Source organism: Streptomyces sp. NBC_00820 (assembly GCF_036347055.1).
Lineage (GTDB): Bacteria > Actinomycetota > Actinomycetes > Streptomycetales > Streptomycetaceae > Streptomyces.
The window spans coordinates 3422501-3537843 of the sequence record NZ_CP108882.1; the positions used below are offsets into that span (position 1 = coordinate 3422501).

Sequence of the window (115343 nt, forward strand, 5' to 3'; positions counted from 1 at the left end):
GGCGTCCAGGCGGTCCCATTCGGCTCGGTGTGCGGAGACGAAGACGTCCAGATCCATCGGGTCTGCCTGCTCCTCGGCGGGTCGACGACTGACGTCGTGACTGCTCTTGCTGCTGTCAGCTTGTCGTATTGCGGCGCGATGCAGCTCTCAGCTTGGCAGACTTGCGCTTCACCGGGCAGATCAGGGGAAGGACGGCTGACGTGAGTGAGCTGGTGACCGGCGAGGCGGTGGCGCTCGAGTTGCGGCCCGCCAAGCTGCCGAGCAGGGCGTTGGCCGTGTTGCTGGATCTGGCGGTGGTCGTCCTCGTGTACATCGGCGTCACCTTCGTGCTGATCGCGGCGACGTCGTCCCTGGACGAGGCCGCGCAGGTCGCGCTGTCGATCGCCACCTTCGTGCTGGTGCTGGTCGGCGTACCCATCGCGGTCGAGACGCTCAGCCATGGGCGCTCGCTCGGAAAGATGGCGTTCGGGCTGCGCGTGGTCCGGGACGACGGCGGGCCGATCCGCTTCCGGCACGCGCTGGTGCGCGGCGCGATGGGGGTGGTCGAGATCCTCATGACGTTCGGGGTGGTCGCCTGCATCGCGTCCCTGGTGTCGGCGCGCGGGCGGCGGCTCGGGGACGTGTTCGCGGGCACGCTGGTCGTGCGTGAACGGATTCCCCTGGGGCGTGCCGCTTTCGCTCCGGCTCCGCCGCCGTGGCTCGTGGGGCGGTACGCCGAGCTTGATCTGTCGGCGGTTCCGGACGGGCTCTGGCTTGCCGTGCGGCAGTGCCTGACGCGGATGCATCAGCTCGATCCCCAGGTTGCCCTCGACATGGCACAGCGGCTCGCCGCCGACCTCGCGGCGCGTACGGGAACCACCGTTCCGGAGGGTGTGCATCCGGCCGGGTTCCTGGCCGCCGTGGTCCATGAGCGGCAGGCGCGCGACGCGCGGCAGGCGTTCGGGGGCGCTGGTCCGGTGGCAGTTCCGCCGACGCCTCAGGCTCCCGCCGTCCGGCCCGCGTCACCGCTGCCGTACGAGACGCCGTCGGACCGTGCGGCCACCGGCTCCGGCACCGATTCCGGCGACGGCTCCCGCTCGAACTCCAGCTCCGACCCCACTGACCACGGCCAGGGCACCGGCACCGGCACCACGGGTTTCGCGCCGCCGGCGTAGGCCGGGGTGCGGGGTGCTGTCGTGCTGTTCAGGCGAGCCTCGACGGCGGTGACTGAAGGTCCTCCAGTTCGATGCCGGGTGCCTCCAGGACCACGTCGCCGGCGATGTGCACGGTGTGCCGTTCGCCCGTGTCCAGGGCGGTGACCTGGTACTCGTCCACGATCAGGGGGCCGTTGTCAGTGGCGTGTGCTTCGCTGTTCAGCAGAGCCCAGGACTGGTCCACGGTGCGCGGCGCGAGCACCGGGTCCGTGAAGGCCACGAGGCGTACGCGGGTCGCGTCGGTGGAGGGGGTGAGGCGCAGGAGGCGGGCGGTGGCGACGAGGAACGCGGGGGATGTCCCGGTGAAGGCGTGGGCGCGCACATTGCCTTCGGTGGCCTGAGCGCCCGTGGGGTCGGTGCGGACCCAGGTGACGCCGTCGAGGGCGGCACCGCGCACCTGCCAGCCGCCGGCGTGGAGTTCGAGCCGGATGGGGCGGCCGAGCTCGTCCAGGGCGAGGTCGACCGAGCCCTGGTCGGTGCCGGCGGGAGTGGTCAGCCGGGAGACGTAGCGCCAGCCGGACGGGCCGGGGGCGCACTGGAAGTGCTCTTCCGCGAGAGGGGTGTGATCGTGCGGATCGTAGAGCGAATAACGGCCGCGGGGCATGGGGGTCCTGGGTTCTGACGGGCTGACGGTGTGGCCCGGGCCTGCTGGTCCGGCCAAAGAGGCAGGCCCCCGGCACGGGGGTGCGGGGGCCTGCCTCGGAGGTTCGGCGGACCTGCCGCCGGGGAGCGCGTGGTGCGTCTGCGCGCTCGCCCGGTGGCGGGGCTACGGCGTCAGCGGCTCAGTAGCGGTAGTGGTCCGACTTGAACGGGCCGTCGACCTCGACGCCGATGTACGAGGCCTGCTCGGGGCGCAGCTTGGTGAGCTTGACGCCGAGCGAGTCCAGGTGGAGGCGGGCGACCTTCTCGTCGAGGTGCTTGGGCAGCACGTAGACGTCGGTCGGGTACTCGTCGGGCTTGGTGAACAGCTCGATCTGGGCCAGGGTCTGGTCCGCGAAGGAGTTGGACATCACGAACGACGGGTGGCCGGTGGCGTTGCCCAGGTTCAGCAGGCGGCCCTCGGACAGCACGATGATGACCTTGCCGTCGGGGAACTTCCAGGTGTGCACCTGGGGCTTGACCTCGTCCTTGACGATGCCGGGGATCTTGGCCAGGCCGGCCATGTCGATCTCGTTGTCGAAGTGGCCGATGTTGCCGACGATGGCCTGGTGCTTCATCTTGGCCATGTCCGAGGCCATGATGATGTCCTTGTTGCCCGTCGTGGTGACGAAGATGTCGGCCTTGTCGACGACCTCGTCGAGGGTCGTGACCTGGTAGCCGTCCATCGCCGCCTGAAGCGCGCAGATCGGGTCGACCTCGGTGACGATCACGCGGGCGCCCTGACCGCGCAGGGACTCCGCGCAGCCCTTGCCCACGTCGCCGTAGCCGCAGACGACGGCGGTCTTGCCGCCGATGAGGACGTCGGTGGCGCGGTTGATGCCGTCGATCAGGGAGTGGCGGCAGCCGTACTTGTTGTCGAACTTCGACTTGGTGACGGCGTCGTTGACGTTGATCGCCGGGAAGAGGAGGACGCCGTCGCGCTGCATCTCGTACAGGCGGTGGACGCCGGTGGTGGTCTCCTCGGTGACGCCGCGGATCTCCGAGGCCAGCTGGGTCCACTTCTGGGAGCCCTCGGAGATGGTGCGGTGGAGCAGCTCGAGGATGACGCGGTGCTCGTCGGACTCGGCGGTCTCCAGACCGGGGACCTTGCCGTCCTTCTCGTACTCGACGCCCTTGTGGACGAGGAGGGTCGCGTCGCCGCCGTCGTCCAGGATCATGTTCGGGCCGCCGGTGGGGCTGTCCGGCCAGGTCAGGGCCTGCTCGGTGCACCACCAGTACTCGTCCAGGGTCTCGCCCTTCCAGGCGAAGACCGGGACGCCCTGGGGGTTGTCCGGCGTGCCGTTCGGGCCGACGGCGATGGCGGCGGCCGCGTGGTCCTGGGTGGAGAAGATGTTGCAGGAGGCCCAGCGGACCTGGGCGCCGAGGGCGACCAGGGTCTCGATGAGGACGGCGGTCTGCACGGTCATGTGCAGCGAGCCGGTGACGCGGGCGCCGGCGAGGGGCTGGGCCTCGGCGTACTCCTTGCGGATCGACATCAGGCCGGGCATCTCGTGCTCGGCGAGGGTGATCTCCTTGCGGCCGAACTCGGCCAGGGAGAGGTCGGCGACCTTGAAGTCCTGTCGGTTGTCGACAGTCGTCATGCGAGCTGCTCCTCGGAATCGGGGCGAGGTGGGTAGGGCTGGTCTGCGCGGCGGCGGACACGGGGTGTCCGAACAGAGGACACAGGTATGCCCACGTACGCGCAGCGCAGTCCGTCGGAGGCCCTCTCTCCCTCGGCCGGTCCGTCCGGACCGCCCGACCGCCATCAGCAGCGACGTCTGGCTCCGTCCCAAGCTACACCGGGGGACCCGGTCACCCCCAGTCCGCCTGCGAACGCGCGGCGTCCGATCGGGGGACACGCGCGGCGTCCGGGGGCGGGCCGTGCCGGGCGGAGCGGGCGCGGCGTCCGGGTATCGTCCGCGCAGCCGCCGGTACGCCAGATCAGGAGGCCGGTGCAACCGAGGGAGAGGTACAGCAGTGGGCGCAGGACGGGGGTTGGGGGGTTTCCGCTCTCATGGTGGGGCTGCTGGGGGCGGCACTGGGGAGCGGTGCCTTCGCCTGTGGCAAGGAGACGTATGGGAGCGGCACCGTGTCGGCCGGGAGCATGGCGCCGACGTACGAACCCGGTGACCGGATCGTGTGGGAACGCGTCGACGGGAGCGAGGTGCGCCGCGGTGACGTGGTCATGTTCTCGGAGCCGGGGCGCTACGGGCCCGGTGTCGTCATGCAGCGGGTCATCGGGGTGGGCGGGGATCACGTGGCGTGCTGCGCGGCGGTGGGGTCGCGGCGGCGGATCACCGTGAACGGCGAGCCGGTCGCGGAGCCGTACGTGTGGCGGGGCGATGCCGACGGGCTGCGCCGGTCCTACGACGTGGAGGTCCCCGAGGGGCGTCTGTTCCTGCTGGGGGACCGTCGGGGGAACGCCCGGGACTCGCGTTTCTTCGCCTCGGACCACGACGGGACCGTCCCGGTGGACGCCGTGCGGGGCCGCGTGACGGACAGCCCGGCCGGCCCCGCACTGATCGTTTCAGGGCTGGCCCTCGGGGCCGTGCTCCTAGTGACCGGCGTCGGCCTGGGGATCGGGGCCTGGGCGGTGCGGCGGCGGGCACGGGCACTGGTGCCGCCGCCCCCGCCGTGGCCGGTGCGGCCGGTCTGAGGCCGGGATTGACAGACCACGGGGCCCGCCGGAATGTCCGGCGGGCCCCGTGGTCGTGACGGAACTGGGTGGTGACGGAGCTCAGTGCCCCGCGGTGTCCGGGGTCGGGCCACCGGGGGTGGCCGCCGGGTCGGGGCCCTTGGCGGCCTCGGCCTCGCTGTAGATGTCCGGTTCCAGGTAGATGACGCGGGCGATCGGGACGGCGGCGCGGATGCGGGCCTCGGCGGCGTCGATGGCCTTGGCGACCTCGGCGGCCGTGTCGTCGTGCTCGACGGCGATCTTGGCGGCGACGAGCAGCTCCTCGGGGCCGAGGTGCAGGGTGCGCATGTGGATGACGCCGGTGACCGTGTCGCCGTCGACGATCGCGGCCTCGATCTTCTTCACGTCCTCGGCGCCCGCGGACTCGCCGAGCAGCAGCGACTTGGTCTCGGCGGCCAGGACGAGGGCGATCAGGACGAGCAGGACACCGATGCAGACGGTGCCGACGCCGTCCCAGGTGCCGTCGCCGGTGAGCAGGGCGATGCCGACGCCGGCGAGGGCGAGGACCAGACCGATGAGCGCGCCGAAGTCCTCCAGCAGGACGACCGGCAACTCGGGCGCCTTGGCACGGCGGATGAACTGCGCCCAGGACAGCGTCCCGCGCAGCTCGTTGGACTCCTTGATGGCCGTGCGGAAGGAGAAGCCCTCGGCGATGATCGCGAAGATCAGGACGCCGATCGGCCAGTACCAGTGCTCCACCGGGTGCGGGTGGCTGATCTTCTCGTAGCCCTCGTAGATGGCGAACATGCCACCGACGGAGAAGAGGATGATCGAGACGAGGAAGGCGTAGATGTAGCGCTCGCGGCCGTAGCCGAAGGGGTGTTGCGGGGTGGCCTCGCGCTGGGCGCGCTTGCCGCCGATCAGCAACAGGAACTGGTTGCCGGAGTCGGCGACCGAGTGGACGCCCTCGGCGAGCATCGACGAGGAGCCGCTGAACGCGAACGCCACGAACTTCGATGCCGCGATCGCGAGATTGGCGCCCAGTGCCGCCACAATCGCCTTGGTACCGCCTGACGCGCTCATCTGTCCGCGTTGTCCCTTCACCCTCGTATGTCCACGCCGTCCAGGCGTCCGACCGGCTTTGCCCGTGCTTTGCCGGTGCGCCATTGTTGCAGCCCGGCCGGGCTGCGGCGCGTCAGCTGTCCACAGCCCCGGTCATACGATCACAGTGGCACGGAAGATCGTGCCCGTGCCGGACACCTCAACCTTCTCGCCCGCCGGGACGAAGACCGACCGGCCGGGGGCGAGCTCGTGGTCACCCGTCCGGACGGTGCCGGCGGTGCAGAGCAGGATCTGCGGGGTGTCCCGGGTGAGGTCGCGGGCGCTGCCGCCCTCGGCCAGGACGTACCGGGAGAGCCGGAACTCGTCGATCGGGGTCTCGTAGACCTCCTCGCCGTCCGGGGCCGCCTCGGGGCGCAGCACGCCCGGGTCCCCGGCCTCGAAGCGGACGACTCGCAGGAGTTCGGGGACGTCGACGTGCTTGGGGGTCAGGCCGCAGCGCAGGACGTTGTCGGAGTTGGCCATGATCTCGACGCCGAGGCCGTCGAGGTAGGCGTGCGGGATGCCGGCGCCGAGGAACAGGGCCTCGCCGGGCTGCAGACGGACGTGGTTGAGCAGCATGGCCGCGATGACGCCGGGGTCGCCGGGGTAGTGGTGGGCGAGGCCGGCGTAGGGGGCGTAGTCGCCGCCGAGGCGGGTGCAGGCGGCGGTGGCCTCGGCGACCGTGCGGGCCATCTCCTCGGGATCGGCGGTGAGGATCGCGGTGAGGACCTCGCGCAGGGCCGCTTCCTCGGGGTGGGCGTGCAGCAGGTCGACGTACGGCTTCAGGGAGTCGACGCCCAGCCCGGCGAGCAGGTCGGCCGCCTGGACCGGGTCGCGGAACCCGCACAGGCCGTCGAACTCGGTGAGCGCGCAGATCAGCTCGGGCTTGTGGTTGGGGTCCTTGTAGTTGCGGTGTGCGGCGTCCAGCGGGATGCCGCGGCGCTCCTCGTCGGCGTAGCCCCGCCCGGCCTGCTCCAGGTCGGGGTGGACCTGGAGGGAGAGGGGGGCGCCGGCGGCAAGGATCTTGAGCAGGAACGGCAGGCGCGGGCCGAACTTCGCCACCACGCCGGCACCCAGCTCACGCTCCGGGTCGGCGCCGATGACCTCGACGAGCGTGCCGCGCGCGGTGCGCGAGGGCGCACCCGGGTGCGCGCCCATCCACATCTCCGCCTGGGGTTCGCCGGTCGGTTCGACACCGAGGAGGTGCGGTATGGCGGTGGGAGAACCCCACGCGTAGGGACGGACGGTGTTGTCGAGGGGGTCCATGTGTCTTCTCAGTCTCCGTGTACGCACCGCGCGGCCCGGTCTCCGTGTACGCACCGCGCGGCCCGTGCGGTTGTCGCGTCGCCCGGCCCGGCGCGGTGCCGGTTCGGGGCCGGCGGTGGGCTCGGCCGGCCGGCCCGGGACGCCCCGGGGCGCGACGGCCAAGGGAAAGATCAGGCCGTCGAGGTGAGCGCCAGGTAAACGGCGGCGAAATCCGTGACGGCGATCAGTTCCGCGAGGGTCTCCAGTTCGCCGCCCTCCTCCGGTTCGAGTTCGCTGATCGGCGTGTCACGGCTGAGGGCGAGGTCACGCGCGGCGGTCGCGGCGGTGAGGCCGCCGATCGGGCGGTCGCGGAGCAGCACTACGCGCGCGTGCAGCGCGGGTGTCTCCTCCACGCGGTCGCGGAAGAAGTCGTCGGGGTCGGCGTTGGCGGCCAGGCGGCCGGCGAGGAGGGCCCGGTGCGCCGCGAGTGCCTCGGGGAGTTCGGCGACCAGGGCGGGGCGGCCGGCCAGTTCGGCGAGGGCGTCGGCGAAGCGGCGGCCCGCGGGGCCGGCCGAGGCGCCTTCCGTCCATACGACGGGGAGCGCGTCGGCGAGTTCGGCGGCGAGGGTCTTGGCCGGGTTGCTGTAGGTCGCGAGGGCGGGGCCGCAGCGCTCGGCGACACCGTCCAGGCGGTCGGCGACCTTCTCCAGGGCGTCGGGCCCGGCGTTGACCAGGCCGATGCGGTCGAGCAGGGCGAGCAGCGGGGTGAGCAGGGCCCAGAAGACGCCCGGGGAGGACGCGGCGACGGGTTCGTCCTGGTCGTACGGTGCCGTCGCCATCGGTACGAAGAGGCCGTGCGCGCCCGCCACGGCCTCGGCGAGCGGGGTGCCGGCCGGGGCCACCGCCGCCACCGTGCAGCCGCGCCGGTAGGCCTGCTCGGCGAGCAGGGAGAGGCTGGGTTCGGTGCCGTCGGGGGTGGCGATCAGCAGCAGGTCCACGGAGCCGGCCCAGCCGGGCAGCTCCCAGCGCAGGGCGCCGGCTGCCGGGGCGACGCCGGTGGGGGCGAGGCGGATGACGGGGCTGCCGGGGCCGGCCAGGCTGCCGAGGAGGTCGGCGGTGTGGGTGGCGGCGGTTCCGGGGCCGGCGATGAGGACGGCGCGGGGGCGGCCGTCGGGCTTGAGGTCGCCGACGCCGGCCTCGATGGCGTGCCGGGCCGCCGTACGGACTCGGGCACCGGCCTCCGCGGCGCCGCGGAGAAGACCTCGGCGGTCGGCCTCGGCGAGGCCCTCCGCGGTGTCGAGGAGTGATTCGTCGAGCATGGGCACCAGCCTCCGGTCGCCGGGAGTCCTGTCGGGTGTGGGGCCGGGGTGCGCGTCGTCGTTGCGGCAGCCCCTGTTCCGCGGGGTGGCCCTACTCCGGGCGGCGGGCCTCGTCGACGAGCAGGACCGGGATGCCGTCGCGGACCGGGTAGACCAGGCCGCAGCCCTGACCGGTGCAGATCAGCTCGCTGTCCTGCTCCTTGAGGGGGGCGTGGCAGGCCGGGCAGGCGAGGATCTCCAGGAGGCCGGCTTCGAGCGGCATGGGCTGTCCCTTCGTGCGGGGATACGACGTTTACGGATGTGCTGGTCAGCGTACCGCTGCGGCGGCTTGGCGCGGGGGCTCGGTGGGCATGCGTACGGAGGGCCGTGGTCTGCCGGCCTCTCCGCCCGGCTTTCCCTGCACGTCCGCCCGGGTTTTCCCCGCACGACAGACCGGGTTTCCGCCCGACCGACCGCCTTCCGACCGGCCGGCTCCCGGCCCCACCACCCCGGCCCGCGCGGCGCACGGGTCGGCGCGGTGGAGGCCTCGGGGCGGAGGCAACCGTGGAGCGATGGCGGCCGCGGGGCGGTGGGGCCGCGGGGCGGGTCAGGCGCGGATGATCGCCAGGGCCTCGTCGCGGATCCTGGCCATGGTGGGCTCGTCCTTCGCTTCCGCGTTGAGGCGCAGAAGGGGTTCGGTGTTGGACGGGCGGACGTTGAACCACCAGTCGGCGGCGGAGACCGTGAGGCCGTCGAGCTCGTCGAGGGTGATGTCGGCGCGGCCCTCGTAGGCGGCGCGGATCGCGGCGAGGCGGGCGTTCTGGTCGGCGACCGTGGAGTTGATCTCGCCGGAGCCGGCGTAGCGGTCGTACTGGGCGACGAGAGCGGACAGCGGGCCGCTCTGGCCGCCGAGGGCCGCGAGGACGTGCAGGGCGGCCAGCATGCCCGTGTCGGCGTTCCAGAAGTCCTTGAAGTAGTAGTGGGCGGAGTGCTCGCCACCGAAGATCGCGCCGGCGCGGGCCATCTCGGCCTTGATGAAGGAGTGGCCGACGCGGGTGCGGACCGGGGTGCCGCCGTTCTCCTTCACCACCTCGGCGACGGTGCGGGACGTGATCAGGTTGTGGATGACGGTGCCGTGGCCGCCGTTGCGGGCCAGTTCGCGCGCGGCGACGAGGGCGGTGATCGCCGACGGGGAGACCGGGTCGCCCTTCTCGTCGACGACGAAGCAGCGGTCGGCGTCGCCGTCGAAGGCGATGCCGAGGTCGGCGCCCTCGGCGGGGACCCGCTTCTGCAGGTCGACGATGTTGGCCGGGTCGAGCGGGTTGGCCTCGTGGTTGGGGAACGTGCCGTCCAGCTCGAAGTACATCGGCACGACGGTCAGGGGCAGACCGGCGAAGACCGTGGGGACCGTGTGGCCGCCCATGCCGTTGCCCGCGTCGACGACGACCTTCAGGGGGCGGACCGAGGTCAGGTCGACGAGGGAGCGGAGGTGCGCCGCGTATCCCTCCAACGTGTCGCTCGTGGTGAGGGTTCCCGGCTCGGCGGCCGGCTCGGGGGCGCCCGACTCGAGCCACTTCTCGACCAGTTCACGGACCTGCGTGAGGCCGGTGTCCTGGCCGACCGGGGCGGCGCCCGCGCGGCACATCTTGATGCCGTTGTACTGCGCCGGGTTGTGGGAGGCCGTGAACATAGCGCCCGGGACGTTCATCGCGCCGGAGGCGTAGTACAGCTGGTCCGTGGAGCACAGGCCGATCTCGGTGACGTCCACGCCGCGGTCCGCCGCGCCGCGCGCGAAGGCGCGGGACAGGCCGGGGGACGAGGGGCGCATGTCGTGGCCGACGACGATCGCCGCGGCGTCCGTCACCTCGGCGAAGGCGGCACCGAAGAGTTCGGCCAGTGACACGTCCCACTGGTCCGGGACCACTCCGCGCACGTCGTACGCCTTCACGATCTGCGACAGATCAGCAGCCACGGCCACCCCTCCTGAAAGTCTTACCGAATGTCCTTTGGGTCCCCACAAACTACCCGCCGGGGGTAAAGGGCGGGTGTGCGGACACCGGGTGGACCGTCAGCGGCCCCTTGGCCGGCGTGAGTGTCCGCCCCGGCGCGACTGCGGCGTCGCGGCCCAGTTGCCCGCGAAATCACGTCGGTTGACCGTCGGGCGCGGGTCGGTTGGCCGTCGGGCGCGGGTCAGTTGTCCGGGGAGCGCAGAACCCGCAGGTGCCCGCGGCGGGCGACCTCCATGGGGTCCGCGCCGCGACCGCCGCCCAAATCGGCCGCCCGCTCCTGGGGGCGGGCCGCCTCGCGCACCGCGTTGGCGAGCGCCTCCAGGTCGTCCCCGCTGGGCCGCGCGGGAGCGGAGGCGTCGAGGAGACGGACAACCTCCCAGCCACGGGGGGCGGTGAGGCGCTCGGAGTGCTCGGCACACAGGTCGTAGCAGTGGGGCTCGGCGTAGGTGGCGAGGGGGCCGAGGACCGCGGTCGAGTCGGCGTAGACGTACGTCAGCGTCGCGACGGCGGGTCGGCCGCAGGCGGTGCGCGAACAGCGACGTACAAGGCTCACGACGTTGGACGGTACCGCACTCTTGAGCGGGCCGCGACGACTCTCCCCCAGGTCACCCCACCGTGTCGTGCTGTGAGACGCCCTGCACCCCCTTCCGGACACGCCTCGCTGACCTGCGCGGACGACTCCGCGCGGGGAGTCCGGCGGGGTTTCGTCCAGTCATGAGTCGGTACAAACAACGTCAATTGCCTTGAGATCACTGGTCTTGGAAGGTTACGGAAATGAGCCCGACCTTGGCCGGAACGGTCATCCGACGACATGGGATGACGCGGACCGGTTCCGGGGCGCGTGCCCCGGTTACCGCGTGGAGCCGGGCGGCCGGAGGGTGCGGGGAATACGCTGCACCGGTGATGGACAACCGTGTACCGCCCCGTGCCACCGGCCCCGGGCCCCGACGCCGCGATCGGCACGGACGGGGCATGCGGGGGCCGATCGCGCCGCCGCAGGTGCCGCTGGCGGCCAGCAGGGCCGAGCTGTTCGCGGACCTGGTGCAGGACTCCGTGGAGCGTCTGGAGCGGCGGTGGCCGCAGCTGGCGGAGATCGAGTTCCTCGTGCTGGAGGTGCCGCGGCTGGAGGGGCGGGAGACAGACACCTGGAGCGACGAGGCCGTACCGCTGGGCGGGGTCGTTCCCGCGCGGGAGGGACGGCGGGCGCGGGTCGTGGTGTACCGGCGGCCGGTGGAGATCCGGACCAAGGGGCGCGACGAACGGGCCGCGCTGGTGCACGAGGTGGTGGTCGAGCAGGTGGCCGAGCTGCTGGGGCTCACTCCGGAGACCGTGGATCCCCGGTACGGGGAAGAGGAGTAGGGCCTAGCTTGATCTTTAACCTGTGCGGCGTGGTCGTGGGGTGGTTAACTTCTTCGTTTGCCGTTTCGCTGGCTGTGTTTTGCGGGGTGTGTGCACGTCGTGGCGGGGTGTGGGCCGGGTGTTCTTTCGGCCCGGTGGTCGTCCGGGACCGGGTCGGGAGGATTTCGGTGCTTGGGCTGGGCAGGCGGCTTGTGGGCGGATGTGCCGGAAGTCGCGGCGGACGCGGGCGGGTGTGAGTCGGTCTGGAGAACTGGGTTTCTCCCAGGGACGACGCAGGTCGGCTGCGAGCGGGCGAGCGAGACGGAGTTGCGCGTAGGCGGCGAGGATCAACCAGGTCCATCGGTCCGCCGCCTCGGGGGTGCGGATCTTCGGACAGGTCCAGCCGAGAGTCTGCTTGAACAGGCGGAACGTGTGCTCGATATCGAATCGCCGCAGGTAGGTCTGCCAGAGACGGTCGGTGTCCGCCGGGGTGGCGTCGGTGCCTGACCACCAGAGCCAGACCGGCTTGGGAGTTGCGCCGCTGGGCAGTTGGTCGATGTCCAGGCGGATCACGCTGCCCTCGACGATGGGGAGCGTGCCGTCGGCTGCGGCCCAGGAGGAACGGTGAGTCAGCTTGGGGTGCAGTCGGTCCCAGGAGCGGGCGGTGGCCTGGCCGTAGAGGCGTGTGTCGGTGACGGTTTTGGTGTCCGGGGTGCCCCAGGTGTCGGGCTGGCCGAAGACGAACTCGCTGCCGTGTCGGGGCGGGCGGCCCAGGATGTGAGGCTGGCGCTGCGGGACGGCCCGGCGCAGAACCCGGTCCGAGCGCATCCGGGCCAGCACCTGGACCGGCAGGTCTCTCAGCAGGAAGGCCAGGCGGGGCGCGTCGTATCCGGCGTCCGCGACGATGAGGATGTCCGGCGAGCCCGCGTGCCACTGCCCGGCTGTGATCAGTCGCTGGACCAGGTCACGCAGTTGTCGGGCGGTGACGGTGGCGGTGTCGTCGCCGGGTGCCAGTCGCAACGCGTCCAGGGGTGCAGTCCATGAGCTGCGGCCGGGCTCGAGCGCGCAGATGATCGAGTACGGCCAGCCGGGGATCGGGATGTGCTGGTCCTTGCCCCGGCCATAGGTGTGACACAGGATCCGCTGCGGTGAGGTGTGGGCATCGGGCCGCAGCCAGCAGGTGACATCGACAGCCAGGACGAGCCGGCCGTCGGCAGCACGCGGCAGCGGCACCGCGGCCAGCGCCTGCCGCAGCCGGTCGGCATCGATGCCTCCCCGGGAAACTGCTGCATAGAGCCCTCCGTGTCCGCGGCGGTGTTCGCCCACCAGTGACAGCTCGGCCAGCGACCTCACCGGTCCGTCACCGCACAGAACAGCGTCGGCCAGCTCGAACAGCGCATCCGAACGAGCGGTCAGGCAGGAGTAGAACTCGCCCCGGAAGCATGACAGTTGCGTCAGCGGTTCTTGTCGGGCACCACGATGCAGCAGACTCATCTTCACGGCCTTCGTGCTGGACGTGTGTGTTCCTTGGTCGGAGCACATGTTCAGACGAAGGCCGCTTTGACGTACGGCGATTACCGGACCGAGTGATCAAGTTCGACGCGCCATTCGACGCGGCACGTTAAAGATCAAGCTAGGTCGTGTCCGCAAAGTAGCGGCGTCTGCCCGGAGGGCAGGGCTCGCGGTGTCTGGTGCGTGCGATCGCAAGGCGGAGGGCCGCCCGCGTACTGGGCGTACGCGGGCGGCCCGACAACGCGGCTGGGGGCGCCCCCTGCTCGCAGAGCTTGGGGGAGTGCGTGCCAGGCGCCGCGAGGCTGGGGGCCCCTCCCGCGCCCTTGAGGCAGTGGGGGAGGGACTTTGCGGACACGGCCTAGCGGGTGCCGGGCGCCACCCGCCGAGGGGTGGCGCCGGGCACCGGCGGGTGGCGCCGTGCGGCGCGAACCGCTACTTCCGCGAACCGCTACTTCTGCAGCACCGACAGGTCCTCGTCCGCCTCCGGGACCGCCACCAGGCCTCGGTCGTTCGGGAGGGTCTGGATGGTGAAACCGGGGACGCCGGACTCGGTGGCGCTGAGGGTGCGGGCGGCGTAGACGGGGCCGCCCGAGACGGTCTCGACCGTGAGGGCGTAGGTGCCCTGGACGCCCGCGGCGGCGGGGATGTCCTGGGTGGTGCCGGCCTTGATCGTGTAGGTCTTCGTCGTGGCGCCGCCCCCCTCACTGCCCGCCGACGCGGTGACCTTGACCTGGGCGGTGGCCGAGGGCGCGGTCAGGGACAGCGTCGTGCCCTTGCCGCTGTTGTCGGCGGCGGTCGCCCGGCGGCCGACGGGCGCTGTGGCGGGGATGTACGCCGTCTCCTGGGCGGACCCCTTGCCGCGTACGACGCGCAGCGCCGCCACCACGGGGACCTGCTGGTCGGTGGGGGTGAGGACGAGGGAACCCGCCTCGCCCCGGGTGACGTCACCGAGGTCGGTCACGGTGGTCATACCGGACTTGACGTGCAACGTCTCGTTTCCGGCCGGGGTGATCGCGCCGCCGGCCGAGGCCAGCCGGACCTTGAGGTCGGCGTCGGCGTCGCCCGGCGTGAAGGCGATCAGGCGGACGTCGGTGGCGTCCTTGGGGATGCCGGGCAGCACCAGGCTGCCGGCCGGGTCGGTGGACGCGGCCAGCCAGTCGCCGCCCGCCTTGGCGTCCAGGGCCTGCACGGCCGCGCCGACCCGCCCGCTGCGCACGCTGACGTGCACGGTCAGGTCGGTCTGGTGCTGGTCGGTGAGCGTGGAGAGCAGGATCGGCTTGCTCGCGTGCGGCGGGACCGTGAAGCCGTCCGGCACCGTGGACTTGATCGCGCCGTCCTTGCCGTACAGCCCGACGTCGACGACCGCGGCGGAGTCGTCGGGGTTGGTGAGGTGCACGTAGTCGGTGCGGTCGACGGACGTGCTCGCGCCCGGGAACCAGAACTCGGTGTCGGCGGGCGCGCAGTTGACGCCGAGCAGGCCGCGCCCCGTGCCCGCGGCGACCTCGGTGGTCTCCTGGACGGTCCAGCCGGGCGCGAACTTCCCGTCGGCGGTGCCGATGAGGGCGGGCGTGTCGGAGCCCGAGGTGTCGCCGGTGGCGGGGGTGCCGGGTGCCTTCGGCGTCAGGACCGGCTTGTCCGCGCCCTTCTTGCCGCTCTTGCCCTTCGCGGCGCCGCCCGTGCCGTCGGTGGCGGACTGCTCGGCGGCGGCCTGGAGTTCGGCCTTGCCGCCGCTGTCCGTGCCCTGGGTGACGGGCGTGTACGACGTGTACGCCGTGTCGGCGATCTCGGAGTCGCTCGGCGCCGGGCACAGCAGGCTGGTGCGCTCCACGGGCAGCTCGGCCGCGGTCTTGGCGGAGCTCGCGCCGGACGCCGCGGGCGGGTCGGACGCGGCGAACGCGGTGACGGCGGCCAGCGCGGCCGTGCCGGCGATCAGGGACAGGGTGGTGCGGTTCACTGCTGGCTCCCGTCGGGGCGCTCACTGCCGGTGCCGTAGGGGTGCTGGGCCGGGTCGTAGCCCTGCGGGTACGCCGCAGGGTCGTACGGCGGCTGTTCGCCCGTGCCTCCGTAGGCGTAGGGGTCGTACTGGCCGGCCTGGTAGGGGTCGGGGTGGTACGCCTGCTGGTCGTAGCCGGCCGCCTGGTACGGGTCCTGGTACTGGCCGGTGCCGTAGCCCGGGTACTCGGCGCCCTCGTAGGAGGCGGGGTCCCACTCGTCGTACTGCTGTTGGTGCGGGACGGCGGCGGCCGGGGTCTCCTCGGCGGACGGCGGCATGCCGTCGGGGGCCGGGTGACCGGCCTCGTCGGGGCCGGCCTGTTCCTCGGCCTGGGCGCGCAGCCGGCGGGCACGGCGGCCCTCGCCGGCGGCGGCCTCGGCGGGCAGCGGCTGCTCCTCGGGGAGGTCGTCGTCGATGTCGCGGCGGCGGCCGGGCAGGGCGAGGACGACGAGGACGAGCGCGAGGGCTCCCTGGGTCCACAGCCAGGCGGTGTGGCCGATCGGGTCGTCGTAGGTGACGTCCAGCCTGCCGCCGCCGGCGGGGAGTTCGAAGCCCTGGGCCCAGCCGTCGAGGGTGGTGCGGGTGAGGGGCTTGCCGTCCAGGGTGGCCGTCCAGCCGTCGGCGGCGGCGTCGGCCAGGCGCAGCACGCGGCTGCCGGAGCCCGCCGGGACGGTGGTGTGGATCTCCACCGGTCCGGCGGCGACGGCCCGGGCGGTGCCGGAGCCGCCGGCGGGCACGATGGTGGCGCGGGAGACCTGCTCGTCGACGCGCCACAGGGCGCTGCCGTTCTGCTCGCTGAGCCGGCTCAGGCCCGGCGTGGCGTCCAGGACGCGGGCGACCTCGCGGGGCGCGCCCTTGTGGACGAGGACGTAGCGGACTGCGAAGCCGCCGAGCTGGCCGGACTGGTCGGCGCCGGATCCGGCCACGAGGTTGGCGACGACCTTGTCGAGGCGGGTGTTCTCGCCGTCGGAGGAGGCGAGTTCGGCGTCGCCCATGCGGGCGCCGGAGCCGCGCACGAGCGTGTAGCGCACGCGGGCGGTGGAGTCGCTGTCGAGGACCAGGGTGCGGGCCTGGTCGCGCGTGCCGGCGTCCTCGGCGACGAACGCGGGCACCTGGGTCGGGTCGCGGCGTTCCAGCGGGCCGTCGGCGCCGCGGATCATCCAGCCGGCGGCGAGGAGCAGCGGGCCCGCGGCCGAGGCGAAGGCGATCAGGGCGGCGACGGGCTGGCGCCAGCCGAAGCTCTGCTCGGCCACGCGCGCGCGTGCGCCGTCGGCGCCGAGCGCCGCGGCCGCCAGCAGGGCGATGCCGTAGACGAGGGTGGCCGGTCCGGCCCAGGTGGAGCGGTTGGACAGGACGGCGAAGACGAGGGCCACCAGGGCGGCCGCCCAGGCGGTCCGGATGCCGAACTGCCGCTCGGAGCGCAGGAGCGCGGCCAGGGCGGCCAGGACGATGCCGATGAGCATCAGGCCGTCCACGGTGCCGGGTCCGCCGGGGCGGGCGCCGAGCAGGTCGAGCGCGGAGGCGGCCGAGGGGCCGTACTCCAGGCCGGCTTCCTTGAAGAAGCCGAACGGGAGCAGGGTCAGCGACCAGGGCGCGAGGACCAGCAGCGGGGTGCCGAGCTGGGCGAGGTAGCGCAGGCCGTGGGCGACGAGGTCGGAGCGGCGCACGGCGAGGACGCCGAGGCCGAGGATCAGCGCGATGGGCCAGACGATCGGCGTGAACGCGGTGGTGAGGGTCAGCAGCAGCGCGTACGCCCAGGTCGCGCGCCAGCTTCCGCGCGAGCCGGAGCGGTTGGCGAGACCGCTCGCTGCGATGCCGGCGCGGGCCATGAGCGGCAGCAGCACGGCGAGTACGGCGGTGCCGATGCGGCCGCCGGCCAGGGAGCCGGTGACGGCGGGCAGGAAGGCGTAGGCGATGGCCGCCCAGGCGCGCAGCAGACGTGAGTCGACCAGGGGGCGGGCGGCGAAGTAGGCGGCGAAGCCGGCCAGGGGCACCGAGCCGACCAGCAGGACGGTGACGGCGAGGCCGGTGGAGCCGAAGAGCAGCGACGCGAAGGTCGCGACGACGGCGAGGTAGGGCGGCGCCGAGGGGGTGCCGCCCGCGCCCACCGCGTGCCAGGCGTCGAAGTAGCGGGACCAGAGGTCGCCGGCGCCGGGCGGTACGGGCAGCAGGGCGCCGCCCGCGAGCGCGCCCCCGCCGAGCAGGGCGCGGCAGGCGGCGAGGGAGATCAGCAGCAGGGTCAGGAAGAGCACCGGGCCGGGGTTGCGGGCGATGCGCTTGAGCCGGGCGTACTGCTCGATCTCCAGGAAGTCGGTGTCGTCGCCCGGCCCGGACTCGACGGCGCCGCCGTGCCGGCCGGCCGAGGAGGTGTCGCTGTCGGACCGGCCGGCGAAGTTGCCCGCGACCTGTTCCACGGTGGCGCGGATGGTCGCCCCGGGCGGCGGGAAGAGCTGGCGCAGTTCGCCCTTGTCGATCTGCGAGGGTCCGCGGCTGCGCCGGCCGGCCAGGATCCGCTCGGGGCGCAGCAGGGTGCCCAGCAGGCCGCGGATCTCGTCGACGGCCTGGCCGGGGACCTTGCCGACGAGGTAGGCGAGGGTGCGCAGGAGGGTGCCGAGGACGAGCCGCAGCAGCACCCAGGGCAGCGCCGCCGCACGGGTGTTGACGAGCAGGGTGTAGATGGCACCCGCCTTGTCGACCTTGTGCGGCGAGGCGGTGGTGCGGCCCGCGCAGTCGACGGTGCGGCGCTCGCGCGAGGCGGCCTCGGCGTGCCGTACGACCGCCTCGGGGGCGACGAGGACGCGGTGGCCGGCGGCGTGGGCGCGCCAGCACAGGTCGACGTCGTCGCGCATGAGGGGCAGCCGGCGGTCGAATCCGCCGAGCTGTTCAAAGACGTCGCGGCGGACGAGCATGCCCGCGGTGGAGACGGACAGCACGGTGCGGACGTGGTCGTGCTGGCCCTGGTCCTGCTCGCGGCGGTCCAGGCCGGTCCAGCGGCGGCCGGAGTTGGCGATGGAGACGCCGACCTCCAGCAGTTGCCGGCGGTCGTACCAGCCGCGGAGCTTGGGGCCGACGATCGCCACGTCGTCGCGGCCGAGTTCGAGTTCGTTGTCGACGACCCGGAGCAGCTCGGCGAGGGCGTCGGGCTCGGGGGCACAGTCGTCGTGCAGCAGCCAGAGCCACTGGACGGGTTCGCCGTGCGGCAGGTCGGGCAGGTCGTAGGCGTCGTCGCGCCAGCTGCGGGTGACGGGGTCCCAGCCACTGGGGCGCTTCAGGTACGGCAGGTCGTCCGGGGTGAGCCAGGGCGCGTTGCGGCTGGCCTCCTCGACGGCCTGGCCGAAGCCGGTGCGCCGGGCGAGGTGCAGGACGTTGGCGTCCCCGAGCATCTCGGCGACCAGCTCGGCCGACTGGTCCCCGCTGCCGGTGTCGGCCGCCACCGCGTGCTGCACCGGGCGCTCCTGGCCGAGCAGCCCGGCGAGTGCGTCGGGCAGCCAGCGGGCGCCGTCATGGGAAACGAGGACGGCCGTCACCACGTGGCGCGGGAACTCCGGTGGGCGGGCCTGGTCGAACGCCGCACTGGCGGCTTCGTGTTGGGCTGCCGAATGACTGTGCACGGACATCGAGGTACGGGCCCCGGTTCGCTGGACTGCGGTGGACGCCGACGCCTCCGACGGGGAGCGCGGCGTCTCGGACGATCGCCCACACTATCTGCTGGTCATGACGACGGCCCGCCGCCTGTGGATAACCCACCCGTGACGGGCCGTTCGCAACATTTGTACGGCGCTTTTCCCGCCGTTCGGTCAGACGGCGGCCGGAGCGCGATCAGAACCCGGTCAGACGGCGGCCTTCTTCAGTCGGCGGCGCTCACGCTCGGACAGGCCGCCCCAGATGCCGAAGCGTTCGTCGTTGGCGAGGGCGTATTCGAGGCACTCCGAGCGGACCTCACAGGCGAGGCAGACCTTCTTCGCCTCTCTGGTCGAGCCGCCCTTCTCGGGGAAGAAGGACTCGGGGTCGGTCTGGGCGCACAGCGCGCGCTCCTGCCAGCCGAGTTCCTCGTCCGCGTCGTCGACCAGCAGTTGCTGCACCAGCTCGGTCATGTGCGCCCCTCGTCTGTCTTTCGCGTCCCCGTGCGTAGCCGTCACCGGCTGAACGACACGAGTGAAATTACAAGTGTGCTGCTCCGGGCGAGTCAAGCCGAGATCTGCTATTGGGCCCGTTATTCACTCTGCGGAACCAAGGCCGTGCGGAAAGTGTTCAAATCGGCATAAACCTTGACACGCAGGCGAGGCGCCGAGGGGCGTCGTTCTTCGCGCGGGCCTCGCACAAGGGTCTGTACGAAGGAAGACGCCCCCGTGTTCGATCGCGTTCCGCGAGGCTCGAGCACTCGGATGTGCGCGATGTGTCCCGGCGGCCGGGTGAACAAACCTTTCACCTGACAGATGAACCGGATGGGGTGAACCATGTCCCACATACCGGGTCCCGAGTTGACATCACGAGTGTGAACCGTTGTCCTAGTGGGCATGCTCGCGAACTTGGCGCCCACCTCGACCCGCACCGCCGGGTCCCTCGGTGCCGCCCGCGCGCGCTGTAGCTGTTGTTGCTGTTCCAGCTGTTGAGCCCATCGCGCTCCGGCTGTTCCCGGGCCCATCTCGGCCCGGCCGCGTCTCCCCGGTCCTGAACCCCTCACCAGGACACCCGCACGCCCCGCGACCCGGGGCGCACGCCAAGCGACACCCAGCCCCCTCTTCCGCCGAGGACCCCGCATCCCGATGAACAGCGACAACGATCTCCAGATCGCCGGCGACATCCTCGAAGTCCCGCACCTGCTCCAGCCCCCGCGCGAGCATCCGGCCACCGTCGCCGAGTTCGCGGGCCTCGCCCGCGCCATCGCCGCCGACCGCTCCCGGTGGGCTGACCTGGTCCGCTACGACACCACCACCCGCTGGTACCACCGGCTGCGCACCGTTCCCCAGGCTCCCGGCTCCGCCCGCGCGGGACAGACCCCGGCCGGCTACGAGGTCTGGCTGCTGTCCTGGGTCCCCGGGCAGGGCAGCGGGCTGCACGGCCACGGCCGCTCCTCCGGCATCCTCACGGTCCTGGAGGGCAGCCTGACCGAGCGCACCGAGCGCGGCACGCGCGCACTGACGGCGGGCGCGCAGCGCGTGTTCGCTCCGGGGTACGTGCACGAGGTGGTCAACGACGCGCTGGAGCCCGCGGTGAGCCTGCACATCTACTACCCGGGCCTGACCGAGATGCCGATGCACACGTCGCCCCACTGCGAGGCGCGCACCGAGCCGCACGCGGTGACGGCTTCTTACGGCCTCACCAACAGGTGAGCTGACGGTTCGCCATGTTGACCGCCTGACGCGTTGTCGTACCCGCCTGCCAGACTTGTCCCATGCGCATTGTGGTTCTGGCAGGCGGCATCGGCGGTGCCCGTTTCCTTCGTGGTCTGAAGCGGGCCGCGCCGGACGCGGACATCACGGTCATCGGCAACACCGGCGACGACATCCATCTCTTCGGGCTGAAGGTCTGTCCGGACCTCGACACGGTGATGTACACGCTCGGCGGCGGCATCAACGAGGAGCAGGGCTGGGGACGGGAGGACGAGACCTTCCGCGTCAAGGAGGAGCTGGCGGCCTACGGCGCCGGCCCGGAGTGGTTCGGGCTGGGCGACCGGGACTTCGCCACGCACATCGTGCGGACGCAGATGCTCGACGCCGGCTACCCGCTCAGCGCGGTCACCGAGGCGCTGTGCGACCGCTGGAAGCCGGGCGTGCGGCTGATCCCGATGACCGACGACCGCGTGGAGACCCATGTGGCCGTCGCACCGGCCGACGGCGACGGCGAGCGTCGGGTCGTGCACTTCCAGGAGTACTGGGTGCGGCTGCGCGCTGCGGTCCCGGCGGAGGCGATCGTGCCGGTGGGCGCCGAGCAGTCCAAGCCCGCGCCAGGTGTCCTGGAGGCCATCGCCGAGGCCGACGTCATCCTCTTCCCGCCGTCCAACCCGGTCGTGTCCATCGGCACGATCCTCGCCGTGCCCGGCATCCGGGAGGCCATCGCCGACGCCGGCGTGCCGGTGGTGGGCCTGTCCCCCATCGTCGGGGACGCGCCCGTGCGCGGGATGGCCGACAAGGTGCTGGCCGCGGTCGGCGTGGAGTCCACGGCCGCGGCGGTGGCCGCGCACTACGGCTCCGGTCTGCTGGACGGCTGGCTGGTCGACACCGTCGACGCGGACGTGGTCGGGCGCGTCGAGGAGGCCGGCATCCGCTGCAGGGCCGTACCGCTGATGATGACCGACGTGGACGCGACCGCGCGGATGGCGCGAGAGGCGCTGGCGCTGGCCGAGGAGGTGCGGGGGGCTTGAGCGAGCAGGCATTCCCTGACGAGGACGCCGAGCGCGCCGCGGACGCCTCGCACGCTGCGGACGCCGCGTACCGGGTGTGGGCGCTGCCCGGGATCCCCGAGGTGCGGCAGGGCGACGACCTGGCCAAGCTGATCGCCACCGCCGAGCCCGCGCTGGCCGACGGGGACGTGCTGCTCGTCACCTCCAAGATCGTGTCCAAGGCCGAGGGCCGGATCGTCGAGGCCACCGACCGGGAGGCGGCGATCGACGCCGAGACGGTCCGGGTCGTGGCCCGGCGCGGCCCCCTGCGCATCGTCGAGAACCGGCAGGGCCTGGTCATGGCCGCCGCCGGCGTGGACGCCTCCAACACCCCCGCCGGCACGGTCCTGTTGCTGCCCGAGGATCCGGACGCGTCCGCGCGCGCGATCCGCGACGGGCTGCGGGACGCCCTCGGCGTCACCGTGGGGGTCGTCGTCACGGACACGTTCGGGCGGCCCTGGCGCGCGGGGCTCACGGACGTGGCGATCGGCGCCGCCGGAGTGCGCGTGCTGGACGATCTGCGCGGTGGCACGGACGCGTACGGCAACCCGCTCAGCGCCACCGTCGTCGCCACCGCGGACGAACTGGCCGCCGCGGGTGACCTGGTCAAGGGCAAGGCGGCGGGACGGCCGGTGGCCGTGGTGCGCGGGCTGTCCCACGCGGTGACCGGCGGGTCCCCCGAGGAGAACGACGGGACCGAGGGGCACGCAGGAGACGAGGGGGCGCGGGCGCTGGTGCGCTCCGCGCGGGACGACATGTTCCGGCTCGGCACCTCCGAGGCCGTCCGGGAGGCGGTGACGCAGCGGCGCACGGTACGGGCCTTCACCGGCGAACCCGTCGACCCCGGCGCGGTGCGCCGCGCGGTGGCCGCCGCCGTGACGGCGCCCGCGCCGCACCACACCACGCCGTGGCGGTTCGTGCTGCTGGAGTCGGCAAAGTCCCGGACCGGGCTGCTCGACGCGATGCGCGACGCCTGGATCGCCGACCTGCGCCGGGACGGCAAGAGCGAGGAGTCGATCGCCAAGCGGGTGCGCCGCGGGGACGTCCTGCGCAACGCGCCGTATCTGGTCGTGCCGTGCCTCGTCATGGACGGCTCGCACACCTACGGCGACGCGCGGCGGGACGGCGCGGAACGGGAGATGTTCGTCGTCGCGATGGGCGCGGGCGTGCAGAACTTCCTGGTCGCGCTGGCCGGTGAGCGGCTGGGGTCGGCCTGGGTGTCGTCGACGATGTTCTGCCGGGACGTGGTGCGCGAGGTGCTGGGGCTGCCCGCCGGCTGGGATCCGATGGGCGCGGTGGCGGTCGGGCATCCGGCTCAGGAGCCGAGCGCGCGGGCGGCGCGGGACGCGGGGGCGTTCGTCGAGGTGCGGTGAATGTCCCTGGGAACCGCGCGGTCTCGCCTAGTCTCGTAGGACAGCCCACCAGCACCCCTGGGACCTCACTCGTGGCAGGACGTTTCGCTCCGCGGCCCACGCGCACGACCGTGCGCGGCGGGGAGGTCGCCGTACCCACCGCCCCCGCCGCGTCCGCCGGACACGCCCCGCACTCCGGGCTGCCCCGGCAGGCGGCGGGACCGGCGCGGGTGCGCAGGTGGGTGCCGGACGGGCCGCTGGACGTCGGGCTGGTGCTCGGGCCGCTGCGCCGCGGGCCCGGCGATCCGACGTTCCGGGCGACTCCGGACGGCTCCGTGTGGCGGACCGCCCAAACGCCCGCCGGGCCCGGGACCCTGCGGGTGCGGCGGTACGACGGTGAGGTGGCCGGCGAGGCGTGGGGGCCCGGGGCCGAGTGGCTGCTGGAGCGGTTGCCGCAGCTGCTGGGCGGGGCCGACGACCCGGACGCGTTCGTGCCCCGGCACCGGGTGGTGGCACTGGCCCGGCACCGGCGGCCGGGGCTGCGCCTGACGCGGACCGGGCTGGTGCTGGAGTCGTTGATCCCTTCGGTGCTGGAGCAGAAGGTCACGACCGACGAGGCGTACCGGGCGTGGCGACGGCTGGTACGGCGGTTCGGGGAGCCGGCGCCGGGCCCCGCGGGGGCGGGCGAGCGGCCGATGTGGGTGATGCCCTCGGCACGGACCTGGGCGCTGATCCCCTCCTGGGAGTGGCACCGGGCCGGGGTCGACGACAAGCGGGCGTCGACGATTCTGCGCGCCGTGCGGGTTGCCGCGCGGCTCGAGCAGGCGGTGGAGATGTCTCCGGACGAGGCTCGGGCGCGGCTGGAGGTCGTGCCGGGGATCGGGCCGTGGACGTCGGCGGAGGTGGTGCAGCGCAGCCACGGGGCTGCGGACGCGGTCACCGTCGGGGATCTGCATCTGCCGGGGATCGTGGGATGGGTGCTGGCGGGCGACCGTCACGCCGACGACGCGGAGATGCTGCGGCTGCTGGAACCGTATGCGGGGCAGCGGCACCGTGCGGCGCGGCTGATCCTGCTGAGCGGGAACGCGCCGGCTCGGCGGGCGCCGAAGATGCCTCGCGTGGACATCGGGCTGCTCTGAGGCCCGCGTCTGCGGCTGACAGGGCGGAACGCGTGCCCCCTGGCCCCGGCCGGGTCCGGTCGGGTACGGACGCTGGTCGTCTGCGGGAGCGTCGTGGCTGGTCGCGCAGTTCCCCGCGCCCCTGAGGGGGTCCGGGCGGTGGTCGTCTGCGAGAGCGGCGTGGTCGGTCGCGCAGTTCCCCGCGCCCCTGAGGGGGTCCGGGCGGTGGTCGTCTGCGAGAGCGGCGTGGCTGGTCGCGCAGTTCCCCGCGCCCCTGAGGGGGTCCGGGCGGTGGTCGTCTGCGAGAGCGGCGTGGTCGGTCGCGCAGTTCCCCGCGCCCCTGAGGGGTACGGGCGCTGGTCGTCTGCGGGAGCGGCGTGGTCGGTCGCGCAGTTCCCCGCGCCCCTGAGGGGGTCCGGGCGGTGGTCGTCTGCGAGAGCGGCGTGGTCGGTCGCGCAGTTCCCCGCGCCCCTGAGGGGGTCCGGGCGGTGGTCGTCTGCGGGAGCGTTGGGGCTGGTCGCGTAGTTGCCCGCGCCCCCTGGGGGCGCGGGTGCCTCCTGGCTGGCCTTACTCACTCAGCGGTCGGACGAGAACCGCACCGCCCCCGCCGGGATACGCGCGTCGCACCATACCCGCGCGCCCTCGCACAGCTCGTTGTCGGCGCCGATGACCGCGCCGTCGCCGATCACCGTGCCGGTGAGGACGGAGCGGCTGCCTACGCGGGCCCGGGTGCCGATGAGGGAGTCGGTGATGACGGCGCCGGGTTCGATGACGGCGCCGGGGAGGATGGTGGAGCCGTAGATCCGGGCGCCCTCGGCGACGGTGGCCCCCTCGCCCACCACGGTCCCGCCCGCCAGCTTCGCGTCCGGCGCCACCGTGGCCGTCGGCAGGATCAGGCGGTCGCCGCAGCGGCCGGGGACCGCCGGGGACGGGGCCCGGCCGAGGACCAGGTCGGCCGAGCCGCGGACGAAGGCCGCGGGGGTGCCGAGGTCCAGCCAGTACGTGGAGTCGACCATGCCCTGAAGGTGGGCACCGGCCGCCAGCAGGTCCGGGAACGTCTCGCGTTCCACGGAGACCGGCCGGCCCGCCGGGATCGTGTCGATGACCGAGCGGCGGAAGACGTACGCCCCCGCGTTGATCTGGTCGGTGACGATCTCCTCCGGCGTCTGCGGCTTCTCCAGGAAGGCCAGGACGCGGCCGGTCCCGTCGGTGGGGACGAGGCCGTACGCCCTCGGGTCCGTCACCTGCGTCAGGTGCAGGGAGACGTCCGCGCCCGTCGACTCGTGGGTGGCGACCAGGGCCCTGATGTCCAGGCCGGTCAGGATGTCGCCGTTGAAGATCAGGACCGGGTCGTCGGGGCCGGAGTGCAGGCGTGAGGCCACGTTGCGGATCGCGCCGCCCGTGCCGAGGGGCTCCTCCTCGGTGACGTACTCGATGTGCAGGCCCAGCGAGGCGCCGTCGCCGAAGTGCGGTTCGAAGACCTCGGCGAGATAGCTCGTGGCGAGGACGATGTGCTCCACGCCCGCGGCGCGCGCTCGCGCCAGCTGGTGGGTGAGGAACGGCACGCCCGCCGCACGGACCATGGGCTTGGGCGTGTGCACCGTGAGCGGCCGCAGCCGGGTTCCCTTGCCACCGACCAGGAGGATCGCTTCTGTCACCTGTCGTCTCTGCTTCCTGCCGGGACCGGCCGAACTACTCATTCCGGCCGGCCAGTCTATGCAGACCGTGCGACGGTGCCCTCGATGGCCACGCGGTGCCGCAGTCCCGGTCGCCCGGCGGCCCCGGTCCCTCGGCCGCTCCGCGGCCCCTGCCCTCGGTACCGCCGCTCCTCAACGCCCCTGGTACTTGGCCGCGCTGGAACGGGCGGTGCCGAGCCTGGTGTAGAGCCGCTTGCCGGGGCAGTCGGTGGCGTACCCGTCCCGATGGCCGGAGATCACGTTCAGTCGTACGCTCTTCCCCTTTGGGTAGAGGTTGCCACCGCCCGACGTCAGATATGTCTTCGCGCGCGGATCGGCCCCGGAGAGTCCGAGTTTCCAGGCGGTGAGCCGGGCGATGGCCGTCACGGCGGCGCCGGAGGGCTTCGTCGAGCCGTAGGCGCCGATCACGGCGATGCCCATGCTGTTGGTGTTGAACCCGAGCGTGTGGGCGCCGAGCACCGCCTTCGCGGCTCCCCCGGCGCGGCCCTCGTAGATGGTTCCGCACTTGTCGACGAGGAAGTTGTAGCCGATGTCCCGCCAGCCCATGCTCTTGACGTGGTAGCGGTAGATACCGCGGATGACGGAAGGTGCCTGCGCGCAGGTGTACTTGTTGCCCGACGCCGTGTGGTGCACGAACGCCGCCTTGACCTTCTTCGTGTAGACGAACCCGCGTTCGCGCAGCGACTCGTCCGCGCCCCAGCCTCGCCGCGTCACGATCCGCGGGCGCGGCCCGATGTACGGCTTGCCGCTCGGCACCTCGCCGGTGAGGCGGATCAGTTCCTGCTCGGTGGCCCCCCGGTCCAGCTCGGGGATCTCGGTGGCGCCGAAGGGCGCGAGGTCGGTGTTGGCCGCGTAGGCGGCGACGGTGGCGTCCGTGGCGCTCGTGACGTCCAGGGCGTTCGTGGCATCCGCGACGCCCGTCGTGTCCGTCGTGTCCGTGGCATCCGTGGCGTCCGTGGTGTCCGTCCCGGGGCCGGTGCGGGGCACGTCGGCGGGCCGGCCCCAAGGCGGTGTCTCGTCACCGGGGTCGACGAGTTCGAGGCGCAGTCCGGCGGGCAGCGGCCAGTACGGCCCCGTGTCGCGACCGCCGGCCTTGCCGGCCGTACCCGTCTTACCGGCGCCGGCGGCTCCCGCCGTGACCCGTACGTCCACGCCGTCGGACTTCCCCACCCACAGCGGAGCCGTGGCTCCGCGCACCCGGCCCGAGGCGCGCTCGGCCGTACCGGGGTCGGCACCGTGCTCCTCCTCGCGGGTCTCGACGGCCTGCCAGGCGGACCAGCGCCCGGTGGCGACGGACCGGGTACGGACCTGGACCCGGCCGCGCAGCTCGATGTCCGGGTCGTCCCATACGACGCCGACCAGCGCGAAGTTCCGTACGTGCGCCCGGTACAGGCCCTGCTCCGGGGCCCCGCCGAGCGCACGGTCGCGGGAGCGGGGGGCGAGGGGCAGCGACTGGGTACTGCCCGCGACCGCACCACCCCGGCCCGCGGCAGCCGGCCGTTCCGTTCGCGCGGCCGCGGCGGACGCCGGTACCGCCGCCGGGAGGGCGAGTACGGCCGCGCACACGACACCGATCGAGGAGGCACCGGTCGGGGAGGAGAGGAATACACGCATGTCCCCGATCTTGGACAGAGTCATATAAATCTGTCCATCCCGGAACTGACGGGCTGTCGGAAGCCCATCCGCCGAACCGGTGGCCCGGCCGCACGGTGCGCGCCGTCGCCCCGGCGTACCCTTGCGCGGGTGAATGCCACCGATCGCACCCCTGCCGACCTGCTGCGTTCCGCGCTCGCCGCGGATCCCGGCCGCCCCCTGGTGACCTTCTACGACGACTCCACGGGGGAACGCGTCGAACTGTCCGTGGCCACCTTCGCCAATTGGGTGGCCAAGACCGCCAACCTCCTCCAGGGCGACCTGTCGGTCGGCCCCGGCGACCGGGTCGCGCTGCTGCTGCCCGCGCACTGGCAGACGGCGGTGTGGCTGCTGGCGTGCGCGTCGGTGGGCGCGGTGGCGGACGTCGGCGGGGACCCGAAGGCGGCGGACGTGGTCGTCAGCGGGCCGGACTCGCTGGACGCCGCACGGGCGTGCACCGGCGAGCGGGTGGCCCTGGCGCTCCGCCCGCTGGGCGGGAGGTTCCCGCAGACCCCGCCGGGCTTCGCCGACTACGCCGTGGAGGTGCCGGGCCAGGGAGACCGCTTCGCGCCGTTCGCGCCGGTCGACCCGGAGGAGCCGGCGCTGATCGTGGCCGGGGCGGAGTTCAGCGCTGCCGAGGTGGTCGAGCGCGCCCTGACCGACGCGCCGTCGCTGGACCTGACGGGACCCGGGTCCCGACTGCTGTCGGGGCTGTCGTACGACACCTGGGAGGGGCTCGGCGCGGGGCTCTACGCGCCGCTGGCGGTCGGCGGGTCCGTGGTGCTGTGCCGGAACTCGGACCGGCTCGACGAGGAGGCGCTCGCCAGGCGGATCGAGGACGAGCGGGTCACCGCGGTACGCCGCTGAGGGCGGACGGGGTGCCGCTGAGGACGGACGGGACGCCAGGACGGCGGTACGGCGGTACGGCGGTACGGCGGTACGGCGGTACGGCGGTACCGCCGAGCGGCGGACGCCGAAGCCCCGGGAGTCGCGGGAGCCGGAGAAGCCGTCGGGGCAGCCGGAGGAGCCGGAGCCGCGAGGACGTTTTCGCAGGTCGGGACCCTGTGGCGGAGCCGCGGAGGGGTGCCGCCCGACCCCCGTGGCAGCATGGCCGCCGTCCCCCACTTGGAGTAGTACAGGGCGCCTCGGCTCTCCCTCCCCGGCATGGTCGTAGGAGCAGAGGCTTGACGCTCGTACGACCGTGAGGGGGGCCGCACGTGACCGACACAGGCGGCCGCAGACCCCTCGGCCCCGGTCTCGGGTCCTCCGCGACCGGGGACGGCCTGGCGCGCCGGCACCGGCGGCGGTGGGCCGAGCGGGCCGCGCTCGGGCTGGCCCTGCTGATCGTGGCGGGCGCCGGCAGCGGCTGGGCCGTGTACGCCAAGCTCAGCGGCAACATCACCCCCGACGAGGCGGCCGCCCGGGAACTCGCCCGTTACGAGCGGGAGCGGCCCACCGCGCTGGTGCGGGACGCGCAGAACATCCTGCTGATCGGCTCCGACACCCGGGCCGGGAGCGGCAACTCGCAGTACGGGCGGGACCTCGGCAGCGAGCGGTCCGACACGACGATCCTGCTGCACCTGGCGGCCGACCGGCGCAGCGCCACCGCCGTCTCGCTGCCCCGGGACCTGATGGTGGACATACCCGGCTGCCTGCGGGCGGACGGCGGCCGCAGCGTGCCGGTCTTCGCGATGTTCAACCAGGCCTTCCAGGTCGGCGGCTCGGCGTGCACGATCCGGACCGTCGAGAAGCTGACGGGCGTCCGGGTCGACCACCACGTGGTGATCGACTTCAGTGGGTTCAAGGACATGGTGGACGCCGTCGACGGGGTGCAGGTGTGTCTGAAGGAGCCCATAGACGACGAGGCCGCCAGGCTGAAGCTGTCCGCGGGCCGGGTGACGCTCGACGGGGAGCAGGCGCTGGGGTACGTGCGGGCACGCAAGTCGCTCGGAAACGGCAGCGACACCGAGCGGATGGAGCGGCAGCAGCGCTTTCTCGGCGCGCTGGTCGACAAGATGCAGAGCAACGACGTCCTGCTGAATCCGGCGAAGCTGTATCCGGTGCTGGACGCGGCGACCTCGTCGCTCACCACGGACCCGGAGCTGGCCAGTCTGCGCGGCTTGTACCAGTTGGTCCGGGGGCTGCGCGACATCCCCACCGAACATGTGCAGTTCCTGACAGTGCCGAGGGAGTCGTACGTCTACAACGCCAATCGCGACCAGCTCGTGGAGCCGGAGGCGGCGAAGCTGTTCGCCCTGCTGCGGGCGGATCGGCCGGTGGCGGTGGCGAAGGATGTCCCTGATGTTCCGGATGCACCGACGGGGAACGCCTCGACAGCCCCGCCGGGGACCCCGGAGAACGGCGCCTCCCCCGGGCCGACGTTCGAGGGGAACACCGCCGCCGAGCGCACGTGCGAGTGACGGGCACACCAGCTCGGCGAACTCGCGTCCAGAAGTATGAGAGGGATTGCCCGGTTGCGGGCAGGTGGAATTCGTCACGAGCGTCACTCCGCGCTGAACTGGACGGATAGTGTGAGCGACCCGGTGCACCCGGCCGCGAGGTCCGTCCTTGCGTCGTGCACCGTTTCAGCGAGACCCGAGCGCCTTGAGGGGGAAGGCGCCGCGTGGCCCCGACGGAGGATTCGGACAACCGTGGACGCGCAAAGCCGTGGGCGGGCGGACAACATCGACCCCGCCGACCAGTGGGTGATCAATCCGAACACCGGTGAATACGAACTGCGACTGGGCAGTTCCGCACCGCAGTCTTCGGTACCCGGCCCCCGCAGACCCGATCGTGGCGGCGGGACCGCACCGCGCGGCCGTGGTGACGCGTCACCCGCGCGGGACGCACATGAGCCGCACGACGTTCGCGATGCGCACGACGTCCGCGATGCGCACGGCGTTCGCGGGTCGCGTGAGACGCGGCAGAACCGCGACGCCGGGTCGCCCGCGCCGCGCCGCCGTCGCGGTGGTGGCGGTGGCGGCGGCGAGCCCGAGCAGTCGCAGGGGCCCCAGGGGCGACGCGGCCGCCGGCCGGCGAAGAAGAAGTCGGGCGCCAAGAAGGCGCTGGCGTGGACCGCCGGAGGCACGGCCTTCGTGCTGGTCGCCGGCGGCACGGCCGGCTACCTCTACCTCAGGCACCTCGAGGGCAACGTCACCACGACGGACATCGGCAGCGCGGGCAAGAACGGCTTCAGCAAGGCCGAGGCCTTCAACATCCTGATCATCGGCACCGACAAGCGCACCGGCAAGGGCAACGAGGGGTACGGCGACCCGAACAGCATCGGTCACGCCGACACCAACATCCTGCTGCACGTCTCCAAGGACCGGACGAACGCGACCGCGCTGAGCATTCCGCGCGACCTGATCGTGAACGTGCCGGACTGCCCGACGAGGCAGGAGGACGGCAGCGAGAAGGTGATCCCCGCCTCCGACAACGTCCGCTTCAACATCAGCCTCGGCCAGCTGGGGCGCGATCCGGGCTGCACCATGCGGACGGTCGACGAACTCACCGGAGCCTCGGTCGACCACTTCATGATGGTGGACTTCAACGCGGTGAAGACGCTGACGACGGCGGTCGACGGCGTCGACGTGTGCCTCAAGCACGCCGTGAACGACGAGGACTCGCACCTGAACCTGCCCGCGGGCCCGTCCAAGGTCCAGGGCGAACAGGCGCTGGCGTTCGTCCGCACCCGGCACAGCTGGGGCAACGAGGGCGACCTTGACCGCATCAAGGTGCAGCAGCAGTTCATGGCCTCGCTGATGCGCAAGATGTCCTCGGGCGACACCCTCACCAGCCCGACCAAGCTGGTCAAACTGGCGGAGGCGGCCACCAAGGCGCTGACCGTCGACAAGGGCATCGGCTCCGTGAACACGCTCAAGGACGTCGCGCTGGAGCTGAAGAAGGTGCCGCCGAAGAACATCTCCTTCGTGACGGTTCCCGTGCTCGACAACCCGGCCGACGGCATCCACCACAAGACCGTGATCGTCAATCCGAACGCCGCCCCGGACGTCTTCGACGCCATCAAGAACGACGTCTCCTTCACCGAGGTGAAGGAGAAGGAGAAGGCGGTCAAGGACGCCCAGGCCGCCCGGCTCAAGGGCAGCAGGTCCGCGGCCTCCGACGTACGGGTGCGGATCTTCAACGGCGGCGCCGTGGGTGGCAGCGCACAGGACACCCTGCAGTGGCTGCAGAACGAGAAGGGCGTGCTCAAGTCGGAGAACGCGGGCAACGCGCCGGCGGAACTGGCCAAGACCACGCTGGAGTTCGCACCCGACCAGGCGCCCCAGGCGCGGGAGCTGGCCGCTCTCATGGGCCTTCCCGGATCCGCGCTCAAGGCGGGCGAGAGCGTGACCAACTCCCAGGGGCTGCCCGCGATGACGCTGACCCTGGGCAAGGACTTCAAGGGCGCGGGAGCCTCCTTCTCCGGCCCGAAGAAGCCGCCGTCGGTCGACAAGTCCACGGCGGACAAGGTCCAGTGCGCCAGCTGAGCGGTACCCGCCGCGCCGTGCTCAAGATCACGCCCCCGCCCCGTTGCGCAAGGCGTCGGGATGGAGGCAAGTTAGTTGATTGTTCGTCAACTCATTGAAGAAACAGGGCAGATACGACAAGAAGGCACACGTTGGACGCCCCGTTCGCGACGGCCGCCTCAGCGGTCGCGCTCTTCACAGGGAGCCTGAACACGAACACCGCGGGCTCCGCCGGCCCGCGGCGGCACCCGCCCCCGGCAGCCGGTTCGGCAGCCACGGCGGACCGAACCACACCGGCGGTGGCACGGACTCCCACCTGAGCGCGTGCCAGAACATCCGTTGCGGCCAAGCCTGTTACCCGTCGCCGAGTTCGCCTCACAGGAGACTCTTACTCGCCGACTGGATAATGACTCGCACGACATCCGGGGTCGTGCGAGCCGACGGCCGGACAAACGCTCCACGCCCGGATGTATCACAGAAGACAAGGTGCAGTGCGTTCCCTCGGTAACCCAATGGGTCTGTCATGCGTCTGACTGAACGCGGGACGGACCCGTTGCACGCTGCACAGGGTGGGGAGGGCAGGGAGTTGGCGCAGAGCGAGCTGCGAGGCAAGGCTCCTTCGGGCGAGGAAACGGTGCCGCGCAGGCGGCGCGCCTCGCACACGGCGGAGAAATCCGGACGCCACGGCGTCGGCGGGGGTCGCCGCAGAGGCGCCGCCAAGGCCGAGCGGCGGCAACGCAAACGGCGCATGCTGCGCTGGTCCGCGACGGTGCTCGGAGTGGTGATACTCGGCACGGCCGGCGCCGGATACCTGTACATCCAGCATCTCAACGGCAACATCCGCAAGGGTCAGCTCGTCAGCGGCGACAGCGGGGTGGAGAAGCCCAAGCCGAACGCGGACGGCCAGACGCCGATCAACATCCTGCTGCTCGGCTCCGACAGCCGTAACTCCGACGAGGACATCAAGCTCGGCGGCGCCAGGCAGAACAAGGGCGACCCGCCGCGTGCCGACGTGCAGATGCTCATCCACGTCGCCGCGGACCGCAAGAGCGCCGCGTTCGTCAGCGTTCCGCGTGACACCCGCGTCGACATACCCCAGTGCACGGATCCCAAGACCGGGCAGGTGTACCCGGCGACCAACGCCCTCATCAACTCGTCGCTCGCCCGTGGCGGCCCCGGCTGCACGGTGGCCACCTGGCGGAACCTCACCAAGGTCTACATCGACCACTGGATGATGATCGACTTCTCCGGTGTGGTGAACATGGCGGACGCCATCGGCGGCGTCGACGTCTGCGTGCAGGACAACGTCTGGGACCACCGGCTGCCGGGCGGCATCCCCGGCGGATCCGGCCTGAAGCTGAAGGCCGGCAAGAACAACCTCCAGCACCAGCAGGCTCTCCAGTGGCTGCGCACCCGGGATGCCTGGGGCAGTGACCCGATGCGGGCCAAGGCTCAGCACATGTACCTGAACTCGATGATCCGCACGTTGAAGAAGCAGAACGTCTTCACCGACAGCGGCCGGTTCATGGACCTGGCCGAGGCGGCCACCAAGTCGCTCCAGGTCTCCGAGGAGCTCGGTTCGGTCAAGAAGCTGTACGACCTGGGCATGCAGCTCAAGGCGGTTCCGCCGAACCGCATCACCTCGATGACGATGCCCCGCATCGCGGACCCGCAGGCCCCGAACTCGCACCTCCTGCCGGACCCCGTCAACGCCGAGAAGGTCTGGGAGATGCTCCGCGACGACGTGCCGTTCGACAAGAACGGCAAGCCGGAGAAGGAGAAGAAGGCACCGGCGGCCAAGACCCCCTCGCAGCCGGCCGGGCAGCTGGGCGTGCTCGTGCAGAACGCCACCGGCGACTCCACGAACGCCCCGGTGCCCCTGCGGGCGAAGGCGGTCGCCGACGTGCTCGCGCAGCAGGGCTACAGCAGGGCGGAGCCCGACACCTCTTCCACGGGACTGTCCGAGGACCAGACCGTGGTGCGGTACCCCAGTGCCGACCTCCAGGGTGACGCGCAGGCCGTCGCCAAGGCGCTCGGAATTCCGGCGAGTTCGGTGAAGAAGTCCACCGGCGTGTCCGGTGTCACCGTCACCGTGGGCTCCGACTGGCGCACGGGCTCGAGCTACCCGAAGCAGACCAAGCCGAAGGCCGGCGACGTGCCCAGCAACTCCGACGCCATCAACGGCGCGGACGAGAGCCAGTGCATGCCCGTGTACAAGCCCTACCGGTGGTAGTCGGCTGACGACCCCGGGGACGTAACGGACCGAGGGGCCCCACCGCTGCGGCGGTGGGGCCCCTCGGCCGTGTCGGCGGCCCCGTCGGCCCCACGGGGCCCGTCGCCTACGTCACTTGTCGGCCCGCTCCTCGATGACGGCCTTCGCCTCGGCCACCTCGGCACCGTGGATGCGCTTCAGTTCCGCCAGCGCTCCGGCCTGCTTGCTGATCGCCGCCGCCTGGATACGCGATTCGACGCCGAACCAGACGGGCAGAAGCCTAGTCCTCCGCTTGCACGCCACGTCCGCCACAGCGGTGGGGATCTCCCATGCCGCCGGGTGACGCTCGGCGAACGCCGGCACGTTCAGGGGGTCCATGGGACCGGAGTAGTGATAGTCGCCGCTCGCCGCCATGCACCGGGACCAGCTGCGGAAGGCGGCCACGACGTCGGGGTGACGCATCGACTGCGCGTAACTGCCGTCGGCGATCGCGGCGGCCGCGGCCGAGATCCTCGGCTGGGCGTACTTTCCTTCGACGCGCTCGACCGCCCCGGCCCGGCATCCGCCCTTCGGGACGGTCTTGCCGTGATAGGTGACCCGCCCGTCGGTGCCGCGCCCCCTGGTCTCCCCCCGGAGAACCGTCTGCAGTCCCGGCGGGACCGGCGGCGCCGAGACTTCCGGGCTCGGCGGGAGGTGGTACCCGTACGCCTTCGCCTCCTCGGGGCTCGACAGGCCGTAGCGCCGGTCCGCGTTGCGCGTCACGGGCTGCCGGGCGAAGGAGTAGGAGATCCCGTAGTGCTTCAGGCACTCCTGCTCGAGCTTGGCCTCCGCCGACTGGATGAGGTCGCCCTGGGCGGCCGTCAGGCTGTAGACGGCGATCGGCAGTTTCCCGCTGTAGTCGCCGGACAGCACGGGCACGTCATGAGCCGCCGGCGCCGACGAGACGAGGGGCGCGGCGGTGTCGTGCCCGGCGGGCGGGGAGGACGGACCACCGCAGGCCGTCAGCGCCGCTCCGGCGAGGGCCGCGACGGCAGCGCCGCGCAACGGCGCGGGAAGAGAGTTGAGCACCGGGGAGCCTCCACGGTGACGTGCGGTCCGGCAGGGGTCGCCGGACCGCACGTCCGGTGTTGTCAGAACTGGTAGCAGCTGGTGTCGTGCGCGAACTTGAAGGAGGCGTTCTCGTTGTACGTGTTGTGCAGGCGGAAGACGAGCGCGCTCGGAGGGGCCGAGTCGCAGGAACCGCCGTAGCCGCTGTTGAAGTAGATGCTGACGTACGAGTTGGGCGACACGTTGTCGAGCGACGCCGCGTTGTTCTTCACGGGCTGGCCGTAACCGGCGTCCCCGGAGTACTCGTCGAAGGTGTAGCCGGCCAGGTTGGACACGTTGTCACGCTCGAAGTGGGCCGACGCCCCCTCCAGGTCGCTGTTGTAGTCGAAGACCACGCACAGCGAGCTGTCCAGGCAGTTGTCGGAGGCGTACGCCGAGGCCGGCGCGGTCGCGGCGAGGAGGGAACCCAGCGCGACGGGGAGGGTCACAGCGGCGGCGGCGATCTTTCTGCGGAAGTCCATGGCGTCGTCCTTGTTCAGAAGTGAGGTATACGGAGGGGAAGTTCGGAAGCAGCGCGAAAGCCGGACGGTTAAATCCGGAGCGAGCGCATCCGATCATGCGCGTGACCTACCGTCAACCACCTTTTGACCAGGTGTGGTTGTCACGTCCGTTCCCGAATCGCGACGCCAATTCCCCTATCGGAGAGAGCCCTTTGGGGACGCCGACGCGCGACGCCGCCCGGCCCCCCACCGGTGTCGCGGTGGGGGCCGGGCGGTGTTGATCAGTCAGTTACCCGGCCTGCCGGGCCTGCCGGGATCAGTAGGCCGCGGTCCGGGTGTCGGCCGAACCGGCCGCCGAGTCGATCTGCGCCTGGGCGAACGAGGTCATGCCCTTGTCGTAGACCATCGGGGTGTAGCACTGCGTCTGCCCCTGGAAGATCGTGCAGCCGTAGGAGCGGCCGTCGTTGTTGCGCACGACGTAGGCGTGCTGGCAGTCGTAGCCCGCGGCCGCGTTGCCGCACGCGCCCTGGGTGTAGTTGAGGGTCAGCCTGGCCCACGCGGTGTGACACGCGAGGCTGTAGCGCAGCTCGATGGTGCCGAAGGTGACGTTGGAGTTCTTGACGGTCGCCGACTCCACCGTGCTGGCGCCGCTCGCGCAGCCGCTGGCCGACGGGTCGCTGCCGTCGTAGGTGTAGGCGCTGGAGACACCCGTGGCCGCGACCATCGCGAGGCCGAGGCCGCCGGCCACAACACCGGCACGAGCGAAGTTACGCATCTTGGAACGCATGCAGTCCCCCTTGTGGACACGCGAAACGACGCCTTCGGCGAAGGTCCGCCGCAGGCGTCCGTGAAGAAACGATGAGAGCGCCACATCTGATCATGGGCACACCACTCGGTCAACCGCTTTGAGGCAAGCGGGTGTTGAGGGGGAATTGCGCAACGCCAGAACAAGCCATTCATGGCTCGTTGGCCGCCGGCCACATATGCCGGCCGTGAACCGCGGGTGCGGCAGGAAGGCCGCAGCGCTCAGGGAGACGGGTCGCGGAGGTCAGCTGGACGGACCCCCGGCGGTCAGCGAGACGGACCCCGGCGGCAAGGGAGACGGCGCACGACGACCGCCGTTGAGGTGCGGCCCGCCGCAGTGGGCCGCCACCGGTCCGGTGTCACACGGTGTGGTCGGCCCGCACGGCCGGACGCCGTGACGCGATGACCTTCCTCGCCAGTGCCTTCGGGCTGGTCAGGAAGCCCCAGCCCCACGACATGTGCATGGTGGCGAGGGCGACGGGGATCTGGAGCCGGGCCTTCAGCGGCAGACCCTTGCCCGCGGGGACGGAGCCGAGGGCGATCGCCGCAAGATAACCGCCGGGGATCACGAAGCCCACCGGGGTCACCAGCGCGCCCACGACCACACCCGCCGCGATCGCGCACACCGCCGTCGGCGGGGCGAGATAGCGCAGGTTGATGGAGCCCTCGTGGTAGCGGGCGACGACGTGCCGCCAGCGGCCGTAGTCCTTGTACTGCTTGGCGAGCGCCTTCACGCTCGGGCGCGGCCGGTACGACACCTTCAGCTCCGGCGAGAACCAGATCAGGCCGCCCGCCTCGCGGATGCGGAAGTTCAGCTCCCAGTCCTGGGCGCGGATGAACTCCTCGTTGTAACCGCCCTGCTGCTCCAGCGCCTCGCGGCGGAAGACGCCGAGGTAGACCGTCTCGGCGGGGGCCGCCTGGCCGCCGGTGTGGAAGGCCGCGTTGCCGACACCGATCTTGGAGGTCATCGCGGCGGCGACCGCGTGCTCCCAGTCGTTCTCGCCCTCGGCGTGCATGATGCCGCCGACGTTCTGCGCGCCGGTCTCCTCCAGGAGGCGCACGGCCGTCGCGATGTAGTTCGGCGACAGCATGCCGTGACCGTCGACGCGGACCACGACCGGGTGCCGGGACGCCTTGATCGCCGCGTTCAGCGCGGCGGGGGTGCGGCCGGTCGGGTTCGGGACGGTGTGCACGCGCGGGTCGTCGGCGACCAGCTCGGCGGCGATCTCGTCCGTACGGTCCGTGGAAGGACCGAGGGCGATCACGACCTCCATCTCGCCGGCGTACTCCTGCGCGAGGATCGCCTGGACGGCCCCGCGCAGATGCCGCTCCTCGTTGAGGACGGGCATGATCACAGAAACGGCGGGGAGCCGCACGTCGGACTTGGCGTTCATAGGAGCCTCACGTTACCGCGAACGGGGGACACGGGTGCGCGCCGCGGGGGCTGCGACGCGGGCTGGAGATCCTATCGGCCTACGGTTCTCACAAATCCCACATACGGCCGCAGCCCGGAGGTGTCCCTTGCCCAGTCCGCCCCGGTCCCCTTCGCCCGCTGCCGACGGCGCGGGAGGTACCCCCGGACCGCGGCGCCGGCCGCAGCCTCAGCACCGGCCGCGGCCGTCCCGCCGTACGCCGGGGCCTGCCGGACGGACGGGACGGCCCGTACGGCCCAGGCGCCCGCGCTGGGCCATGCGCGCGGTGACCACGCTGTCGGTGGTGGTGCTCGCCGCCGCGGGGATCGGCCACGCGGTGGTCAGCAGCCTGGATGCGGGCATCGCCCGGGTCGACGCATTCAAGGACATGAAGAACCGGCCCCGCGCGGGCCACGGCATGAACGTCCTGCTGGTCGGCACCGACGGCCGCGACAAGATCAGCGAGGCGGAGAAGCGGGCGTACCGGCTGGGCGGCGCGCCCTGCCACTGCACCGACACGGTCATGATCGTGCACATCTCGGAGGACCGGGAGCGGGCCAGCGTGGTGAGCCTGCCCCGGGACTCCTACGCCGAGGTGCCCGCGCACGTCGACCAGAACACCGGGCAGCGGCACGGACCGCACCCCATCAAGCTGAACGCGGCCTACGCCGAGGGCGGCCCCCAGCTGACCGTGCGAATGGTCGAGGACATGACGCATGTGAAGATCGATCACTACATGGAGGTCGACTTCACCAGCTTCATGAAGACCGTGGACGTGCTCGGCGGCGTCCGGATCTGCACGGCGACCCCGCTGAAGGACTCCTACACCGGTCTCGACCTCGCACCCGGCACGCACACCCTGACCGGCGGGCAGGCGCTGCAGTACGTACGGGCCCGGCATGTGGACGGGGCCAGCGACCTGGGCCGGATGAAGCGGCAGCAGCGGTTCCTGGCGGCGCTGATCGAGCGGGCCACCTCCTCGGGGGTGCTGCTCAACCCGATGCGGTTCCGGGACGTGACCCGGGCGGTGCTCGGCTCGGTGCGGGCCGACGAGGGGTTCGGCACCGACGAGCTGCTCGACCTCGGCCGCGCGATGCGGAACTTCTCCCCGTCCTCCTCCGAGTTCACCACCGTGCCCATCGGCGAGATGAACTACCTGGTCAAGGGCATCGGCTCGACGCTGAAGTGGGACCCTGCCAAGGCGGGCCGGCTCTTCACCTCCCTGCGCGACGACAAGCCGCTCGCCGTGGACCGGCCGAGCCGTGGAGCGGCCCCGGCGCACGTCGAGGTCGCTCCGTCGCGGATCCGGGTCCAGGTGGCGAACGGCACCGGCTCGGCCGGGCTGGCCAGGCGCCTGGACGCCGCCCTCACTGCGGCCGGCTTCGCCGCCAACCACCAGCCGGTGACCGCGACCGCCCACGACGTGCGGCGCACGGTGATCTCCTACGACCCGCGCTGGGATCGCTCCGCCCGCTCCCTCGCCACGGCACTGCCCGGCAGCGAACTGCGGGCGGTACCGGGCCAGGGCCAGATGCTGAAGGTCACCGCGGGGACCGACTTCCAGGACGCGGGCAGGGTGCGCAAGGTGAAGCCGGAGGACCCTGCGTCGCCGGAGCAGAGTGTGGTGCGGGGCAATGAGGTGGTGTGCGCCGGCGGTGCGTAGCGGGGGGCCGGGGCCGGGGTAGGCCCCTCGATCCCCCGCAGCCGAAGAGCCTGGGCCGGGACAGGGCCCCCAGCCGCAGAGCCCGGCGCCAGGACAAGGGCCGCTAGTCCGGGACCGGGACCACGCAGACCGAGACCGGGGGCCAGGCCACGAAGTCCGGGACCGGGACCACGCAGACCGAGACCGGGGGCCGGGCCGCACGGACCGGGACCGGAGCCGGGCACACGCCGACCGGGACCGAGGTCACACGGCCCAGATCACCAGGCCCGCAGCCAGGGCCGGAGCCAGGCCCGAGGCCGGAGCCAGGCCCAAGGCCGGAGCCAGGCCCAAGGCCGGAGCCAGGCCCGAGGCCGGAGCCAGGCCCGGACCCGGAGCCGCGGCCCCGATCACGAGGCGCACCTGCCGTGGCCGGCCGTGGGCTTCGGCGCGGGAGGTTTCGGGGTGGCGAGGGGGCTGCCCGCTCGGGTGAAGTCCTGGCCCAGAATCAGCACGATCGCCGGCAGTCCCTGCGCGTTGGCCTCGCTCTTGCCGGGCTTGAGGGCCGACGCCGGCAGCCGCATGAGGTCGGCCAGCTCGCGCGCCTGGTCGGCCTGGTCCGGCGCGTACTCCAGGGTCGTCCGGGGCTGCGCCGTGCCACGGCTGCCGAGCTGGCTGGACTTGAGCACGCCCTTCTCGTTCTGCAGCCAGGTGAGCACGTCCTGGCCGGAGCCGTCGGGCGCTCCGGCGTTGTAGATGTCGACCCGCACCTCGGCGGCGGTGGACCGGTCTCCCCGGAGCCGGGCGTCCTCCCGAGCCTTCTCCTTCTTGTCCACGCCACCCGCGGTCAGGGCGAGGCGCGTCCCGGCGTCCGCGGCAGGGCGCGCCTGACAGGCAGATTCGGCGGCCGCGGGCCGGAGATACAGATAGCCACCGGTCACGCCGACGGCCATGACACACACCAGAGCGCCGATGGTCCACAGCGGGACCGCCCCGCCCGACGACTTCTTCCGGGCACGACCCTGGCCACGGCCCTGGCCACGGCGCCGGCCGGATGCCGCGGGGGCCGCCTCGGCCCCACGGCCACGGCGTCGCGACGGCGTCTCCGGAGCACCGGACGCGGGACGGGGAGCGGAGCGGGGAGCGGGACGGGGAGACACGCGCCCGGGGGACACGGGTCCGGGGGACGCGGCCATGGGAGACGCGGCCACGGGAGGCGTCGGAGGCGGGGGCTCGGCAGCCGTGGGCTCAGGACGGCGCTGCCGCGGGACCGGGTCCAGCCGCAGCTCGTACTCACCGGTCCGCGGGTTCAGCACCCACTGGTCCGAAGGGTCGATGTCGTCGCCCCGGCCACGGCCTTCCGCGTCCATGTCCCCACCCTGTCGGGGCACATCGTCGAGCGCCCCGGAAATCTCCCGGTCCGTGAAACGGTGAGCGGCCTCGCGGCCCGTCTCACCGGATCGCCCACACTATCCACACGGCCCGGCCGCGGGGTGACCGCGGTGACACTTCCCACATTCGTACAACTCGTCTGAAACAAAGGAGAGTTGCCAACGTTCCCGGGTCACGCGCAGGGGCGGACGTCAGTCCGCGAAACCCTCGGCCGCGTGCCGCTCGCGCAGCTCGCGGATGGCGCGGCGCCGGGCCAGGCGGTGGGTGCGGCGGATCTGGGCCTCCTGGTGACGGCGGCGGTCGCGGTCGGTCTCCGGGAGTACCGGGGGCACCAGACGCGGCTTGCCGTCGGCGTCCACGGCCGTGAAGACCAGGTACGCCGAGCCGACCTGGGTCGGCGGGGCCGACTCGTTCCAGCGCTCGGCCAGGACGCGGACGCCGACCTCCATCGAGGTCCGGCCGGTCCAGTTCACCTGCGCCTTCACATGGACCAGGTCACCCACGCGAACCGGCTCCAGGAAGGCCATCTCGTCCATGGAGGCGGTGACGGCGGGGCCGCCGGAGTGCCGGCCCGCCACCGCGCCCGCCGCGTCGTCGACGAGCTTCATGATCACTCCACCGTGCACCGTCCCCAGAAGGTTGGTGTCGTTGTGGGTCATGATGTGGCTGAGGGTGGTGCGGGAAGCGGACGTCGGCTTACCCGGGATGTCCGGATCCACGTCCGGGGCCTGGTCTGTCATGGCCTCCACCTTATGCCGAAGCGACATTCGCGGAATTTGTGACAGCTCGGCAACAGCGCTGCTGTGATTTATCCCCAGGCCTTGTAAGGAACACGGCCGGTCCCTGCACACTGGGGCGCATGAATAACTGGCCCGAGGGATGGTCCGACGACAACCGCGGCCCGCGCTACGGACGCGGGAGCGGCGGCGCGCAGCCGGAAGGCGCCCGCTCCATGCGCCAGGTGCGGCGTGGTCCGACGGCACCGCCCGGCCAGTCCGCGTACGGCAACCAGGGCCCGTCCGCGCCCCCGTACGGCGCCGGGGTCCCGCAGCAGCCGTCGTACACCGACGGCCGGGGGTACGACGACGCCGGGCGCGGCGGTTACGACAGCGGCTACAACACGGGCCAGGTCTACGGCGGCGGCCAGGGCGGTCCCGGTGGTCCCGGTGAGCCGTACGCCCGCGCCTCCCGGCCGGCCCCGAACTGGCGCAAGCGGATCAAGTGGACCGCGATCACGCTGGCGAGTGTGCTGATTGTCACCTCGGTCGCCACGTACTTCTGGGCCGATTCCAAGCTGCACCGGGACGTCGACCTGTCCAAGGTCATCGACCGGCCCGAGGCCGGCGAGGGCACCAACTACCTGATCGTCGGTTCCGACAGCCGCAAGGGCATGACGGCCGAGGACAAGAGGAAGCTGCACACCGGTTCCGCCGTGGGCCAGCGCACCGACTCGATGATGATCCTGCACGTCGGCGACAACGGCGACACGCTGATATCCCTGCCGCGCGACTCGGACGTGGAGATCCCGTCGTACAAGGGGTCGGGGTCCGGGAAGGTCTACCCGGGGACGGGCCGGCACACGAAGCTCAACGCGGCCTACGCGGAGGACGGCCCGACGCTCCTCGTGCGCACCATCGAGTTCAACACCGGCCTGCACATCGACCACTACGTCGAGATCGGCTTCGGCGGCTTCGCGAAGATCGTGGACGCGGTCGGCGGCGTCGACATCACCATCGACAAGGGCTTCAAGGACAAGGACTCGGGCGCCGACTTCAAGTCGGGCAAGCAGACGCTGAACGGCGAGGAGGCGCTCGCCTTCGTCCGCACCCGGCACGCGTTCGCGTCCCAGGACCTGCAGCGCACCAAGAACCAGCAGAAGTTCCTGGCGGCACTGGCCCACCAGGTGGCGACCCCGTCGACGGTCCTGAACCCGTTCACGTTCTACCCCACCATGGGCGCGGGCCTGGACTCGCTGACCGTCGACAAGGACATGGGCCTGTGGGACCTGGGCTCCATGTTCTGGGCCATGAAGGGCGTCAACAGCGGCGACGGCAAGTCGCTGAACATGCCGGTCTCCGGCTCCGTCGGCGGCAATCTCGTCTGGGACAAGGCGAAGATGAAGACGCTGGTGAGCGAGCTGAAGAACGACCAGCCGGTGACGGTGTCCGGCAACTGACGCCTGCCGCCGGCCCCCGCTCCACACGGGGTGCGCGGCACTCGCACGATGCCCGGGCCGTGGCTCCACGATGAGCCACGGCCCGGGCATCGTGCTGCCGCACGGAACCGGTGCATCCTCCTTGCCGCCACCTTGTCCCGCTTCCGCCGTGATGGTCCTGAACTCCCCCTGTGTCAGCGCCTGATGACTCGGCCGGCCCGGCCTTTCGTGACCGCGTCCGTAGTCATGACAAACGCAAATTTCGTTCACGCGGAACACAACATTCAGTCAACAGAAGAGGATTGACGGGAGATCAGCCGCCGTGATCGACTGCCGACGTCAACTCGGGTTGCCGCCACTTCATATGACATGACATCAAGGGAGTCCTTGTGCGTATCCAGGCCAAGCTCTTCACCGCCGCCGTCGCCGGCGCCGCGGTGCTCGGTCTCGCCATGCCCGCGCAGGCGGCCAGCAGCCAGGTTTCCGGCAACGCCACCGGGCGCTGCGGCGCCTCGGTCCTGGGCGGCGGAAACTACCAGCCGCTGTGCCTGTTCTTCGTCCACGACGGTTCCGGCGCGATCTGGGGCCAGGACGGCAGCGTCTCCAACCTGTCCGGCTACACCTTCAAGAGCGGCTCGGGCCAGGGTGCCGGGCAGGCCGTGAAGAACAACGCCACCGCCATGGAGTCCGAGTACTACGAGAACCGCGGCGGCACCGTCTGGTTCAACAGTGGTTACAACGGCAACTACGACTGGGCGTACGACGGCAAGGGCGGCCCGCTCAACTACACCTGGAACAACGACGCCGCCACCGAGGTCGGGATCGGCGTCGGCTGACCTGCGCGACCGTCGGAGGTTGCCAGATCACCACTCCCTCGCTGCCGGTCCGCGGACCGGCAGCGAGGCCTTTTGACTGAGAACACACATGACGATCACCTCTGGTCGCGCGGGCACCGCACTGATCTGCGCGGTCGCCGGCATCAGCCTCCTCACGGGCTGTTCGCAGAACGCCTCGTCCGACGGCGGGGAGCGTCCGAAGCCGACCGTTTCCAAGATCCCCGGCGTCACGACGATCCCGACGCTCACCGACACCGCGCACATGGACCTGCCCGTCGACTCCTACATGCCGACGGGGCACGACCTGCTGCAGACGACCGAGGCCATGACGACGCTGGAGCAGCGCTGCGTCAGCCGCTTCGGACTCCGGTACGTCCCCACCGAGGCACGTCTGCCCAACTTCACCAAGAACTCCCGCCGTTACGGCGTTCCGGAGTCCCTCGACGTCGCGCGCGGCTTCGGCTTCCACATGACGAAGAACGACCCCCGGAGCCTGCCCGAGCACCTGGGGACTCCCCCCTCGCAGGAAGTGCGTACCGTCCTGACGGCCACCTCCGCGCAGGGCCTCGTCAGCACCTACCACGGCCAGAAGCTGCCCAGTGGCGGGTGCGTCAGCGAGGCGGACCGGGCCATCTCGGGCGGCGACGAGGCGCAGCGGGCCGGACACTCCCCGCTGGCCGAGGAGATCCGGGCGCACTCCTTCGAGTACTCGCAGCTGGATCCGCGCGTCATCGCGGCCCAGACCGCTTGGAAGAAGTGCATGGACGCCCAGGGCTACACGAACTACAAGAAGACGTTCGACGCCTCGGGCGACGACCGTTGGAGCGCACCGGCCGCGACGTCGCAGGAGATCACCGTGGCGGTGGCGGACTGGCAGTGCGCCAAGCGCGTCAACCTCGTGGGTACCTGGTTCGCGGTGGAGAGCGCCTACCAGAACACCCAGATCGAGGCGCACGCCGAGGAGTTGCAGCAGGCCCGGGAGGGGCTGCGGAACCAGGCGAAGCGGGTCGCGACCGTGCTGGCCGGCGGCAAGCTGTCCGGTTCCTGACCGGGGTGGGGAAAGAGAGCTGATGGCAGACCTGACGAAGAGCGCGGTCGCCGAACCACGGCGGACCGAACCGGAACCCGCACCCGCGTGGCCCGAGGACACCGCCCCGCTCCCGGAGCCCACCGAGCCGGCCACGGCGACGTCGGTTACGGCGACGGAGACGACTGCGGCTGTGACGGCGACGGCGACGGCGACGGCGACTGAACCCGACGCACCCGCGACGGAATCCGGCACGCCCACGCCGGAACCCGCTCCGCCCGCGACGGAACCCGGACCCGCGGCGCCCGGCGCCCGCAAGTCCGCGCTCGTCCGCCGGCGCCGCGCGGTGCTCGCGGTGGCGGCGTCGGCCACGCTGCTGTCCGTCGGTGGCCTCGGCGGAGCGATGCTGGTGAAGTCACCGGCCCAGGCGGCGGCCGACACCCGGGCACCCCGGGCGAGCGTCATCACCGCGACCGTGGCCTCCGAGCGGCTGGCCCGCACCGCGGTCCTGCGCGGCGACGTGACCAGCGGCGCGACGCTCTCCATCACGCCCACCTCGGTGGCGGACACCCGTGCGCTGGGCGGCGGGACCAATCCCGGCGGCATGGCACCCGTACTCACCCGGAAACTGGCGCACGTCGGCGACACGGTCGCGGCGGCCCGGCCCCTGGTCGAGTTCTCCGGGCGCCCGGTCTACGTGCTGCCCGGCAGCATCCCCGTCTACCGCGACATCCTCCCCGGCGAGTCCGGCCAGGACATCGCCCAGCTCCAGAGCGCGCTGGCCGGGCTCGGCCTGTACGACGGCGGCGACAAGCGCGGCTTCTTCGGTCCGGCGACCGGAAAGGCCGTCACCGCGCTGTACCACCGGATGGGCTACCCGGTGCCGGTCACCGGAGGCCAGGAAGGCGGCCAGAGCGGCCAGGCCGGCGAGAGCGGGCAGAACGGCGAGCCGGCCGGCGGGGGCGGCAGCACGAGCGGCCCCTTCGTACCGGCCTCCGAGATGGCGTTCGTCTCCTCGGTGCCGGTGCGGGTCATCTCGCTGCCGGCGTCCGTGGGCGACAAGGTGAACGGTCCGGCCGTCACCCTGGCCACCGGCGGCCTGAAGCTCACCGGCTATCTGGACCCCTCCTTCCACGGCCTGGTCAAGGACGGCATGAAGGTGCGGATCACCTCCGAGTCCCTCGGCCTGACCGCCTCCGGCACCGTGGCCTCGGTGGGCGCGCTGGTCACCCCCGGCGACAAGTCGGGCGCCCAGTCCTCCGACGGCGCGGCACCGGGCCAGGGCGCGGGAGGACTCGCCAACGGCGGGGTCCCGTACCTGCCGATGCAGATCACCCGGACCGGCAGCTGGGACAACCGGCTCGACGGCCAGAACGTGCGGATCACCCTCACCGCCGCGGCCACCACCGGCGCGGTCCTCACCGTTCCCGAGGCGGCGATCAACGCCGGCGCGAACGCCCGTACCAGTGTCACCGTGGTGGGGTCCGACGGATCCCAGCGCAAGGTGCACGTCACGGTGGGTGTGTCGGCCGACGGGCGGGTGCAGGTCACACCGGACGGCACGGCACGGCTGCGCGCGGGCGACCGTGTGGTGGTCGGCCAGTGAGTCAGACGAGTACGCCCGCTCCGGTGATCCGGCTGCGCGGCGTCGCCAAGACCTACCCGGGCGCCGTCGCCGTACACGCCCTGCAGCCCACCGACCTCGACGTGGAGCGCGGCGACTTCGTCGCCGTGGTCGGCCCGTCGGGTTCGGGGAAGTCCACGCTGCTCAACCTGATCGGCATGCTGGACCGGCCCTCGGCGGGCCGCTACGAGTTCAGCGGCACGGACGTGTCCGCCCTGCGGGAGCGGGAGCGCACGGCACTGCGCGGACGGAAGGTCGGGTTCGTCTTCCAGTCCTTCCACCTCCTCTCGCACCGCACGGCCACGGAGAACGTCTCCCTGGCCCAGCTGTACGTGACCACCGACCGCGGGGCGCGCGACGACCAGGCGGTACGGGCGCTGCGGACCGTGGGACTCGGCCACCGGCTGGACGCGCTGCCTCCCACCATGTCCGGCGGGGAACGCCAGCGCGTCGCCATCGCCCGCGCGCTGGTCAACCGCCCCGAACTCGTCCTCTGCGACGAACCCACCGGCAACCTGGACTCCGCGACCTCGGCGCACGTCATGAACCTGCTCGAAGAACTGCACGCGGCCGGACTCACCGTCGTCGTCATCACGCACGACCACGCGGTGGCCGAACGCGCCAGGCGCGTCCTGACCATCCGGGACGGCCGCATCCTCTCCGACACCGATCGGCGGGCGGCCGCGTGACCGTACGACCCACCGGGCGACTCGCCCGGACCCTGAGGCGCCCCTTCGCGCGGAACCGGCGCCCGGACCTGGTGCCGCCCTCACGGCTGCTCATCCGGGACATGTTCACCGAGTCGCTGGCCGGCCTGGTGCAGCGGCCGGGGCGTTCGGTGCTCACCATGCTCGGCACGGTGCTCGGAGTGGGCGCGTTCGTGGCCGTGCTCGGCCTCACCTCGACCGCCGCCGGCCAGATCAGCGCCTCCTTCAACGTCCTGCGGGCCACGACCGTGACGGTCGACGACGTCGCCCCCAAGTCCGGGGACGCGCCCGAGGTGCACTTCCCGGACGACTCCGACCAGCGAATCCAGCGGCTCAACGGCGTGGTGGCGGCTGGCGTGTGGTGGTCCGCGCCCCTGCGCAACCCGAAGATCGGCACCCAGCCGCTGCCTCCGAGCGACGACCCCGGCACCGGGGTGTCGGTGTTCGCCGCGTCTCCCGGCGCCCTGCGCGCGATGCAGCCGACGCTGCGGGCGGGCATCCTCTACAACGGGTTCCACCAGCGGCGCGGCGAACCCGTCTGCGTGCTGGGCAGCGGCGCGGCACGCGTCCTCGGCATCTCCCGGCTGGACAACCAGCCCGTCGTCTTCATCAACAACAGCGCGTACACCGTCGTGGGCATCATCTCCGACACGCAGCGCAAGCCCGAAGCGCTGATGGGCGCCATGCTGCCCACCACGACAGCGCTCAAGGCGTTCGGGGCACCGACCGACGAGCCCGCCGAGATGATCGTCCACACCCGGATCGGCGCGGCCCACCTCATCGCCCGCCAGGCACCCCTCGCGCTGCTGCCGGACCACCCCCGCCTGCTGCACGCCGCCGCGCCGCCCGACCCGCACGCCCTGCGGGACGCCGTGAACACGTCGCTGTCCGGGCTGTTCCTCCTGCTGGCGGCGATCTGCCTGGTGATCGGCGCGCTCGGCATCGCGAACACCACGCTGGTGGCGATCCTGGAGCGCACGGGCGAGATCGGCCTGCGCCGCTCGCTGGGCGCCCGCCCCCGGCACATCGCGGTCCAGTTCCTCACCGAGTCCACCACCCTGGGGACGCTCGGCGGTCTGATCGGTACGGCGATCGGGGTCTGCACGGTCGTCGCGGTCTCCCTGGTCCAGCACTGGACCGCGATCGTCGACCCGGTGACGGTCCTGCCTGCCCCGCTCGTCGGTTCCGTCGTCGGACTGCTCGCCGGCCTCTACCCGGCGCTGCGCGCCGCGCGCATCGAACCACTGGAAGCCCTGCGGCAGTGACCACCCGCACCGGTGACCGGGCCCCGCGCCCCGTCTCACCGGTGCGGACCGGTGCGCCCCGCCCCGGACGACACAAGCCACCCCGGACGAAGACGCCCCCGAACGACGGAAGGCGCCCCGAAGGACGCCTTCCCCGACCCCCGTGGGAGTCCGGCCCCGCCACCTACGGCAGGTTGCGGGCCATCACGATCCGCTGGACCTGGCTCCTGTACGCGGGAGTCCCGGAGAACGACGTGGCCGACTGGATGGGCCACGGCAGTACGAACGTGCTCAGGGAGCACTACCACTACATCTTCGAAGGGGCCGAGCAGCGCGGGCGAGCAGCCATCGCCACCATGCTGACGCCCGGCGCCGACGACCCCACGGAGACGTCAGACGTCGCCTGATCCTCGTACGACAACAGCCCCCGGCGCGATGCCGGGGGCTGTTGCGTTTGTGCTGGTCAGCGGCCCTACCCGGGCCGTCAACGACCCAGGATTCCCCCAGCATGACGTCCAGGAGCGGCCTTGATCGGACCGGAAGGGCAGCACGCCGAGAACGGCCTTCACGGCGCCTCAAAGTAGCTCTGACCTGCAAAAGCCCTGCTAGGGAAGGTTCCTTGCCATCACGATCCGCTGGACCTGGTTCGTGCCTTCGTAAATCTGAGTGATCTTCGCGTCCCGCATCATGCGCTCGACCGGGTAGTCACGGGTGTAGCCGTAGCCGCCGAGGAGCTGCACGGCGTCCGTGGTGACCTCCATGGCGACGTCCGAGGCGAAGCACTTGGCGGCGGCGCCCTGGAAGGTGAGGTCGCTGTCGCCGCGCTCGGACTTGGCCGCGGCCTGGTAGGTCAGGGCGCGGGCGGCCTCGATCTTCATGGCCATGTCGGCGAGCATGAACTGGATGCCCTGGAAGTCGGCGATCGGCTTGCCGAACTGCTTGCGCTCCTGGACGTAGCCCTTGGCGTAGTCGAAGGCGCCCTGGGCGACACCGAGGGCCTGGGCGGCGATGGTGATGCGGGTGTGGTCCAGGGTCTTCATGGCGGTCGCGAAGCCCGTGCCCTCCTCGCCGATCATGCGGTCGGCGGGGATGCGGACGTTGTCGAAGTAGACCTCGCGGGTCGGGGAGCCCTTGATGCCGAGCTTCTTCTCCGGGGCGCCGAAGGAGACGCCCTCGTCCGACTTCTCGACGACGAAGGCGGAGATGCCCTTCGAGCGCTTGGTGGGGTCCGTCACGGCCATCACCGTGTAGTACTCGGAGACGCCGGCGTTGGTGATCCAGCGCTTCACGCCGTTGAGGATCCAGTGGTCGCCGTCGCGGACCGCCTTGGTCTTCATGCCGGCCGCGTCCGAGCCCGCCTCCGGCTCGGAGAGGGCGTAGGAGAACATCGCGTCGCCCTTGGCGAGCGGGGCGAGGTACTTCTTCTTCAGGTCCTCGGAGCCGGACAGGATCACCGGCAGGGAGCCCAGCTTGTTCACGGCGGGGATCAGGGAGGAGGAGACGCAGGCGCGGGCCACCTCCTCGATCACGATGACCGTGGCGAGGGCGTCGGCGCCGGCGCCGCCGTACTCCTCGGGGACGTGCACCGCGTGCAGGTCGCCGGCGACGAGGGCGTCGAGGGCCTCCTGCGGGAAGCGGGCCTCCTCGTCCACCGCGGCGGCGTAGGGCGCGATCTTCGCCTCGACCAGCGAGCGGACGGCGTCACGGAGCATGTCGTGCTCCTCGGACAGGCGGTACAGGTCGAAGTCAGCCGATCCGGCCACGGTCTCTCACGCTCCAAAGACGCAGTGCTACTGACGCTAATTACCGTTAAGTAACTTCAATTTTAGAGGTCTGCCGGACTCACGCCTACGTGAGGTAGGCGACAGCGGGAAATTCCCCGGCTCCCACCCCGACTATGCTCGGGCACCGCATCACCGACGTCCACCTGCTGGAGCATCCATGAGCCTGAAGATCACCGTGATCGGAACCGGCTATCTCGGGGCCACGCACGCCGCGGCCATGGCCGAACTCGGTTTCGAGGTTCTGGGCCTGGACGTCGTGCCCGAGAAGATCGCGCTGCTGGAGCGCGGCGAGACCCCGATGTACGAGCCGGGGCTCGACGAACTGCTGCGCCGGCACGTGGCGGGCATCGAGGGCTCCTCGGGGCGGCTGCGCTTCACGACCGACTTCGCGGAGGTCGCGGCCTTCGGCGACGTCCACTTCGTCTGCGTGAACACCCCGCAGAAGCACGGCGAGTACGCCTGTGACATGAGTTACGTCGAGTCCGCGATCGCCTCGCTCGCCCCGCACCTGCACGGCCCGGCGCTGGTCGTCGGCAAGTCGACCGTGCCGGTCGGCTCGGCCGAGCGGCTGGCCGCCTACCTGGCCGAGCACGCGCCGGCCGGGGCGGACGCCGAGCTGGCCTGGAACCCGGAGTTCCTGCGCGAGGGCTTCGCCGTCCAGGACACGCTGCACCCGGACCGGATCGTGGTCGGCGTGCGCGGTGAGCGCGCCGAGAAGCTGCTGCGGGAGGTGTACGCGACGCCGGTCGGCGAGGGCACGCCGTTCGTGGTGACCGACTTCCCGACCGCCGAGCTGGTGAAGACCTCGGCGAACTCCTTCCTCGCCACCAAGATCTCCTTCATCAACGCGATGGCGGAGGTGTGCGAGGCCGGCGGCGGTGACGTGGCGAAGCTCGCGGAGGCCATCGGGTACGACGACCGGATCGGCAAGAAGTTCCTGCGCGCCGGCATCGGCTTCGGCGGCGGCTGCCTGCCCAAGGACATCCGGGCGTTCATGGCGCGCGCCGGCGAGCTGGGCGCCGACCATGCGCTGACCTTCCTGCGCGAGATCGACTCCATCAACATGCGCCAGCGCGGCCGGATGGTGGAACTGGCCCTGCACGCGCTGGGCGGCGGTTCGTTCCTCGGCAAGCGGGTCGCGGTGCTGGGCGCCACGTTCAAGCCCGACTCGGACGACGTGCGTGACTCGCCCGCGCTGAACGTGGCGGGCCAGATACACCTCCAGGGCGGCCAGGTGACCGTCTACGACCCGAAGGGCATGGACAACGCCCGTCGGCTCTTCCCCACGCTCGGTTACGCCGCCTCGGCGCTGGAGGCGGTCCGGGGCGCCGACGTCGTGCTGCACCTGACCGAGTGGCAGGAGTTCCGCGAGCTGGACCCGGCGGCGCTGGGCGAGGTCGTGACGGCCCGGGTGATCCTGGACGGGCGCAACGCCCTCGACCCGGAGCTGTGGCGGCGGGCCGGCTGGACGTACCGGGCGATGGGCCGCCCGGCCGCGTAGCGGTTCGGCGCACCCACCGCGGTCGGCGCGGTTGTCACTTCACCGGGGACGCCGGTTCGGCCGAGGCTCAGTCGGCCGAACCGGCGTCTTCCCGCATTCTGCACCACGGGACCGGGTGCCGGCCGCCGAACTCCCGGCGCCTTAACTCTCCTTGGCCCGGTATTGATCATCCGCCTCCCTGGGTAGGCCGGTTGCGGAAGGTTCCGGACCCCGAGGAGGAACTCATGGCTCTCGCCGAGCTCGGCGCCGTCGTCCTGGACTGTCCCGACCCGCAGGCACTGGCCGGCTTCTACGCCGGGCTGCTGGGCGGCACGGTGCAGGTCGAGAAGGACTGGGTGGACCTGAAGCTGCCCGACGGCCGGACGCTGGCCTTCCAGCAGGCGCCGGACTTCGTCCCGCCGCGGTGGCCGGCGCCGGACGGTTCGCAGCAGTTCCATCTGGACCTGACGGTGGCGGATCTGGACGTCGCGGAGAAGGCGGTGCTGGAGCTGGGCGCGCGGTCGCTGGACACGGCGGACAGGGCGCGCACCTGGCGGGTCTTCGCCGACCCGGCGGGACACCCGTTCTGCCTGTGCGCGGGCTGAGCGTGGACGCCTCCACGGCGCCCGTGGCCCGTTTCCGTTCCGTCGTGCTCGACTGCCCCGACCCGCTCGCGCTCGCCGGCTTCTACGCGGCGGTCGTGGGAGGCGCGCCCTGGGCCGAGGACGCGGACTGGGTCGTGCTCCAGGTCCCGGGCGGCCCACGGCTGGCCTTCAACCGGGAACCGGGCCACCGGCCGCCCGCCTGGCCGCGGGAGGGCGGCAACGCCCAGCAGCTCCACCTCGACCTCGACGCGGGCGCGACCTGGCAGGAGGTCGACGCCGCCCACGCGAGGGTGGTGGCGCTGGGCGCCCGTCCCCTGGACCTGGCGGACCGGGAGGCGAAGGACTTCCAGGTGTACGCGGACCCGGCGGGGCATCCGTTCTGCCTGTGCCGGATCGAGCGCCCCTGAGGCTCTGGCGGCCGGCCGCCCGCACACGCCTGCGGGGTGCGGTCGCCAGGGGCCTGTCCTCGGGATCTTGCCGGGGTTCTAGGGGGTGTCTCTTCGATCTTCGTGGATCAGGCCGCGGCGTCCGGTGCGGTGCCTCGGCGTGCGGCCGGATCGCCCTCGTACTGGGCGTACGTGGGCGATTCGGCCGTGCGGCGAGGTGCCGTGCCGGGCGTCGCGGACCCGCGAAGATCGGGGGAGACACCCCCTAGATCCTGCCGTCCAACTCCGTCATCCGTACCGTCGACGGATCCCGGCGGTGCTGTGCGGCCTTGGCGGCGAAGTCGGCGCTGCGGAGGACTCGCTGGGCGTTTCCCCAGGTCAGCAGGGACAGTTCGGGTTCGGACCAGCCGCGGCGGAGGAGTTCGGCGACGAGGTGGGGGTAGCGGGAGGCGTCGGCGAGGTCGTGGGGGTGGGTGGCGCCGGAGTCGTAGGTGCCGGACAGGCCGACGCACTCGGGGCCGGCGACCGAGCGGACGTGGTCGAGGTGGTCGGCGACGTCCCGGACGGTCGGGCCGGTCTGCTCGGCGGTCAGCGGCACCATGCACAGCCCCTTGGCCTCGCCCAGCTCGGCGAGCAGGGTGTCGGGCAGGTTGGCGGGGTGCGGGCGCAGCGCGGCGGCGGCGGAGCGGGTGCAGAGCACGGGGGTCCTGGAGACCGCGAGGGTCCGCCGGACGGTGGCCTCCGAGGCGCCGGAGAGGTCGGGGACGACACCGAGCCGGTTCATCTCCCGTACGACCTCCTCGCCGAACCGGCTGAGCCCCGCCGCGCCCGCCCAGGCGGTGCCGGTCAGGGTGAGGACGCGCAGGCCGAGGGTGCGCAGGCAGCGCAGGACGCCCAGGGAGTCGTCGAGCGCGGCGGCCTGGGCGGGGCCGAGGACGACGGCGACCCGGCCGCAGTTGCGGGCGTCGATGATCTGCCCGGCGGTGGTGCCCAGGCGCAGGCCCTCGGGGTGGGTGTCGATGACCGCGCGCGCCAGGTCGAGCTGGTCCAGGGCTGCGGTCAGCGCGCCGCCGGACGGGCTCTCGGGCTGGTGCAGCGACCAGAACAGGGCGCCCACATGGCCCTCGCGCAGCCGGGGCACGTCGGTGTCGACGGCAGTCTCGCCCGCTTCCAGGTCGTACTGGTTCAGGTGCCGCAGTGCCCACGGCAGCCCGCTGTAGCCGTCGGCGACGGGATGTTCCGCGAGCAGGGCGCGGGCACGCTCCAGGTCCTCGTCCCCGGCGCCTCGGTCGTGGGGCTCGGCCGGGAAGGGGTCGTCCGGCAGCTCACCGACCTCGGTCGTGGTGGGCAGGTCGTTCTGGAGGTCGGCCATGCGCGGGCTCCGTACGTCGTCGTGAGCTACGCCGTGCTCGGGGCGGGCGTAGGGCCACGGTCGCACGGAGCGTACGGATCCTTCCTGGCGAGTGGGGCGTTCGGGGGTACACGCGTCAGGGCTGCCCGGCCCGTCCGTCAGGGCTGTCCGGCCGCCTTGATGACCTCGTCCAGGGTGTCTCGGGAGCGCGCCAGGTCGGCGATCATGCGGTCGATGCGGTCGCGCTCGGCGGCGAGGTCGGCGACGAGCCTGGGGGTCGCGATCGCGGAGGGCCCGCCGTCCTGGTCGCGCATGCACGGCAGCAGCCGGCGGATCCTCTCGCTGTGCAGTCCGGCCGCGTACAGCTCCTGGATCCGGATGACGCGGTGGCCGACGCGATCGGCGCCGACCGGGTGGGGCTGCGGATCTCTCCCGGGAGCACGGTCAACGGCGTCCTGGAGGACGACACCGACGTCCTCTACCGCGTACTGGTGGCGCGGCTGAGGGGCCTGGACCTGGCCTACCTGCATCTCGTGCGCGCCGACCCGGACACCGGCGTCTACCGCCGTATCCGCGCCGACTGGCCCGGCGTCCTGATCGGCAACCCGGTCCTGGCCGGTCTCACCACCGAGGACGTGTCCCGGGCCGCCCGGGAGATGCTCGCCGCCGGGTCCGACCTGGTCGCTCTCGGCCGGCCGTTCCTCGCCAACCCGGACCTGGTCGCGCGGCTGCGTCTGGGCGCCCCGCTCAACCCGGTCCGGGACCGGTATCTGATGTACGTGGGCGGGGCGGCCGGCTACACCGACTACCCCGCCCTCGCCGGTCAGCCGTCGAGCGAGCCGAGCGTGGCGTTCGACGGGCCGCGCGTGCTCTGAAGGTCGCGGGCCACGTCCTCCGCCGCGCCCAGCACGCGGACCGAGTTCTGCCAGGTCAGCTTGGCCAGGTCGGCCCTGGACCAGCCGCGGTCCAGGAGTTCGGCGATCAGGTTCGGATAGCCGGAGACGTCGTTCAGGCCGTCGGGCGTGAACGCGGTGCCGTCGTAGTCGCCGCCGATGCCGAGGTGGTCGATGCCGGCGACCTCGCGCATGTGGTCGAGGTGGTCGGCGACCGTCGACACGGTGGCGATCGGACGGGGGTTGGTCTCCTCGAAGGCGTGGTGGAGCTTCATCGCCTCGGGCGTGGTGTCCAGGGGGTGGAGGCCGTGGGCGCGCAGGTTGGCGCCGGCCGCCGCCGTCCAGTCGACCGCCGCCTGGAGGATGAACTTCGGCACGAACGTCACCATCGCCACTCCCCCGTTGGCGGGCAGCCGCTCCAGCACGTCGTCGGGGATGTTGCGCGGGTGGTCGCAGACGGCGCGCGCGGAGGAGTGGGAGAAGATCACCGGCGCGGCGGTGGTGTCCAGCGCGTCGCGCATGGTGGTCGCGGCCACGTGGGAGAGGTCGACGAGCATGCCCTCGCGGTTCATCTCCCGGACGACCTCACGGCCGAAGGCCGACAGGCCGCCGACGTTCGGCTCGTCGGTCGCCGAGTCCGCCCACGCGTTGTTGTCGTTGTGGGTGAGCGTCATGTAGCGCACGCCCAGGGCGTACAGGGACCTGAGGACGGCGAGGGAGTCGTCGATGGAGTGGCCGCCCTCGGCGCCCATGAGCGAGGCGATACGGCCCTCGGCCCGCGCGGCCTCCATGTCGGCGGCCGTCAGCGCGGAGCGCAGCTCGGCCGGGTACCGGTCGATCAGCTGCCGTACGCAGTCGATCTGTTCGAGCGTCGCGGTCGCGGCCCCCGGCTGGTCGGAGGGGACGTACACCGACCAGTACTGGGCACCCACGCCGCCGGCGCGCAGCCGGGCCAGGTCGGTGTGCAGGTAGGCGCTCTGGTCGGTGTCGATGGAGCGGGCGTCGAGGTCGTAGGCGACCTGCTCGCGCAGGGCCCACGGCAGGTCGTTGTGGCCGTCGACGACGGGGAACTCACGCAGCAGGGCGCGGGCTTCTTCGAGAGAGGTCATCCGTGTCACTTCCCGAACCCGAAGCCGCTTGCACCCTCGACCTTGGACCGCAGGCGCTTGCCCTTCTCGGTGGCCTGGTCGTTCAGGTCCTGCTGGAACTCGCGCATCTTCTGCAGCAGCTCCTCGTCGTGCGCGGCGAGCATGCGGGCCGCGAGCAGACCGGCGTTGCGGGCACCGGCGACGGACACCGTGGCGACGGGCACACCGGCCGGCATCTGCACGATCGACAGCAGGGAGTCCATGCCGTCCAGGTACTTCAGCGGGACGGGCACGCCGATGACGGGCAGCGGGGTGACGGAGGCCAGCATGCCGGGCAGGTGGGCGGCGCCGCCGGCCCCGGCGATGATCACCTTCAGACCGCGCTCGGCGGCCTGCTCGCCGTACGTGATCATCTCGCGCGGCATGCGGTGCGCGGAGACGACGTCGACCTCGTAGGCGATCTCGAACTCGTCGAGGGCCTTGGCGGCGGCCTCCATGACGGGCCAGTCGGAATCCGACCCCATGACGATGCCAACAACGGGGGTCATTCTGTGATCGTGCCTCTCAGGTAGCCGGCTGCGTGACGGGCGCGCTCCAGCACGTCGTCCAGGTCGTCGCCGTAAGTGTTGACGTGCCCGACCTTGCGACCCGGCTTCACGTCCTTGCCGTACATGTGGATCTTGAGCTTGGGGTCGCGGGCCATGCAGTGCAAGTACGCGGAGTACATGTCCGGGTAGTCGCCGCCGAGGACGTTGGCCATGACCGTCCAGCGGGCGCGCGGGCGCGGGTCGCCGAGCGGCAGGTCGAGGACGGCGCGGACGTGGTTGGCGAACTGCGAGGTGATCGCGCCGTCCTGGGTCCAGTGGCCCGAGTTGTGCGGGCGCATGGCCAGCTCGTTGACGAGGATGCGACCGTCGCGGGTCTGGAACAGCTCGACGGCGAGGTGGCCGACGACGCCGAGTTCCTTGGCGATGGTCAGGGCCATCTCCTCGGCCTTGAGCGCCAGCTCCTCGTCGAGGCCGGGCGCGGGCGCGATCACGGTGTCGCAGACGCCGTTCACCTGCCGCGACTCGACGACCGGGTAGGCGACGGCCTGTCCGTGCGGGGAGCGTACGACGTTGGCGGCCAGCTCGCGGACGTAGTCGACCTTCTCCTCGGCGAGGACCGGAACGCCGGCGCGGAACGGGTCGGCGGCCTCCTCTGCGGACTCCACGACCCACACGCCCTTGCCGTCGTACCCGCCGCGGACCGTCTTGAGGACGACGGGGAAGCCGTCCCCCTCCGCCGCGAAGCGGACGACGTCCTGCGGATCGGCCACGATGCGGTGGCGCGGGCAGGGCACCCCGATCTCGGTGAGTCTCGCGCGCATGACGCCCTTGTCCTGGGCGTGCACCAACGCGTCGGGCCCCGGGCGCACGGGAATGCCGTCCGCCTCCAGGGCCCGTAGGTGCTCGGTGGGTACGTGTTCGTGATCGAAGGTGATCACGTCACAACCGCGCGCGAACTCGCGCAGCGTGTCGAGGTCGCGATAGTCGCCGATGACGACTTCGCTCACGACCTGCGCCGCGGAATCCTGGGGAGTGTCACTGAGGAGCTTGAACCTGATGCCCAACGGGATGCCCGCCTCGTGCGTCATACGCGCGAGCTGCCCCCCGCCGACCATGCCGACTACCGGGAACGTCACCCCCCTAGCGTATCGGCCGCGCCGACCTCCTCCGGAGCCCGTCCCGCTCGCATCCTCTTACCCGGCGCTTTCCCGGCTCTTTCCGATCAGTTTCCGGGAAGTGGTCAGGTCCACAGGCGGCGGCGGGATCACCTGGCTAACATGGCTTGGCTGACGAAACCTACGGACAGGAGCTGCACAGCCATGGAACGGCGTTCCTCGGGGCTGCAACGGCTCGTACGCGAGTTGGCCAAGTTCGGCGCTGTCGGCGGTGCCGGCGTCCTCGTCAATCTCGGCGTGTTCAACCTGGTCCGGCATCTCTCCGACCTGCCGGTCGTGCGCGCCAGCATCATCGCGACCGTCGTCGCGATCGTCTTCAACTACATCGGCTTCCGTTACTGGACGTACCGGGACCGTGAGAAGAGCGGCCGCACCCGGGAGCTCGTGCTGTTCCTGGTGTTCAGCGCGATCGGCCTGGTCATCGAGAACGGCGTGCTGTTCCTCGCGACCTACGGCCTCGGCTGGGACACGCCGCTGCAGAGCAACGTCTTCAAGTTCGTCGGCATCGGCGTCGCGACGCTGTTCCGCTTCTGGTCGTACCGCAGCTGGGTGTTCCGGACGACGCCCGCGCGGGATGCCGTCGCCGGCGGGGAAGTGGTCGTCGAGCAGGGGACGGCGGCCCGGCGGCAGTCCGTCGCACGGCAGCACAGGCGCCCCAAGCCCCGCCAGCGGGTCCCGTAGGCCCCCTTGGCCGCCTAGGTCCCGTAGGGCGTGGCCCCCAGGTCGCCCCTGGGTTCCGTAGGCCCTGACCCCAGGTCTTCCCTGGTTCCGTAGGCCTGCTGCCTCCAGGCCCCCCTAGGGGGCTGCCCCGGGAGCTTTGGGGCCTGTGAGTCCCTCCCGGAGGCTTCGGGCCGCGGGAGGCCGCCCCGGGGGTGCGGGGCCGCGAGAGCCCCTCCTGGGAGCTTCGGGCCGCGCGGGCCGTCCCGGGGACTTCCGAGATCTTCAGGCCGCGTGAGCTCGTCCCGGACCCGTCAGCGGACCGTCGGTTGGTTGTCGTCCGATTTGCGGGAGGGCGGCGTGCGCGACAGGAACAGCCCGAACACCGCCGGCTGCGTCTGGAGCAGCTCCAGGCGTCCGCCGTCGGCCTCGGCGAGGTCGCGGGCCACGGCGAGGCCGATCCCCGTGGAGTTCCGCCCGCTGATCGTCCGCTCGAAGATCCGCGCGCCCAGGTCGGCCGGAACCCCGGGCCCCTCGTCGGTGACCTCGATGACGGCCTGGTTGCCGGTGACGCGGGTACGCAGCGCGACGGTGCCGCCCCCGTGCATGAGCGAGTTCTCGATCAGCGCGGCGAGCACCTGCGCGACCGCCCCGGGAGTGCCGACCGCCCGCAGGTGCCGCTTGCCGGAGCTGACGATGGCCCGGCCGACGCCGCGGTAGGCGGGCCGCCATTCGGCGAGCTGCTGCTGGATGACCTCGTCGAGGTCGAAGGTGACGGCGGAGCCGGTGCGCGGGTCGCGCGAGTTCGTCAGCAGCCGCTCCACCACGTCCGTCAGGCGCTCCACCTGCGTCAGCGCGATGGTCGCCTCCTCCTTCACCGTCTCCGGGTCGTCGGTGAGGGTGATCTCCTCCAGCCGCATGGACAGCGCGGTCAGCGGGGTGCGGAGCTGGTGGGAGGCGTCGGCCGCGAGGCGCCGCTCGGCCGTCAGCATCCGGCCGATGCGCTCGGCGGAGGAGTCCAGCACGTCGGCGACCCGGTCCAGCTCGGGGACGCCGTAGCGCTTGTGCCGCGGGCGCGGGTCGCCCGAGCCGAGGCGCTCCGCGGTCTCGGCGAGGTCGGTCAGCGGGGAGGCGAGCCGGTTGGCCTGGCGTACGGCGAGCAGCACGGCGGCGATCACGGCGAGCAGCGCGACCAGGCCGATGATCAGCAGCGTGCGGCCGACCTCGCGGGTCACGGCGGAGCGCGGCTCCTGCACGGTGACCGTCTCGCCCTCCTCGCCGTGCTGCGTGGAGTGGATCACGTCCCCTTCGGGCTTGGTGCCGATCTCGATCGGCGGCCGGCCGGGGACGCGGATCACCGCGTACTGCTCCTTGCTGACCGGATTGCGCAGCACGTCGGCGTTGACGTTCTCCGCCGCGAGGATCCGGCTGTCCACGATGCTGGCGAGCCGGATCGCCTCGGACTCCACCCGCTCCTGGGCGCTGTTGCTGATCGTCCGCGTCTCGACGATCACCAGCGACACGCCGAAGACGGCGATCACCACGAGGACGACGGCAAGGGTGGACTGGATGAGACGACGACGCACGGGGGCCCTCCGGGGGTGGCTTTACGACACCAGTGTGGCAACCCCTCGGGGGTGCGGGCCCCGGCCGGCTTGCGACCACGCCGCGTGGGCGCGTACCGCGTGAGGCGCCTGTGCCACGCGGGCGAGCGACGCGTGAAGCCCGTGCGGCGCGTGAGGCCCGTACCGCCCACGGCAGCCCGGTGGCGGCCGGCTCTCCTCGACGCCGCCGGCCTCCCTCGAAGCCGCTAGCTCTTCTCGAAGCGGAAACCCACGCCGCGCACGGTGGCGATGTACCGGGGGTTGGCCGCGTCGTCGCCGAGCTTCTTGCGCAGCCATGAGATGTGCATGTCGAGCGTCTTGGTCGACGACCACCAGGTCGTGTCCCAGACCTCCCGCATCAGCTGGTCCCGGGTCACCACGCGGCCGGCGTCCCGCACGAGCACGCGCAGCAGGTCGAACTCCTTCGCGGTGAGCTGGAGTTCCTCGTCCCCCATCCAGGCCCGGTGCGACTCGACGTCGATACGCACACCGTGCGTGGCCGGCGGCTGCTGAGGCTCCGCGGCACCGCGGCGCAGCAGGGCCCGCACCCGGGCGAGCAGTTCGGCGAGCCGGAAGGGCTTGGTGACGTAGTCGTCGGCACCCGCGTCCAGCCCGACGACGGTGTCCACCTCGTCGGCCCTCGCGGTCAGGATGAGGATCGGCACGGCGTGACCGTCGGCACGCAGCCGGCGGGCGACCTCCAGGCCGTCCATACCGGGCAGGCCGAGGTCCAGCACGACCAGGTCGACACCGCCCTGCATACCGGCGTCGAGCGCGGCGGGTCCGTCCTCGCGCACCTCGACCTCGTAACCCTCCCGGCGCAGTGCGCGAGCCAGGGGTTCCGAGATGGACGCGTCGTCCTCGGCGAGCAGTACACGAGTCATGAGCTGATGGTAGACCGCCCGCGCGTGGTGCCGGGGTGTGACCGGTTCCGGGGATTCTTACCTTCACGCCCCGCTGGTACGAACCATTGCCTGTGGGATGCGATCGTAGGAGAGACCTCCGAAACAGGGCCCGCGGTTCCCCGAACACCTGTGATCCGCGTCTCAAGTCCTTCCATATCCGGCGGTGTACTGCCGTATGGTGATCTGAACGCCTGTAGCACACCGGGGACCTTCGGCTGGCAGTGACGCTGAGGGTCTTTCTCTGTTGTGTGGGCTGACATCGATCAGCCTTGAAAGGAATGACCTCTGGCCGGGCTCAGGACGCAGCGACGCGTCCAGGGCGTGGATCCCGGTGGTCGCTGTCCTCCGCTCCGACAAACCGGTGCGGGCTCCCCCTGGGCGTGGGGGTGGACGGCCGACCCTGCCGGTGCCGGCCCCCACCGGGCGTGCAGCGCTCCAACGCGCGTCCAGACCAGCAAGGAACGACCATGGCGTCCAGCCTGACTAAGGCTTCGGTCCGACCGGGCACCCCCGGTTCCGAGAAGACCTTCTTCGGCCACCCCCGCGGCCTGGCCACTCTCTTCTTGACCGAGATGTGGGAGCGCTTCTCCTACTACGGCATGAGGGCTCTGCTCCCGCTGTACCTGGTCGCCCCCGGTGGCCTGCACCTGAATGCGGGCACGGCCACCGCGATCTACTCGGTGTACGTGTCCCTCGTCTACCTGCTCGCCATGCCCGGCGGCTGGATCGCGGACCGCTTCCTCGGTCCCCGCAAGACGGTGGCCGTCGCCGGTGCGATCATCATGATCGGCCACCTCTGCCTGGCCGTGCCCTTCTCCGCCGCCTTCTACGTCGGCCTGGTCCTTGTCGCCATCGGCTCGGGTCTGCTGAAGGCCAACATCTCGACGATGGTCGGCCACCTCTACAAGGGCGCGGACGACCCGCGCCGTGACGGTGGCTTCACCCTCTTCTACGTCGGCATCAACGTGGGCGCCTTCGCCGCCCCGCTGGTCATCGGCACCGTCGGCGAGAACGTCAACTGGCACCTCGGCTTCGCGCTGGCCGCGGTCGGCATGGCGCTGGGTCTGGGACAGTTCCTGCTCGGTGGCCACCACCTGAGCGAGAAGAGCAGCGAGGTCCCGACCCCGCTGACCGCCGAGGAGAAGGCCTCCACGCTGCGCAAGGGCCTGATCTGGCTGGCCATCGCCGCGGTCTTCTACGGCCTCGTCGGCGGCACCGGCCACTTCACCCTGAACTGGGCGCTGATCCCGCTCACGATCATCGGTCTGATCGTCCCGATCCTGGTCATCGCCCGCATCCGCCGGGACAAGGACCTCGACGACGCCGAGCGCTCGAAGGTGTCCGCGTACGTCTGGTTCTTCGTGGCCGCCGCCGTCTTCTGGATGATCTACGACCAGGGCGGTTCGACGATGTCGATCTTCGCCGACGAGTCGGCCAAGAACACGATCGCCGGCTGGGGCTTCCCGGTCTCCTGGTACCAGTCGGTCAACCCGGTCATGATCATGGCGCTGGCCCCGGTCTTCGCCTGGCTGTGGCTGTGGCTGAACAAGCGCGGCCAGGAGCCGAGCACGATCGTGAAGTTCGCTTCCGGTCTGGTGCTGGTCGGCGCGTCCTTCTTCCTCTTCCTCGCCCCGCTGTCGATCGCCGAGGGCGGTCACAAGGCCGCGGCGATGTGGCTGGTCGCGATCTACTTCATCCAGACGGTCGGCGAGCTGACGCTGTCGCCGGTGGGTCTGTCCGTGACCACGAAGATGGCGCCGAAGAAGTACGCCTCGCAGATGATGGGCGTCTGGTTCCTCGCGGTCACCGCGGGCGACTCGGTCACCGCGCTGCTGTCGAACCCGGCCGTCGGCGGGGTCAACCTCGACAAGATGGGCTTCGTCGCCCTGGAGGCCGTGCTCGCCGTGATCGCCGGTGTCGCGGTCTGGATGTACCGCAGCAAGGTCAAGGCTCTGATGGGCAGCGTCAACTAGCGGCCCACCGCTGACCACGGCCGAAAGGGCCACCGACTCCCTCGGGGGGACACGGTGGCCCTTTCGGCTTTCCGGGCACTGAAGGGGGCTGCCAGGGGCTGCCGGGGGCTGCGGGGTGACCGCTTCGGGGGCCCCGGCAGCTCGGGGCAAGGCGAGGCAGCTCGCGGCAGGAAGGACGCCCGTGTGACCGGCGGCCGGGGTCGCGGCAGGTGTGCCGACAGGCGTCGCCGGTACGCCTTCGCCCCGCGGTGCTACGGATGCCGCGGGGCGCGGCGGAGCGCGCCGCTCAGGCCGGGGCGCCCAGTTCCGCCCAGACCGTCTTGCCGGGGCGGCCCTGGGTGCGTACGACGCCCCAGTCCAGGCACAGCCGCTGGACGATGAACATGCCATGGCCGCCGGGGCGGCCGGCGCGGTGCGGGGTACGGGGGGCCGGCTGGCCGCTGCCGCGGTCGGAGACCTCCAGCCGGATCACCTTGCCGTCGCAGGCGAGGAACAGCTCGTCGGGGCCCTCGGCGTGCAGGCAGGCGTTGGTCACCAGCTCGGAGACGACCAGCAGGACGTCCTCGGCGGCGGCCCGCTGGTCGGCGCCGGCGGCGGGCAGCCAGCCCCAGGCGTACAGCGCCTGGCGGGTGTAGTCGCGGGCGAGCGGTACGACCCCGCTCTCGCCGTGCAGGCGCAGCCTGCGGACCTGCCGTCCGGGGATCCCCCGCGCGCCCTCGGCCGACGTGGGCGGCGCGGCTGCCTTCATGGACGTGCCGGTCACCGGCACACTCCCCTCGGACACCCCCGAAGCGCCGCTCGGCTCATGGCCGCGGTCGCCCGGCGAGCAGGGCCGGGTGGTGCTCATCAGCGCCTCACCTCACCGATTCACCAGTTCACGATTCAAAAGTCCGGCTCCGTTCGGTACCGGCCGTACGTCGGTCGTCGCTCGTCCCCTCGCGCCGCGCACGTGCCGCACACGTACCGCACGTGCGGTACACACGTACCGAACGTATCGAACGTGCCGCACGCGCCGCGTCCAGGCCGGGAGACCGGCTTCCGGAGTATTCCGGCGACACGTGGCGAAGGGGTTCATCAGGATGACTCCTGCCCGGCCGTTCCGGCGGGACACCCCCCTGTTCACCCCGGCCTGTGGGAGCGGCGTGGGGAAGCGGGATCAGCCGGTCTCGCCGGACAGTGCCGCCTCGACGGAGGCATGGACGGTGAAGACCGCCTCGGCCCCGGTGATCTCGAACACGCGCGCGACCACGGGGAGCATTCCCGCGAGATGGACCCCGCCTCCGGCGGCGTCCGCCTTCAAGCGGGCTCCGAGCAGCACGTTCAGGCCCGTGGAGTCACAGAACTGAAGCCGCGAGCAGTCCACGACAAGTCGCGAGAAGCCTTTCGCCAGGAGGGCGTCGAGTGGCTCGCGCAGCAGATCGGCGGTGTGGTGATCGAGCTCACCCGCCGGTGTCACTACGGCGCTGGAGCCCTCTTCCCGCACCTCCACCAGAAGCCGGCCCGACTGTGCGCTGCCGACCATCCCGTGGTCCATGCCGTCTCTCTCCCGAGGTCGTGGCTGCTGATGCCCTCGAACACTACGCCTTCCATGAGGCATCCGACAGCCGAACAACCTCTCTAAGTCGGTCATATCACCACGTAAGGCACTTGCGATCGACTCACCGGAGCCGATAGGCCTAGTAGGGACACCTGCCCCTACACGCCGGCTTTGGAGGCGCCGCACTCCGCAGTGCACGCACCTGGCTTCGGCAGCCATATGCCGAGAACGATGGAGGACACCCATGTCACCCCGGCTCGACGCAGCGCATACCCGGCTCGGATCACCTACCCGGATCGCGTCGTCGACACCCCCACCGGAACAGCTGGATCAGCCCATCGCCGCCCTCGACCCGCTCGAGGGACTCCCGGAGATCCCCCCCTTCGACGAGGTGGGCCCGGTGGACGCGCGGGCCCTGTCCAAGACCCTCTTCGCGCGCCTGGAGTCGCTGGAGGAAGGCACGCACGAGCACGCGTACGTACGCAACACGCTCGTCGAACTGAACCTCGCGCTCGTCAGGTTCGCCGCCTCCCGCTTCCGCTCCCGCAGCGAGCCGATGGAGGACATCGTCCAGGTCGGCACGATCGGACTGATCAAGGCGATCGACCGCTTCGAGCTCTCCCGCGGCGTGGAGTTCCCCACCTTCGCGATGCCGACCATCATCGGCGAGATCAAGCGCTTCTTCCGTGACACCTCGTGGTCCGTACGCGTACCGCGGCGTCTGCAGGAGCTCCGCCTGGACCTGGCCAGGGCCGGGGACGAGCTGGCCCAGCGGCTGGACCGCGCCCCCACCGTCGCGGAACTCGCCGAGCGGCTCGGCATCCCCAGCGAGGAGGTCGTCGAGGGCATGGCCGCCTCGAACGCCTACACCGCCTCCTCCCTGGACGCCCAGCCGGAGGAGGACGACTCCGAAAGCGCCCTCGCGGACCGCATCGGGTACGAGGACCACGGACTCGAAGGCATCGAGTACGTCGAGTCGCTGAAGCCGCTGATCGCCGAACTGCCGCCCCGCGACCGGAAGATCCTGTCCCTGCGCTTCGTCGCGGGCATGACCCAGTCGGAGATCGGCGACGAACTCGGCATCTCCCAGATGCACGTCTCCCGCCTGCTGTCCCGCACGCTGGTGCGCCTGCGCAGGGGGCTGACCACGGAGGAGTGACGGACGCGGGCGGCCGGGGGCGTCTCCTGCCCTCGGCACAGCCCCGCCCCGCCCTGCCCTTCAGCGCTGCCACGCGCGCGAGGCGGCCCGGTCCCCGGCCGGGCCGCCTCGGCGTATCAGGACACGGCACCGGGCCCTTCCGGGCAGCCCCCTCCCGCGCAGCCCCCGAAACCCCTTCCCCGAATAGTCCGGGAAACCTCTTCCCCGAACCGCTCTCCTCCACCACGATGGGCCACCAAACTGGCTGGTACGTCAGAAACCCTGAGGGACGGAGGGTGCGCATGGCTCAGGGCGACCGGGCCGATTCGAGCGAGGGCGAAGGCGGGGGCATCGAAAACACGCCGGACGCGCGGCTCACCGAGCTGCTGCGCACACCCACCGTGACGGCGTACCCGGCTCTGCAGGAGCTGCGCCGCCGGCACCAGCCGTCCGTGCTCGCCTATGCCCGCCTGTGCACCTCCGGCGACGCGACCGCCCGCCGGCTGACCGCGGAGGCGCTCACCACGGCGGCCCGCGACATCGCACGCGGCATCGAGCCGAACGTCCCCCTGCGGCACCACCTCCTGCTGCTGGCCGCCCGTTCGGCGGCCGGCTGGGCCCGCGACGAGCGCGCGGCGGGCCTGGACCCGGGCCTGCTGCTGGTGCTGAACTCCGCCGCCCTGCCCGAGGGCCCGACCCCGTCCCTGCTCCCGGCGTTCCAGTCGCTCCCGTCCCGCCTCCAGGGCCTGATCTGGTACGGCGTCGTCGAACGGGAATCCGCCGAGCGGACCGCCGCGTACCTCGGGATCGGCCCCGCCGACGTGGCCTACGGCACCCCGCAGGCCCTCAAGTCGCTGGCGCAGGCCTGCGTGAGACTCCGGCTGGCCGCCTCCGACGACCCGCGCTGCGGCGACTTTCGCCGCCTGATCGAGGAGGCGGTGCTGCGGGACGCCCCGCGTCCCAGCGTCGACCTGGACTCGCATCGGGCACACTGCCCTTACTGCGCGGCCGCGTTCGAGGACCTGACCGCCCTGCGGAACACCCCGGGGCAGGCTCTGGCGGAGGGCCTGCTGCCGTGGCGGGGGACGTCGTACACCCGGGAAGACGGTGTGCCGACGGCGCTCATGTCCCCCGTCTCCGCGGCGGGTTCGCCGCCGCGGCGCCGCTACCTTCTGGCCTCGGCGGCCCTGGGCGTCGCCCTCGTCCCGCTGCTGGTGTTCCTGCTGCACTCCCAGGACGACGGCGACCGGCAGCCGGTGGCGGCGACTCCCTCGCTGCCCGCGACGACGGTCCCGGCGACGGTCTCCCCGTCCCCGTCCCTCTCTCCCTCTCCCACGCCTTCCCCGACCCCGAAGCCCACGCACACGTCCAAGCCGCCTTCCCCCAGCGCGACTTCACACCGTCCGGCGCCGCCCCCGTCCCCCAAGCCCCCGCCCGCCCCCGTGCCCCCGGGCCGTACCTACGCCCAGGTGGTGAACGTGGCGACGGGCCGCTGCCTGGACGTCCGCGACGGTGACTTCGACGAGGGCAACGACGTCGTCACCGCCCCCTGCTCCTCCTCCGACACCCAGCGCTGGAGCTTCGACGCCGGTCTGGAGGTCCTGCGTTCGGCCGCCGACTCCGACTACTGCCTGGACAGCCGGGGCGCGGCCGACCGGGGGGTGGGCATCTGGGAATGCGACTCGATCTACGGCAGCCACGCCCAGAACCTCCGCTTCACCGTCGACCCCGACGGCACCATCCGCCCGGAGATCGCCATCGAGACGGCGGTGACACCGGACGGCGGGGACGGGGTGGAACTGCGTCCGCTGAACGACGGGGCGGCCCAGCGGTGGCGAGCGGGGTCACGCTGAACCCGCCGCCCGCCTCGGCCACTTGGCCCGCGCCGCCCCTCGAACCGGGTTCTGGGCCGGTCACGCCACCCGTACGCCCCGGCGCCACACCCCGCTGACCAGGGGGACGCCCGGGCGGTAGGCCAGGTGGACGTGGCTGGGGGCGTCGAGGAGGGTCAGGTCGGCGTAGGCGCCGGGGGTGAGGCGGCCGATGTCGTCCCGGCGCAGGGCCGCGGCGCCGCCGGCCGTCGCGGACCAGACCGCCTCGTCGGGGGTCATGCGCATGTCCCGTACGGCCAGGGCGATGCAGAAGGGGACGGAGGACGTGAAGGACGACCCCGGGTTGCAGTCCGTGGACAGGGCGACGGTGACGCCCGCGTCGAGGAGGCGGCGGGCGTCCGGCCACTGGGCGCGGGTGGAGAATTCGGCGCCGGGCAGGAGCGTGGCGACCGTGGCGCTGTTCGCGAGGGCGTCCACGTCCGCGTCGGTGAGGTGGGTGCAGTGGTCGGCGCTGGCCGCGTCCAGTTCCACGGCCAGCTGGACGCCGGGGCCGTACGAGAGCTGGTTGGCGTGGATACGGGGGTGCAGGCCCTTGGCCTTGCCGGCGGTGAGGATCGCGCGGGCCTGGTCGCCGTCGAAGGCGCCCTTCTCGCAGAAGACGTCGATCCAGCGGGCGTGCGGCGCGCAGGCGTCCAGCATCTCGCCGGTGACCAGGGCGACATAGGCGGCCGGGTCGTCCGCGTAGTCGGGGGAGACGATGTGGGCGCCGAGGTACGTCACCTCGTCGGTGTGGCGGGCCGCGATGCGCAGGGCGCGGGACTCGTCCTCGACGGTGAGGCCGTAGCCCGACTTCGTCTCGAAGGTGGTGGTGCCCTGGCGGAGGGCCTCGGCCAGGTAGCGGGTGAGGTTCTCCTCCAGCTCCGCGTCGGTCGCGGCGCGGGTGGCCGCGACCGTGGTGCGGATGCCGCCCGCGGTGTAGGAGCGCCCGGACATGCGGGCGTTGAACTCCTGGGTGCGGTCGCCCGCGAAGACCAGGTGGGAGTGGGAGTCCACGAAGCCCGGCAGCACCGCCCGGCCGCCCGCGTCGACCCGGTTGTCAGTGGCGGGTGCTTTGCTGGATTCACCGGTCCACGCGATGCGGTCGCCTTCGATGACGACGGCCGCGTCCTGGATCAGACCGAGCGGGGATCCTCCCCCACTCTCGAGTTTGCTCGAGCGGGGGGACCCCCATCCGGAGGAGGGGTCGTTGGTGACCAGGGTGGTGATGTTGGTGATGAGCGTGCTCGCGGTGCTCGCGGAGTGGGCGGGGCTGACGGTCGTCGCGTTGCTCATGGCGTCCTTGGTGGCCTGCTCGGCGCTGGGGTCGGGTACGAGGTCTGAGGCGGGGGCGGGCCGCGCGGGTGGGCGGCCCGGTGTCATCCGCGCAGGGCTTCGACGGCGTCCGCGAGGGCTTTCGGCACATCCGGTACGAGGGTGTGGACCCCGTCCCGTACGACGTGCCGGCCTCCCACGACCGTATGCGACACGTCTGCTGCCGACGCGGCGAATACGGCCGTCTCGGCCCCGAGCCGCGGAAGCGGCCCTGCCGTCCTGACCGAGTCGAGCGCGATCGTCGTGAAGTCGGCGAGCGCACCGGCCTCCAGGGTGCCCGCCTCGTCCCAGCCGAGGGCCGCGTGGCCGTCGGCCGAGGCCGCCCGCAGGAGCGCCGCGGCCGTCCAGTGACCTCGGGTGCGGGTGCGCAGCCGCTCGTTCAGCTCCATCGCGCGGGCCTCTTCGAGCAGGTCGATGACGGCGTGGCTGTCGGAGCCGAGAGAGAGCGGGGAGCCCGCGCGCTGGAGGGCCACGGCCGGTCCGATGCCGTCGGCGAGGTCGCGTTCGGTGGTCGGGCACATGCAGGTGCCGGTGCCGGAGCCGCCGAGCAGCGCGATGTCCTCGTCGGTGAGATGGGTGTTGTGCACCCCGGTGGTGCGCGGCCCGAGGACGCCGTGGTCGGCGAGCAGCCGGGTGGGCGTGCAGCCGTGCGCGGCGAGGCAGGCGTCGTTCTCGGCGGTCTGCTCCGACAGGTGCACGTGCAGCGGGGCCCGCCGCTCCTGCGCCCACCGCGCCACGGTCGGCAACTGGTCGGCGGGCACGGCCCGTACGGAGTGGATCGCCGCCCCGATCCGCGCGTGATCCCGTTCCTTGAGAACTGAACAGCGTTCGGCCCAGGCCTCCGCGTTGCCGTCGGAGAAGCGCAGCTGGTGGGCGTTGGGCGGCTCACCGCTGTGCTTGTTCAGGATGGCGGAGGAGAGGTAGGCGGTGTCCAGGAGGGTGATGCGGATACCGGCCTCGGCGGCGGCCGCGATCAGTGCCTCGCCCATCGCGTTGGGGTCGGCGTAGGGGGTGCCGCCGGGGGCGTGGTGCACGTAGTGGAACTCGCCGACGCAGGTGATACCGGCGAGGGCCATCTCGGCGTACACCGCGCGGGCGAGGGCGTGGTAGGTCTCCGGGGTCAGGCGGTCGGCGACGGAGTACATCACCTCGCGCCAGGTCCAGAAGGTGCCGCTGCCGACCTGGACGGTGCCGCGCAGGGCGCGGTGGAAGGCGTGGCTGTGGGCGTTGGACAGGCCCGGCAGGGTAAGGCCGCGCAGCACCTCGGCCCCCGGCGGCGGAGCGGGCGTCTCCTCGCGGACGGCCGTGATGCGGCCGTCCGCCACCTCGACCACCACGCCCGGTTCGACCCGGTCGCCCAGCCAGGCGTGCTCCAGCCAGTAGGTTCCTCGGGTCACCGGCAGGCCAGTCCTTCCAGTACGGCGGCGAGTGCGCCCACGCCGGCCACGCAGTCGTCCTCGGCCGCGAACTCGGCCGGGGAGTGCGAGACTCCGGTGGGGTTGCGCACGAACAGCATGGCGGTCGGGACGCTCCCCGACAGGATCCCGGCGTCGTGTCCGGCGCCGGTGCCGAGGACGGGCACCTCCGGGCGGCCGTTCGCCGTCTCCAGAACGCGGGCGAGTTCGTCACGCAGGGCGTGGTCGAACTCGATGACCGGGGTGAAGGACTCCCGGACGACGTCGAGGTCGATGCCGTGGGCGTCGGCGTACTCCCGCGCGGCCTTCTCGATGCCGCCGACGACCGTGTCCAGGCTGTCCTGGTCGGGGCCGCGGGAGTCGAGCCAGCCCCGCACCAGGGAGGGGATGGCGTTGACGCCGTTCGGCTCGACCGAGATCTTGCCGAAGGTCGCGACGGCGCCGGCGAGTTCGGCCTCGCGGCGGGCGGCGAGGACGGTCTCGGCGTACGGCAGCATCGGGTCGCGGCGGTCCACCAGCCGGGTGGTGCCGGCGTGGTTGGCCTCGCCGCGGAAGTCGAAGCGCCAGCGGCCGTGCGGCCAGATGGCGGAGGCGACGCCGACCCGGTCGCCGGAGAGGTCCAGCGCGCGGCCCTGTTCGACGTGCAGTTCCACGAAGGCGCCGATCCGGGCCAGCCGTTCGGGGTCCGCGCCGATGGCCTCGGGGTCGTACCCGGCGGCCTCCATGGCCTGCGGGAGGCTGATCCCCTCGCTGTCGGTGAGCCGGTGGGCCTGTTCGGCGGTCAGCTGCCCGGCGGTGAGCCGGGAGCCGGCACAGGCCAGCCCGAACCGGGCCCCCTCCTCGTCACCGAAGTTGACGATTCCCAGGGGCCTGGTGAACCGCGCTCCCCTCCCGCGCAGTTCGTCGAGGGCGGCGAAGGAGGACACGACCCCGAGGGGCCCGTCGAAGGCACCGCCGTCCGGCACGGAGTCCAGGTGCGACCCCGTGACGACGGCGTCGCCCGCGCCCGGATCCCCGAGCCACGCCCACTGGTTGCCGTTGCGGTCGACCTCGTAGGTCAGCCCGCGCGACCGCGCCTGCGCCCTGAACCACTCCCGGCACTCGGCGTCGGCACCGGTCCAGGCGTGGCGCCGGTAGCCGCCGGAGGCGGGGTGGCGGCCGATGGGGAGCAGCTCGCGCCACATCTCGTGGAAGGAGGCACCGGTGACCGGCCGCGGGCCGTCGTTTCGCGGATCGGAAGACGCGGGCACGGCCGAACCGGCGGCCGGCGACGAGGCCCCGGCATCCGCCGGAGAGCCGCCGTGCCCGCCCGAGCCCTGGCTCACGCCTCGTCACCCTCGCGCATCGGCACCCGCACACCGCGCTCCCCGGCGACGGACTCGGCGATGTCGTACCCCGCGTCCACGTGCCGGATGACGCCCATGCCGGGGTCGTTGGTGAGGACCCGGCGGATCTTCTCGCCGGCCAGCTTCGTGCCGTCGGCCACGGTGACCTGGCCGGCGTGGATGGAGCGGCCCATGCCGACGCCGCCGCCGTGGTGGAGGGAGACCCAGGAGGCGCCCGAGGCCACGTTCACCATGGCGTTCAGCAGCGGCCAGTCGGCGATCGCGTCGGAGCCGTCGAGCATGGCCTCGGTCTCCCGGTAGGGGGAGGCGACGGAGCCGCAGTCGAGGTGGTCGCGGCCGATGGCCAGCGGGGCGGCCAGTTCGCCGGAGGCCACCATGTCGTTGAAGCGCTCACCGGCCTTGTCGCGCTCGCCGTAGCCGAGCCAGCAGATGCGCGCGGGCAGGCCCTGGAAGTGGACGCGTTCGCCGGCCATCTTGATCCAGCGGTGCAGGGACTCGTTCTCGGGGAAGAGGTCGAGGATCGCCTTGTCGGTCTTGGCGATGTCCGAGGCCTCGCCCGACAGGGCCGCCCAGCGGAAGGGGCCCTTGCCCTCGCAGAACAGGGGGCGGATGTAGGCGGGGACGAAGCCGGGGAAGGCGAAGGCGCGGTCGTATCCGGCCAGCTGGGCCTCGCCGCGGATGGAGTTGCCGTAGTCGAAGACCTCGGCTCCGGCGTCCATGAAGCCGACCATGGCCTCGACGTGCTGGGCCATCGACTCACGGGCGCGGGTGGTGAAGCCGGCCGGGTCCTTGGCGGCGGCGTCGGCCATGTCCTCGAAGGCGATGCCGACGGGCAGGTAGGCCAGCGGGTCGTGGGCGGAGGTCTGGTCGGTGACGATGTCGATCGGCGCGTCCATCGCGAGCAGCTGCGGGACCAGTTCGGCCGCGTTGCCGAGGACGCCGATGGACAGCGGGCGGCGGGCGTCGCGGGCCTCGGTGGCCAGCTGGAGCGCGTGGTCGAGGTTGTCGGCCCGCACGTCCAGGAAGCGGTGCTCGATGCGGCGCTCGATGGCGCGCGGGTCGCAGTCGATGCAGATGGCGACGCCGTCGTTCATGGTCACGGCGAGGGGCTGGGCGCCGCCCATGCCGCCGAGGCCGGCGGTGAGGGTGATGGTCCCGGCGAGGGTGCCGCCGAACTTCTTCGCGGCGACGGCGGAGAAGGTCTCGTAGGTGCCCTGGAGGATGCCCTGGGTGCCGATGTAGATCCAGGAGCCGGCGGTCATCTGGCCGTACATGGTCAGGCCGAGGGCCTCCAGGCGACGGAACTCCTCCCAGTTGGCCCAGTCGCCGACGAGGTTGGAGTTGGCGATGAGGACGCGCGGGGCCCACTCGTGGGTCTGCATCACGCCGACCGGGCGACCGGACTGGACCAGCATGGTCTCGTCCTGCTTGAGGGTCTGCAGCGTGCGGACCATGGCGTCGAAGGAGCGCCAGTCGCGGGCGGCCTTGCCGGTGCCGCCGTAGACGACGAGCTTGTCGGGATGCTCGGCGACCTCGGGGTCGAGGTTGTTCTGCAGCATCCGCAGGGCGGCTTCCTGCTGCCATCCCAGGGTGCTCAGTTCCGTGCCGCGCGGTGCTCGTACGGGGCGGGGTCCCGACATCGTCTGCCTCCTGTTGCTATCTCTATTCACATCCTGTCCGTCTGAATAGAGCTAGTCAACACTTCGGGAGGGCCGCTTCCACGCGCCGCGGGTGTTTGGCTGGAAACACGAGAGAAAGTACGCGGAACCCGACAGGACCCGGGGGAGAACCGTGGAACAGACGGAGCACGTGGAGCGGGACAGGCGCGTGGAGCACGTGGAGCGGGACAGGGCGGACGAGCAGGACGGGGTGGACAGGGCGGCCCGGGAGCGCGTCGCCCGGCGGGACGAGGCGGTGCGCGCGGCCGTGGCACAGGGGCTGCTGGGGCCCGGCGCGCCGGTGGTGGGGCTGCTGGACGTCACCGGCATCCGGGAGTCGGCGGCGGCCCTGCGCGCGGCGTTCGAGGCGGTCGTGCCGCCGGGGACCCCGGTACTGCACGCCTTCGCGGTGAAGGCGACCCCGCTGGTGCCGGTCCTGCGCCTGCTGCACGCCGAGGGCATCGGCGCCGAGGTGGCCGGCCCGGGCGAGCTGGCGCTGGCGCGGGCGGCCGGACTGCCGCCGGAACTGACGGTCCTCGACTCGCCCGCCAAGACGACGGCCGAGCTGCGCGAGGCGCTGGAGCTGGGCATCGCCCTCAACGCGGACAACCCGCAGGAGCTGGACCGCCTCGACGACCTGGTGCGGTCGGCCCCCACCCGGCCCACTCCCCCAGGCGCCGCCTCCACCTGGACCGCCTCCGACTCCGACTCCGCCTCCGCCTCGTCCGCGCTCCCCCGGTCCCCGCTCGGCATCCGGGTCAACCCTCAGATCGGCGGCGGCAGCATCGGGGCGACCTCGACGGCGACGCGGACCTCCAAGTTCGGGGTGGCGCTGCGCGACGAGGGGGCGCGGGAGTGGGTGGTGCGGGCGTACCTGGACCGGCCGTGGCTGACCCGGCTGCACGCGCACACCGGCTCGCAGGGCATCCCGCTGCCGCTGATGGCACGGGGCGTGGCGGAGACGTACGCGCTCGCCGAGGAGATCAACGCGCGGATCGGACGGCCGCAGATCGACACGATCGACATCGGCGGCGGGCTGCCGGTCGACTTCACCGGCGAGGCGGAGGCACCGACGTACGCCGAGTACGCGCGACTGCTGGCCCGGGAGGTGCCGGGGCTGTTCGACGGGCGGTACGGGCTGGTGACCGAGTTCGGGCGGTCGCTGCTGGCCAAACACGGCACGGTGGTGGCCCGGGTGGAGTACGCCAAGAGCGCCGGCGGACGGCGGATCGCGGTGACCCACGCGGGCGTGCAGGTGGCCACGCGGACGGTGTACGCGCCGGCGGCGTGGCCGCTGCGGATCGCCGCGTACGACGCCGAGGGACGGCCGAAGGCGGGACCCGAGGTGGTGCAGGACGTGGCGGGGCCGGCCTGCTTCTCGGGCGACCTGCTCGCCGAGGGGCGGGCACTGCCCCCGCTGGAGCAGGGCGACTTCGCGGCGGCGCTGGACACCGGGGCGTACTACTTCGCACACCACTACGGCTACAACTCGCTGGCGCGGCCGGGGATCTACGGCTTCGCGCCGGACCCGGCGGGGGGCGTGGCCTTCGCGACCGTACGGCGGCCGCAGACGGTGCCCGAGATCGTGGCGGAATCCGGCGGGGCGCACGTGGACGCGCTCACCACCCTCAATGCCCCCGGGAGCCGTTGACGAGCTCCGGCCACCTCGCGGACAAATGGATCAACTCCCGCGAAACATGCGGCAGTCGGCCCACACTAGTACGCCGGGCGCACGTTCCACCGGAAAATGCCAAACCCCTCACCCGCCACGCACACGATGCGTAGTGTCGGCGTCACTCAGCCGGAGTCACAGGCGGGAGGGGAGCCACGGTGCCCGGAATCGACGAGTGCTTACTGGAAGCGATGCGGCTGCCCGGTGCCCGGGGAGCCGCGTTGGTGGACTGGACGAGCGGACTGGCCCTCGGGGCCGTCGGGGAAGCCCCCGGCGGTGACCACGAGACCACGGCGGCCGAGGCCGCCGAACTGGCCCGGATGGCCGCCGAGCACGGCGCCTTCACCGCGGGCGAGGACGAGGACGGGCGGCCACCGGTCGAGGACGTGATCATCAGCAACCGCGACAGCTATCACCTGCTGCGGTTCGTGGACACGTCCTTCGACAGCAGCGTCTTCCTGCACCTGTGGCTCGGCCGGGAGGAAGGCAACCTCGCGCTCGCCCGGATACGGCTCGGCGAGATGGCCGCCCGGCTGGTGCTGGGATGATCATGGTCGACACCCCTCCGCCGCTGCCCGTACGGGACAGGACGACCGCGCTCGAACGGGCCGCGGGTGCGCTGTCACCGATGCTGCGGCGGCTCGCCGAGGAGCAGGCCACCGGGGTGCTGGAGCGCGAACACGGCACCCTCCACCTCGCCCGGGGCAGGGTCGTGCACGCCGAGAGCCCGCTCGCCCCGGGCCTGGGTGTGCTCCTCACGGCGCACGGCACGCTCGCCGCCACCGCATGGCAGCAGGCGGCCGAGCGGACCTCCGGCCCGGCGGACGCCGCGCGCCTGCTGCTTGACGCCGGGCTGCTGCCCGAGGGCGCGCTGGAGCTGTGCCACCTGGACGCGCTGTACGACGCCGGGTTCTTCGCGCTGGCCCCCAGCAGCACCCCGGGCCGCTTCCGGTACGACGGCGGACCGAGCCTCGGCCCGCTGCCCTCGGTGCCGGTCGTGGCGCTGGAACGCGAGACGCTGCGGCGCCGCCTGTTGCTGCACCGCCTGTGGCCGGACCCGGCGACCGACAGCGCCCCGCTGATACGGGCCGACCCGGTCGTCGCGGTACCGGTCGCCCCGCGCCGCCGGGCGGTCCTGGACCGGGTGGACGGCGTCCGTACGGCAACGGAGATCGCCCGTGACCTGGGCCGGCAGGCGTTCCACACGCTGGTGGACGTACGGCGGCTCGCGTCGGCCGGACTCCTCGCGCCGGTCCCCACCGCACCCGACCCACCACCGCACCGGTTCGCCCCGGCCGCCCCGGGCACGACGGGCACGGACGCCCTGGACACAGGCTCAAGCACAGGCACAGGCACAGGCACAGGCACAGGCACAGGCACAGGCACCACGGTCCCCCGCACCGTCTCGCCGGCCCCGCCCGCCGCCTCTCCTGCCTCCTCTGTCCCGTCCGTCGCGGTCACCCCGGTTTCCCCGCTCACGGTCACCGACCCCGACATCGCGCTGCTGAAGAGGCTCAGGGATGCGCTGGAGGCGCTTTGAAAGGCACCGCCCCGCCGAAAGGAGAGACCTGATGGTGCCCGAACAGGACCTGGAGGCCGTCCTGGACGAGCTGCGCCGGCTGCGCACCCGCGTCCCGCAGCTCACCGGGGCCCTCGCGGCGGGCGTCGACGGTCTCGTCGTCGCCCACGACACCCCCGGCGTCGACCCGGAGGGCCTGGCGGCCCTGACCGCCGCCTCGCTCGGCGTCGCCGTACGGGTCGCCGACGCGACCGGCAACGGCGGCTTCCGGGAGCTGCTGGTGCGCGGCGACCACGGCTACATCGCCACCTACGCGGCCGGCCGGACCGCCGTACTGACCCTGCTCGCGCAGGACCGGGTCAACGTCGGCCGGCTGCACCTGGAGGGCCGCCGGGCCGGCGCCCGCGTCGGGGAACTGCTCGACGCCGCCGAGTCGACCGCACGCGCGGCCCGTGCCGAACGGCCCGCGAGGACCGTCCCGGCACGCACCCGGACCACCCGCACGACACGCACCACCACCACGGGCCCCGAAGCCCGTACCGCAACCGACAGCTGACACCGGCGAAAGGAACCAGGCACACCATGGCCAACACCGAAACGGCACTGAAAGAGGCGCTGACCTCCATCGAGGGCGCGACCGGCGTCGCGCTCGTCGACTACACCAGCGGCATGGCGCTGGGCACGATGGGCGGCAGCAAGACCTTCGACCTGAACGTGGCCGCCGCCGGCAACACGGACGTGATCCGGGCCAAGATGCGCACGATGGAACTCCTCGGCCTCAAGGGCGGTATCGAGGACATCCTGATCACGCTGTCGGACCAGTACCACATGATCCGCCTGCTCAAGAGCCGCGGCGGCAACGGCCTGTTCCTCTACCTGGTCCTGGACGCTGGCCGGGCCAACCTCGCGATGGCCCGGCACCAGCTGAAGAGGATCGAGGAGGAGCTGGAGGTCTGAGGGTCACACGAGTGCGCCGGTACGGCGGCGGGCCCCGCCCGGGGCCGCGTCGCCGGCCGCGACACCCGTACCGCGCAGCCCCCGCACGGCGTTGCCCGCCGGACGCCCGCCGCGCCGGTCCAGCCAGTCGGTACGGACCCACAGCAGGGTGTCCTCGGCCCGCTCCCGCCGCCCGATCCAGGCGGCCTTCAGGGCGAGTCCGGCGCCCGCCCCGGCGAGCAGCAGGCCGCCGGCCGCGGGGACCGCGAAGGAGCTGCCGAGCGCGGCGGCGAAGGCCGCCAGCAGCCACCAGCGGTGCCCCCGGCGCCAGACGCGCAGGGTCACCGCCCGGTCCTGCAGGATGTCGTACCTGCCCGCGCGGGCGGCCCCGCCGGCGAGGGCGGCGTACCGTCCCCGGCGGGCCAGTGCCACCCCGGCGGCGGCCACGAGGAAGAGCGCGGCCCCGGCCGTCACCCCGATCCGGCGCCCGGTGAGCCCGGACGGCAGGGCGCCGATCCCCGCGGCCGACGCCCCGAGCCACCACAACGGGGCGGCACCCGCCCGTACGACGACGGCCACCCGGGCCAGTACCTGTCCGCCACGCGTCACGTCCGCCTCCCGTGTCACGGTCCCGAAGTTCCCGAAACCCCTGTGTTCCGCGGCAGGTTAGTGGCGGAAGGTGAGACGCGTCTGAGAGCGCGCCAGGAGCACTCCGCGCCGCCCGCCGCCCCACGCACCGGTCCACGGACCGGTTCACGCACCGGTTCACGCACCGGTTCACGCACCGGTCCGCGCAGCACGCCGTGCGTACAGGAGCGCGCCGCACATTCGGGAGCGCGCCGGGCTCACTCCACGAACAGCCCCCGCGTCGCCGCCTTCGCGTCGAACTCCTCCAACCGGGCCTGGGCGTCCGGCAGATCGTCGCAGAGCGCCTCCAGCAGGACGCGGCCGAGCAGCATCGGGCCGCAGGCGGTGTCGAAGGCGAGTCCGGTGCCGACGGCGGCCGGAAGCAGCAGGTCGGAGTGCTTGGCGACCGGGGCGAAGGCGGAGTCGGCGACCGTGACGACGGTCAGGCCCGCCTCCTTGGCGTAGCCGAGGGCGTCGAGGACCTCGCGCGGGTGCCGGGGCAGGGCGAAGCACAGCAGCGCCGAGGCACCGGCGCGCACGGCGGCGTCGATGCGGTCGTGGAGCATCGTGCCGCCCTCGTTGAGCAGCCGGACGTCGGGGTGGACCTTGGCGGCGAAGTAGGTGAACCCGAACGCCTGCGGGGCGGCCGCGCGCAGGCCGAGCACCGGAAGCGGCCGGGAGGCGGCGAGGATCCGCCCCGCCCTCTGCACCGGGCGCGGGTCGGCGAGCAGCTCCGCGAGGTTCCTGAGGTTCTCGATCTCGGCCTCGACGGCCTGCTGGTACTCGTTGTACGAGCCCGGCTCGGCGGCCGGTTCGGCGGGGACGACCTCGCGCAGGTGCCTGCGCAGCGCCGGGTAGCCGTCGAAGCCGAGGGCGACCGCGAACCGGGTCACCGACGGCTGGCTGACCCCGGCCAGCTCGGCCAGTTCCACGCTGGACAGGAAGGGCACGTCGGCGGCCCGGCGCACCATGCTGTGCGCGATGCGGCGCTGGGTAGGCGTGAGCCGGTGCCCCTCGAAGAGCGCCTGCAGCCGCCCCGCAGGACTGTCGTTCGTACCCGTACCCGTACCCGCACTCCTGCCGGTCGCGCCCGCGTCCGTCGCGCCCGCGTCCGTCGCGCTGGCGTCGGCCGCACTCGCGCTGGCCGCACTCCTGTCGGCGCTCATGACGTGCTCCCCCTCCAGATGTCCGTGAACCGGTCGAGCAGTGCGGCCGCCGCCGTCACGTCGTGTGTGAGCGGGCGGTCGGCCGGGTCGGCGTCGAGGACCGACTCGGCGAGCGCCAGCGCCCGGCCCGCCGGGAGCCCGGGGTCGGGCCTCAGGTCGCGCTGGCGCAGCGCCCGGACGGCGGCGACGAGCTCGCAGCCGACCACCAGACGGTACGCACCGCACGCGCGCAGGGTCTGGCGCGCGGCGAGCGAGGCGAAACTCGCCTGTTCCTCGACGCCCCGGGAGAGTACAGCGTGGCCGAGCGAGGCGGGGGCCGAGAAGGCCCGCAGGTCGCCGAGGGCCGCTCCGGCCGCGTACTCCAGGATCATCACGCCGGAGGAGGCCGCCTCGTGGTCGGCGAGGAAGGGGCGCAGGCGGGTGTAGGCGGGCTCGTTGAGGGTGGACAGGCGGGACGTCGACAGGCGGGCCACCTGGGTCACCGCCAGCCTGAAGTGGTCCAGGGCGAGGGCGAGCTGGGCCTGGTAGAAGCCGCCGTGGTGGTAGGCGGCCTGATCGCCGGGGGCGATGAGCGGGTTCTCGGCGGCCGCGTTGATCTCCACGGCCAGCACCTGCTCCAGGGCGTCGGCCGCGTCGTGCGCGGGGCCGTGGATCTGGGGCAGGCAGCGCAGGCCGTAGGGGTCCTGGATCCGGCCCAGCGGCGGCAGGGGCCGGTCCGCGGCTCCGATCAGCTGCCGCATCCGCCGGGCCACCTCGACGCTCCCGCGGTGCGGGCGCGCGGCGTGCACGGGCGCGGCGTAGGGCTCGTGCGAGCCGTCGACGGCGAGCAGGGACAGCGCCGCGACGACCTGGGTGGCGCCGATCAGTCCGCGCAGTTCGTGCAGGGCGAGCGCGGCCTGGCCGAGGGTGAGCGCGTTGCTGCTGATCAGGGCGAGGGCGTCGTTGTTGTCGAGGGGCTGCGGCTCGGGGGCGCCGGTGCCCCGCCACGGGTGCTCGCCGGCGAGCGCCAGTCCCATCTGGGCGAGTGCCGCGATGTCGCCGGTGCCGACCGACCCGAACTCGTTGACCACCGGGTACGCGCCGCTCTCCAGCGCCTCGCACAGGGCGGTGACCACGCTGGGCCGCAGTCCGGCGCCGCCGGCCAGGATCTGGTTGGCGCGGACGGCGAGCATCGCGCGCACCTGCCGGGCGGGGAGTTCCTCGCCGATGGCGCCGGCGTGGCTGCGCAGCAGGCGCAGGCCGTGTCCGGCGGCGGCCTCGGTGGGCACGTCCTCGGTCCGGTTCGCGCCCACGCCGGTGGAGCGGCCGTAGACGCGTCCGGTGGCCGCGATCTGCCGGGCGGCGTTCCAGGACTCCTCCGCGCACCGCAGCGCGTCGGCCCCGGGAATCGGACGCGCGGCCCCGTCGGCAAGGCGTATGACACCCTCGACACCGAGCCCGGCTCCATCCAGGACGATCGTCGCGAAGCGTACGGAATCAGGCGCGTCCACGATGCGAGACGGCATCAAGCCCAAACTCCCCTCAACCCGGACATTCAATCTTGCTCTGCGGTCATCGGGTACCTCGGATTAACACCGGAGCATTGACAACCTATTCAAGCACCAAGAACTCTGCATGGCGTCATTCAGAATCACGCACCACGAACTCTGCATGACGCCATTCAGCCGGGCAAGGGACATCTCATGATCCAGTTCGACGCGGTCCACAAGCGCTTCCCCAACGGCACGACAGCAGTCCACGACCTCTCCCTGGAGATGCCGGAGGGCGGCATCACAGTCCTGGTCGGATCCTCCGGCTGCGGCAAGACGACCACCCTGCGGATGATCAACCGGATGACCGAGCCGACGTCCGGCACGATCAGAGTCGGCGGCAAGGACGTCACCCGGCAGGACGCCGCCGAGCTGCGGCGGTCCATCGGCTACGTCATCCAGCAGGCCGGCCTCTTCCCGCACCGCACGGTGCTGGACAACATCGCCACCGTCCCGCTGCTGCTCGGCTGGACCCGCAGAAGGGCCCGGGCCCGCGCCGCCGAACTCCTGGAGACCGTCGGCCTCGCCGCCGACGCCGGCAAGCGCTACCCGCACCAGCTCTCCGGCGGCCAGCAGCAGCGCGTCGGCGTCGCCCGCGCGCTCGCGGCCGACCCGCCGGTCCTGCTCATGGACGAGCCCTTCGGCGCGGTCGACCCGGTGGTGCGCACCCAGCTCCAGGACGAGCTGCTGCGACTTCAGCAGGAGCTGAGCAAGACCATCGTCTTCGTCACACACGACATCGACGAGGCCGTCCGGCTCGGCGACCGGATCGCGGTCTTCCGCACCGGCGGCCACCTGGTCCAGTGCGCTGAGCCCGCCGAGCTGCTGGCCCGCCCCGCGGACGACTTCGTGGCCGGCTTCCTGGGCGCCGAGCGCGGGCTGAAGCTGCTGTCGCTGAAGACCCTCGCCGGCCTGCCGCAGGGCCCGGCGCCCGAGGGCGGCGCCTGGACCCTCGTCCTGGACGAGGCGAACAGACCCCTGCGCTGGGCCTCCGAGGACACCGAGCTGCCCGTACGGGCGCTGAAGGACGACGACTCCCTGCTGTCGGCCCTCAACGAGTCGCTCGCCTCTCCCACCGGCCTGATAGCCCGGGTCGACGCGGACGGCGTCCTCACCGGCGTCTCGTCCCGCGACGACGTCCACGAGCACGCCGGCCGCGCCCATACCGAAGTGGGTGTGGCCGCGTGACGATCGACTGGTCCTGGATCTCCGCCCACACCGACGACCTCACCACCCTCACCCTCTCCCACCTCCAGGCCGCGCTGACGGCCGTCCTCCTCGGCCTGCTGATCTCGCTCCCGCTGGCCGTGGTCGCCCACCGGGTCCGCCCCCTGCGCGGCTTCCTGCTCGGCGCCTCGAACATCCTTTTCACGATCCCGTCCATCGCGGTCTTCGTGCTCCTGCTCCCGGTCAGCGGCCTGACCCGCACCACCACCGTGACCGGCCTGACCGTCTACACCCTGGTCGTCCTGCTGCGGAACACCGTCGAGGGCCTCGACTCGGTCCCCGTGAAGGTGAAGGAGGCGGCGAAGGCGATGGGCACGCGCCCCCTGCGCACCCTGCTCACCGTCGAGCTCCCGCTCGCCCTGCCGGTGATCATGGCGGGCGTCCGCATCGCCACGGTCATGTCGATCTCCCTCGTCTCCGTCGCGACCTACATCGGCGACGGCGGCCTCGGCCAGCTGTTCACCGACGGCTTCCAGCGCGACTTCCCGACCCCGGTGATCGCCGGAGTGGCCCTCACCCTCCTCCTCGCCGTCGTCGCGGACACGGCCCTGGTCGCCCTGCAGTACGTCCTCACCCCGTGGAAGAGGCGGCGAGCCTGAGATGTACGAACTCTTCAAGAACCTCGGTGTCTGGCTGGTCAGCGGCGCCCAGTGGGCCGGTCCGGACGGGATCGCCCACCGCCTCGCCGAACACCTCCAGTACTCCCTGCTGGCCACGCTCGTCGCCGCCGCCATCGGCCTCCCGATCGGCCTCCTCATCGGGCACACCGGCAAGGGCGCGTTCCTGGCGATCAACCTCGCCTCCTTCGGCCGGGCCCTGCCGACCGTCGGCCTGGTCGTGCTGGTCTTCCTGGCCGGCGGTCTGTCGATGCTGCCGGTGTACGTCGCGCTGGTCGCCCTCGCGGTCCCGGCGATCGTCACCAACACCTACGCCGGCATGAACGCCGTCGACCCGGACGTCAGGGACGCGGCGCGCGGCCAGGGCATGCGTGGCCACCAGGTCCTGTTCCAGGTGGAGCTGCCGCTCGCGCTCCCGCTGATCATGACCGGCCTGCGCCTGGCCCTGATCCAGGTCGTGGCCACGGCGACCGTCGCCGCGTACGTCTCCTTCGGCGGCCTGGGCCGCTACGTCTTCGACGGCCTCGCCCAGCGCGACCTGGTCCAGGTGCTCGGCGGCGCGGTGCTGGTCGCCGTGGTCGCCATCGTCCTGGACACGGGCCTCGCCGCCCTCCAGCGCCTCCTCTTCCGCAACCGCACCCGCACTGCCTAGGAACCCCCCGATGAATCGTCGTACTGTCCTCGGCGGCCTGTTCGCGGTCGCTTCCGTTCCCGCCCTCTCCGCCTGCGCGGGCGGAGTCACCTCCCTCAAGGGCGGGGGCGCCGCCGGCGGGGGTGCCGGCTCCAGCAAGGGCGGAGTCACCATCGGCACGGCCAACTTCACCGAGAACCAGGTACTCGGCTACCTCTACGCCGCCGCCCTGCGAGGAGCGGGTGTCAAGGTGACCGTCCGCCCCAACCTCGGCACGCGCGAGATCGTCATCCCGGCCCTCCAGGGCGGTGACATCGACCTGCTGCCCGAGTACCAGGGCGCCCTGCTCGACTACCTCGACCCGAAGGCCACGCCCACCGAGTCGGGCGCGATGCAGAACGCCCTCACCGTCGCCCTCCCGGCCGGCCTCCAGGTGCTGCCGTACGGCATGGCGGAGGACTCGGACGCCTTCGTCGTCACCCGCGAGACCGCCCGGCGCCACGGCCTGGCCTCGCTCGCCGACCTGAGCAAGCACAACGGCAAGCTCGTCCTCGGTGCCGCCCCCGAGCTGAAGAAGCGCCCGGTGGGCGTGGTGGGCCTGAAGAAGGTGTACGGCGTGGAGTTCAAGGAGTTCAAGTCGCTGGACTCCGACGGCCCGCTGGTCAAGGGCGCCCTGAAGAAGGGCGACGTGGACGTGGCGAACCTCTTCACCACCGACACCGACATCAAGGCCGAGGACTGGGTGGTGCTGGCCGACCCCGAGCACCTGATACCCAGCCAGCACATCGTCCCCCTCATCGCCGACCGCAAGGCCGACGACACCGTCCGCAAGGCCCTCGCCCGGCTCGGCAACGTCCTGACCACCGCTCAGCTCACCGAGCTGAACCGGCAGGTGGACAAGGACAAGAAGGATCCGGAGGACGTGGCGAACACGTACGCGCGCCGGCACGGGCTGGTGAAGTAGCCGAGCGGCCTGGGCGCCCTCGCGGTGGTTGTCGCGCGACGGACCGTGCGGAACACGGGGGTTGTCCCCAGTGCGGAGCGTGTGACGGCTCCCTAGGGTGAGCGCCATGAACACCACGGACCCGCAGCACGCGGAGCTGAAGAAGGACCTCGACGCCACCGTGCGGGCACGCAGGGAACTGGGCGACGACTACGACTCCGCACTGGTCGACTCCTTCCTGGAGAAGGTCGAGCAGCGGATCGACGACGCGGTGGACCGCCGGGTGCGCCGGCATCTGGCGGAGCAGCGGGTGACGACCGCGCGCGGGGTCCGCGCCCCGAACGCGGCCGACACCTGGTTCGAGCGCCACGGCTTCGCCCTGGTCTCGCTGATCGTGGCGATCCCCCTGTCCGCGATCGGCGGCGCCTTCGGGGGCATGTCCGGGGTCCTCGCCGCGTGGATCGGCGTCGTCGGCGTCAACGTGGCCCAGACCGCGCGCGTCAACCCGGAGATCTTCGCCGGGCGCCGGGAACGGGGACAGGAACGGGAACGGCGGACGGATGCCGCCGGGCGGTAAAGCTTTCGCGGGAACCGCCGCACCCCCGTTTCCGGGGGGCGGGACGACGGCGGTCCCCGCGAGGGACGCGAGCCGGGTCAGGCCGGGCCTGCGCGTCCTGGGCGTCCATGGAGTCCGGGAGCCGCTCCGGAGGTCCTTGGCGCCGTTCGGTGCCGGCCGGGGCGGGGAGCCTTCCCAGGGCTTGACGCCCGGGTGGTACTCCCACCGCCTCCCGCCGACACCTTCACTGTGCCGGACCCGTGTTAAGCGGGTGCTGCGTGCACGTGACACGCTCGTGCCACTTCCGGGCCGGCCGGATCGGCCGCGGTCACCGCGCGTTCGCCGCCGGCCGGGTCACCGCCCGCCTGCTACTGCTTGCCGCCCTTGGCGAGGAACGCCAGCAGGTCCTGACGGCTGACGACGCCCTTCGGCTTGCCCTCGACCAGGACGATCGCCGCGTCCGCCGCACCCAGCACGGACATCAGGTCCTCGACCGCCTCGCCGGAGCCGACCTGCGGCAGCGGGGCGCCCATGTGCTTCTCCAGCGGGTCGTCCAGCGAGGCCGCCTTGTGGAACAGGGCGTCGAGCAGCTCGCGCTCGACCACCGAGCCGATGACCTCGGCGGCCATCACGTCCGGGTGGCCGGCGCCCGGCTTCACGACCGGCATCTGCGAGACGCCGTACTCGCGCAGCACCTCGATGGCCTCGCCGACGGTCTCCTCCGGGTGCATGTGGACCAGGGACGGGATGGAGCCGTCCTCCTTGTCGGCGAGGACGTCGCCGACCCGGGCGCTGGGGCCCTCGTCGTCCAGGAAGCCGTAGTCCCGCATCCACTCGTCGTTGAAGATCTTGGTGAGGTAGCCGCGGCCGCTGTCCGGCAGGAGGACGACGACGACGTCGTCCGGGCCGAGCCGCTCGGCGGCGCGCAGCGCGGCCACGACGGCCATGCCGCAGGAGCCGCCGACGAGGAGGCCCTCCTCCTTGGCGAGGCGGCGGGTCATCTGGAAGGCGTCCTTGTCGGACACGGCGATGATCTCGTCGACGAGGCTCCCGTCGTACGCGGTCGGCCAGAAGTCCTCACCGACGCCCTCGACGAGGTACGGGCGGCCGGAGCCGCCGGAGTACACGGAGCCCTCCGGGTCGGCGCCGATGACCTTGACCTGGCCCTTGCTGGCTTCCTTCAGGTAGCGGCCGGTGCCGGAGATGGTGCCGCCGGTGCCGACGCCCGCCACGAAGTGCGTGAGGCCGCCCTCGGTCTGCTCCCACAGCTCGGGGCCGGTGGAGTAGTAGTGCGAGAGCGGGTTGTTCGGGTTGGAGTACTGGTCCGGCTTCCAGGCGCCCGGGGTCTCGCGGACGAGGCGGTCGGAGACGTTGTAGTACGAGTCCGGGTGCTCGGGGTCCACGGCGGTCGGGCAGACGACGACCTCGGCGCCGTACGCGCGCAGCACGTTGATCTTGTCGGTGCTCACCTTGTCAGGGCAGACGAAGATGCACTTGTAGCCCTTCTGCTGGGCCACGATCGCGAGGCCCACGCCGGTGTTGCCGCTGGTCGGCTCGACGATGGTGCCACCCGGCTTCAGCGCACCGCTCTCCTCTGCGGCCTCGATCATGCGCAGGGCGATGCGGTCCTTCACGGAGCCGCCCGGGTTGAAGTACTCCACCTTGGCCAGGACGGTGGCCTGGATGCCCTTGGTCACGTGGTTCAGCTTCACCAGCGGGGTGTTGCCGACGAGGCTGATCATCGAGTCGTGGAATTGCACCGTTGTCTCCGGTTGCTTGCAAAAAACAGGTCGTAGTGGTGCAGCCAGCGTAAGGCCCCCGGGTGACCTCCGAGGGGCGATCACGGCCCGTTGAGATTGGCGGACGGGCGGTACGGGGCAAGGAGTGGTTGTACGGCTACGAGGAGGTGGCGGCGACGCATGAGCAGCATGTCGAGGGCGAGGGTGGCCCGGCGCATCGCGGCCGGAGCGGCGTACGGCGGCGGCGGGGCCGGGCTGGTCGGCGCGGCCGCGATCGGACTGCTGGTGGCGGAGATGCAGATGGCGCGGCGCGCCGTGAACAACGGCAACAGCGGCGGCCGGGTGCCCGTGGCCGACGGTGTGTACGGCGACTCCTACGGCGTCCCCGGCGAACCGCCCCTCCGGCTGACCGTGCTCGGGGACTCCACGGCCGCGGGGCAGGGGGTGCACCGGGCGGGCCAGACACCGGGCGCGCTGCTGGCGTCGGGGCTGGCGGCGGTGGCGGAGCGCCCGGTCGCGCTGCGGAACGTCGCGCAGCCGGGGGCGCAGTCGGACGACCTGGACCGACAGGTGTCCCTGGTGCTGTCCGCTCCCTTTCCGGTCCCCGACGTCTGCGTGATCATGATCGGCGCGAACGACGTCACCCACCGGATGCCCGCGACGCGCTCGGTACGCCACCTGTCGTCGGCGGTACGCCGGCTGCGGACGGCCGGCGCGGAGGTCGTGGTCGGCACGTGCCCCGACCTCGGCACCATCGAGCCCGTGCAGCAGCCGCTGCGGTGGCTGGCCCGGCGGGCCTCACGGCAGCTGGCGGCGGCGCAGACGATCGGGGCGGTGGAGCAGGGGGGCCGCACGGTGTCGCTCGGCGATCTGCTGGGGCCCGAGTTCGAGGCGAATCCGCGGGAACTGTTCGGGCCGGACAACTACCACCCCTCGGCGGAGGGGTACGCCACCGCGGCGATGGCGGTGCTGCCGACGGTGTGCGCGGTGCTGGGGCTGTGGCCCGCGGAGGAGGAACGGCCGGACGCGTCCCGCCGCGAGGGCTTCCTGCCGGTCGCGCGCGCGGCGGCCGAGGCGGCGTCGGAAGCGGGCACAGAGGTCACCGCGGCCATGCCGACCGGACCTCGCGGTCCATGGGCCCTGCTCAAGCGCAGGCGCCGCCGCCGAGTCCCGGAAGCCGAACCGGCAACCCCGTCGGTATGACCCACCCCGACGGGCAACCCCCTCAGGGGCGCGGGGAACTGCGCGACCAGCCCCCACGAACCCGCAGCCGCCCACCGGCCACCCCCGGAAACAGCACCCCCACAACCCCAGCCCCACCAACCCCTCAGGGGCGCGAGGAACCGCGCGACCAGCCCCCACGAACCCGCAGCCGCACGCCTCCCCCCGCCACAACGGCGAACCGCGCCCCCGAAGAGAAAAGCAAGCGCTTAGACAATTGCGGCCAGGGTCACATCGCCACACCGGTGACCTGGGCCATACAGGCGGGTAACTTCCGAGGCGGACCTGCCGAATTCCTCATGTCACTGGAGCCGTGATGCCCGAAGCCGTCATCGTGTCGACCGCCCGCTCCCCCATCGGCCGCGCCTTCAAGGGCTCCCTGAAGGACCTGCGCCCGGACGACCTCACCGCCACGATCATCCAGGCGGCGCTCGCCAAGGTTCCCGAGCTGGACCCGAGGGACATCGACGACCTGATGCTCGGCTGCGGCCTGCCCGGCGGCGAGCAGGGCAACAACCTCGGCCGGATCGTCGCCGTACAGATGGGCATGGACCACCTGCCGGGCTGCACGATCACCCGCTACTGCTCCTCCTCGCTGCAGACCTCCCGCATGGCCCTGCACGCCATCAAGGCCGGCGAGGGCGACGTCTTCATCTCGGCCGGTGTCGAGATGGTCTCCCGGTTCGCCAAGGGCAACTCCGACAGCCTCCCGGACACGCGCAACCCGTTCTTCGCCGAGGCCGAGGCCCGCACCGCCGAGGTCGCCCAGCAGGAGGGCACCACCTGGCACGACCCGCGCGAGGACGGCCTCGTCCCCGACGCCTACATCGCGATGGGCCAGACCGCGGAGAACCTGGCGCGCGTCAAGGGCATCAGCCGCCGGGAGATGGACGAGTTCGGCGTCCGCTCGCAGAACCTCGCCGAAGAGGCCATCAAGAACGGCTTCTGGGAGCGCGAGATCACCCCGGTGACCCTCCCCGACGGCACGGTGGTCAGCAAGGACGACGGCCCGCGCGCCGGCGTCTCCCTGGAGGGCGTCGAGGGCCTGAAGCCGGTCTTCCGCCCGGACGGCCTGGTCACCGCCGCCAACTGCTGCCCCCTCAACGACGGCGCCGCCGCGCTCGTCATCATGAGCGACACCAAGGCCCGCGAGCTGGGCCTGACCCCGCTCGCCCGCATCGTGTCCACCGGCGTCTCCGGCCTCTCCCCCGAGATCATGGGCCTCGGCCCGGTCGAGGCCAGCAAGCAGGCCCTGCGCCGCGCCGGCCTGAGCGTCGGCGACATCGACCTGGTCGAGATCAACGAGGCCTTCGCCGCCCAGGTGATCCCCTCCTACCAGGACCTCGGCATCGACCTGGACAAGCTGAACGTCAACGGCGGCGCCATCGCCGTCGGCCACCCCTTCGGCATGACCGGCGCCCGCATCACCGGCACGCTGATCAACTCGCTCCAGTTCCACGACAAGCAGTTCGGCCTGGAGACCATGTGCGTCGGCGGCGGCCAGGGCATGGCGATGGTCATCGAGCGCCTGAGCTGACCCACCCTCGGTGACCGGCGGAGCACAGACCGTCGGCCCAGGGCCCGGAACCCGGAAAACTCCCGGGTTCCGGGCCTTTTTGTGATCCAATCTCCCTCAGGATGTGACCTATCTCCCTCATGGGAGGCATCTGTGCAGGTCAGTACCGTGATCCGGAAATCCCCCCGACCACATTCCTGTCTGTTTCGTGACGTTACGCACTGACAGATGGTCAGTCCGCCCTTCAAGCTGATGTAGGAAGTCGGGGGTCGACTTTGAACCTGGGAGTACGTCCGTGAGCGCCATGCCCTTCGCCCTGCTGCTCACCACGGCCGCCACGGGCGCCGTGGGCATCGCCGTCCTGCGCACCTGCCTGAAGCTGCGCCGCCAGATCGCCGAGCTGCACACCCAGCTCGCCGAGAACCAGGCGGCCGCCATACGCGCGCTGCTTCCGGCCGCCCGCACCGCCGCCGACGCGGAGGAGATACGCGCGGCCGTGGCCGAGGCGCTCGCGGAGGAGCGGGAGCGGGAGCTGGCCGAGGCCCGCGCGTTCTGGGCCGCGCAGGAAGTCCGGGACGCCTCGGACGCCCCCTCGCTGCTCGGCCTGACCGACACCGACCCGTTCCTGCCCCGGCAGGCCGACTTCGCGGGCCTGGACTCGCTGGAGCCGGTGGCCGAGCCGGCCGCGGAGTCCGACGAGTTCTCCGCCAAGGACTTCGCCCAGGGCGGTACGTCTTCGGAGTCCCCCGAGCTGACCGCGGCCCGCCGCCGCCACCCCTCGCACCCCGACTTCGTCCCGGTGCAGTCGCCGACCGCGAACGATCACGAGCGCACGGTGAGCACCCTGGAGCAGCTGGCCGCCGAGCACGTCGTACTCGCCGACGTCCGCCCCGGCCCGCTCGGCACCCTCGACGTCTACGTCTTCGCCGACGGCACCACCCTGTGCATGACCCCGGGCCACCGCGAGACGGCCGAGCGCCTGGCCCAGGCCGTCCGCGCCGGCGAGGCCCCGTACCTGCTCGGCGGGTCCGGCCTCTCCGGCTCCTACTCCCTGACCTTCGCCTGCGGCGAGGAGACGGTCTACATCCTGGCCGACAGGGTCATCGCCTCGCTGTGAGACGGCGGGCCCGGCGGCCGGCCCTCGCCGTCGCCTGCGAACGCCGCTAAAGCCCCGCCCGCTTCCGCGCCTCCTCCACCAGCCGTACCGCTTCGGCGACCTGCTCCTCGCTCACCAGCACCACCGCCAAGTCGTTCCCGGCCACGGTGATTTGGTCGGCCACCGCGAACATCCCCGCGTCCGGCATCTCCCGGGCCTCTGCACCCGACTCCTCGGCGGACTGCGCCCACAGAGCCAACTGCCTGGCCAGGGCCAGCGCCTCGGCGGCACCGCTGCGTTGGAGCCGGCTCTGCGGTGCCGCGCGCAGCCGGTCGGCGAAATGTTCCACGGCTCGGGTGAGGGGTGTCGTATCAACCACGCGCCGAGCGTAACGCCCCGCACTGTTGCCAAGCGGCGAACGCTCAGGCACGGTGACGTGAAGGACCGGCCTACATCCCCTTTGCGTTCGGAGGCGCCGATGTCCCATGTCTTCTCCGAAGAGACCCACCGCAACCTGCTCGCCCGCATCCCCCACTGCACCGGTCGTGAAGTCTCCGACTGGCTGCGCACCGTCGAGGAAGGCCCCGCCCTCTTCCGCTTCGAGGAGAAGGTCAGCTGGCTCCGGCACGAGTACGACCTCGCGTACGGCCACGCCAAGGCGATCGTCCATGAGTACGACCTGAGGCGGGCCGCGCGGAAGCTGCTCTGACGCCGCGAACCGTCCCGCGAACTGTCCCTCGGACGTCCCTCGGACGTCGCACGGACCGTCACGCGGACGACGAAGGGCCCCCGGGAGCGCGTCCCGGGGGCCCTTCGCGCGTCGGGCGGCGTGCGTCAGTCGTTGTTGTTGAAGATGGCGACCAGACGCAGCATCTCCGTGTAGATCCACACCAGGGCCACCGTGAGGCCGAACGCGGCGAACCAGGACTCGTCGCGCGGGGCGCCGTAGGCGATGCCGTCCTCGATCTGCTTGAAGTCGAGGGTCAGGAAGAACGCGCCGAGCACGATGGCGATGACGCCGACGATCGCGCCGAGCGGCCCGAAGCCGCGCAGGCCGCCGTTCTCGGCGACGCCGAACACGACCAGCAGCAGGTTGACCGCCATGGCCAGCATGAAGGCGAGGGCGATGGCCATGCCGATGCGGGCGTAGCGCGCCGTGACACGGATCCAGCCGGCCTTGTAGACGACCAGGGTCGCGGCGGAGACCGCCATGGTGCCGAGCACCGCCTGGAAGGGGGCCCCGCTCCAGCGGGCGTTGTACATCTCGCTGATGACGCCGAGCAGGATGCCCTCGAAGGCGGCGTAGCCGAGGATCAGCGCGGGCGACGGGGTGCGCTTGAAGTTCTGCACGAGCCCCAGCACCATCGCGATGAGCCCGGAGCCGATCGCCAGACCGTAGCTGGTCGCCGAGACCGGCAGCAGCACCCAGGCGAGGACCGCGCCGACGACGACGGTGCCGAGCGTGAGCGCCGAGCGCGTGATGACGTCGTCCATCGTCATGCGGTCGGTGACGGCCGGGGCCTGCTGGGCGTACGGGTTCTGGGCGTACGGGTTTTGTGCGTACTGGTTCTGGGCGTACGGGTTCTGCGTGTGCGGGTCACCCTGCGCGCACCCGGCCTGCGGCGCGGTGTTGAAGCCGGCGTAGCCGCTGTCGCGGCCGAACCCCCGTCGCGAGAGGACCGGGTTGCTGCTCCTCATTTCACTCCTCCATGGCCGCCCTGCGCAGCCTTGGGCTCAAGGGTAATGGATTGGCAAAGGACAGATCGTGATGCTTGAGGAGGATCTTTCCCCGGCTGTCCGGCGCAACACGCCGCGCAGAACACTTGTTCCCGCTCGTGGACGACTTACGCGGAGCTCACGCAGGCCTTACGCCCACAGGCCCGTGTAGGCCTCGGCAAGGTCGGTCTCGGCCGCGCGGGAGGAGGCGATGCGTTCCAGCCGGGCCAACTGGAGCCGGGCGTCGAACGCGGTGGCGCCCGGGGCGCGGTGCAGCAGGGTCGTCAGGTCGTAGGAGAACCGCTCGGCCTGCCAGACGCGGCGCAGGCAGGTGGCGGAGTACGCGTCGAGGAGTGCCGCGGAGTCCGTCTCCTTCTCGTACGCCAGCGCCCGCGCGAGGGTGATCGCGTCGCCCACGGCGAGGTTCAGGCCCTTCGCCCCGGTCGGCGGCACGATGTGGGCGGCGTCGCCCGCGAGGAAGAGCCGGCCGTGGCGCATGGGCTCGTGGACGAAGGAACGCATGGGCGTGACCGACTTCTGGGTGACCGGACCACGCCGCAGCGTCCAGCCGTCGCGGGTCTCGAAGCGGCTTTCCAGTTCCGTCCATGTCCTGTCGTCGGTCCACTCCTCGGCCCTGGTTGCGGCGGGCACCTGGAGGTAGAGCCGTGAGACGGAAGGGGAGCGCAGGGACAACAGGGCGAAGCCGCGGTCGTGGCGGGCGTAGACCAGCTCGTCGTGCGAGGGGGCGACATCGGCGAGGATGCCGAGCCAGGCATAGGGGTACGACCGCTCGAACACCCGGGTGACGGAGGCCGGGAAGGCCTTCCTGGCCACGCCCCAGAAGCCGTCGCACCCGACGACGTACCGGCACTCCAGCTCGTCCTCCGTGCCCTGGCGCCGAAAGCGCACGCGCGGCCGGTCGCTCTCCGCTCCCTCGACGCCCAGGGCCTCCGCCTCGAACAGCAACGGACCGCCCTCGGCCAGCTGGAGGGCGATGAGGTCCTTGCACACCTCGGTCTGGGCGTACACCGTCACGGAGCGTCCGCCGGTGCGGCCGGGGAAGTCGACGCGGTGGCGGCGCCCGTCGAAACGGAGTTCGATCCCGTCGTGCCGCAGCCCCTCGCGGTCCATCCGCTCTCCGGCACCGGCCGCCCGCAGCGCGTCCACCGTGCCCTGCTCCAGGACCCCCGCGCGCTGGCGCTGTTCGACGTGGGCGCGGTCGCGGCTCTCCAGGACGACCGAGTCGATGCCGGCGCGGTGCAGCAGCCGGGCGAGGAGCAGTCCGGCGGGGCCGGCGCCGATGATTCCGACAGTGGTGCGCATCAAGCTGTCCCTCCTGTCTTGGAGGGCGTGAGTCTGTGCCGGGTGCCATCCGGTGTCAATGGGACTGCCGACGGGCCTGTCGGAGAGGCCGGCAGAGGGGCTGTCAGCCGGCCCGGCGGAGGGGCTGCCGGAGGAACTTCCAGTGGGATTCCGGCGGAAAGGGGTTGGCCGGCCGCCGGGTCCGCGGGAGGCGCTCGCGGAGCCGACGGCCGGCCGGGGAGGGACGGTCAGCGCGGGGTCAGTGGCCCGGCCAGCCGTCCAGGTGGCGGTGCAGGGTGACGTCCGGCTTCACGTGCCCCTTAGGGGCGTGCGCCACGGCGTCGTCCAGGACCTTGGTGACCTCACCGGCCAGGGCGTCGACGCGTGTCTTCAGCTCGGCGGCGGGCAGCGTGGAGCGGCTGAGCGTGTCCAGCCTGCGGTGGATGTCGTTCAGTCGGCGCTTGTGCGCGGCGTCGAAGGTGAACGGCGTCGGGGTGGAGACGACGAACTGGTAGGCACCGGCGAGCGTCTGGCAGCCGGTGCACGACTTGTTGGCGGCGTCGCTGAGGTTCACGGCGTTCAGGTGCGTGCGCTGGCCGGCGAACGTGACGATCTGGAAGGACAGCGCGACCGACCGGCAGTGGTCGTCCGCCGAGCAGCCCGCGGAGACCGCGTTGGCCTGGTTGCGGGCGGAGGCGGCGTTCACGGTGCCGAACTGGCGGATGGTGAAGGAGTCGCGGGCCTGCGTGTGGTGGGCCCGGTCGGCGTGGCTGAAGACGTGGTCCGAGGCGAACGCGGCATGCCCCGAACCGGTGGCGGCCTGCGCCGGGACGGCCGTGGCCACTCCGGCGGCACCGGCCGCGAGGAGCACGGTGCGCAGGGCGCGCCCGCTGAAGGGACGGCCGGTGCTGGAGCGTGCCTTTCGGTGACTGCTCATGGGGTCTCCTGAAAGAGGAACGACGTGGTTGTGGTGGAGTGCGCGGCCGCACCGGGGGGGCGGTCGGGGCGACGGCGGTGCCGGGACGCGGTGAACGGCCCGGCGGGGGTCGGGACGGCGCGGGTGGGAGCGGCACGGGCTCCGGGAGCGCCGGGGCGGGTCCGGAGCCCTTCCGGGACCCGGGGCCTGGGGTCCGGGGTCCGGAGTGCTTCCCGGGCAGCGGTCCGGACGCCGAATCAGGGAAGCCCCCCCAGAGGCCGCAGAGGCCGCAGAGGCTCCGGAAGCTCCCGGATAGCGGGTCCAGGAATCCCCTTACGGGTTGCCGTCGGCGGCGGTCCGGGAGGTCAGGACGACACCGGCGCCGCGGTCTCGGTGGGCGGTGATTCCGTGTGGGTCTCCGTGGGCGACGTCGTCGCGCTCTCCGACGGGGTCGGCGAGGGTTCCGACGGCGGGCCGGACGTGGCCGGTCCGGGACCCGCCCCCGGTTCGCCGCCGCTGGTGGTGGCGGGCGGAGGGGTGGTGCTCGCGGTCGGCTTCCCGGGCTCGGGCGACCCGGCCGTGGACGCCGGGGCGGAGGCGGACGCGCTGTCCGACGCCTCGGCCGAGGCACTGCCGGACGCCCCGGTGACCGGTGCTCCCGGGACCGCCGAGGGTGACGCGGACGCCGCGCCGGCACCGCCCGGGGAGCCCCCCGGGACCCCGCCGGGCGTCGACGCGTCCAGCGCCGGAGGTGCCGTGATGGGCACTCCGGGTTGCAGGATCGGGGCGATCGGCGGCTTCTTCGGCAAGGGCTTCGGCGTCACCCCGGACATCCAGGCGTAGCTGAGGCCCGTCAGTCCGGCCAGGGCGAGCGCGCACACCGCGACACGCAGCCGGGGTCGGCCCGCGGTGGAGCGTTTCGCGGCCCGGAAGAGCCGGCCGCCGATCTTCACCGAGAGGTAGACGACTCCCGCCATCGGGCACAGCAGCATCACGGTGCCGATCACCCCGACGAGCCCGGGCACGATCTCCCCGTGCACGAACGCCGAACCGGTGCCGGTGAGTTGCTCGGTCAGCGAGCGGACCATCGTGGTGAGGATCCGCGGCAGGTTCCACAGCGCGTAGCCCAGCTCGCCGATGATCAGCGGCACCATGGTCAGCGTCCAGGTGGCGACGATGGTGCGCGCCGACCTCTTCAGCCCCGCGACCTCCACGCGGGCGGCCTGCCCCTTGGCGCCCGGGACCAGGGAGAGCAGGATCGGCTTGATCTTGCCGTACAGGTCCGGCACGCCGGCGAGGTCGCCCAGGATGTAGTAGCCGTCCAGCCGGACGGCCGGCATCAGCTGTTCGAGGATCTCGAAGTGGCCGAGGTAGACCGCCGCGAGGAAGAACGGCTGCCCGGTGGCGAAGTAGGCCCCGGCCATGGCCAGCATGAAAACGACGTTGAAGTAGATCCCGCCGAGGTCGGTGCGGATGCGTCCGGCGCGGTTGATCCGGTAGACGTCGGTGACGTCTGTGTACATCGACGGCCAGATGAGGAACAGGCCGCAGCCGATGCACCCGGGCCGGGCGCCGCCGTATCTGCAGGCGGAGGCGTGGCCGAACTCGTGGAAGACGAGCGAGGCCACGGTGAGGACGAAGACGATCAGGATCAGCACCGGCTGGTCCAGGACCTCCAGGACCGGTTCGATCGCCCCGAAGAAGCCGAACAGCCAGACGTCCATGGCGACGGCCGTCAGCAGCACGGCGGCGACCACGGGCGGCCGGTGCAGCCAGGCCAGGGCCCGGGCGATCCTCGCCGTACGACGTTCGTCGAAGATCACCCGGTGGCCCTTGAGGGCGAGGAGGAGGTCGGAGCGCGGGGCGTCGACCTCGTCGTCCTCCTGGCCCTCGGGCACCGTCACGCCCAGCGGTTCGAGCTTGTTCTCGACCAGGTAGCGGATGTTCTCCCCGCTGACCTCGCGGCCGAAGCGCGCGCTCACCCGGTGGGCGATCGTGTCGATGTCGCGGACGCCGTCGACGGACGACGCCACGAGGTACAGCAGCCGTGACAGCTGCACGACCTGCCCGTCCCCCCGACGGGCGATGTACTTGGGCTCGGTGAACCCCGACCCCTGGTACTCGCCGTGCAGCCGCAGCCCCGCGCTGAGCCGCGGGACCGGCTGGGCCGGCACCCCGGCGACCGGCAGTTTGCCGGTCGCCGCCTGCTCGTACGTCACCGGCCAGCCACCGGGCCCGGGCAGCGGGCCGGTGCCGTACAGCGCGGTGGTGCCGTCTCCCAGCACCGTCATGTGTGCTCTCCCCCCATGTCCTCACCGCGTAGCGCCGGCACGGACGCGGGGACGGACCGCCGCGCACTTGGGTGCGGCCCGTCCCCGCGGCCGGTGCGGCGGCGAGGCCGCTACTGCTTGACGGTGATCGACTGCGTGGCCTGCGACTGGGCGTCCGACCACAGCGAGTGGTCGTTCAGCGCGGCCGACTGGTTCGCGGCGGAGATGTTGGCCACGTGCTTGGTGACGTTGACGGTCTTGCCGAAGCTGAACTTCAGCTTGCCGAGGGCCTCACGGCCCGGGAGCAGCTCCGCCGACTCGCCGTCCAGCTCGCGCATGTCCATGCTCATGATGAAGGTCCTTTCCTTGGATGTGCGGGTGGGTCGAGGTGGTGCGCGGGCGTTACTGGGAGACGCTGATGGTCTGGGCGGCGCCGGAGTCGGCCACGGAGAACGCGGAGTGGTCGTTGAGGGCGGCGGACTCGTTGTGCGCGGAGATGTTCGCGACGTGCTTGGTGACGTTGACCGTCTTGCCGAAGCTGAACTTCAGCTTGCCGAGGGCCTCGCGGCCCGGCAGCAGCTCCGCGGACTCGGCGTCGAGCTCGTGGGCGTTCATCATGATCAATTCCCCCTCGGGAATAGGCATTTCCGGTCGAACGGAGTCAGGTTCCCCCCGGACTCTGTCCAACTTGGTCGGACGCACTGTCCAACGAGATTGGACACTAGGGCCTCGCGACCCGCCTCCGCAACCCATTCGGGGAATCACTCTTCCGGCGGTGCGCCTACTCGCCCGTAGAATCCCCTGCGACAGGAGGTACGGCCGAGCGGCGAGCAGGACGAGCAGGAAGTGACCCACGGTGTCCAACGCACTGCAGCAGTTGATCCGCGAGCGTCTCGACCGCAAGGGCTGGTCGTACGGCGATGTGGCACGACGCGGCGGCGTACCCCGCTCCACCGTCCATCACCTGGCGACCACCGAACGGGTCGTCCGGATGCCTCAGGCGGCCACCCTGGAGGGTCTGGCCAAGGGACTTGAGCTGCCGCTCGACGCCATCCGGCGCGCCGCGGCCGAGGCCTGCGGCATCCACGTCTACGGCGCCCCGTCCACCGAGGGCGCCGACAAGACGGCCCCCCTCTCCGGCGACCCCGAGGTGGACCTGCTCATCGCCAGCGTGCAGCAGCTGTCGGCCGACGACCGCCGGCATGTCGCCGCCCTGGTGGAGTCGCTGCTGGGCCGCCCCGCGAAGGACACCCCGGAGAACTGACCGCCGACGGCGGCGGCGGAACGATCCTTCGGGGTGAGCCGCGCCCGCACCCGACCGGTTTTCGCCAAGTCGGAACAAGAACGTAAATACGTCCGAAAGAGCGAAGATCCCCGGCTAACGTCTCGTCCTGCCCGAGGAGCGAAGACCGAAAGACCCCGGGCTCCTTGGGGGAAACGTGCTGTTCGTGCATGGCGGGCCGGCCACCGCGGTGGTCAGGGGGCCCGCCGGTGAATCGGTCGTCCTGCTCTCCGGCGACCTGCCCGAGGTACTCACCGACGAGGCGGTCGCCGAACTCCTGGACCTGGCCGCGGTGATCCTGGACGCGGACGAGCTGATCCTGTTCCGCGCCTGCCTGCGCGACCTGCGCCGGGGCGGCATGCGCGCGGGCCGCAGCATCGAGGTGGACGGGGCCGTGCTGACGGTGTACGAGGGCTGAGGACTGGAGGCTGAGCGCTGGGGGCGCACCAGAGGCGACGGCTCGAACGCCATCACCCCGGAACCTGCCCGCCTTCGCGCCCCGGCGGCGCCCTCCGGGCTTCCATGACGTCGGGTGCCGCACTGGAGGTGGTGCCCGGAGCCGGACTTGAACCGGCACGCCCGCGAAGGGGCAGCGAGGTTTAAGCTCGCCGTGTCTGCATTCCACCATCCGGGCAGGCCATGGGCACCGCTACGAGGGGCCGAGCCTATCGGGACCCCCTCCCACCACCGCGGAGACGACGATCCGATGTTGTCTTATTTTATTGATGTCTGAGGGTGCATCAGACCACGGTACGAGCCATCCGCACTTGCCAACAGCCTGACGCGGCACCGTCGCGGACGTACGCGGAATGACGGAATTTCACCTACCGAACGAGGGCGGTCCACCGGTTCTCACCGGCGGCGGTGTCCGGGTGGCCCGTCCTCCCCAGGTATGACACGGACCCGCTCCGTCCGACCGGAGTCGCCCCCAGGAACGGGAGCAGCGACTGACATCGCGGGCCAGGACGGCCGGGACGATGGAGGGGTCCCCGCACCGACACACCGTCCCCGCGACACACCGTCCCGACAGGAGCACCCTCCCGTGACCACCACACCCACCGCCGGCCGGACCACGGCCGTGGCCGCACGCGCCACCGAGCTGTCGAAGATCTACGGGCAGGGCGAGACCCGGGTGGTCGCCCTGGACCAGGTCTCCGTCGACTTCCGGCAGGCGGAGTTCACCGCGATCATGGGGCCGTCCGGTTCCGGCAAGTCCACGCTGATGCACTGCGTGGCCGGACTGGACACCTTCTCCTCGGGGTCCGTGCGGATCGGCGAGACCGAGCTGGGCTCGCTGAAGGACAAGCAGCTCACCAAGTTGCGCCGCGACAAGATCGGCTTCATCTTCCAGGCGTTCAACCTGCTGCCCACGCTGACCGCTCTGGAGAACATCACCCTCCCCATGGACATCGCGGGCCGCAAGCCCGACAAGGCGTGGCTGGACCAGGTCATCGAGATGGTCGGCCTGTCCGGGCGCCTGACCCACCGGCCCTCGCAGCTCTCCGGCGGCCAGCAGCAGCGCGTCGCCGTCGCCCGCGCCCTCGCCTCCAAGCCCGAGATCATCTTCGGCGACGAGCCGACCGGAAACCTCGACTCCCGCTCCGGCGCCGAGGTGCTGGGCTTCCTGCGCAACTCCGTGCGCGAGCTGGGCCAGACCGTGGTCATGGTGACCCACGACCCGGTCGCGGCGGCGTACGCGGACCGCGTGGTCTTCCTCGCCGACGGACGGATCGTGGACGAGATCCACGCCCCCACGGCCGACTCCGTACTCGACCTCATGAAGCAGTTCGACGCGAAGGGCCGTACCAGCTGATGTTCCGCACAGCCCTGCGCAACGTCCTCGCGCACAAGGCCCGGCTCCTGATGACCGTGCTCGCCGTCATGCTCGGCGTGGCGTTCGTGTCCGGGACGCTGGTCTTCACCAACACCATCTCCGACGCCTTCCAGAAGAGCTCCGCCAAGGGCTACGGCCAGGTCGACGTCGCCGTACAGCCCCGGTACCAGGGCTCCAAGGGCAACCAGGTCGGCCAGAGCGCCGAGCTGACGCAGGCGATGCTCGACAAGGCCGCCAAGGTCCCCGGTGCCGCCTCCGCCACAGGTGTCGTCACCGGTTTCACCGCGCTCGCGGACAAGGACGGCAAGCTGCTCGGCAGCGGCTGGCAGTCCGCCGGCGGCAACTACTGGGGCACCGACGACGCCCGCTACCCGCTCGCCGCCGGCCACGCGCCGCACGGCAGGGGCGAGGTGCTGATCGACTCGAAGACCGCCGAGCGCGCCGGCTACAAGGTCGGCGACACCCTGCGCCTGTCGGTCGACGGCCCGGTCCTCACCCCGCGTATCAGCGGCATCTTCACCACCGACGACGGCAACGTGACCGCCGGCGGCAGCCTCGCCCTGTTCGACACCCCGACCGCGCAGGCGCTGTTCGGCAAGAAGGGCACGTACGACGAGATCGACGTCAAGGCCGCGGCCGGAACCGGCCAGAGCGCCCTGAAGGCCGGTCTGGACAAGGCCCTGCCGTCCCGCCTGGTGGAGACCACCACCGCCGAGAAGCTCGCCGCCGACCAGGCCAAGGACATCGCCGACGGCATGAGCGGTCTGAAGCGGGTCCTGCTGGTGTTCGCCGGCATCGCCCTGTTCGTGGGCACGTTCATCATCGCCAACACCTTCACCATGCTGGTCGCCCAGCGCACCAAGGAACTGGCCCTGCTGCGGGCGGTCGGCGCCTCCCGCCGGCAGGTCACCCGCTCGGTGCTGATCGAGGCCTTCGTGGTGGGCGCCGTCGCCGGTGTCACCGGTCTGGTCGCCGGCATCGGCATCGGCGCGGGCCTGCGCTCCCTGCTGGGCTCCTTCGGCGCGAGCCTGCCCGACGGGCCGCTGGTGGTCACGCCCGGCACCGTGGTGGCCGCCCTCGCGGTCGGCGTCGTCATCACCGTGATCGCCGCCTGGCTGCCGGGCCGCCGCGCCGCGAAGATCCCGCCGGTCGCCGCGATGAGCAGCGTCCACGCCACGGCCACCACCAAGTCGCTGGTCCTGCGCAACACGCTCGGCGCGCTGTTCTCGGCGGCCGGCGTCACCACGGTCCTCGCGGCCACGACGATGGACACCGACTCCGCGCAGCTCCCGATGGGTCTCGGCGCCGTCCTGCTGATCATCGGCGTGTTCATCCTGACCCCGCTGCTGTCCCGCCCGCTGATCGCGGCCGCCGCTCCCGTGCTGCGCCTCTTCGGTGTCTCGGGCCGGCTGGCCCGCCAGAACTCGGTGCGCAACCCGCGCCGCACGGCGGCCACGGCGTCCGCGCTGATGATCGGCCTGACCCTGATCACCGGCATGACCGTGATGGCGGGCAGCCTGCAGACGGCGATCGACAAGATGGCGAGCTCGGCGCTGCGCGCCGACTACGTCGTGGCGATGGCCAACCGCGGCCCGCTCTCCCCCGACGTGGCCCACAGGATCGCCGCCGCGGACGGCGTCAGCGCCAGCAGCCCGCTGCGCAACGGCGCCTCCCGCATCGACGGCAGGACCGAGTACCTGACCGGCGTCGACGGCGCGGCCATCGGCAAGCTGACGGACCTGAAGGTGGACGACGGTTCCTTCACGATCGGCGGCGACCGGGTCGTCGTCGACAAGGACCGGGCCGAGAAGAACGGCTGGAAGGCCGGTTCGGACTTCACCGCCCACTTCGAGGACGGCAAGGCGCGGAAGCTGACGGTCGCCGGGGTCTACGAGGGCAACGACATGATCAACGGGATCATGCTCGACAACAGGACCCTCACCCCGCACCTGGCCCACCCCGCCGACATGCAGGTCATGGTCAAGATGTCCGGCGGTGCCTCCGGCGCGGCCAAGGACCGGCTGGAGAAGGCCCTCGGCTCCAACCCGGCGGTCAAGGTCGAGGACAAGCAGGACATCTCCAACGACATAGCGCAGATGTTCACGCTGATCCTGAACATGGTCTACGGCCTGCTCGGCATGGCGGTGATCGTCGCGGTCCTCGGTGTCATCAACACCCTGGCCATGTCGGTCTTCGAGCGCTCCCAGGAGATCGGCATGCTCCGCGCGATCGGCCTGGACCGCAGGGCGATCAAGCGGATGGTCCGCCTGGAGTCCCTGGTGATCTCCCTGTTCGGCGGTGTGCTCGGCATCGGTCTGGGCGTGTTCTTCGGCTGGGCGGCCGGTGAGCTGCTGGGCACGAAGCTGCCGACGTACCAACTGGTGCTGCCCTGGGGCCGGATGACGGTCTTCCTGCTGCTGGCGGCTGTCGTCGGCATCCTGGCCGCTCTGTGGCCGGCCCGGCGCGCGTCCCGCCTGAACATGCTGGCGGCGATCAAGGCCGAGTAGCCGTACGGCGGTCGTACGACCCCTGGGCCCCGTTCCGCGCGCGTGCGCGGAGCGGGGCCCAGGTGCTGTCAGGAGTTCCAGGTGCGGGTGCGCAGCGGCAGGCCGGAGGCGCCCGTTTCCGGGGTGCGGATCGCCAGGACCTGGTTGACGCCGATGCGGTTGCGCTCGAAGGCGAGCGCGCAGGCGGCCATGTACAGCCGCCAGACGCGGGCGCGACCGGGGCTGGTGAGGCGGACCGCGTGCTCCCAGTCCGCCTCCAGGCCGGCCACCCACTCGCGCAGGGTGCGGGCGTAGTGCTCCCGGATCGACTCCACGTCCCGCACCTCGAACCCGGCGCGCTCCAGCTGGGTGACGGTGGTGCCGATGGGGGCGAGCTCCCCGTCGGGGAAGACGTAGGCGTCGATGAACGCGTCGACGTTGTACGCCGATTCGTCGTGCTGCGGGCGCCGGGCGATCTGGTGGTTGAGCAGCCGCCCGCCGGGCCTCAGCAGGGCGTACAGGTCGCGCGCGTAGTCCAGGTAGCGTTCGGCGCCGACGTGCTCGGCCATGCCGATGGAGGAGATCGCGTCGTAGGGGCCGTCGGGGACGTCCCGGTAGTCCTGGACGCGGATCTCCACCCGGTCGGTCAGTCCCTCGTCGGCGACGCGCTTGCGGGCGTACGCGGCCTGCTCCTGCGAGAGCGTGACCCCGACGACGCCGACGCCGTGCTCGCGGGCCGCGTGGATCGCCATGGACCCCCAGCCGCAGCCCACGTCCAGCAGCCGCTGCCCCGGCTTCAGGCCGAGCTTGACGCAGACGAGTTCGAGCTTGTCGCGCTGGGCGGTCTCCAGCGTGCCGCCGTCCTCCCAGTACGCGCACGAATAGACCATCGACGGGCCGAGGACGATCTCGTAGAAGTCGTTGCCGACGTCGTAGTGATGGCTGATGGCCCGCCTGTCGCTGCGCCGCGTGTGCAGGTGGCGGGCGCGGCGCACCTCCTCGCGCGGCGGGGTGGGCGGCAGGGGCGGCCCGGCGAGCCTGAGCAGCTCGCGGGCGCCGACGCGCACGTCCGGGTCGCGCAGCGCCTGGACGAGGGTGCGGCCCCCTTCCCCGCGCTCCCAGAGCATCCCGGCCACGGCGCCCAGGGCGGTGTACAGATCGCCCTCGACGTCCAGGTCACCGGCCACCCAGGCGCGGGCCAGGCCGAGCTCGCCCGGTTTGAACAGCATGTGGCGCAGGGCGCGCCGGTTGCGTACGACGAGCACGGGCGCGCCCGGCGGGCCGGCCCGGGAGCCGTCCCAGGCGCGGATTCCCACCGGGAGCGGCGCTCCCAGCAGCTGCTCGGCAACACTCACCAGCCGCGACGCGGCGTCGGACATGGCGCACACCTCCAAGACGGCGATCCCGGATGTCCGTTCACCACGTAAACACCTGCGAGGCCGCACCGCACTCCCCCGTTGGCGTTACAGCCGAGGAAATTTTCCGGCCGCCGCCGAGCCGAAGGGCCGCCACAACGCCGAAGGACCTCCCACACCACGGATGGCAGGAGGTCCTTCGGAGGGGTCGGTGACCGCGGGTCAGGAGGCCTTGGCCTTCTCCTCGGCCTTCGGAGCGGCTACCGGGGCCGGCTTGGCGGCCTCGTAGAACTCCACGCGCGGGTTCTCCATGGCGCCCAGGGACACGACCTCACGCTTGAGGAACATGCCGAGGGTCCAGTCGGCGAAGATGCGGATCTTGCGGTTCCAGGTCGGCATCGCCAGACCGTGGTAGCCACGGTGCATGTACCAGGCGAGGCGGCCCTTGAGCTTGATCTTCATCTTGCCCATGACGATCATCGCCACGCCCTTGTGCAGGCCGAGACCGGCGACCGCACCCTTGTTGGCGTGCTCGTACTCCTTCTGCGGGAAGCCCCGCATGCCGGAGACCACGTTGTCGCCGAGCACCTTGGCCTGGCGCAGCGCGTGCTGGGCGTTCGGCGGGCACCAGGCGTTCTCGTTGCCCGCCTTGCGGCCGACGAGGTCCGGAACCTGCGCGTTGTCGCCGGCGGCCCAGATGTAGTCCGTGCCCTGCACCTGGAGGGTCGGGGCGCAGTCGACGTGACCGCGCGGGCCGAGGGGCAGACCGAAGCGGGACAGGGCCGGGTTGGGCTTGACGCCCGCGGTCCACACGATGGTGTTGGAGTCGACCTCGAGGCCGTTCTTCAGCACGACGTGGCCGTCGACGCAGGAGTCCATCGAGGTGGAGAGGTAGATCTCCACACCGCGGCTCTCCAGGTGCTCCTTGCCGTACTGGCCGAGCTTGGGGCCGACCTCGGGAAGGATCTTGTCGGCGGCGTCGACCAGGATGAAGCGCATGTCCTCGCGGGACACGTTCTTGTAGTACTTGGCCGCGTCACGGGCCATGTCCTCGACCTCACCGATGGTCTCCGCGCCCGCGAAGCCACCGCCGACGAAGACGAAGGTGAGCGCCTTGCGGCGGATCTCCTCGTCGGTCGTGGAGTCGGCCTTGTCCAGCTGCTCCAGGACGTGGTTACGCAGGCCGATGGACTCCTCGATGCCCTTCATGCCGATGCCCTGCTCGGCGAGGCCGGGGATCGGGAAGGTGCGGGAGACCGCGCCCATCGCGATGACCAGGTAGTCGAACGGCAGCTCGTACGCCTCGCCCACGATGGGGGCGATCGTGGCGACCTTGCGCTCCTGGTCGATGGTGGTGACCCGACCGGTGAGGACCTCCGCCTTCGGCAGCACGCGTCGCAGTGGGACGACGACGTGCCGAGGGGAGATGCTGCCGGCGGCGGCTTCGGGGAGGAAGGGCTGGTAGGTCATGTACGACCGCGGGTCGACGACCGTGACGGTCGCCTCGCCGAAGCGCATCTTCTTGAGGATGCGCCGGGCCGCGTAAAGGCCTACGTACCCACCGCCTACTACGAGGATCCTGGGACGCTCCGTGGTGCTCATGGCATCGAGTATCCACCTGCCCCTGAGGGGTCGCTCGTGCGCCCCTTCACAAGCTTCTGAAGCACCTGTGTTAGACTCCGCGGCCCGCGTGACGCAGATCATGTTCCCGAATGGGAACCGCGGGTCCCTCTGACCCGTTGTCAAGGCCACGTGAGCTGGACATCCGGTTTTCGCGACCCTTCGCGACGCATCCGGAGACTCCCTCGGGACACCCTCCCGAAACACCCGTGAAACGCTCTCCTGAGCAGCTCCCAGGGCGTGTTGAGCCCCCGAATGGGCCAATTGGGGTCAACCGATCCCCCACCCGGACCGAAATCCTTGTGAAGATGTTCACGAAGGTTTCCGCCGGGGTGCCGCGGAGCGGCGTGTCGGCCGCTCCGCGACGGGGGCCAGGGCCTTTCTTCCGCGACCCCGGCAAGATCCGGAAGAGAGGCCCTAAGCCACCGACCAGGCGATGCCGTCGAGGATGTCGTGCTCGCTGACGACGACCTCCTCGGCGCCGATCCGCTCCATGATCGCGAGCAGCACGAGGGCGCCCGCGCCGATGACGTCGACGCGCCCCTCGTGCATGGAGGGGACCGCCGCGCGCTCGGCGTGCGTGGAGCGCAGCAGCCACTCGGTGATCTCGCGGACGCGGTCGTGGGAGACGCGGGAGTGGTGGATGCGCCCGGAGTCGTACTCGGGCAGTTCCTGGGCGATCGCGGACACCGTGGTGACCGAGCCGGCCAGGCCGACCAGGGTGCGTGCCTCGCGCAGCGGGACGGTCTGCTCGGCGAGGTCCAGGGCGGCCTCGATGTCGGCCCGCATGGCGGCGATCTGCTCCTCGGTGGGCGGGTCGCTCACCGCGCCCTCGTGGACCAGGTGCCGTTCCGTCATGCGCACGCAGCCGACGTCCACGGACCGCGCGGCCCGCACGTGGTCGTCGCCGACGACGAACTCGGTGGAGCCCCCGCCGATGTCCACCACCAGGTACGGCTTGGCGAGATGGTCCCGGCCGGCCAGTTCCCCGGTCGCACCGGTGAACGAGAACTCGGCCTCCTGGTCGCCGGTGATGACCTCGGGCTCGACGCCGAGGATGTCGACGACACCGCGCACGAAGTCGTCGCGGTTCTCGGCGTCGCGCGAGGCGGAGGTGGCGACGAAACGGAGCTTCTCCGCGCCGTACGCCTTGATGACCTCGGCGTACTCGCGGCACGCGGCGAAGGTGCGCTCCAGCGCCTCGGGGGCGAGCCGGCCGGTGCGGTCGACGCCCTGGCCGAGCCGCACGATCGTCATCCGGCGTTCCAGGTCGGTCAGTTCACCCGTTTCCGGGTTCGCGTCCGCGACGAGCAGGCGGATGGAGTTCGTACCGCAGTCGATGGCGGCGACGCGGGTCATGGGCGGATCCTTCTCTTCGACGTTCAAGGTTCAACGTGTCCGGCCGACAGCGTCGGCGGAGGGTGGGCGAGGCCGGGGGCCAGGGGGCGAAGCCCCCTGGGACGGAACCGGCCCGGCGGTCACTCCTCGGCGGCGCCCGGTGCGGCGCACGGCGACACGCAAGCACCCTTCGCCCACCACTGCGGCAGCATCGCGATCGCCTCGTCGCCGAGCGGGTTCACACCCGGACCCGCGGCCAGCGAGTGGGCCACCAGGACGTGCAGGCACTTCACGCGGTCCGGCATGCCGCCCGCGCTCGGGAAGCCCGTCAGGACCTCGATCTCGTCCCGGCGGCGGATGTAGTCCTCGTGCGCTGCCCGGTAGGCGGCGGCCAGCTCGGGGTCGGTCTGGAGCCGGTCGGTCATCTCCTTCATGACGCCGTTCGCCTCCAGCGTGCCGATCGCCGAGTTGGCGCGGGGGCACGTCAGGTAGTACGTCGTCGGGAAGGGCGTGCCGTCGGGCAGCCGGGGCGCCGTCTCGACGACGTCCGGCTGGCCGCAGGGGCAGCGGTGCGCGATGGCACGAAGGCCCCGCGGCGGACGGCCGAGCTGCTGCTTGAAGGCCTCTACGTCCGCTTCGGTGGGCTCGGTGCGCGGGGTGGTCGGCGGGGGCGTTTCCATGGGACTGCTTTCAGGGTGGCTTTGTGTCGGTTACCGGCCGGGGCCGGTCACTGGTCGGAGGCGTCGGACTTGTCGACCCCGTCCCAGACGTTCGCGTACCAGGGCCGGTGGGCGCCCTGGAGGTCGGCGCGGGCCTGCTTGGCCGCGCCGGTGTCGATGACGACGTACCCGGTCTCGCCGGGCATCACATAGTGCAGCCGGCGCCGGATCTGCTGCTCGGCGTAGGCGTCGTCCTGCCAGCGCGCCTTGGTGTCGCGCAGCTGCTCGACGCGCTCGCGTGCCTGCTCCTGCTGCCGCTGGAGGTCGGCGATCTCGGCGCGCTGGGAGACGTACTGCCGCATCGGGTAGGCGAGGGCGACGATCAGCGAGCACAGCACCAGGGCGAGCAGGGCGGCGCGGCCGGTGAGCCGGGAACGGCGGGCCTGCCGCTTGGTCTGGGACCGGTAGACGCGGGCCGCCGTCTGTTCGCCGAACAGCCGCAGCCTGGTCGCGGTGGAGAAACGGTCCCGGTCCCGGTCCTTCACGGCCATCTGGCTCGCCGCCTCCCCTTGCCTGTGCCTCACACGTGCGTACGTCCCCGGACACGGTACGGGACCGGGTACGGGGACGTACGGACGACTGGCCAAGCCGCGACTCATCGCGGCCCGGCCGATGGCGGTGTCGCTCAGCCCTTGCTGCGTCTATCGGTTCGCAGAGCGAAACCGCGGGAACGCGCTGCGGCCGGCGTAGACCGCGGCGTCGTCGAGGATCTCCTCGATGCGCAGCAGCTGGTTGTACTTGGCGACGCGGTCCGAGCGGGCCGGGGCGCCGGTCTTGATCTGGCCGCAGTTCACGGCGACGGCGAGGTCGGCGATGGTGACGTCCTCGGTCTCACCGGAGCGGTGGGACATCATGCACTTGAAGCCGTTGCGCTGGGCCATCTCGACGGCGTCCAGGGTCTCGGTCAGCGAACCGATCTGGTTGACCTTGACGAGCAGGGCGTTGGCGGAGCCCTCCTCGATGCCACGGGCCAGGCGCTCCGGGTTGGTGACGAAGAGGTCGTCGCCGACGATCTGGACCTTGTCGCCCAGCTTGTCGGTGATGACCTTCCAGCCGGCCCAGTCGTCCTCGTACAGCGGGTCCTCGATGGAGACCAGCGGGTACGCGGAGACGAGCTCCTCGTAGTACTCGGTCATCTCGGCGGCCGAGCGGGACTTGCCCTCGAACTCGTACTTGCCGTCCTTGTAGAACTCGGACGCGGCGACGTCGAGCGCGAGCGCGATCTGCTCACCGGGGATGTACCCGGCCTGCTTGATGGCCTCGAGGATGAGGTCGAGGGCCTCGCGGTTCGAGCCGAGGTTCGGGGCGAAGCCGCCCTCGTCGCCCAGGCCGGTGGACAGGCCCTTGGTCTTCAGCACCTTCTTGAGGGTGTGGTAGACCTCGGCACCCCAGCGCAGGGCCTCGGAGAAGGACTCCGCGCCGATCGGGGCGATCATGAACTCCTGGATGTCCACGTTGGAGTCGGCGTGCGAGCCGCCGTTCAGGATGTTCATCATCGGAACGGGCAGCAGGTGGGCGTTCGGGCCGCCGAGGTAGCGGAACAGCGGCAGGTCGCTGGCCTCGGAGGCGGCGTGGGCGACGGCGAGGGAGACGCCGAGGATGGCGTTGGCGCCGAGCGAGCCCTTGTTCTCGGTGGCGTCCAGGTCGGACATGGCCTGGTCGATCAGGCGCTGCTCGGTGGCGTCGTAGCCGACGAGCTCCGGGCCGATCTGCTCGATGACGGCGAGGACGGCCTTCTCGACACCCTTGCCCTGGTAGCGGTTCGGGTCACCGTCGCGCAGCTCGACGGCCTCGAACGCACCGGTGGAGGCGCCGGACGGAACGGCGGCACGACCCGTGCTGCCGTCGTCGAGGCCGACCTCGACCTCGACCGTGGGGTTGCCTCGGGAGTCCAGGATTTCCCGGGCTACGACGACGTCGATGGACGGCACGAGCATCTCCTTCTTGGGATGTGACGCTGAAAGTGCGGGGCTGGTGTGCCTTGCGCCTAGAGCCTAACCGTCCCGGGGTCGTCGGCCGCTGACCGACTGCCCCGTGGACAGGGAGACCGTATCCATTGTTCACTCGCGGAACAAAGGGGTGCGTGGATGAGATGTGGCCGAAGAACGGGAAACGCACCGGGCGGAACGGAGCGGGACCGCGCGCGACCGGCCGCGACCGGCCGCGGAGGCGTGGAGCGGGGGGACGAAGAACCCCGCCCCGGTGCGTGCGGGGGAACACGCGCCGGGGCGGGGAGTCATGGGGACGAGACCCTCACGGGACCCTGGTGGGCCGGGATGCCGGCACCGCGAGGGGGTGGCGGCCGCGGCCGGGGCCGCGACCGGGGCCGGGGGTCACTTCAGGTGGAGCTGCTGACCCGGGTAGATGAGGTCGGCGTTCGCGACGATGTCCTTGTTCAGCTCGAACAGCTTCTTCCAGCCGCCCTTGACGCCGTGCTTCTGGGCGATGGAGCCGAGGGTGTCACCCTTGACGACCTTGTACTCGCCGTCACCCTTCTTGACCTTCGCACCGCTCGGGGTGGTGACGGTCGCGGCGGGGCGGGCCGCGGAGCGGGAGGCGGCCTGGGTGTCGGTGGAGCGGGCGGTGCTGGTGCTGCTCGGGGCGGCAGGGGCCGCGGGGGCAGCCGGGGTCGCGGGGGCGGCCGGGGCGCTGAAGGGGGTGCTGGACAGGCCCGTGCCGCAGGTCGGCCAGGCGCCCTTGCCCTGGGCGGCGAGGACCTTCTCGGCGATGGTGATCTGCTGCGTCTTGGTCGCCTTGTCGGCCGTGGCGGCGTACTGCGTGCCACCGTAGGCGGCCCAGGTGGAGGCGGAGAACTGCAGGCCGCCGTAGTAGCCGTTGCCGGTGTTGATGGACCAGTTGCCGCCGGCCTCGCACTGGGCGACCGCGTCCCACTCGGAGGCGGTGGCGGCGGAGGCGTTGCCGGCCGCCATCAGCGGGCCGGCGACGGCGGCGCCGGCGACACCGGCGAACGCGAGGGCGCGGACGGCCTTGGACGAACGACGATGCTTGTTCTTGCTGGCAAACAGCATGGATCGATCCCCTCACCGACGCCTGCGAGGTGAGCTGTCGGGTTCGGGCCGGTTGAGTTGCCCGGCCACCCCTTCCCCGAACGGGAAGGCGTGGCTTCACCCCCAGCCGGACGCGGCTTCAACCGCCGGGTCCGGCACTTACCTTGGGTCCCCCGCTCCTGCCTGCGGCGCGTGACGCGTCGACTGTTCCCGGGTGGCCACTGGCAGGATTCGGCGTTGCGGCGGCCGGGGCTCGTGGTGACGAGCGGTCCTGACCGTAGACAGGCGGCCGACGGAAAACCAAAGACGATCAGGGCTTCTGAGACTCATCCCACACTTTCACCAAAACGGACATTAGCGGTGAAGTGGGGCGTCAACTGCCGCTGTTACGCGCCCTTTTCGTCCCCTACTTTCAGGGTCTGACCGGGGGCGATGTTGTTCGCGTCGGTGCCGATGTCCTTCTTGTTCAGGGAGTAGAGGGCGCGCCATCCGCCGTCGAGGTCGAGGGAGTCGGCGATGGAGCCGAGCGTGTCGCCCTCGTGGACCGTGTAGGTGCCCGCGTCGCGCAAGGCATGCCGGCCGGAAGAGTCCGCCTTCTGGCCGCCCTTCGCGTCCTCGGCCGCACTTCCGCCGCGGTGGCGGCCGCCGCTGTCGAGGCTGCCGGTGTCGACCAGGGCCCAAGAGCCGCCGGTCTGCGCCGAATTGTCCGTCTCCTTGACCGCGGGGGCCCTGGTGACCGGGCCGTCGCTCACCCGGCCGCCGGCGTAGTTGGGCATCGCGGATTCCTCGGACCCGGAGGTGTCCGCCCCCTTGCCAGTGTCACTGGAGTCGCCGCTCGCACTCGCGGGCTGGTCGTCCTTCTTGTCCGCGCCCTTCGAGGAGGAGTCGGGCGAGGGCGACGAATCCGGCAGGGCGGGCGATTCGGATGCCTTGTCCGAACCGGACTTGCCGGCGGACCCGGAGTTGTCCCCGCTGTCCGCGGTGCCGGGGGTGGCCGAGCCACCGACGCCGGTGTCGACGTTCACGGAGCCGGAGTTGGAGGTCAGTCCGGACAGCAGGGCGCACGTGGCCCAGGGGGTGGTCCCCTTGTCGGCGAGGATCTTCTCGGCGACCGAGATCTGCTGCGAACGGCTGGCCTGGTCGGCGGTCTCGGCGTACTGGGTACCGCCGTACGCACTCCAGTCCGCCTGGGAGATCTGCAGGCCGCCGTAGAAGCCGTTGCCGGGATCGGCGCTCCAGGAGCCACCGCTCTCGCACTCGGCCACCTTGTCCCACGTGGTGCCGTCGGCCGCGTGGGCACTCGCGGCACCGAGGAGCGGGATGGCGATGGCCGAGCCGGTGACACCGGCCGCGACGAGGAGAGCGGGAGCCTGGCGAGGGCGACGGTGACGACCGTTCCCGGAGAGCATGCGGAGGCCTTTCGAGCGACAGCAGGATCGGCGCGGCGGATGGTGCGTCGCCACACTGATGGGTGAACGTATAGGCATACGATCGTCCGTCACAAGTTCATGCCGCACAGATCACGTGAAGATCACAATGCTGACGCTCCGTCAGATGCCCTCCGGCGCACGGCTCATCGGACCGGCGTGAACTCCACGGGGAGCGTGCGCAGGCCCCGCATGATGAGCCCGCCGCGCCAGCGCAGGTCCGCCGGATCGGCCGCGAGCCGCAGGTCGGGCAGGCGGGTCAACAGGGTGGCCAGCGCGGTCTGTCCCTCCAGCCGGGCGAGCGGGGCGCCGACGCAGTAGTGGATGCCGTGGCCGTAGCCGAGATGCTGGTTGTCGCGACGGGACAGGTCCAGGACGTCCGGGTCGGCGAACCGCTCCGGGTCCCGGTCGGCCGCGGCGAGTACGACGAGCACCGGGTCGCCGGCGGCGATGTCCTGCCCGCCGATGGTGAGCGGCTGGGTGGCGAAGCGCCAGGTGGCCAGCTCCACGGGGCCGTCGAAGCGCAGGAGTTCCTCCACCCCGGTCGCCAGGAGGTCCCGCTCCCCCTCGGCGAGGGACCGCTGGAGGCGGTCGCGCTGCCCGGGGTGGGTGAGCAGGGCGTAGGTGCCGTTGCCGATGAGGTTGACGGTCGTCTCGAATCCGGCGAACAGCAGGATGAAGGCCATGGCCGCCGCCTCGTTCTCGGTGAGGTGCTCGCCATGGTCGGAGGCGCGGATGAGGGCGGAGATCAGGTCCTCGCCCACAGCGGGCTCGGCGGGCAGCGCCTGCCGCTTCTTGTGGATGAGTTCGGCCAGGTAGCCGCGCATCTTCTTGACGGACCGCGCGACCCCGCCCCGCGGCCCTCCGCCGTGGCGGATCATCATGCCCGCCCAGTCCCGGAAGTCGTCCTGGTCCTCGCGCGGGACGCCGAGCATGTCGCAGATGGCGTAGATGGGAAGCGGGAAGGCGAACTCGTGGATGAGGTCGGCGGATCCGCGGGCGGCGAACTCGTCGATGAGGTGGTCGGTCAGCTCCTGCACCCGGGACGCGAACTCGGCGACACGGCGGGGCGTGAACGCCTTGCTGACCAGCCGGCGCAGCCGGGTGTGGTCCGGCGGGTCGATGTTCAGCAGGTGCGTCATCAGCTCGGCCTTGCGCTCGCCGGGGATGCCGGTCTTGCCCTTGGCGTGCGCGGGCTCGTCATGGTGCGCCGGGTTCTTGCTCAGCCGCTGGTCGGCCAGGGCCTGCTTGGCGTCGGCGTACCGGGTGACCAGCCAGGCCTCCACCCCGCTGGGCAGCTTGGTCCGGTGCACGGGCGCGTGCTCGCGGAGCCAGGCGTAGGCGGGGTAGGGGTCGGCGGCGAACTCCCAGGTGAAGAGCTCCGGGGCGGTTCCGTCACTGCCGTCAGTGCCGGCAGTGACGGCAGTGCCCTCGGGGGCATCAGGGGCGTCGGGGTTGAGCTGGTTGGTCACCCCTCGACGGTATCCGCACTCGTGACCGGACCTCGACCGTCAGAACCCGCCCAGGGCCCTCCTGCCGGACCGGACCGGCCCGGCGCACCGCGCACCGCACACCGCACACCGCACACCGCACACCGCACACCGCACACGATCCCGGCGGCGCGTCCTAGTTCCACTCCGATTCCGGGTCCGGCTCGGCCGCCGACTCGGCCTCGGACTCGGGCTCCCTCTTCGGCTCCACGCCCTCGCTCGCCCGTATCGCGTCCCGGTAGGCCCGTGACGCCGCGCGCAGGGCCGCCTCCGGGTCGACCCCGTCGGCCTCGGCGCGGACGGCCAGCGCCAGCAGTTCGTAGCCGATGCCCTCGCCCCGGGGCAGGGGTACGTCCAGGCCGCCCGTGCGGGTGCGGGAGGCGAGCTTGGCGGCGAGGGCGAGTCCGGGCTGGCCGAGCGGGACGCCGTCCGTCACCGAGGTGCGCCGCTTCTCCTCGGCCTTGGTGCGCAGCCAGTGCGCCTTGACGTCCTCGGGGGTCTCGGCCTTCTCCTCGCCGAAGACGTGCGGGTGGCGGTGGATGAGCTTGGCGACGATGCCGCCGGCCACGTCGTCGACGGAGAACGGCGCGTCCGGGTCCTCCTCGGCGATACGGGAGTGGAAGACGACCTGGAGCAGGACATCGCCCAGTTCCTCCCGGAGTTCCTCGCGGTCGCCGGCCTCGATGGCCTCGACGAGTTCGTACGCCTCCTCGATGCCGTACTTGGCCAGGCCCTGGTGGGTCTGGCGGGAGGACCAGGGGCACTCCTCGCGGATGCGGTCCATGACCTGCACGAGGTCGAGGAGGCGGGCGCCGGGCAGGTCGTAGGAGGCCGGGAGCAGCTCCAGGTCCGGCATCCGCACCCGGCCCGAGCCGGCCAGCCGGGCGAGTCCGTCGGTGAGGGCCGGCTCGCCCTCGCCCGTGGCCACGACCACCACCGTCCGCCCGCCGGCACAGGCGTCGACCACCTCCTGCGCGGTGGGGGACGTCCGCTCCACGACTATCCCGGCTTCCCGCAGGTAGGGCAGCTGCGGATGGGCGCCGTCCGCGCACAGCACGGCGTCGGCGGTGCGCAGGGCCTGCCAGGCGGGCCAGGACAGCAGACCGGGGGCGACGCGGTGGCTCGTGGTCAGCAGGACGATGCGGCCGGTGGCGGCTTCGGCAGTGGTTGCGTTCACGATCCGAACGTAACCCACGGCGCGGACGGACGGGATCCGTTGTCCACAGGGACAGGGGAGTCCTGTGATCGTATGACCGGGTCCCGTCGCCGTACCGTTGCGGCACCGCGAAACGCCTGGTGAGCGCCTGGTGAGCGCCGTCAGGCCGGCTGCTGTACCGCCGCCGCCGTGACCTCCCGCACCCACGGCGTCCGCGCGTCCACGCGGCTGCTCTTCTGGACGTCCCAGGCGCCGTAGCGCGGGTTGAGGTCGACGTGGAGCTCCCCGGACGCCTTGGACAGCGCCTTCCAGAAGGCGGGCTGGGAGGTGTCGGTGCCGAGCTTGGCGGCGAGCTTCTGCGCCTCGATCTGGAGGCGCAGGTTGTCGTCCAGGCGCTCGGGCGCGATGCCGTACTTCTGCAGCCAGGCCGTCTGGAGCCCCTGGGCGCCGCCGGCCTGCTGCTCCAGGCCGGCGCGCATCTGCTGGACCTCCTTGCGGGTGACCGTGACGCCCGCGTCCTGCGCGGCGCGGTGCAGCACCCGGTCCAGGACCATGTTGTGCAGGGTGTCGCGGGTCAGACCGCCGGTCGCGGCGATGACCTGCTGGTACTGGGTGTCGTCCGGTACCGCGGCCCGCTGTGCGGCGCGTACCTCGTTGACACGGTTCTCCAGCTGGGCGACGGTGATCCGCTGCCCTCCGACGAGCGCCGCCGCGCCCGGGTGCGCTTGGCTTCCGCAGGCGGTGAGGAGGGGGGCCGCGGCGGCGATCGCGGCGGTGAGGAGGAGCGCGGTGCGACGGCGGCGGTGCAAGGAAACCTCCCGAGGAGTTTGTGCGGCGATGCACAAAGTCTTGCGATGATCGATGTTAGGCAGTGGGTCGCCTGAGGCCAACCCATTCGACCAACGATTCACGCGCGCTTCGGGCACCGCCGCGCGTCCCCGCGACGGTGTTCGGCCGTGGACCGCGCTCAACCGGTTCAACCGGTTCAGCCGGTTCAGCCGGTTCAGCCGGTTCAGCCGGTTCAGCCGGTTCAGCCGGTTCAGCCGGTTCAGCCGGTGACGGCCACCGGCGCGTCCCAGGCGTCGCGGTCGACGGTGAGCGTGACGCCGCCGTGCGTCTCCTTGCTGTTCACCATGTACTGGTGGGCGCGGCTGTGCCCGGTGAACTGTGTGGCTCCCCACGGCCAGTCGGCGGTGGTGGTGTTCTGCTTGTCGTACAGCGCGTACCAGAGGTTGCCCGGCAGGTCGGTCTTGTCGGACGCGGTGGCTACGGCCTTGGCGCTGGAGCTGGTGAAGCCGTAGTAGCCGGCGCGGTACGTCTTGGCGTGCAGGGCCTTGTCGAAGGCGCGCACGTAGGTCAGCACGGCGTCGTTGCACGCCTTGTTCGTGCTGTCGTACGCCTCCATGTCGAGGTAGACGGGGCTGCCCGCCTTCATGCCGAGGGCGGAGGCCTTGGCCACGGCGTCGGCGGC

102 protein-coding genes, 1 tRNA gene, 1 pseudogene and 1 riboswitch (2 of these 105 running past the window's edge) are annotated in these 115343 nt (G+C 71.9%); of the genes and pseudogenes, 45 read left to right on the plus strand and 59 right to left on the minus strand.

The window, feature by feature from the left end:
• Positions 1-57 carry the 5' portion of a stage II sporulation protein M gene (locus tag OIB37_RS15460; RefSeq protein WP_330458174.1) on the minus strand. It extends 951 nt beyond the left edge of the window, so 57 of the gene's 1008 nt are visible here — the first part of the coding sequence; it begins with the start codon at positions 55-57; its stop codon lies beyond the left edge, outside the window.
• Between the two features lie 143 nt (positions 58-200).
• Between OIB37_RS15460 and OIB37_RS15465 the strand changes: the two genes are divergently transcribed.
• Positions 201-1154 (plus strand): RDD family protein, encoded by a 954-nt coding sequence (locus OIB37_RS15465; protein WP_330458175.1) that lies wholly within the window; start codon positions 201-203, stop codon positions 1152-1154.
• 28 nt (positions 1155-1182) lie between these two features.
• On the opposite strand, the gene OIB37_RS15470 is transcribed toward OIB37_RS15465, so the two are convergent.
• Both OIB37_RS15470 and ahcY read right to left on the minus strand, forming a co-directional pair.
• A complete protein-coding gene (locus OIB37_RS15470) occupies positions 1183-1797 on the minus strand; it encodes a hypothetical protein (RefSeq protein WP_330458176.1) in 615 nt (204 codons plus the stop codon).
• A gap of 178 nt (positions 1798-1975) precedes the next feature.
• Positions 1976-3433, minus strand: coding sequence for an adenosylhomocysteinase (gene ahcY, locus OIB37_RS15475; protein ID WP_330458177.1), 1458 nt, complete (start codon positions 3431-3433; stop codon positions 1976-1978).
• Positions 3434-3846: 413 nt separating this feature from the next.
• Between ahcY and lepB the strand changes: the two genes are divergently transcribed.
• On the plus strand, positions 3847-4488 hold the full coding sequence (gene lepB, locus OIB37_RS15480) for a signal peptidase I (protein WP_330458178.1): 642 nt from the start codon (positions 3847-3849) through the stop codon (positions 4486-4488).
• 81 nt (positions 4489-4569) lie between these two features.
• Here lepB and OIB37_RS15485 read toward each other — a convergent pair whose 3' ends face one another.
• The 6 genes from OIB37_RS15485 to OIB37_RS15510 all read right to left on the minus strand — a co-directional run bounded on the left by OIB37_RS15485 (position 4570) and on the right by OIB37_RS15510 (position 10724).
• Positions 4570-5550: a cation diffusion facilitator family transporter gene (locus OIB37_RS15485; RefSeq protein ID WP_330458179.1), complete on the minus strand. Its 981-nt coding sequence runs from the start codon at positions 5548-5550 to the stop codon at positions 4570-4572.
• Between the two features lie 132 nt (positions 5551-5682).
• Complete coding sequence (manA, locus tag OIB37_RS15490) at positions 5683-6834, minus strand: mannose-6-phosphate isomerase, class I (RefSeq protein ID WP_330458180.1); 1152 nt, start codon at positions 6832-6834, stop codon at positions 5683-5685.
• A gap of 170 nt (positions 6835-7004) precedes the next feature.
• Entirely contained in the window at positions 7005-8132 is a 1128-nt protein-coding gene (locus OIB37_RS15495) for an SIS domain-containing protein (protein ID WP_330458181.1), read from the minus strand.
• Between the two features lie 91 nt (positions 8133-8223).
• Positions 8224-8394, minus strand: a complete 171-nt coding sequence (locus OIB37_RS15500) for a Trm112 family protein (protein ID WP_330458182.1) — start codon at positions 8392-8394, stop codon at positions 8224-8226.
• A gap of 324 nt (positions 8395-8718) precedes the next feature.
• Complete coding sequence (locus OIB37_RS15505) at positions 8719-10083, minus strand: phosphomannomutase/phosphoglucomutase (protein ID WP_330458183.1); 1365 nt, start codon at positions 10081-10083, stop codon at positions 8719-8721.
• A gap of 218 nt (positions 10084-10301) precedes the next feature.
• Positions 10302-10724 carry a DUF3499 domain-containing protein gene (locus OIB37_RS15510; RefSeq protein ID WP_330461859.1) on the minus strand — a complete coding sequence of 141 codons (423 nt, stop codon included), beginning with the start codon at positions 10722-10724 and terminating at the stop codon, positions 10302-10304.
• Positions 10725-11023: 299 nt separating this feature from the next.
• On the opposite strand from OIB37_RS15510, the gene OIB37_RS15515 reads away from it, so the two are divergent.
• The gene (locus tag OIB37_RS15515) at positions 11024-11479 is read left to right on the plus strand and encodes a metallopeptidase family protein (protein WP_330458184.1); all 456 of its coding nucleotides are present in this window, start codon (positions 11024-11026) and stop codon (positions 11477-11479) included.
• A 15-nt stretch (positions 11480-11494) separates the two neighbouring features.
• On the opposite strand, the gene OIB37_RS15520 is transcribed toward OIB37_RS15515, so the two are convergent.
• The 4 genes from OIB37_RS15520 to OIB37_RS15535 form a co-directional block, all read right to left on the minus strand.
• Positions 11495-12952 (minus strand): NF041680 family putative transposase, encoded by a 1458-nt coding sequence (locus OIB37_RS15520; protein WP_330455968.1) that lies wholly within the window; start codon positions 12950-12952, stop codon positions 11495-11497.
• 466 nt (positions 12953-13418) lie between these two features.
• On the minus strand, positions 13419-14924 hold the full coding sequence (locus tag OIB37_RS15525; RefSeq protein WP_330458185.1) for a DUF5719 family protein: 1506 nt from the start codon (positions 14922-14924) through the stop codon (positions 13419-13421).
• Positions 14921-18580 carry a glycosyltransferase family 2 protein gene (locus OIB37_RS15530; protein WP_330458186.1) on the minus strand — a complete coding sequence of 1220 codons (3660 nt, stop codon included), beginning with the start codon at positions 18578-18580 and terminating at the stop codon, positions 14921-14923. Before OIB37_RS15530 ends, OIB37_RS15525 begins: the two co-directional genes overlap by 4 nt.
• 213 nt (positions 18581-18793) lie before the next feature.
• A complete protein-coding gene (locus OIB37_RS15535; RefSeq protein ID WP_003975777.1) occupies positions 18794-19057 on the minus strand; it encodes a WhiB family transcriptional regulator in 264 nt (87 codons plus the stop codon).
• 672 nt (positions 19058-19729) lie between these two features.
• Between OIB37_RS15535 and OIB37_RS15540 the strand changes: the two genes are divergently transcribed.
• From OIB37_RS15540 to OIB37_RS15555, 4 genes are all read left to right on the plus strand, one after another.
• Complete coding sequence (locus tag OIB37_RS15540) at positions 19730-20296, plus strand: cysteine dioxygenase (RefSeq protein WP_330458187.1); 567 nt, start codon at positions 19730-19732, stop codon at positions 20294-20296.
• Between the two features lie 62 nt (positions 20297-20358).
• Positions 20359-21327, plus strand: a complete 969-nt coding sequence (gene cofD / locus OIB37_RS15545) for a 2-phospho-L-lactate transferase (protein WP_330458188.1) — start codon at positions 20359-20361, stop codon at positions 21325-21327.
• Entirely contained in the window at positions 21324-22718 is a 1395-nt protein-coding gene (locus OIB37_RS15550; RefSeq protein ID WP_330458189.1) for a coenzyme F420-0:L-glutamate ligase, read from the plus strand. The genes cofD and OIB37_RS15550 overlap by 4 nt, the downstream gene beginning before the upstream one ends.
• A 71-nt stretch (positions 22719-22789) precedes the next feature.
• Complete coding sequence (locus OIB37_RS15555) at positions 22790-23836, plus strand: DNA-3-methyladenine glycosylase family protein (protein WP_330458190.1); 1047 nt, start codon at positions 22790-22792, stop codon at positions 23834-23836.
• A 554-nt stretch (positions 23837-24390) separates the two neighbouring features.
• On the opposite strand, the gene OIB37_RS15560 is transcribed toward OIB37_RS15555, so the two are convergent.
• Together OIB37_RS15560 and OIB37_RS15565 are read right to left on the minus strand one after the other, a co-directional pair.
• Positions 24391-25473 (minus strand): NDP-sugar synthase, encoded by a 1083-nt coding sequence (locus tag OIB37_RS15560; protein WP_330458191.1) that lies wholly within the window; start codon positions 25471-25473, stop codon positions 24391-24393.
• A gap of 171 nt (positions 25474-25644) precedes the next feature.
• Positions 25645-27126 carry a peptidoglycan recognition protein family protein gene (locus tag OIB37_RS15565; protein WP_330458192.1) on the minus strand — a complete coding sequence of 494 codons (1482 nt, stop codon included), beginning with the start codon at positions 27124-27126 and terminating at the stop codon, positions 25645-25647.
• A gap of 129 nt (positions 27127-27255) precedes the next feature.
• On the opposite strand from OIB37_RS15565, the gene OIB37_RS15570 reads away from it, so the two are divergent.
• The 4 genes from OIB37_RS15570 (at position 27256) to OIB37_RS15585 (ending at position 33846) form a co-directional block, all read left to right on the plus strand.
• Positions 27256-28011, plus strand: a complete 756-nt coding sequence (locus OIB37_RS15570; RefSeq protein ID WP_330458193.1) for a TIGR03089 family protein — start codon at positions 27256-27258, stop codon at positions 28009-28011.
• A gap of 350 nt (positions 28012-28361) precedes the next feature.
• Entirely contained in the window at positions 28362-29564 is a 1203-nt protein-coding gene (locus OIB37_RS15575) for an LCP family protein (RefSeq protein WP_330458194.1), read from the plus strand.
• 231 nt (positions 29565-29795) lie between these two features.
• On the plus strand, positions 29796-31634 hold the full coding sequence (locus OIB37_RS15580; protein WP_330458195.1) for an LCP family protein: 1839 nt from the start codon (positions 29796-29798) through the stop codon (positions 31632-31634).
• 502 nt (positions 31635-32136) lie between these two features.
• Positions 32137-33846, plus strand: a complete 1710-nt coding sequence (locus tag OIB37_RS15585) for an LCP family protein (protein WP_330458196.1) — start codon at positions 32137-32139, stop codon at positions 33844-33846.
• 111 nt (positions 33847-33957) lie between these two features.
• Here the strand turns inward: OIB37_RS15585 and OIB37_RS15590 are convergent, their stop codons facing one another.
• The 4 genes from OIB37_RS15590 to OIB37_RS15605 form a co-directional block, all read right to left on the minus strand.
• Complete coding sequence (locus OIB37_RS15590; RefSeq protein WP_330458197.1) at positions 33958-34893, minus strand: hypothetical protein; 936 nt, start codon at positions 34891-34893, stop codon at positions 33958-33960.
• A 62-nt stretch (positions 34894-34955) separates the two neighbouring features.
• Complete coding sequence (locus tag OIB37_RS15595; protein ID WP_330458198.1) at positions 34956-35393, minus strand: hypothetical protein; 438 nt, start codon at positions 35391-35393, stop codon at positions 34956-34958.
• Between the two features lie 295 nt (positions 35394-35688).
• Positions 35689-36159: a DUF2690 domain-containing protein gene (locus OIB37_RS15600; RefSeq protein WP_330458199.1), complete on the minus strand. Its 471-nt coding sequence runs from the start codon at positions 36157-36159 to the stop codon at positions 35689-35691.
• Between the two features lie 376 nt (positions 36160-36535).
• Positions 36536-37570: a glycosyltransferase family 2 protein gene (locus OIB37_RS15605; RefSeq protein WP_330458200.1), complete on the minus strand. Its 1035-nt coding sequence runs from the start codon at positions 37568-37570 to the stop codon at positions 36536-36538.
• Positions 37571-37697: 127 nt separating this feature from the next.
• On the opposite strand from OIB37_RS15605, the gene OIB37_RS15610 reads away from it, so the two are divergent.
• Positions 37698-39251 (plus strand): LCP family protein, encoded by a 1554-nt coding sequence (locus tag OIB37_RS15610; RefSeq protein WP_443058156.1) that lies wholly within the window; start codon positions 37698-37700, stop codon positions 39249-39251.
• A 386-nt stretch (positions 39252-39637) separates the two neighbouring features.
• Here OIB37_RS15610 and OIB37_RS15615 read toward each other — a convergent pair whose 3' ends face one another.
• Together OIB37_RS15615 and OIB37_RS15620 are read right to left on the minus strand one after the other, a co-directional pair.
• The gene (locus OIB37_RS15615) at positions 39638-40180 is read right to left on the minus strand and encodes a LytR C-terminal domain-containing protein (RefSeq protein ID WP_330458201.1); all 543 of its coding nucleotides are present in this window, start codon (positions 40178-40180) and stop codon (positions 39638-39640) included.
• A 630-nt stretch (positions 40181-40810) separates the two neighbouring features.
• Complete coding sequence (locus OIB37_RS15620; protein WP_330458202.1) at positions 40811-41359, minus strand: acyl-CoA thioesterase; 549 nt, start codon at positions 41357-41359, stop codon at positions 40811-40813.
• Positions 41360-41478: 119 nt separating this feature from the next.
• Here OIB37_RS15620 and OIB37_RS15625 point away from each other — a divergent pair, with 119 nt between their 5' ends.
• The 7 genes from OIB37_RS15625 (at position 41479) to OIB37_RS15655 (ending at position 48619) form a co-directional block, all read left to right on the plus strand.
• Positions 41479-42795 (plus strand): LCP family protein, encoded by a 1317-nt coding sequence (locus tag OIB37_RS15625; protein WP_330458203.1) that lies wholly within the window; start codon positions 41479-41481, stop codon positions 42793-42795.
• A 368-nt stretch (positions 42796-43163) separates the two neighbouring features.
• Positions 43164-43610 carry a hypothetical protein gene (locus OIB37_RS15630; protein ID WP_330458204.1) on the plus strand — a complete coding sequence of 149 codons (447 nt, stop codon included), beginning with the start codon at positions 43164-43166 and terminating at the stop codon, positions 43608-43610.
• Positions 43611-43698: 88 nt separating this feature from the next.
• Positions 43699-44658, plus strand: a complete 960-nt coding sequence (locus OIB37_RS15635) for a hypothetical protein (protein WP_330458205.1) — start codon at positions 43699-43701, stop codon at positions 44656-44658.
• 22 nt (positions 44659-44680) lie between these two features.
• On the plus strand, positions 44681-46243 hold the full coding sequence (locus OIB37_RS15640) for a peptidoglycan-binding domain-containing protein (RefSeq protein WP_330458206.1): 1563 nt from the start codon (positions 44681-44683) through the stop codon (positions 46241-46243).
• Positions 46240-46950, plus strand: a complete 711-nt coding sequence (locus OIB37_RS15645; protein ID WP_330458207.1) for an ABC transporter ATP-binding protein — start codon at positions 46240-46242, stop codon at positions 46948-46950. The genes OIB37_RS15640 and OIB37_RS15645 overlap by 4 nt, the downstream gene beginning before the upstream one ends.
• Positions 46951-47051: 101 nt before the next feature.
• The gene (locus tag OIB37_RS15650) at positions 47052-48233 is read left to right on the plus strand and encodes an ABC transporter permease (RefSeq protein ID WP_443058274.1); all 1182 of its coding nucleotides are present in this window, start codon (positions 47052-47054) and stop codon (positions 48231-48233) included.
• Positions 48234-48406: 173 nt separating this feature from the next.
• Positions 48407-48619 carry a hypothetical protein gene (locus OIB37_RS15655; RefSeq protein WP_330458209.1) on the plus strand — a complete coding sequence of 71 codons (213 nt, stop codon included), beginning with the start codon at positions 48407-48409 and terminating at the stop codon, positions 48617-48619.
• A gap of 198 nt (positions 48620-48817) precedes the next feature.
• Here OIB37_RS15655 and OIB37_RS15660 read toward each other — a convergent pair whose 3' ends face one another.
• On the minus strand, positions 48818-49975 hold the full coding sequence (locus OIB37_RS15660) for an acyl-CoA dehydrogenase (RefSeq protein WP_330458210.1): 1158 nt from the start codon (positions 49973-49975) through the stop codon (positions 48818-48820).
• 178 nt (positions 49976-50153) lie between these two features.
• Between OIB37_RS15660 and OIB37_RS15665 the strand changes: the two genes are divergently transcribed.
• From OIB37_RS15665 to OIB37_RS15675, 3 genes are all read left to right on the plus strand, one after another.
• Positions 50154-51497, plus strand: a complete 1344-nt coding sequence (locus OIB37_RS15665; protein WP_330458211.1) for a UDP-glucose dehydrogenase family protein — start codon at positions 50154-50156, stop codon at positions 51495-51497.
• A 224-nt stretch (positions 51498-51721) separates the two neighbouring features.
• Positions 51722-52081, plus strand: coding sequence for a VOC family protein (locus tag OIB37_RS15670; protein ID WP_330458212.1), 360 nt, complete (start codon positions 51722-51724; stop codon positions 52079-52081).
• The gene (locus tag OIB37_RS15675) at positions 52069-52488 is read left to right on the plus strand and encodes a VOC family protein (RefSeq protein WP_330458213.1); all 420 of its coding nucleotides are present in this window, start codon (positions 52069-52071) and stop codon (positions 52486-52488) included. Before OIB37_RS15670 ends, OIB37_RS15675 begins: the two co-directional genes overlap by 13 nt.
• A 244-nt stretch (positions 52489-52732) precedes the next feature.
• Here OIB37_RS15675 and OIB37_RS15680 read toward each other — a convergent pair whose 3' ends face one another.
• Entirely contained in the window at positions 52733-53839 is a 1107-nt protein-coding gene (locus OIB37_RS15680; protein WP_330461861.1) for a dipeptidase, read from the minus strand.
• A gap of 137 nt (positions 53840-53976) precedes the next feature.
• Positions 53977-54249: pseudogene (locus OIB37_RS15685) on the minus strand (MerR family transcriptional regulator); the annotation flags it as partial.
• Between OIB37_RS15685 and OIB37_RS15690 the strand changes: the two are divergent.
• Positions 54232-54693 (plus strand): hypothetical protein, encoded by a 462-nt coding sequence (locus tag OIB37_RS15690; RefSeq protein ID WP_330458215.1) that lies wholly within the window; start codon positions 54232-54234, stop codon positions 54691-54693. The pseudogene OIB37_RS15685 and the gene OIB37_RS15690 sit on opposite strands and share 18 nt — an antisense overlap.
• Here the strand turns inward: OIB37_RS15690 and OIB37_RS15695 are convergent.
• The 3 genes from OIB37_RS15695 to OIB37_RS15705 are packed head-to-tail and all read right to left on the minus strand — an operon-like array spanning position 54642 to position 57483.
• Entirely contained in the window at positions 54642-55820 is a 1179-nt protein-coding gene (locus OIB37_RS15695) for a dipeptidase (RefSeq protein ID WP_330458216.1), read from the minus strand. The genes OIB37_RS15690 and OIB37_RS15695 overlap by 52 nt on opposite strands.
• A gap of 5 nt (positions 55821-55825) precedes the next feature.
• Positions 55826-56347 carry a 5-(carboxyamino)imidazole ribonucleotide mutase gene (purE, locus tag OIB37_RS15700; protein ID WP_330458217.1) on the minus strand — a complete coding sequence of 174 codons (522 nt, stop codon included), beginning with the start codon at positions 56345-56347 and terminating at the stop codon, positions 55826-55828.
• Positions 56344-57483 (minus strand): 5-(carboxyamino)imidazole ribonucleotide synthase, encoded by a 1140-nt coding sequence (locus OIB37_RS15705; RefSeq protein WP_330458218.1) that lies wholly within the window; start codon positions 57481-57483, stop codon positions 56344-56346. Before OIB37_RS15705 ends, purE begins: the two co-directional genes overlap by 4 nt.
• 183 nt (positions 57484-57666) lie before the next feature.
• On the opposite strand from OIB37_RS15705, the gene OIB37_RS15710 reads away from it, so the two are divergent.
• Positions 57667-58203 (plus strand): GtrA family protein, encoded by a 537-nt coding sequence (locus OIB37_RS15710; RefSeq protein ID WP_330458219.1) that lies wholly within the window; start codon positions 57667-57669, stop codon positions 58201-58203.
• Between the two features lie 290 nt (positions 58204-58493).
• On the opposite strand, the gene OIB37_RS15715 is transcribed toward OIB37_RS15710, so the two are convergent.
• Both OIB37_RS15715 and OIB37_RS15720 read right to left on the minus strand, forming a co-directional pair.
• Entirely contained in the window at positions 58494-59765 is a 1272-nt protein-coding gene (locus OIB37_RS15715) for an ATP-binding protein (protein ID WP_330458220.1), read from the minus strand.
• 224 nt (positions 59766-59989) lie between these two features.
• Positions 59990-60667 (minus strand): response regulator transcription factor, encoded by a 678-nt coding sequence (locus tag OIB37_RS15720; RefSeq protein WP_030341405.1) that lies wholly within the window; start codon positions 60665-60667, stop codon positions 59990-59992.
• Between the two features lie 488 nt (positions 60668-61155).
• Here OIB37_RS15720 and OIB37_RS15725 point away from each other — a divergent pair, with 488 nt between their 5' ends.
• The gene (locus OIB37_RS15725) at positions 61156-62661 is read left to right on the plus strand and encodes an oligopeptide:H+ symporter (RefSeq protein WP_330458221.1); all 1506 of its coding nucleotides are present in this window, start codon (positions 61156-61158) and stop codon (positions 62659-62661) included.
• A gap of 286 nt (positions 62662-62947) precedes the next feature.
• Here the strand turns inward: OIB37_RS15725 and OIB37_RS15730 are convergent, their stop codons facing one another.
• Positions 62948-63508 carry an ATP-binding protein gene (locus OIB37_RS15730; protein ID WP_330458222.1) on the minus strand — a complete coding sequence of 187 codons (561 nt, stop codon included), beginning with the start codon at positions 63506-63508 and terminating at the stop codon, positions 62948-62950.
• A gap of 309 nt (positions 63509-63817) precedes the next feature.
• Positions 63818-64195: an STAS domain-containing protein gene (locus tag OIB37_RS15735; RefSeq protein WP_330458223.1), complete on the minus strand. Its 378-nt coding sequence runs from the start codon at positions 64193-64195 to the stop codon at positions 63818-63820.
• Positions 64196-64442: 247 nt separating this feature from the next.
• Here OIB37_RS15735 and OIB37_RS15740 point away from each other — a divergent pair, with 247 nt between their 5' ends.
• The gene (locus OIB37_RS15740; RefSeq protein WP_330458224.1) at positions 64443-65357 is read left to right on the plus strand and encodes an RNA polymerase sigma factor SigF; all 915 of its coding nucleotides are present in this window, start codon (positions 64443-64445) and stop codon (positions 65355-65357) included.
• Positions 65358-65638: 281 nt separating this feature from the next.
• The gene (locus tag OIB37_RS15745) at positions 65639-67189 is read left to right on the plus strand and encodes an RICIN domain-containing protein (protein ID WP_330458225.1); all 1551 of its coding nucleotides are present in this window, start codon (positions 65639-65641) and stop codon (positions 67187-67189) included.
• Between the two features lie 60 nt (positions 67190-67249).
• Here the strand turns inward: OIB37_RS15745 and hutI are convergent, their stop codons facing one another.
• Genes hutI through hutU form a run of 4 tightly spaced genes read right to left on the minus strand, consistent with a single transcriptional unit; the run spans position 67250 to position 72940 of the window.
• A complete protein-coding gene (gene hutI, locus OIB37_RS15750) occupies positions 67250-68587 on the minus strand; it encodes an imidazolonepropionase (RefSeq protein ID WP_330458226.1) in 1338 nt (445 codons plus the stop codon).
• Positions 68584-69936, minus strand: a complete 1353-nt coding sequence (locus tag OIB37_RS15755; protein ID WP_330458227.1) for a formimidoylglutamate deiminase — start codon at positions 69934-69936, stop codon at positions 68584-68586. Before OIB37_RS15755 ends, hutI begins: the two co-directional genes overlap by 4 nt.
• Positions 69933-71279, minus strand: a complete 1347-nt coding sequence (locus OIB37_RS15760) for an allantoate amidohydrolase (protein WP_443058157.1) — start codon at positions 71277-71279, stop codon at positions 69933-69935. The genes OIB37_RS15755 and OIB37_RS15760 overlap by 4 nt, the downstream gene beginning before the upstream one ends.
• Entirely contained in the window at positions 71276-72940 is a 1665-nt protein-coding gene (gene hutU, locus OIB37_RS15765; protein ID WP_330458228.1) for a urocanate hydratase, read from the minus strand. Before hutU ends, OIB37_RS15760 begins: the two co-directional genes overlap by 4 nt.
• Before the next feature lie 196 nt (positions 72941-73136).
• Here hutU and OIB37_RS15770 point away from each other — a divergent pair, with 196 nt between their 5' ends.
• From OIB37_RS15770 to OIB37_RS15790, 5 genes are all read left to right on the plus strand, one after another.
• Positions 73137-74609, plus strand: coding sequence for a diaminopimelate decarboxylase (locus OIB37_RS15770; protein ID WP_443058275.1), 1473 nt, complete (start codon positions 73137-73139; stop codon positions 74607-74609).
• Positions 74610-74788: 179 nt separating this feature from the next.
• Positions 74789-75178, plus strand: coding sequence for a hypothetical protein (locus OIB37_RS15775; RefSeq protein WP_330458229.1), 390 nt, complete (start codon positions 74789-74791; stop codon positions 75176-75178).
• Positions 75175-76170, plus strand: coding sequence for a transcriptional regulator (locus OIB37_RS15780; RefSeq protein WP_330458230.1), 996 nt, complete (start codon positions 75175-75177; stop codon positions 76168-76170). The genes OIB37_RS15775 and OIB37_RS15780 overlap by 4 nt, the downstream gene beginning before the upstream one ends.
• A 31-nt stretch (positions 76171-76201) precedes the next feature.
• Entirely contained in the window at positions 76202-76705 is a 504-nt protein-coding gene (locus tag OIB37_RS15785; protein ID WP_330458231.1) for a roadblock/LC7 domain-containing protein, read from the plus strand.
• Positions 76706-76731: 26 nt separating this feature from the next.
• On the plus strand, positions 76732-77106 hold the full coding sequence (locus OIB37_RS15790) for a hypothetical protein (protein ID WP_330458232.1): 375 nt from the start codon (positions 76732-76734) through the stop codon (positions 77104-77106).
• Between the two features lie 3 nt (positions 77107-77109).
• Here the strand turns inward: OIB37_RS15790 and OIB37_RS15795 are convergent, their stop codons facing one another.
• The 3 genes from OIB37_RS15795 to OIB37_RS15805 form a co-directional block, all read right to left on the minus strand.
• Entirely contained in the window at positions 77110-77694 is a 585-nt protein-coding gene (locus OIB37_RS15795; protein ID WP_330458233.1) for a hypothetical protein, read from the minus strand.
• 236 nt (positions 77695-77930) lie between these two features.
• Positions 77931-78878, minus strand: coding sequence for a MurR/RpiR family transcriptional regulator (locus OIB37_RS15800; protein WP_330458234.1), 948 nt, complete (start codon positions 78876-78878; stop codon positions 77931-77933).
• Positions 78875-80383, minus strand: a complete 1509-nt coding sequence (locus tag OIB37_RS15805) for an aromatic amino acid ammonia-lyase (protein WP_330458235.1) — start codon at positions 80381-80383, stop codon at positions 78875-78877. The genes OIB37_RS15800 and OIB37_RS15805 overlap by 4 nt, the downstream gene beginning before the upstream one ends.
• 177 nt (positions 80384-80560) lie before the next feature.
• Between OIB37_RS15805 and OIB37_RS15810 the strand changes: the two genes are divergently transcribed.
• From OIB37_RS15810 to OIB37_RS15830, 5 genes are all read left to right on the plus strand, one after another.
• Entirely contained in the window at positions 80561-81595 is a 1035-nt protein-coding gene (locus OIB37_RS15810) for an ABC transporter ATP-binding protein (protein WP_330458236.1), read from the plus strand.
• A complete protein-coding gene (locus OIB37_RS15815) occupies positions 81592-82233 on the plus strand; it encodes an ABC transporter permease (protein ID WP_330458237.1) in 642 nt (213 codons plus the stop codon). Before OIB37_RS15810 ends, OIB37_RS15815 begins: the two co-directional genes overlap by 4 nt.
• Position 82234: 1 nt before the next feature.
• Positions 82235-82903, plus strand: a complete 669-nt coding sequence (locus tag OIB37_RS15820) for an ABC transporter permease (RefSeq protein ID WP_330458238.1) — start codon at positions 82235-82237, stop codon at positions 82901-82903.
• 10 nt (positions 82904-82913) lie between these two features.
• Positions 82914-83846, plus strand: a complete 933-nt coding sequence (locus OIB37_RS15825) for an ABC transporter substrate-binding protein (RefSeq protein ID WP_330458239.1) — start codon at positions 82914-82916, stop codon at positions 83844-83846.
• A 106-nt stretch (positions 83847-83952) separates the two neighbouring features.
• On the plus strand, positions 83953-84402 hold the full coding sequence (locus OIB37_RS15830) for a hypothetical protein (RefSeq protein ID WP_330458240.1): 450 nt from the start codon (positions 83953-83955) through the stop codon (positions 84400-84402).
• Between the two features lie 347 nt (positions 84403-84749).
• Here OIB37_RS15830 and OIB37_RS15835 read toward each other — a convergent pair whose 3' ends face one another.
• Entirely contained in the window at positions 84750-86141 is a 1392-nt protein-coding gene (locus tag OIB37_RS15835; protein WP_330458241.1) for a cystathionine beta-synthase, read from the minus strand.
• A gap of 159 nt (positions 86142-86300) precedes the next feature.
• On the opposite strand from OIB37_RS15835, the gene OIB37_RS15840 reads away from it, so the two are divergent.
• From OIB37_RS15840 to OIB37_RS15850, 3 genes are all read left to right on the plus strand, one after another.
• Positions 86301-87323, plus strand: coding sequence for an SGNH/GDSL hydrolase family protein (locus OIB37_RS15840; RefSeq protein ID WP_330458242.1), 1023 nt, complete (start codon positions 86301-86303; stop codon positions 87321-87323).
• Between the two features lie 334 nt (positions 87324-87657).
• Positions 87658-88878, plus strand: coding sequence for an acetyl-CoA C-acetyltransferase (locus OIB37_RS15845; RefSeq protein ID WP_330458243.1), 1221 nt, complete (start codon positions 87658-87660; stop codon positions 88876-88878).
• A gap of 274 nt (positions 88879-89152) precedes the next feature.
• Positions 89153-89974 (plus strand): hypothetical protein, encoded by an 822-nt coding sequence (locus tag OIB37_RS15850; protein WP_330458244.1) that lies wholly within the window; start codon positions 89153-89155, stop codon positions 89972-89974.
• Positions 89975-90020: 46 nt separating this feature from the next.
• On the opposite strand, the gene OIB37_RS15855 is transcribed toward OIB37_RS15850, so the two are convergent.
• A complete protein-coding gene (locus OIB37_RS15855) occupies positions 90021-90332 on the minus strand; it encodes a hypothetical protein (RefSeq protein ID WP_330458245.1) in 312 nt (103 codons plus the stop codon).
• 99 nt (positions 90333-90431) lie between these two features.
• On the opposite strand from OIB37_RS15855, the gene OIB37_RS15860 reads away from it, so the two are divergent.
• Complete coding sequence (locus OIB37_RS15860; RefSeq protein WP_030653267.1) at positions 90432-90662, plus strand: DUF4287 domain-containing protein; 231 nt, start codon at positions 90432-90434, stop codon at positions 90660-90662.
• 125 nt (positions 90663-90787) lie between these two features.
• On the opposite strand, the gene OIB37_RS15865 is transcribed toward OIB37_RS15860, so the two are convergent.
• The 6 genes from OIB37_RS15865 to OIB37_RS15890 all read right to left on the minus strand — a co-directional run bounded on the left by OIB37_RS15865 (position 90788) and on the right by OIB37_RS15890 (position 96775).
• Complete coding sequence (locus OIB37_RS15865; protein ID WP_330458246.1) at positions 90788-91651, minus strand: Bax inhibitor-1/YccA family protein; 864 nt, start codon at positions 91649-91651, stop codon at positions 90788-90790.
• A gap of 168 nt (positions 91652-91819) precedes the next feature.
• Entirely contained in the window at positions 91820-92992 is a 1173-nt protein-coding gene (locus OIB37_RS15870; protein WP_330458247.1) for a 4-hydroxybenzoate 3-monooxygenase, read from the minus strand.
• A 238-nt stretch (positions 92993-93230) separates the two neighbouring features.
• Positions 93231-93908: a hypothetical protein gene (locus tag OIB37_RS15875; protein ID WP_330458248.1), complete on the minus strand. Its 678-nt coding sequence runs from the start codon at positions 93906-93908 to the stop codon at positions 93231-93233.
• A 344-nt stretch (positions 93909-94252) separates the two neighbouring features.
• Positions 94253-96178: a hypothetical protein gene (locus tag OIB37_RS15880; RefSeq protein ID WP_330458249.1), complete on the minus strand. Its 1926-nt coding sequence runs from the start codon at positions 96176-96178 to the stop codon at positions 94253-94255.
• Between the two features lie 110 nt (positions 96179-96288).
• Complete coding sequence (locus OIB37_RS15885; protein WP_330458250.1) at positions 96289-96507, minus strand: hypothetical protein; 219 nt, start codon at positions 96505-96507, stop codon at positions 96289-96291.
• Between the two features lie 52 nt (positions 96508-96559).
• Positions 96560-96775 carry a hypothetical protein gene (locus tag OIB37_RS15890; protein ID WP_330458251.1) on the minus strand — a complete coding sequence of 72 codons (216 nt, stop codon included), beginning with the start codon at positions 96773-96775 and terminating at the stop codon, positions 96560-96562.
• A gap of 238 nt (positions 96776-97013) precedes the next feature.
• Between OIB37_RS15890 and OIB37_RS15895 the strand changes: the two genes are divergently transcribed.
• Positions 97014-97421: a helix-turn-helix transcriptional regulator gene (locus OIB37_RS15895; protein ID WP_330458252.1), complete on the plus strand. Its 408-nt coding sequence runs from the start codon at positions 97014-97016 to the stop codon at positions 97419-97421.
• Between the two features lie 184 nt (positions 97422-97605).
• Positions 97606-97857, plus strand: coding sequence for a hypothetical protein (locus OIB37_RS15900; protein WP_330458253.1), 252 nt, complete (start codon positions 97606-97608; stop codon positions 97855-97857).
• Between the two features lie 129 nt (positions 97858-97986).
• On the opposite strand, the gene OIB37_RS15905 is transcribed toward OIB37_RS15900, so the two are convergent.
• Positions 97987-98073 (minus strand) — tRNA-Leu (locus OIB37_RS15905).
• Positions 98074-98481: 408 nt separating this feature from the next.
• Between OIB37_RS15905 and OIB37_RS15910 the strand changes: the two genes are divergently transcribed.
• Both OIB37_RS15910 and OIB37_RS15915 read left to right on the plus strand, forming a co-directional pair.
• Positions 98482-99252 (plus strand): ABC transporter ATP-binding protein, encoded by a 771-nt coding sequence (locus OIB37_RS15910; RefSeq protein ID WP_330458254.1) that lies wholly within the window; start codon positions 98482-98484, stop codon positions 99250-99252.
• Positions 99252-101780: an ABC transporter permease gene (locus OIB37_RS15915; protein ID WP_330458255.1), complete on the plus strand. Its 2529-nt coding sequence runs from the start codon at positions 99252-99254 to the stop codon at positions 101778-101780. The genes OIB37_RS15910 and OIB37_RS15915 overlap by 1 nt, the downstream gene beginning before the upstream one ends.
• A gap of 68 nt (positions 101781-101848) precedes the next feature.
• Here OIB37_RS15915 and OIB37_RS15920 read toward each other — a convergent pair whose 3' ends face one another.
• From OIB37_RS15920 to OIB37_RS15975, 12 genes are all read right to left on the minus strand, one after another.
• A complete protein-coding gene (locus OIB37_RS15920) occupies positions 101849-103138 on the minus strand; it encodes a cyclopropane-fatty-acyl-phospholipid synthase family protein (protein ID WP_330458256.1) in 1290 nt (429 codons plus the stop codon).
• Positions 103139-103336: 198 nt separating this feature from the next.
• Positions 103337-104716 carry an NAD(P)/FAD-dependent oxidoreductase gene (locus tag OIB37_RS15925; RefSeq protein ID WP_330458257.1) on the minus strand — a complete coding sequence of 460 codons (1380 nt, stop codon included), beginning with the start codon at positions 104714-104716 and terminating at the stop codon, positions 103337-103339.
• A 435-nt stretch (positions 104717-105151) separates the two neighbouring features.
• On the minus strand, positions 105152-106093 hold the full coding sequence (locus tag OIB37_RS15930; RefSeq protein ID WP_330458258.1) for a Ppx/GppA phosphatase family protein: 942 nt from the start codon (positions 106091-106093) through the stop codon (positions 105152-105154).
• A 119-nt stretch (positions 106094-106212) separates the two neighbouring features.
• The gene (locus OIB37_RS15935) at positions 106213-106752 is read right to left on the minus strand and encodes a DUF501 domain-containing protein (RefSeq protein WP_330458259.1); all 540 of its coding nucleotides are present in this window, start codon (positions 106750-106752) and stop codon (positions 106213-106215) included.
• A gap of 47 nt (positions 106753-106799) precedes the next feature.
• Entirely contained in the window at positions 106800-107282 is a 483-nt protein-coding gene (locus OIB37_RS15940; RefSeq protein ID WP_330458260.1) for an FtsB family cell division protein, read from the minus strand.
• A gap of 150 nt (positions 107283-107432) precedes the next feature.
• Positions 107433-108728, minus strand: coding sequence for a phosphopyruvate hydratase (gene eno, locus OIB37_RS15945; RefSeq protein WP_330458261.1), 1296 nt, complete (start codon positions 108726-108728; stop codon positions 107433-107435).
• A gap of 396 nt (positions 108729-109124) precedes the next feature.
• On the minus strand, positions 109125-109820 hold the full coding sequence (locus OIB37_RS15950) for a transglycosylase family protein (protein WP_330458262.1): 696 nt from the start codon (positions 109818-109820) through the stop codon (positions 109125-109127).
• Between the two features lie 4 nt (positions 109821-109824).
• Positions 109825-110000: riboswitch (cyclic di-AMP (ydaO/yuaA leader) on the minus strand.
• 185 nt (positions 110001-110185) lie between these two features.
• A complete protein-coding gene (locus tag OIB37_RS15955) occupies positions 110186-111208 on the minus strand; it encodes a transglycosylase family protein (RefSeq protein ID WP_330458263.1) in 1023 nt (340 codons plus the stop codon).
• Between the two features lie 164 nt (positions 111209-111372).
• Positions 111373-112698 carry a cytochrome P450 family protein gene (locus tag OIB37_RS15960; protein ID WP_330458264.1) on the minus strand — a complete coding sequence of 442 codons (1326 nt, stop codon included), beginning with the start codon at positions 112696-112698 and terminating at the stop codon, positions 111373-111375.
• A 154-nt stretch (positions 112699-112852) separates the two neighbouring features.
• Positions 112853-113893: a nucleoside triphosphate pyrophosphohydrolase gene (locus OIB37_RS15965; RefSeq protein WP_330458265.1), complete on the minus strand. Its 1041-nt coding sequence runs from the start codon at positions 113891-113893 to the stop codon at positions 112853-112855.
• A 140-nt stretch (positions 113894-114033) separates the two neighbouring features.
• Entirely contained in the window at positions 114034-114681 is a 648-nt protein-coding gene (locus OIB37_RS15970; RefSeq protein ID WP_330458266.1) for a SurA N-terminal domain-containing protein, read from the minus strand.
• Between the two features lie 239 nt (positions 114682-114920).
• Positions 114921-115343, minus strand: partial view of a glycoside hydrolase domain-containing protein gene (locus tag OIB37_RS15975; protein ID WP_330458267.1) — the 3' portion only. It continues 405 nt past the right edge of the window; only the last 423 of its 828 coding nucleotides appear in the window; the start codon falls outside the window, past its right edge — the gene reads right to left on this strand; the stop codon is at positions 114921-114923.

Coding starts and splice junctions, on each gene's coding strand:
- OIB37_RS15470 (WP_330458176.1), bottom strand. CDS start 1,797: ATGCCCCGCGGCCGTTATTCGCTCTACGATCCGCACGATCACACCCCT.
- ahcY (WP_330458177.1), bottom strand. CDS start 3,433: ATGACGACTGTCGACAACCGACAGGACTTCAAGGTCGCCGACCTCTCC.
- lepB (WP_330458178.1), top strand. CDS start 3,847: ATGGTGGGGCTGCTGGGGGCGGCACTGGGGAGCGGTGCCTTCGCCTGT.
- OIB37_RS15485 (WP_330458179.1), bottom strand. CDS start 5,550: ATGAGCGCGTCAGGCGGTACCAAGGCGATTGTGGCGGCACTGGGCGCC.
- manA (WP_330458180.1), bottom strand. CDS start 6,834: ATGGACCCCCTCGACAACACCGTCCGTCCCTACGCGTGGGGTTCTCCC.
- OIB37_RS15495 (WP_330458181.1), bottom strand. CDS start 8,132: ATGCTCGACGAATCACTCCTCGACACCGCGGAGGGCCTCGCCGAGGCC.
- OIB37_RS15500 (WP_330458182.1), bottom strand. CDS start 8,394: ATGCCGCTCGAAGCCGGCCTCCTGGAGATCCTCGCCTGCCCGGCCTGC.
- OIB37_RS15515 (WP_330458184.1), top strand. CDS start 11,024: ATGGACAACCGTGTACCGCCCCGTGCCACCGGCCCCGGGCCCCGACGC.
- OIB37_RS15520 (WP_330455968.1), bottom strand. CDS start 12,952: ATGAGTCTGCTGCATCGTGGTGCCCGACAAGAACCGCTGACGCAACTG.
- OIB37_RS15530 (WP_330458186.1), bottom strand. CDS start 18,580: ATGTCCGTGCACAGTCATTCGGCAGCCCAACACGAAGCCGCCAGTGCG.
- OIB37_RS15535 (WP_003975777.1), bottom strand. CDS start 19,057: ATGACCGAGCTGGTGCAGCAACTGCTGGTCGACGACGCGGACGAGGAA.
- OIB37_RS15540 (WP_330458187.1), top strand. CDS start 19,730: ATGAACAGCGACAACGATCTCCAGATCGCCGGCGACATCCTCGAAGTC.
- cofD (WP_330458188.1), top strand. CDS start 20,359: ATGCGCATTGTGGTTCTGGCAGGCGGCATCGGCGGTGCCCGTTTCCTT.
- OIB37_RS15565 (WP_330458192.1), bottom strand. CDS start 27,126: ATGCGTGTATTCCTCTCCTCCCCGACCGGTGCCTCCTCGATCGGTGTC.
- OIB37_RS15585 (WP_330458196.1), top strand. CDS start 32,137: ATGCGTCTGACTGAACGCGGGACGGACCCGTTGCACGCTGCACAGGGT.
- OIB37_RS15595 (WP_330458198.1), bottom strand. CDS start 35,393: ATGGACTTCCGCAGAAAGATCGCCGCCGCCGCTGTGACCCTCCCCGTC.
- OIB37_RS15600 (WP_330458199.1), bottom strand. CDS start 36,159: ATGCGTTCCAAGATGCGTAACTTCGCTCGTGCCGGTGTTGTGGCCGGC.
- OIB37_RS15605 (WP_330458200.1), bottom strand. CDS start 37,570: ATGAACGCCAAGTCCGACGTGCGGCTCCCCGCCGTTTCTGTGATCATG.
- OIB37_RS15615 (WP_330458201.1), bottom strand. CDS start 40,180: ATGGCCGTCGGCGTGACCGGTGGCTATCTGTATCTCCGGCCCGCGGCC.
- OIB37_RS15620 (WP_330458202.1), bottom strand. CDS start 41,359: ATGACAGACCAGGCCCCGGACGTGGATCCGGACATCCCGGGTAAGCCG.
- OIB37_RS15625 (WP_330458203.1), top strand. CDS start 41,479: ATGAATAACTGGCCCGAGGGATGGTCCGACGACAACCGCGGCCCGCGC.
- OIB37_RS15635 (WP_330458205.1), top strand. CDS start 43,699: ATGACGATCACCTCTGGTCGCGCGGGCACCGCACTGATCTGCGCGGTC.
- OIB37_RS15640 (WP_330458206.1), top strand. CDS start 44,681: ATGGCAGACCTGACGAAGAGCGCGGTCGCCGAACCACGGCGGACCGAA.
- OIB37_RS15650 (WP_443058274.1), top strand. CDS start 47,052: ATGTTCACCGAGTCGCTGGCCGGCCTGGTGCAGCGGCCGGGGCGTTCG.
- OIB37_RS15665 (WP_330458211.1), top strand. CDS start 50,154: ATGAGCCTGAAGATCACCGTGATCGGAACCGGCTATCTCGGGGCCACG.
- OIB37_RS15670 (WP_330458212.1), top strand. CDS start 51,722: ATGGCTCTCGCCGAGCTCGGCGCCGTCGTCCTGGACTGTCCCGACCCG.
- OIB37_RS15680 (WP_330461861.1), bottom strand. CDS start 53,839: ATGGCCGACCTCCAGAACGACCTGCCCACCACGACCGAGGTCGGTGAG.
- OIB37_RS15695 (WP_330458216.1), bottom strand. CDS start 55,820: ATGACCTCTCTCGAAGAAGCCCGCGCCCTGCTGCGTGAGTTCCCCGTC.
- purE (WP_330458217.1), bottom strand. CDS start 56,347: ATGACCCCCGTTGTTGGCATCGTCATGGGGTCGGATTCCGACTGGCCC.
- OIB37_RS15710 (WP_330458219.1), top strand. CDS start 57,667: ATGGAACGGCGTTCCTCGGGGCTGCAACGGCTCGTACGCGAGTTGGCC.
- OIB37_RS15720 (WP_030341405.1), bottom strand. CDS start 60,667: ATGACTCGTGTACTGCTCGCCGAGGACGACGCGTCCATCTCGGAACCC.
- OIB37_RS15725 (WP_330458221.1), top strand. CDS start 61,156: ATGGCGTCCAGCCTGACTAAGGCTTCGGTCCGACCGGGCACCCCCGGT.
- OIB37_RS15730 (WP_330458222.1), bottom strand. CDS start 63,508: ATGAGCACCACCCGGCCCTGCTCGCCGGGCGACCGCGGCCATGAGCCG.
- OIB37_RS15735 (WP_330458223.1), bottom strand. CDS start 64,195: ATGGACCACGGGATGGTCGGCAGCGCACAGTCGGGCCGGCTTCTGGTG.
- OIB37_RS15740 (WP_330458224.1), top strand. CDS start 64,443: ATGTCACCCCGGCTCGACGCAGCGCATACCCGGCTCGGATCACCTACC.
- OIB37_RS15745 (WP_330458225.1), top strand. CDS start 65,639: ATGGCTCAGGGCGACCGGGCCGATTCGAGCGAGGGCGAAGGCGGGGGC.
- hutI (WP_330458226.1), bottom strand. CDS start 68,587: ATGACACCGGGCCGCCCACCCGCGCGGCCCGCCCCCGCCTCAGACCTC.
- hutU (WP_330458228.1), bottom strand. CDS start 72,940: ATGTCGGGACCCCGCCCCGTACGAGCACCGCGCGGCACGGAACTGAGC.
- OIB37_RS15780 (WP_330458230.1), top strand. CDS start 75,175: ATGATCATGGTCGACACCCCTCCGCCGCTGCCCGTACGGGACAGGACG.
- OIB37_RS15785 (WP_330458231.1), top strand. CDS start 76,202: ATGGTGCCCGAACAGGACCTGGAGGCCGTCCTGGACGAGCTGCGCCGG.
- OIB37_RS15790 (WP_330458232.1), top strand. CDS start 76,732: ATGGCCAACACCGAAACGGCACTGAAAGAGGCGCTGACCTCCATCGAG.
- OIB37_RS15800 (WP_330458234.1), bottom strand. CDS start 78,878: ATGAGCGCCGACAGGAGTGCGGCCAGCGCGAGTGCGGCCGACGCCAGC.
- OIB37_RS15805 (WP_330458235.1), bottom strand. CDS start 80,383: ATGCCGTCTCGCATCGTGGACGCGCCTGATTCCGTACGCTTCGCGACG.
- OIB37_RS15810 (WP_330458236.1), top strand. CDS start 80,561: ATGATCCAGTTCGACGCGGTCCACAAGCGCTTCCCCAACGGCACGACA.
- OIB37_RS15820 (WP_330458238.1), top strand. CDS start 82,235: ATGTACGAACTCTTCAAGAACCTCGGTGTCTGGCTGGTCAGCGGCGCC.
- OIB37_RS15825 (WP_330458239.1), top strand. CDS start 82,914: ATGAATCGTCGTACTGTCCTCGGCGGCCTGTTCGCGGTCGCTTCCGTT.
- OIB37_RS15830 (WP_330458240.1), top strand. CDS start 83,953: ATGAACACCACGGACCCGCAGCACGCGGAGCTGAAGAAGGACCTCGAC.
- OIB37_RS15840 (WP_330458242.1), top strand. CDS start 86,301: ATGAGCAGCATGTCGAGGGCGAGGGTGGCCCGGCGCATCGCGGCCGGA.
- OIB37_RS15845 (WP_330458243.1), top strand. CDS start 87,658: ATGCCCGAAGCCGTCATCGTGTCGACCGCCCGCTCCCCCATCGGCCGC.
- OIB37_RS15860 (WP_030653267.1), top strand. CDS start 90,432: ATGTCCCATGTCTTCTCCGAAGAGACCCACCGCAACCTGCTCGCCCGC.
- OIB37_RS15865 (WP_330458246.1), bottom strand. CDS start 91,651: ATGAGGAGCAGCAACCCGGTCCTCTCGCGACGGGGGTTCGGCCGCGAC.
- OIB37_RS15870 (WP_330458247.1), bottom strand. CDS start 92,992: ATGCGCACCACTGTCGGAATCATCGGCGCCGGCCCCGCCGGACTGCTC.
- OIB37_RS15875 (WP_330458248.1), bottom strand. CDS start 93,908: ATGAGCAGTCACCGAAAGGCACGCTCCAGCACCGGCCGTCCCTTCAGC.
- OIB37_RS15880 (WP_330458249.1), bottom strand. CDS start 96,178: ATGACGGTGCTGGGAGACGGCACCACCGCGCTGTACGGCACCGGCCCG.
- OIB37_RS15885 (WP_330458250.1), bottom strand. CDS start 96,507: ATGAGCATGGACATGCGCGAGCTGGACGGCGAGTCGGCGGAGCTGCTC.
- OIB37_RS15890 (WP_330458251.1), bottom strand. CDS start 96,775: ATGATGAACGCCCACGAGCTCGACGCCGAGTCCGCGGAGCTGCTGCCG.
- OIB37_RS15915 (WP_330458255.1), top strand. CDS start 99,252: ATGTTCCGCACAGCCCTGCGCAACGTCCTCGCGCACAAGGCCCGGCTC.
- OIB37_RS15920 (WP_330458256.1), bottom strand. CDS start 103,138: ATGTCCGACGCCGCGTCGCGGCTGGTGAGTGTTGCCGAGCAGCTGCTG.
- OIB37_RS15925 (WP_330458257.1), bottom strand. CDS start 104,716: ATGAGCACCACGGAGCGTCCCAGGATCCTCGTAGTAGGCGGTGGGTAC.
- OIB37_RS15930 (WP_330458258.1), bottom strand. CDS start 106,093: ATGACCCGCGTCGCCGCCATCGACTGCGGTACGAACTCCATCCGCCTG.
- OIB37_RS15935 (WP_330458259.1), bottom strand. CDS start 106,752: ATGGAAACGCCCCCGCCGACCACCCCGCGCACCGAGCCCACCGAAGCG.
- OIB37_RS15940 (WP_330458260.1), bottom strand. CDS start 107,282: ATGGCCGTGAAGGACCGGGACCGGGACCGTTTCTCCACCGCGACCAGG.
- eno (WP_330458261.1), bottom strand. CDS start 108,728: ATGCTCGTGCCGTCCATCGACGTCGTCGTAGCCCGGGAAATCCTGGAC.
- OIB37_RS15950 (WP_330458262.1), bottom strand. CDS start 109,820: ATGCTGTTTGCCAGCAAGAACAAGCATCGTCGTTCGTCCAAGGCCGTC.
- OIB37_RS15955 (WP_330458263.1), bottom strand. CDS start 111,208: ATGCTCTCCGGGAACGGTCGTCACCGTCGCCCTCGCCAGGCTCCCGCT.